Below are 86,142 nucleotides of genomic sequence, written 5' to 3'. Positions count from 1 at the left end.
GGCCGGCCCGGCGGCTCGGCCGCGGGCCGGGAGGCCGGTTTCGTGCTGAGGGGGCATCAGGAGCGCTTGCCGCGGGCGTAGCTGAGGTAGAGGCCGATGCCGATGCCCGCGACGAGGCAGACGCCGACGATCCACCAGGGTGAGAAGCCGCTGCCGGAGGAGGACTGGGCGGCGGCGGCCGCTCGCGTCGCGGACGCGGAGGCCGGGGCGGAGCTGGGGGCGGCGGTCGTGGCCGGGGTGCTCTTCGGGGCCGGGCCGGTGGCCTCCAGCTGGGCGACCAGGTTGGTGGTGCCGAAGGCCGTCGCGTCCTTGCCCGTGGCCTGGGCGGCGAGGATCAGCGTGGCCAGGGAGCCCGCGTTGGGCATGCCGTGGTCGCCCTGGATCCACGGCTGGGCGTTCTGGGAGAGCCAGTTGACCGCCGCCGCGGCGGCGTCGTTGCGGCCCGCGTGGGCCAGCGAGAGGACCGCCCAGGCGGTGGCGTTGTAGTCCGGCGTCGGGGACGCGCCGGCCAGGGACTGGGTCAGGTGGTTGCCGCCGGAGGCCAGCCGGGAGCTGAGGTAGTCGGCCGCGAGGGTGGCGGAGTCGGGGCAGGTGGTGGCCGAGCCGGTGGCGGCGGTCACGGGGGCCGTCGCGGAGACCGGCAGGCGGCCCTGGCCGGCGGCCAGCGCGGCCTGCGCGCTGGCGAGGTCGTTGGCCGCCAACTTGCCGCTCTTGTCGGGCTGGTAGGCGAACGCGCCCCGGCTCGCCGCGGGCGTGCCGGTGCAGCCCAGCTGGAACGCGGACAGGCCGGAAAGGGCCGTCTTCCCGTCCTTGGCCACGGATTTGACGTCGACACCGGCCGCCGTCAGTGCGCTGACCGCCAGCGCGGTCGAGTTGGCGTCGCTGGCGCCGCCGGGGTTGTAGGACCAGCCGCCGTCCTTGTTCTGGATGGTCTTGAACCAGTTGGCGCCCTTGCTGACCGCGTCGGTGTGACCGCCCAGCGAGGCGAGCGCCTGGAGGGCGACCGAGGAGGCGTTCGTGTCCTCGGTCGTCGCGTTGCAGGGCTTGGCCGGGTCGGCGTTGTAGGAGGGCCACCCGCCGTCCGCGCACTGCTGCTGGAGCAGCCAGCCGACGGCGGAGTCGGCGGGGGTGACGCCCTGGGTGCGCAGCGCCATCAGCGACAGGCTCTGGCGCCAGACACCGTCGTAGGTGGGGTCGGTCCGGCCGTAGAGCGCGCTCGTCCGCGTGGCGGAGGCGGAGGCGGACGCGGGACCGGAGCCCGAGGCGGCCAGGGCCGGTGCCGCGCCGGTGGACATGAGGGCGGCGGCGGTCAGGGCGGTGGCGCCCCAGGCGCGGGCGGCGGAGAGCATCGCTCGTGGCCTTTCTCTACGGTCCGATCGGGCTTCCCCGTCGCTGGTCGGCGGACTCGGGCAGGCGGTGGTGCACCAGGTCAAAACGCCGCTCACTCTATCCGCTCCGGTCGCGGCCGATTCAGACGGCCCGGTAGCGGACGGTCGAACCGTCCCGGCCCGGCTCGGCCAGCCCGGCGTTGACGAGTCGGCGCAGGTGGGCGGCGGCCTCCGCGAGCGCGAGGTTGCGCGAGAAGAAGTCCAGCTCGTCCCAGGAGCGGTTCCACCGCATGCCCGCGGCGACGTCCCAGAGTGTCAGTGGCTCCTGCTTGAGTTGGCGGTGCAGCTCGGCCAGGCGTGCCTGGTGGTGCTGCACCAGTTCGCGGGCGCGGGCGGGGGCGTCCGCGAACCGGTACTGGTGCGCGGGCAGCACCTCGGCCACGTCGAGGCGGCTGACGCGCTCCAGCGAGTCCAGGTAGTCGCCGAGGGGGTCGGTCGGCTCCGCGTCCGGATGCTCGGGGTAGAGGCTGATCGCCGGGCTGATCGTGGGGAGGAGGTGGTCGCCGGAGAGCAGCCGGGGGTGCCGGCGCCCGTTCAGCTGCTCGTCCAGGTACAGGCAGACATGCCCGGGGGTGTGGCCCGGGGTGTGCACGACCCGCAGCGACCGGCCGGGCACGCCCGCGTCCGCGCCGTCCTCCAGGCTGCGGTCGGGGAGCGCGCCGACCAGGGGGTCGGACTCGCGCGGCGGACGGTCGCTGCCCAGCGAGCGCAGTTGCTCCAGGTGCTCCGGCGGGGTGCCCTGGTCCGCCAGCAGCCGGGCCATCCGGCCCAGCCAGCGGGCGGAGGGGACTTCGCGCAGGGTGCGCACCAGCGTGGTCTCGGCCGCGTGCATGGCGATCCAGGCGCCGGACTGCTCGCGTACGTGGGCGGAGAGCCCGTGGTGGTCGGGGTGGTGATGGGTGATCAGAACGCCGTGCAGGCCGGCGAGGTCGAAACCGGCGGCGGCCACGCCCTCGGCCAGGGCGGCGCGTCCGGCGGGGTCGTCCCAGCCGGTGTCGACGAGCACCGGGCCGGCGTCGCTCTCCAGCAGGTAGACCAGGGTGTAGCGGAGCGGGCTGCCCGGGATCGGGACGGGGACGGACCACACGCCGCCGCCGAGGTCCTGGACCGGCGGCAGCCGGCGCTCGCGCCAGGCCGCCTGCTCGGCCGTCTGCGCGGTGGCCTGTGCGGCGTCCTGCTCGGGTGCCGGGGCGGCGGTCGGGGCGGGGGTCTCGTCGTCCAGGGGCTGCACCATGGCGGCAGCCTACGGGACCGTTGTTACTTGCCGGTAGTACGAAGTAGGGTCAGCACGCGCAGGCGGAGCGAGCAGGTCCGGGGTCTGCCGCGCGTGGCACGGATCACCACCCTGCCCGTCGGGGCGGGGCCGACCGGCGGGTAATCTCGTTCTTTCCGCAGCCACTGCCTCCCGGTGCCCGACAGAGTGGAGACCCTCGTGACCGCTGGTTCGACCGACGACCGGCCGCTGCGGATCGCACTGCTGTCCTACAAGGGCAATCCCTTCTGCGGAGGCCAGGGCGTCTACGTCCGCCACCTCTCCCGCGAACTCGCCCGCCTCGGCCACCAGGTGGACGTCCTCGGCGGCCAGCCGTACCCGGTGCTCGACCGCGTGGACGGCCCGGGCTCCCTCATCCTCACCGAGCTGGCCAGCCTCGACCTCTACCGCGAGCCGGACCCCTTCCGCACCCCGGCCCTGCGCGAGTTCCGCGGGCCGGTGGACGTGCTGGAGGTGGCCACGATGAAGACCGGCGGCTTCCCCGAGCCGCTCACCTTCAGCCTGAGGGCCCGTCAGTTCCTCGCCCGGCGCAAGGGCCGCTACGACGTCGTCCACGACAACCAGACGCTCGGCTACGGGCTGCTCGGCCTGGACCGCATCGGCTTCCCCCTGGTGACCACCATCCACCACCCGATCACCGTCGACCGCGAGCTCGAACTCGCCGCCGCGGGGACCCGGTTGCGCCGCCTGTCGCTGCGCCGCTGGTACGCCTTCACTCGGATGCAGGCACGGGTCGCCCGGCAGCTCGACTCCATCGTCACCGTCTCGGAGTCCTCGGCCCGCGAGATCGTGGAGCACCTGGACGTCCGCCCGGACCGGATCGCCGTCGTGCCGATCGGCGCCGACGTCGAGCTGTGGAGCCCGGATCCGGCGGTCGCCGAGGTGCCCGGCCGGATCGTCACCACCGCCAGCGCCAACGTCCCGCTCAAGGGCCTGGTCTTCCTGGTCGAGGCGCTGGCGAAGCTGCGCACCGAGCAGCCCGAGGCGCACCTCGTGGTCGTCGGCCGGCGGCCGGAGGACGGGCCCGTCGCCGAGGCCATCGCCGGGTTCGGCCTGCAGTCCTGCGTCGAGTTCCGCGGCGGCATCGACGACGCAGCCTTCGTGGACCTGGTCCGCAGCGCCCAGGTGGCCTGCGTCCCCTCCCTCTACGAGGGCTTCTCGCTGCCCGCGGCCGAGGCGATGGCCACCGGCACCCCGCTGGTCGCCACCACCGGCGGCGCCATCCCCGAGGTCTCCGGTCGCGACAACGAGACCTGCCTCGCCGTCCCGCCCGGCGACGCCGGGGCGCTGGCCCAGGCGCTCGGGCGACTGCTCGCCGACCCCGAGCTGCGCGCGCGCCTCGGCGCCGCGGGACGCGCCCGCGTCCTGGAGCGCTTCACCTGGAAGCGCGCCGCCGAGCTCACCGCCGACCGCTACCGCGCGGCCATCGCCACCGGTGCCGGGCAGCACGCCCGGGCCGGCGCCGGCTGGCGCTACGTCTGACCCTCCCTCACTTCCCCTTCCCTGGCTGCTAGGAGACCCGGCCGTGCTGACCGTCGACTTCTCCCGCTTTCCGATCGCCCCCGGCGACCGGGTGCTCGACCTGGGCTGCGGCGGCGGCCGCCACGCCTTCGAGGTCTACCGCCGCGGCGGCCGGGTCGTGGCCCTGGACCGCAACGCCGAGGAGATCGCCGAGGTGCGCCGCTGGTTCGCGGCCATGGAGCAGGCGGGCGAGGCCCCGGCCGGCGCCTCCGCCGTTGCGGTCGAGGGCGACGCCCTCAACCTGCCGTTCCCGGACGGCAGTTTCGACAAGATCATCATTTCCGAGGTGATGGAGCACATCCCCGACGACAAGGGCGTGCTGGCCGAGATGGTCCGGGTGCTCAAGCCCGGCGGCTCGCTGGCGGTCACCGTGCCCCGGTGGCTGCCGGAGAGGATCTGCTGGGCCCTGTCCGACGCCTACCACGAGGTCGAGGGCGGTCACATCCGCATCTACCGGGGCGACGAGCTGCTGGAGAAGATCCGCGGCGCGGGCCTGGAGCCCTACGGCACCCACCACGCGCACGCGCTCCACTCGCCGTACTGGTGGATCAAGTGCGCGGTGGGCGTCGACAACGACAAGGCGCTGCCGGTCAAGGCGTACCACCAGCTGCTGGTCTGGGACATCGTCGGGACGCCGGTCGTCAGCAAGCTGACCCGCTGGACCGAGCGCGCCCTCAACCCCGCCATCGGCAAGAGCTTCGTCGCCTACGCGACCAAGCCCCGCACCGGCGAGGACGCCGCGACCGGCGAGGACGCTGCGTGAGTTCCCTGCCGACGCTGCCCGGGGTGCTGGACGCCGGGCAGGCCGCCGCCACGGTCCGCAGCATCCTGCGCGAACAGCGGCCCGACGGGGCCATCCCCTGGTTCACCGGCCACCACCTCGACCCGTGGGACCACGTCGAGGCGGCGATGGCCCTCGACGCCTGCGGCGAGCACGCGGCGGCGGAGCGCGCCTACCAGTGGCTGATCGACCGTCAGCGCCCCGACGGCTCCTGGGCCGCGGCCTACGTGGACGGCGAGGTGCGCGACGCCCACGCCGAGTCCAACTTCGTCGCCTACGTGGCGGTCGGGGCCTGGCACCACCACCTGACCACCGGCGACGACGCCTTCCTCGAACGGATCTGGCCCACGGTGCGGCGGGCGACCGAGTTCGTCCTCGCCCTGCAGCGCCCGGACGGCACCGTCGCCTGGCGCCGCGACGAGGACGGCACCGCGCCGGACGAGGCCCTGCTCACCGGCAGCTGCTCGGTGCACCAGGCGCTGCGCTGCGCCCTGGCGATCGCCGAGTACCTCGAAGAGCCGCAGCCCGACTGGGAGTTGGCACTGGGGCGGCTGGCCCATGCGATCACCCACCACCCGGAGCGGTTCCTCGACAAGGACCGCTACTCCATGGACTGGTACTACCCGGTGCTCGGCACCGCGCTGCGCGGCGAGGCGGCCAAGGCCCGGATCGCGGCGGGCTGGGACCGCTTCGTCGTCCCGGGGCTGGGCGTGCGCTGCGTGGACGACCACCCGTGGGTGACAGGAGGGGAGAGCGCCGAACTCGCGCTCGCGCTCTGGGCGATCGGGGAGTCCGACCGGGCGGTGCAGATCCTCCGCGACATGCAGCACCTGCGTGCGGAGGACGGCGGCTACTGGACCGGGTACGTCTTCGCGGACGAGGCGATCTGGCCCGAGGAGCGCACGACGTGGACGGCGGGCGCGCTGCTGCTGGCGGTCGCGGCGCTGGGCGGGGACGACGCCACGGTGACCGTGTTCGGCGGCGAAAGACTGCCAATCGGCCTCCAGAACCCGTCAGAGTGCTGCGCCCCTGTGCTCTGACCTGCCACGATCCCCTCAACAGAGCCCCCGCGGGGGCGCGAGGAACTGCGCGACCAGCCTCCCGTCGGGGGAGGTTCGACCCCGATCAACGGGTCGAACCTCCGGGGGTGGTGGGCTGGTCGCGCAGTTCCTCGCGCCCCTGAAGGCGAGCTGCAACCGGGCGAAGGAGGAGACGTGCTGGAGTTCGACGGTTACCTGGATTCCGTGCAGGGGGACGCTGCCAGGCTCATCGAAATCGCGGGGTTCGCCGATCGAGGGGCGAAGGTGCCCAGCTGTCCCGAGTGGACGGTGGCCGACCTGCTCGTGCACACCGGGCAGGTGCATCGTTGGGTGCACCGCATCCTCACCACCCGGGCGCAGGCGCGTGTCCCGTGGGCGGAGATCCCGCACCGGGAGCCGGCGGGCGAGGGGCTTGCCGCGTGGTTCGCCGAAGGCGCCGGGCTTGTCGTCGCCGCTCTGCGGGACGCCGGGCCCGACGCCGTCGCCTGGGGTTGGGCCGGGGAGGACACCGGTGCCTGGTGGGCGCGGCGGATGGCGCAGGAGACGCTCGTGCACCGGCTGGACGGGGAGTTGGCGATCGGTCAACTGACCGCAGTGCCCCCGGAGTTGGCCGTCGACAACATCGACGAGCTGCTGCACAACGCGCTTTCCCCGGTCGCCCGCGCCTACCCGCGGCGGGGCTTGCTCGCCGACGCGGCACCGCTGCACCTGCACGCCACCGACGTCACCGGCGGTGAGTGGACGCTGTACGGGGACGGCGAGCGCTGGCTGCGCTGGGAGACCGGCCACGCCAAGGGCGAGGCCGCGGTCCGGGGGACCGCGCAGCAGTTGCTGCTCTGGCTCAACAAGCGCCTGCCGGAAGGCGATCCCGGTCCCGAGGTGTTCGGCGACTCGGCCGTCGCGGCGCTGTGGCGCGAGGGCCTGACGCTCGACTGAGGACTGAGGACTGAGGACTGAGGACTGAGCGCAGAGGACTGAGGCACACACGCCGAGGCCCCGCCCTGACGGTTTGTCGGAGCGGGGCCTCGGGGCTGGGTGCGGCTGAGCGTCAGCCGCGCTGGATGCCGGAGGTGTCGGCCAGCAGGCCGCGCTTGCCCTCCTGGGTCTGCGTCAGCAGCGCGTCGCCCTGCTGGGCGATCGCCAGGTACCAGGTACCGGGCACCAGTTGGCCCACCGGGGCGCCGTTCGGGTCGTGCTCGGGGGCCAGCGGGCGGATGGCCGGGACGGCGAACCAGAACGGAGCGAAGGCCGGGGCCGGGGCGGCAGGCGCCTGACCCTTGGTGACGTCCACCGGCAGCGCCTCCTGCTCGACCGCCGTCTTCGGCTGCTCGCCGGACGGCGCCTCCCCGGACTGCGGCTGGGCGGCCGGCTCCGGCTGCTTGGCGGGGGTGACGGGGGTCAGCAGCACGGTGCCGTGGTCCTTCGGCGGGGCGTCCGCCGGCGGCGTGTCCTGAGGCACGGCCTGGGGCGCCGGCTGCGGCACCGGCTGACCGGCCGCCCCGGGCTGCGGCGCGGGGTAGCCGTAACCGGGCTGCTGCGGCTGGGTCGGTGCCTGCGGGCCGGTGAACGGCTGGCCGGGCTGCGCCTGCTGCACCGGCTGGTGCCCGAACGGGTGGTACCCCGGCTGCGGGTAGGCCCCGGGGATTCCAGGGGCGTTGGGCGTCGCCGGGATCAGCGGCTCGCGCAGCGCCGGCACCAGCGGCGTCGCCACCGCGGCGGCGGCGAGCAGCAGGGCGAAGAGGAACGACAGGTAGGCGCCGTAGTCGTGGACCAGGCCCGCGCCGGGCGTGCCGAACATGGACCACAGGGCGGACCAGAACGACGCCACGGCGAGCACGGTGCCCCAGCCGCTCAGCGGGATGCCGACCGGTCGCGGCTCCTGGCCGGGCAGCAGCCGCGGCAGCAGGATCAGGGCCGCACCGATCAAGCCGAGGAAGGTGACCGAGGGCAGCAGCGGGAACAGCGAGGCGTGCCACTGGTTGGCCGAGCAGTCCCCGCCGATGTTGTCGCAGCGCAGGCTGCTGTCCACCGAGTAGAACGGCAGGAAGGAGCAGATCAGCAGGAGCAGCGCGGCGGCACCGATCGCCGCGTCCCCCCGGGTGACGGTTCGCAGGTTCACCGACCAGAGCCTCTCGTTCGATTCCGTACGGGTCACGGGTGGTGCGGATCTTGACGTGTTCAGCCTAGTGGGCTCAGCGGGCCAGGAACGCCGTCAGGCCCGACGCGAGCCCCTGGGCGGCGAGTTGGCGCCAGGAGGGACTGGTCATCCTGGCGGCGTCGCCGAAGTTGCGCATGTTGCCGCACTCGATGAAGACCTTGGGGACCTTGGAGAGGTTCAGGCCGCCGAGGTCGCTGCGCACGTCGAGGCCCGTGCCGTGGTTGATGTAGGTGGCGTAGCGCTCGTGCGTCGCCTTGGCGAAGGCGGCGCGCAGGTCCAGGCCGAGTGTCCGGGAGGGGCCGACGATCGATCGGTTGTCCACGCCGCCCGTGTGGACGGCGGCCGGGAGGATGACGTGGAAGCCGTAGTCGGAGCCGGGCGCGCCGTCGGCATGGATGGAGATGGACGCGTCCGCGTGGGCGGCGTTGGCGATCTGCGCGCGCTGGGTGACGCACGGCCCCCACGGGAGGTTGCCGTCCTGCGTCAGGATCACCTTCGCGCCCTCGGACTGGAGCAGCGCGCGCAGCCGGCGGGCCACATCGAGGGTGTAACGGGCCTCGCTGTAACCGGAGTTGGTGGACGTGCCGGTGGTGTCGCAGGCCTTGCTGCCGTTGCCGACGAAGACGGTCGAGTTTATCTGCCGGGGGTAGTCGACGTTCCCCGGGTTGTGGCCCGGGTCGATCACGATGACCTTGCCCGCGAGCGGCCTGCCCGTGGTGACCGCGCCCGAGCGGTCGGTGGGCGGCGCGGCGGAGGAGGACGAGGCGGAGGCGCTGGGGCTGCCACCGGCGGCGTCCGGACCGTCCGGCGTGGAGGCGCCGGAACCGCCGGCGGTCAGGCTCGCCTGCGCGGTGTCCGCGCCGCTACGGGAGCCGTGGTCGTCCGCGGCGGCGTGCCAGCCGATCCAGCCCGCGAACCCCAGCGGCACGATCGCGGCCAGCGCGAGCGCCGCGGCGGTGCCCCGGCGCCGGCGGGTCGGGGCCGTCCCGGACGGCTCGTCGACCAGGGAGTAGTCGTCGCGGTCAAAGCGCATCTGCGGTCCTCGATTGCAGGCCGTACTGGTTGGCGATCTGGTTCCAGCGCAGGACGAAGGACTTCTTGTCCGCGGTGGCGCTGGAGCTGTCGGCGACGCCCTGGTCGTAGTCGCCGGTGTGCGGCGCGTGGCCCGGGGTGCAGCCGCCGGCGGCCATGGCCCCCGCCCACTTGGCGAAGGAGGCGTCGGCGTTGGCCGACTCGGTCCAGGCCTTCGTGAGCTGACCCACCACCTGCTCGCCGTCCGGGAGTTGGGACACGTCCAGGGACGAGGCCTGCTGCACCAGGGCCCGCCGGTCGGCGGCCGCCTGGTTCAGCGCGGACTGGGCGGCGGTGACGGTGTTCGCGTCCACGCACTGCTCGACCGCGCTCACCGCGTTGATCACCTGCTGGCGCGAGTTGGCGCTCCGGCCCAGCAGTGCGTCCACGGCGGCGGCCTGCCCCTGCGCCCCGCCGGAGGCACTGGCCGAGGCGGAGGCCGAGTCGGACGGCGCCGCCGAGTCGGAGGGCTGTCCGCCGGGGGAGGAGGGCGCGGCCGTCCCCGGCGCGGGGGAGCCGGCCCCGGCGGTCGCGTCCTTCTTGTGCGAGCCCAGGCCGAGCCCGTAGACGGCGCCGACGCCGAGCAGCGCGGCGACGACGACCACCACGACCACCAGCAGGGCGGTGCTGGGCCGCCGCCCGCCGCCAGGCTCTTCGACGTCCGGCGCCCAGCCGGGCTGGTGCGCTGCCGGTGTGCTGGGCGCCGCCGCCTGGGGATAGCCGTAGCCGTATCCTGGCGGGCCGCTCTGGTATCCCGGCGGGCTGCTCTGGTATCCCGGCGGCCCGCCCTGGTACGCCGAGGGCTGCGGGAGCGGTTGGACCGGCGGCAGGGGCCGCGGTGGGGCCTGCGCAGGCTGCGCCTGAGGGGTGTTCAGGGCGGTCGGCACGTAGCCGCCGGGCGCGGGTCCACCGGGCGGGGGCCCGGCGGGCTGCGGGGGAAGCGGCCGGGTGACCTCGGCGTCGCTCTCCGGCGCTGGCGGCTTCGGCATCCACGGTGCGTGCGACGCGGGCGCGGGCGCGGGCGCCTGCGGTACGGCGTTCAGCGGAACGGTGCGCCCGTCCACGAGCGGCGTGGCCGGCTGCGCGCCTGCAGCGGGCCGCGAAGGAGCAGGGTCCTGAGGGCCGGTCTGCTGACGGCCGCTCAGATCCCCTGCGGGAGCGGGGACTCCCGGGGAAGCGGCGCCCGCCCAGGGACCCTGTCCCGCGGCTCCCGCCTGCACCGGCAGGCCGGTGCTCCCACCAGCCCCGCCGGAGGCCGGGCCTGACGCCTGCCCCCCGGCGGGAGCAGCGCTCCGCCCTTCGGGCGCGCCGGTCCCCACCGGTGCCGCAGGGCCGCCGAATCCCTGCGTCGGCTGCGCCGAGCCGGGGTGGGCACCCGCAGTGGGCGCGGGGCCGAATCCCGCCTGCGCCGGGGCAGTTGCCGACCCGGCGGCCGGACCGCCGTACGCTCCGCCCCTGCCGGGGGCCTCGGGGGCGGCCGGATCCACCCCAGGACGCGCCGAGGCGCGTCCGTCCGGCCTGCCTTGCGGCGCGGGCGCGGGGCTCGCGCCCGGTCCTCCAGAAGGGAGGGGATCCGACGGCGGGGGAGCGGACGCGGTTGCGCCGGGCGGCGGGTAGCCGGGTGCGGCTCCACCGGGCCTGGTCGCTCCGGCCGGAGCGGCACTCACGCCTGACGGGGCGTCAGTGAACGCGGTCGGCGGCCCGGCCGGGGGCGGCGGAAGAGGGGCGGCGGTCGAGGGTTTCGCCGGGGGCGCCCAGGGGCCGGCCGGGGGCGGCGGCTGACGGTCCGTCGGCGGCGACGTGGACGCGGCGGCCGACGGGGGCTCGGGGTCACCCGCCGGGGAGGTGCGCAGCAGGGGCGTCGTGTCGGAGGAGGGGCGGCGGACCCAGCCGCCCGCGCCGTCGCGTGCGGTGGGGTCCCACACGGCGGGCGGGGTCTCGCGGTCTTCCGGGTCGCTCATCGCGGGGCCTCCCCAGTTCGCCGGTGCGCTGCTGCTCGCCGGACACCGTACCGAACGCGTCGGGGTGCCCGGCAGATCTTTCCAGCTCTGCACAGGCGGGGAGGCCGGCGCGCGGCTGCCCCGCGGCCGCCGTCAGCGGCCCCGGCGGCGCAGCACCCGCAGCGAGCCCGTGACCGAGATCTCCTCGAAGCCCTCGGCCAGCGCCCGCAGGTAGACGCGGTAGGGGGCCTGACCGCCGTCCGCCGGGTCGGGGAAGACGTCGTGGATGACGAGCAGCCCGTCCGGGGCCAGGTGCGGGACCCAGCCCTCGTAGTCCGCGGTGGCGTGCTCGTCGGTGTGGCCGCCGTCCACGAACACCAGGCCCAGCGACCCGCCCCACACGGCCGCGACCTGCGGCGACCGTCCCACCAGGGCGATCACGTGCGGCTCCAGCCCGGCCGCGTGAACGGTCCGGCGGAACCGGGGCAGGGTGTCCATCAGGCCGACCTCGGGATCGACCAGCGAGGCGTCGTGGTACTCCCAACCGGGCTGCTGCTCCTCCGAGCCGCGGTGGTGGTCGACCGTCAGCACCACCGTCCCCGCCTGCCGGGCGGCGTCCGCCAGCAGCAGCGTGGAGCGGCCGCAGTAGCTGCCGATCTCCAGCAGCGGCAGCCCGGTGGCCGTCGCGGCCTGCGCGGCGGCGGCGAACAGGGCGAGGCCCTCGTCCTCGGGCATGAAGCCGGTCGCCGCGCGGAAGGCGTCCAGCACGTCAGGGGCGGGGAGGGTGGTCGTCATGCGCCGAACCCTACTGGAGGGTCACTTCCCCGCCCGTGCCCGCCTCACTGCAGCTGCCGGGCGATCTCGCGGCGCGCGGCTGCCAGCTCGGCGTCGATGTCGGCGAAGTCGGGGGGCGTCAACTCGCCCGGCCAGGGCGGCAGTCCGCGCACGAACTCCAGGCGCAGATGGGTCGGCGGGTGGCCGGAGTCCACGGCCGTGCCCTCCAGTTCGGAGACCCTCAGCCGCCGCTCGCGCTCCTCGGCGGGGATGCTCGCCAGGTACTCGCGCAGCTCCGGCCAGAGCGTGTCCGCCTCGGGCCGGGGCGCCCGCTCGCCGCGGCGGCGGGGCGTCCCGGCCTGCGCGTTGCGGCGGCGGCGCACGACGTGGGCGACGGAGTTGCCCAGGGTCAGTGCGGCCAGCAGGTCGGCTGTCGCCTCGGTGCCGGCCAGGCGGACGGAGAAGGCGTCGGCCAGGTACTCGGCCTGGCGGCCCGAGCGGAGCGTCAGCCGGTGCACCGTGGCCGCCAGTCGTCGTACCAGGTGGGCCAGCAGCGCCATCAGGGGGTAGACGGTCCACCGGGCGATCAGTTCGACCAGGTTCCGCACCGGCATCTGAGCGGGGGTCAGCAGGTCCGACCAGACGGCGAGGGTGCGCACCGCGACGCCGGTCCACAGGCTGCGCCGGGCGTCGCCGTTCGCGCCGTGGCCGAACTCGTGGGCCAGCAGGGCGATCCGCTGCCGCGGGTCGAGCGTCTCCCACAGCGGCAGCCCGAGTCCGAGGACCGGACGCTGCAGCAGCCCGAGTCGCGCGTGGAAGGCGTTGTAGTCGGGGCGCAGCGCCACCGTCCGCACCCGGCGGGCGCCGAGGTGGTCGGCGACCTCGTCGAGCAGGGCGTAGAACGCCGGGGCCTGGTCGCGGTCGAGCGTCACCTGGTTCCTGCGGAAGGAACGCAGGCTGCCCAGCCGCGGCCGCAGCGAGAAGGCGACGCACAGCAGCACCAGGCCGACGGCCTTGGCCGGCAGGTGACCGGTCACCAGCAGGTCCACGCCGCCGACGGTCACGCCGAGGGTCAGCAGGTGGACCAGTCCGGCGACGAGGACGGTGGCCAGCCAGGCCAGGTCACGTTGCGGGCGCAGCCTTGCGGAGGTGCGGGCGGCGGCCAGGAAGCGCAGCTCGACCGCGGTCTCGGCGCCGGCGGACCGCGGCGCGCCGCCCGGCCGGGCGTTCCAGCCGCACGCGGGGCACCACCGGACGAACCGGGGGTCGGCGGTCAGCGGTTCGCCGCAGTCGTCGCACAGTGCCGCGGAGGCGGCGGGGATGGTGGTCACGGCAGCGCATCCAAGCAGCTCGGGCGCCTCTTCGTCAGGGGGATTCCCCGTTCCGGGACGGCCGAAGCGGCGCGCCCCGTCCGGGTCGCGCCGCTTCGGCTGCTTTCGTCCTGCTGCTTGTTCTGCCCCCCGTGGTCAGTCCATGGCGGAACGGCGGTGGCGTCCGTGGGTCTCGGCCGGGGACTCCTCCTCGGCGAGGTGTCCGCGGTGCTTCCCGTGCGGGGCCGCGGCCTCGTCCTCGGGGCGGGTCTCAGTGATGTCGGTGAAGGCATCAGACATGAGAGCTCGTCATTTCTCCGTCGTCGTGTGGTTCCTGTGCATGCGGTCACCTGAAGTGACCGGAGGTGCACAGCCTATCGAGCCTGACGGGACGTCAGCGCCCGCCGGCCAGGAAGTCGCTGAGCAGCTCCTGCCACAGCGGAGCCCCCTCGCCCGACAGCACGTCGTGGCCGGCGCCCGCGGCCTCGACGCAGGTGAAGTCCACCCCCTCCACGCGGCCCAGCCGCAGCAGCTCCTGACGCAGCAGCCGTGACTGGCCGACCGGAACGACGTCGTCCTGAACCCCGTGGACGACCAGGAGCTGGGCGGCCAAGCGGTCGAGCAGCGCCAGCACGTCCCGCGGGCCGCGGCCGTCCGGCGGCTCCTGATCCGCGCCCAGCCGCTCGGCGGCCGTGCGCACCTCGGGACCGGCCTCGGCGGCGAGCCGGGCGCCGCTGAGGAAGGGCGCGACCGCCGCCACCCGCGCGACGTGCTCGGGCACCGTGCACGCCGCCAGCAGGGCGAGGAACGCGCCGTAGCTGAAGCCGAACAGGGCGACCCGGTCCAGACCCAGCGACTCCCGCTGCCCCCCGATGCTCTCCAGCAGCGCGAGCACGTCGTCCAGGTCCGGGCCGCCCCAGGCCCCCCGCACGGCCTCGGCGTGCGCGACGCCGTAGCCCGTGCTGCCGCGCTGGTTGGGCGCGACGACCGCGACCCCCGCGGCGGCGAGCCGCTGCAGCGTCGGGTCGAACTCCAGCCGCCAGGCGTCGGCCGGCCCCCCGTGCAGGGCCATGACCAGCCGCTCCGCGGTCAACCAGGCCTCGCCCCCGTACACCACTCCCTCCAACGGCCCTGCCGCGCCCTGGAGTTGGACCGTGTGGGCCGGCTTCCAGCGGCCGCCGCCCTCCGGAGTGGCGCTGCCGTCGAGCCGCCAGCCCCGATCCGTGACCGGCGGAGGCATCACCCGCAGCAGGCTGCGCACCCCCGCTGATCCCCCCTGGAGCGGGGCCAATCGCAGCGGCACGGGCTGCGGCGTGGGCCGGACCGCCCGCCCCTGCAGCACGTCCACGTCCACCGTGGCCAGGGCCGTCGGCCGGTCGGGCGCCGAGAACGGCATCCGCAGCCCGGCCGACGACCAGTGGCCCACCCCGCCCAGGCGACCCGCCGGTATCTCCAGCGGCTCCAGCCGACCCGACCCCGGCGTCCAGACCCCCAGCGACGATCCGGCCCCCCAGTCGCTCTGCACCGCAACGCGCAACTGCGCGGCCGGGATCGGCGACGCCGGATCGGGATGGGGCTCGACGGCCACCGGACGCAGGAAGCTGCGCCCGTCGTGCAGGCAGTCCGGGAACCGCAGCGGTGCGGACGAGCCGAGCACCCCCCAGCCGAGCCGGTCCTCACCGGGCGCGTCGCTGCGCACGATGATCAGGCCGCTCAGCGGATCGGCCGCCACCAGCCGGTCGTTGCTCTCCGGCGTCAGCTCCAGCAGCTGCGTGAGCCGGCCCGTCGCCAGATCCAGGACCACCGTCTTGACCCGGCCGCCCGCCGCGCCCGCGTCGGTGCGCAACTGGTCCAGCGCGAGCAGCCGCCCGCCCCGGTCCAGCCACACGCCCCCGCCGTAACGGCCCGGCAGGGCCGTGACCTGCTGCGGGGCCGCCACGCCGTCCGCGCTCACGAGCCACACGGCCGTCGCCCCCGGCCCGTCCGTGCCCAGCGCCACCGCGACCGGTCCGCCGGGGGCGGAGGCCGGCAGCGGCAGCAGGCGCAGGCCCGCCCGGTGCAGCGTGCCGGCGGCGAGGTCGGCGTCGCCGCCGGTGCCGCGGACCAGCAGGTCGTGGCGCTCGCCCTCGTGACGGCAGATCAGCACCCGGCCGTCGGGGAGGGAAACCAGCTGCGAGCGCTGGCTCTCCGACCGCGCGCCCCCCGCTCCGGGCGTCAGGGCGACCGGCTCCGCCGCGACGCCGCTCAGCCGCCAGCTCTCCACGAACCAGCGCCCGTCCGCGGCGGCGGCCAGGCAGGCGGCGTGGGAGCCGTCGGCGGCGAAGGCGAAGGCCTGCCGCCGCAGCGCGGCCACGGGCCGGGCCGTCCCGGGCTGGGCGCCCACCGGAGTGGGCGGGGGGAGCAGGGGCTGAGACATCGTCAGAGGCATTGCGGTCATGGCGCACCATCCGCAGAGAAGAAGGAGAAGGAGTGTCAGGGAGCCGGTTGCAGGTGAGCGGGCGAGGGCACGGGGGACTGCACGAGCAGCCCCCGGAGGGCCGCGCCGCTCGGTGCGGCCGAACCTCCTTGGGGGGTGGTGCTCGCACGGTCCTCCCGCGGACGTCGTCCGCAGGCTCCCCAGGGCCTGTCCGGCGGACCTTCCCGGGCCCGCCCCGCCTGGTACGCCCATCTCCTGCGTCGGCGAAACGCCCAAGTACCTCCAGTACGAGGACGTTCCGCCGCCTTGGAGCCGGCCGCACCAGGCGGCGCGGGCTGATCCGGAAGGATCCGCCGGACAGGCCCTGGGGCAGCCCCCGTCGGGGCCTCGCGCCCCAAGGGGCGCTTGCGCACCACCGAAACTACGGCCGCGTGGGCGCCGCTCGTACGGGATCGCGGACGCTTCACTCGTACGGGTGGAGCTGTGGGCTTGCCCGTGACCTCCGCGGCTGTCCGGTCGTGACGGCGGGCCGCGATACCCTCGACCCGTGCCGAAACTCTCCGACGTGACCGCCCTCCTCGACGAGCTCTACCCGCCCGCCTGGGCCGAGTCCTGGGACGCCGTCGGGCTCGTCTGCGGAGACCCGGACGCCGAGGTCCGCCGCGTCCTGTTCGCCGTGGACCCGGTCCGGCAGGTCGCGGACGAGGCGATCGCCTTCGGCGCCGACCTCCTGATCACCCACCACCCCCTCTACCTGCGCGGCACCACGACCGTCGCCGCGACCGGCTTCAAGGGCCGGGTGGTGCACAGCCTGATCAGGAACGAGGTCGCACTGCTGGTCGCGCACACCAACGCCGACCACGCCGACCCCGGCGTCTCCGACGCCCTCGCCGAGGCCGTCGGCCTGCGGATCACCGGCCCGCTGATCCCCGATCCGACCGACCAGGCCGGCCGCCGCGGCACCGGACGGATCGGCGAACTGCCCGCGGCCGAGCCGCTGTCCGCCTTCGCCGCGCGCGTCGCCGCGGGGCTGCCCGGCACCGCCCAGGGCGTTCGCGCGGCCGGCGACCCCGAGCGGCCGATCCGCCGCGTCGCCGTCTGCGGCGGCTCCGGGGACTCCTTCTTCGACGCCGTCCGCGCCGCCGGGGTCGACGCCTACGTCACCGCCGACCTGCGCCACCACCCCGCCTCCGAGGCGCTGGAGGCGGGCGGCCCGGCCCTGGTCGACGCCGCCCACTGGGCCACCGAGTGGCCCTGGCTGCGCGGCGCGGAGCGCGCCCTGCTCGACGCCGCGGAGAAGCGCGGCTGGGAGCTGGAGACCCGCGTCTCGCAGCTGGTCACCGACCCGTGGACCGCGCACGCCACCATGAACTTCCCGTCCGCCTGAACCACTGAGCTTCGAGGAGCACCCCCTGAACGCCGAGCCCGCCGACCAGATCCGCCTGCTGGACCTGCAGGCCCTCGACTCACGCCTGGACCAGCTGGCCCACCGGCGGCGCAGCCTGCCCGAGCACGCCGAGATCGAGAAGCGCACCGCCGACCTCACCCAGCTGCGCTCGCTCACCGTCGCCGCGGAGACCCAACTCAGCGACACCCAGCGCGAGTTGACCAAGGCTGAGCAGGACGTCGAGCAGGTGCGGGCCCGCGCGCAGCGCGACCAGCAGCGGCTCGACTCCGGGGCGGTGACCTCGCCGAAGGACCTCGCCAACCTGCAGAGCGAGATCGCCTCGCTGGCCAAGCGCCAGAGCGACCTCGAGGACGTGGTGCTCGAGGTGATGGAGCGCCTGGAGTCCGCGCAGACCCGGGTCACCGAGATGACGGCCCGTCGTGACGACGCCCAGCACTCGGCCCAGGAGGCCGAGCAGCGCCGCGACGCCGCCTTCGCGGAGATCGACGCCGAGGCGGACAAGGTGAGGCGCGAGCGGGAGACCGTCGCCTCCGTCATCCCGGCCGACCTGATGAAGCTCTACACCCGCCTGCGCGAGCAGAACGGCGGCGTCGGCGCGGCCCGGCTGTACCAGCGCCGCTGCGAGGGCTGCCGGGTGGAGCTCAGCATCACCGACCTCAACGACGTCCGCGCCCAGGCCGCGAACGCCGTGGTGCGCTGCGAGAACTGCGGCCGCATCCTGGTCCGCACGGCGGACTCGGGGCTGTGAGCCGCCGGTGAGCCGTCAGCCTTTCGTCGTGGAGGGCGACGGCCGGTCCGGGGGCGACTCCCGTCCGGCCGTCGGCTCCGTCGCGGCGGAAGGCGCTGCAGAGGGTGCTGCGGAGAAGGCTGCGGACGATGCGGCGGCGGGTGCGGCCGCTCCCTCGCAGCGGACCGCGCCCGCCGCTCCGCCGGCCGCTCCGCCCGACCTGGGCACGCCGACCACCTTCGTGCTGCTCCGGCACGGTGAGACCCCGCTCACCGCCGAGCGGCGCTTCTCCGGCAGCGGGGGCAGCGACCCCGGCCTCTCCGCGACCGGGCGCCGCCCCGCGCTGCTCACCGCCGCCGCGCTGGCCGCGCGGGGCACGGTCCACGTGGTCGTCAGCTCGCCGCTGGCCCGGTGCCGCGAGACCGCGGAGGCCGCCGCCGTCCGGCTCGGGCTGGACGTGCGCATCGAACCCGCGCTCCGCGAGACGGACTTCGGCGCCTTCGAGGGACTCACCTTCGCGGAAGCCCGGCAGCGGTACCCCGCCGTGCTCGACGCCTGGCTGGCCTCCACCGAGGTCGCGCCTCCCGGCGGCGAGAGCCTCGCCGCCGTCGCCGCCCGCGTGGCCGCCGCCCGCGACGAGTTGCTGACCCGCTACGCCGGCCGCACCGTCCTGGTCGTCTCGCACGTGACGCCGATCAAGACGCTGGCCCAACTCGCCCTGGGCGCACCGCCCGAGGCCCTGTTCCGGATGGAACTGAGCGCCGCCTCGCTCTCCGCGATCCAGTACTACGCGGACGGCAACGCCTCGCTCCGACTCCTCAACGAGACCGCGCACCTTCGCGGCTGACGGTTTCTGAGAGACCACCGGTGCGGATTCTTACCCGCGGGCTCCGCCGTCGCCCGCACCGCCGCTGAGCTGCTGCGCGCCCCTGCCCGCCGGCGCGATGTCCTACGCGCGTAGCTTCCGGGTCATGACAAGTTAACGGCAGCCCTCTTCCTCTGGATCTACGCGCGTGGTGTCCTGGGTCGCGGTCGGCCGACCGAAAGCGTCGAGTGAGTCTGCCTGGTCGTCAACTTCCTTGGGAGTCACACATGTTGCGCACAGCCTTGCGCCGTGCCGGAGTCGCTGCCGCGGCCGCCGCCGCGGTGGTCGCCGGATCGGTGCCCGCCCACGCCGCGACCTACACGGCCTTCGCCTTCAGCCTCAGCAGCAGCGAGCCCACGATCTACAACTTCATCAACTCGGCCACCAAGACGCTCGACATGACGATGTACGAGCTCAGCGACACCACCGCGGTCAACGACCTGATCGCCCGCGAGAAGGCCGGTGTCGCCGTCCGGGTCATCCTCGACCGGACCAAGACCACGGTGAACTCCTCGGCCTACACCTCGCTCAAGAACGCGGGCGTCGGCGTCACCTACTCCTCCACGTCCTACACCTACACGCACCAGAAGACGATCACGGTGGACGGGGCGACGTCGCTCATCCTCACCGGCAACCTGACCTCGAAGTACTACTCCACCAGCCGCGACTACGGCGTCTTCGACACCGACGCCAACGACGTCGCCGCGATCGAGAAGGTCTTCAACGCCGACTACGCCAAGACCTCGGTCACCCCCTCCGACGGGGACAACCTGCTCTGGTCGCCGACGGACTCCAGGTCCCGGCTGCTGTCGGTGATCAACGGCGCCACGAAGACGCTGGACGTCGAGGAGGAGGAGTTCTCCGACACCGCCGTCGTCAACGCGATCGCCGCGCGGGCGCAGGCGGGCGTCACCGTGCGCGTGGTGCTGGAGTACCCGGGCGACTACTCCTCCGAGGTCGCCACGGTGGAGAACGCGGGCGGCACGGTCGTCGGCTACTCCTCCAGCACCGGCTTCTACATCCACGCCAAGGCCGTCGTCGCCGACTACGGGCTGTCCACCCAGAAGGTGGAGGCCGGGTCGATGAACATCACCACCAACTCCCTCGACAACAACCGGGAGTTGGGCATCATCCTGACCGACGGCGGGGTCGCCTCGGTGATCGAGAACGCCTTCGCGAGCGACTACGCGGGCGGCACCCCCGCCTGAGGCCGCTCCCGCCAGACCCCGCCCGCGAGGCCTCACACGTGGTCGACGACCACGTCCAGCGCCCACGGCTTCCCGGCCGTGGGCGCGTCCGCCTCGACCTTGAAGCCCGACTCCCGCAGCGCGTCGGCCAGTTCGGCGGGGGACCCGGGCCGGGCGCCCGACTCCAGCAACTCGCGCACCAGGCGGCCCTTGGTCGCCTTGTTGAAGTGGGACACCACCTTGCGGCTGCCGTCCGGCTGCTCGTGCAGCACCCGCACCGTCGCCGTCCGCGCCGCCGTCTCCCGGTCCGGACGCCAGAGCGCGGCGTAGGCGGTGGACCGCAGGTCCAGCACCAGCCCGCCGTCGTCCGGCAGCCCGCCGATCCGCTTGCGCCAGAAGGCGCCGAGCCCGCCGAGCGGCGGCAGTTTGACGCCGCCCGAGAGCCGGTACGGGGGGATCCGGTCGGTGATCCGCACGGCGCCCCACAGGCCGGAGAAGACCAGCAGCGCCGCGTCGGCACGGGCCCGCGCGGCGGGGGAGAGGCCGGCCAGGTCCAGGTTGTCGTAGAGCACCCCGGTGTACAGCTCGGCCGCCGGCAGCGTCCCGGCCGTGCGCAGCCGCGCGTTCCGCGCCAGTTCGCCCGCCTGACCCTGGCTCAGCCCGAGCACCCCCAGCGCCTGCGCCCCGTCCCCGGCCGACAGCGTCACGAGCGCGTCGAGCACCTGTTCCCGGGCGGGGTTCAGCTCCGGCAGCCACAGCGTCCCGAGGTCCAGCGCGGCCCCGCTCCCCGACTCCGCCTTCCCCTCCGACGGAGGCAACAGCACCAGCACCGCACGCACCCCTTCCGCTCGCTTCCTGCCGGTTCCGACCGTTTCCGGCCGCCGGGCAACAGCCACCCAGGGTACCGAGCGCGGCGGTGCCGGCCGTGCCGGCCGCCTCGCCCGCCCGGCGGCCCCTCCGGCCTCCGGCCCGCCCGTCTCGGCAGGGCATAGGCTGGGGCGCGTGCCACGACGCCATCTGCACGTGAGGACCGCCGGGACCGCCGCGATCAACCGGGAACTGGTCGCGCTGCGGGCCCGGCTGGAGATCCCCGAGGACTGGCCGCCCGCGGTCCTCGCCGCGGCCGAGGCCGCGGCCCGCTCCCCGCGGCTGCCCACGGAGGACGCGCGGGACATCCCCTTCTTCACCCTCGACCCGCCCGACTCCCGCGACCTCGACCAGGCCATGCACCTGGAGCGGCGGCCCGACGGACGCGGCTTCCGGGTCCACTACGCCATCGCCGACGTGGCCGCCTTCGTCACCCCCGGCGGCGAGATCGACGCCGAGGCCCGGCGCCGGGTGCAGACCCTCTACTTCCCCGACCGCCGCATCCCGCTGCACCCGCCCGTCCTCTCCGAGGGCGCCGCCAGCCTGCTGCCCGAGCAGGACCGCCCCGCGCTGCTGTGGCAGCTGGACCTGGACGCCGAGGGCGAGTTGACCAGCACTCAGGTCCGCCGCGCCTTGGTCCGCAGCCGTGCCCGGCTCGACTACGCCGGCGCGCAGCGCCGACTCGACGACGGCACCGCCCCGGAGGCCCTCGCCCTGCTCGGCGTCATCGGCCCGCTGCGAGAGCAGCGCGAACGGGACCGGGGAGGCATCAGTCTGCCGGTCCCGGAGCAGGAGGTCGAGGAGGTCCCCGGCGGCTATGCCCTCGCCTTCCGCGCCCCGCGCCCCGCGGACGGCTGGAACGCCCAGATCTCCCTGCTGACCGGCATGGCCGCGGCCCGCCTCATGCTGGACGCGGGCATCGGCGTCCTGCGCACCCTGCCCGCCGCCCCCGCCTCCGCGTTCGACCGGCTGCGCCGCGTCGCCCAGGCGCTCGGCGTGCCCTGGCCGCGCAGCGTGCCCTATCCGGAGCTGATCCGCTCCCTCGATCCCGACAACCCCGCCCACGCCGCCTTCCTCAACGAGTGCACCGGCCTGCTGCGCGGCGCGGGCTACACCGCCTTCGACGGCACGCCGCCCGCCGACCCCGGCCACGCAGCCGTCGCCGCGCCGTACGCCCACTGCACCGCGCCGCTGCGACGGCTGGTGGACCGCTTCGCGGGCGAGATCTGTCTCGCCGTCAACGCCGGTGCGCCCGTGCCGGATTGGGCCCGCGCGGCGCTCCCGGACCTGCCCAAGGTGATGGAGGCGGGCGACCGCCGCGCGCACGAGGTGGACCGCACGGCGGTCGACCTGGTCGAGGCCGCCCTGCTCACCGGCCGCGAGGGCGAACTCTTCGACGGCGTGGTGGTGGACGTGGACGAGCGCCGCCCGTCCCGCGGCCTCGTGCAGCTCGCCAACCCCGCCGTCCGCGCCCGCATCACCGACGGCCGCGTCGCGGCTCCGCCGCTGCCCCTGGGCGAGAGCATCCGCGTCCGCTTCATGGGCCTGGACCCGACGGGACGTCAGGTCTCCTTCGAACCGGCGTGAAGGGATGCGGGGCGCCGGTCATGCGGCTGTCGCCCCGCCTCCATGCCGACGGTGGATCCCGGTCACGGCCGGTCGCCGGCAGGCGCCGGGAAACCGCAGCCGGGGGGCGACACGTGCCGGGACATCACCGCCTTCGGCGGCGTGTTTCCGCAGGCCGTGGGCTCAGCGGCGGACGAGTCGGCCTGTACGCCGGGTTCTGTCCCGGGCGGCCCTTGCGGTCCGCCCGGCGGCGGTCATCCATCTAGGGCTGCCGTTGCCGACAGCCTCAAGCGGTCTACCCGCTGACTCGGGCGGGCAGCCCTCGAACGTCAGCGCAGGGCCTGCACCGCAGGCCCCATCTTGACCTTGCTCCAGGTGGGGTTTACCGAGCCGTCCAGGTCGCCCTGGACGCTGGTGGTCTCTTACACCACCGTTTCACCCTTACCGGGGGGCCGAAGCTCCCCGGCGGTCTGCTTTCTGTGGCACTGTCCCGCGGGTCACCCCGGGTGGCCGTTAGCCACCACCCTGCCCTGTGGAGCCCGGACGTTCCTCGGGGAGATCCGAAGATCTCCACGCGACCGCCCGGCCGGCTCGTCCGCCGTGGTGACCATGGTAGCGGCCGTCGGGTGATCTCCGACCACGGGCACGGGCCGCAGTTCGCGACGCCCGGTGCCGGACCGGGCGGCCTCCTGGCCTTGGCAGGGCCCTGGCGCGCCGCTGTCTGGGCCGGGGCGTCGGCCGGGCTGGTGGTGACGCCGGCCGGTGCAGGGGTCGTCTGCGGCAGGAGGCCCATGGCGGGGCCGATGGGGTGGTCCACGGTGAGGGCACCGTCCGGCCGGATGATGCCGTCGCCGCAGCGCCGGGCACGGGGGACCCTCCGTCCTGCTCAGCCGGTCAGGCAGGCGAAGAGAGGGAGCGCCCGCATGCCGTGGCGCTCCTTCATCGGCCGGTTGGCCCGTCCGCCCTCCACCCAGGCCTTCCCCAGCTCGATCGCGGTGCCGATCTCCGTCGCCCAGAGCAGGTAGTTGGGGCTGAAGCTGTGGACGGTGGCGTGGCTGGTCCCGCCGACCCACATGTGCAGCCGCTGCGCGTCCAGCAGCACCACGGCGGCGGCCAAGGTCTGCGGCCCCAGGTCGACCCGGACGACGAGCGCGTGCTCGCGCAGCCGCATGACGAAGTCGACGAAGGCCTCCTCCGGATACATCCCGGCGCTGCCGTACTTGGCGGCGGTCCGCCGGGACAGCGCGCACACCGTGCGCAGCGTCGCCGGTGTCGGCGGAGTGACCGAGGTGGTCACGCCGGCGTCGGCCGCGCGGCGGAGGTACTGGCGGACGGTCCGCCGGGTCCGGGGGCCGAGCGTCGCCAGATAGTCGTCGTGGCTCGTGAGCCCGGCCAGGGGCAGCTGGAAGCGGTCCACGATGGGGGCCGTCTGCCAGCCGGAGCGGCGGGCCACGTCGAGCAGCGGATCGTTCTGCGCGACGTTGACGAGGCCGGTGACGGGAGCCCCCAGATCCTCGCCCAGCTCCGTCGCCGCGCACAGCGCGGTGCGCAGCACCCGGTCGCGCAGGGCGGGTCGGGCGCCGACCTCGGGGAGCAGCGGCACCTGCGTGTCGTAGCAGTACCAGTTGTGGCCCAGCAGCGCCCGGCCGCTGCCGATCGGCAAACCCGCGCCGCGCAGCGCGTCGTAGGGGTCGGGGCGCTCCTGGAGGTAGAGCGGAAGCACGGCCAGGGTCCGGTCCCCGTCCACGACGCGGAGGTACCGGGCCGTGGTGAACGTGCTCAACGGGGCGGCCTCGTAGGCCCGCAGATAGCTCGCGGTGTACTGGACGGGAGCGGCCGCCGCCTCGACCACGGAGCTCCACGCGTCGAGGTCCAACTCCGCCACGGACTCCGCCACCACCACGTCGAGCCCGCTCTCCGACACGGGACGGCGGGAGCCCCGCCTGGACCGCTCCTGACGGATCGTCATGCCTCGTCGCTCCTCGTGCCCTCGGACGACCAGCCGGCCCTGAGCATGGCCGCCAGGAAGCGCTGACCGAACTCCGCGTCGATCGCGAGTCCGGAGTCGAGCTCCGCCGCGAGTCGGACGCCCTCCGCGTCGGCCCGGCCGTCGATGCTCTGGGCCAGGGCCATCGCCCGGGCGTAGAAGCCGCCGCGGTCGGTCAGCGAGTGGCGCAGCAGCCACTCCCGGTCCGTCGCGGTCACCTCGCCGAGCAGGGCGCGCAGATTGAAGGGACCGGGCCATGCGCGGACCAGCGGCGGACCGGCGGCGGGAGCACCGGCGCCGGACGCCGACGGATCGGGTGGCGGTGAGGGCCAGGCGCCCCCGAGCGTCCCGTGCAGCTCGTCGAGCCACCGCGCGTGCCGGGCCAGCACGGCCGGGTCCGCGCCCAGCGGCACCAGCGTCGGCAGTGCCTGCCGGCCGTACCGCCAGCGTCGGGTGAGCCGGGCGGCGGCATGGGGGTCGCTGGTCGGCGGCAGGCAGGCGGTCATCCGGGCGGCGGTCCAGCGGGTCACGATCCCGGCGATCGCCCCGGCCGCCGCGCCGTCCGCAGCGGCGCTCAAGGCGAGCGCGGCCGCCGCGATCGTCGCGGATCTGCGCAGCTCCTCGGGGTCCACCTTGTCGACGGTGTCGGCGCCGGAGTGGTTGAACCGGTCCGGCCAGTGGCCCAACTGCACGGCGGGGCAGGCGATCCCGCGATCCGCGAGGACCGCGTGGTCCGACGCCCCGACGAAAGGCGTCGTCCGCCAGGCCCACACGTCGCAGCCAACGGCGCCGCTGTAGGAGCGGGCGGCGGCGGGCAGCGCCCGGACGCACGCGTCGACCACGGCGTTGAGGAAGTGAGGCAGGTACTCCGGGCTCTGCTCGACGATCAGCGGCCCGCCGCACAGGCGCTGGTCCTCGCCGACCATGTCGAGGTTGACGGCGAGCATCGGCGGCGGGGATCCGGCGGCGAGGAGCTCGTGGGTGTACGCGGCGAGACCCACGAACTCGGGACCCCAGACGAAGCGGACCGGTCGGCGCAGCTGCCGCCGGGCCAGCAGCCGCCCCACGCCCAGGGCGGCGGCGACCCCGGAGGCGTTGTCGTTGGCGCTGGGCGCCGGGTGGCACAGATGCGCCCCGAGCAGGCACTCCCGCCCCGACCCGGTGGGCGTGCGCGCGGTGACGACCGGCATGGTACGAACCGTGGGGTCGAGGGCGATGTCGACGCGCAGCAGCCGTCCCCCGGCCGCGCCGCGACGCAGTTCGGCAAGCTGGCGGGGACCTACACTGAACGCGAACAGGCCGCTGTCGGCCGGGAGTTCGATCCGGCCGAGCTGCCCGTCGCGGTCCGGGTGCGTGGTGACGCAGAAGCCGCGGGCCCCTTCGGATCGCAGACGCGAGAACAGTTCCGGACCGAGGGCCGCCGCCGACTCGAGCAGTACCACCGCACCGCGCGGCCATTCGGCCGTCTCCGGGAGGACGGCCACGGCCTCGCTCGCGGCCGGGGCCGAACCCGCGCCGAGCGCGAAGGGCTGCTCGGGGTAGCGGATGAGCGGCGGCTCCCCGGCGAACCCCAGTCGGGCGCTGAGCGGCGTCCACGAGGTCGGGGCGGTGAAGGTCCACCAGGACGTGCGACCGTCGGCGGGGTGGTGGGTCACCTCGACGTCGGTCAGTCCCACGCGCTCGGCCTCGGCCGCGACGAACTCGGCGGCGTCGCCGATTCCGGCCGAACCCTGGTACCGGTCCCAGGTGGTGAGGGCCGACACCCATCGCATGGCCTCCCCCGTGTCGAACGCGGCATGGAGTCCGCCGACGAGTGACGCGAGGTCCGCACTCATCCGCGGGCTCCGTTCTCGACCTGGGCGTGGTCGGCGAAGGCAGCGCGGAAGGCGGCGAGCCTTTCTTGCGACAGCGGCACCGAGATCTTGAACAGTTCGTCGTCCACCGCCTTGACCCGCAGGCTCCTCTTCTCGATCAGCGCCCTGGCCTGCTCGTCGGCCGGGACGGTCAGCCACGGCAGAAAGGGCGCCCCGTCGCTCGGCCGCAGACCTGCGCGCCGCAGCAGCGTCGAGACCTCCGGCTTCACCTCGGCGATCCGCCGCCTGAGCCCGGCGAAGACGTCCCCTTGGCCGAGCAGGCTCAGCGCCACGCCGAGTCCGGCGCTGTTGGCGGCCAGAGGCGGAGCGAACTCCCGGATCCGACGGGTCAGTTCGGGCGCGGCGAGGGCGAACCCGATGCGCATGCCGCCGCAGCAGTACCCCTTGGACAGGCTGCGCAGCACCACCAGGTTGTCGTGCCTCGCCACAGCGGGAGCACAACTGGCGGACGGCCCGGCATAGTTCGCGTAGGCCTCGTCCAGGACGACGACCGTTCCCCGCGACCGGGCCGCGGCGGCCAGCTCCTCCACGGCGGCGGGGTCCTGGAGGACGCCCGTGACCGACGGCCGGTCCAGCACCAGCAGCGCGGGCGTGTGCCGGTCGAGGTGCTCGACCAGGCGGCCGGGCGAGCTCCTGACGACGGCGACGCCGAGCTGCGCCGCCCACCGGGGGAGATCCGGGTGGCCGCCGGCCAGGTGCAGCACCGGACCGGGAACGGCCAGGGCGGCGAGCGCCTGGAGCAGGCCCGTCGCACCGGAGCCGGCGGTGACGCAGGCGGGCGGCAGGTCGACGCCGAAGTGCGCGGACAGGACCGGCGCCGCCTGCTCCGCCGCGAAGGGGTCGGCCACGTGGTAGGCGCGCGCCGCGTCGGGGGTGAGGCCGTCGAAGGCCCGCTCGACCGCCTCGCGGACGAAGTCGAACTCGTCCGGGGTCCAGCGCAGATCCAGGTTCGGATCCCGGTCGTGGTCCCTGTGGTCGCTGGCGTCCCGGTTCCGGCTCCCTTCCCGGCTGGGGGACGCCTGTTGCCAGGAACCGATCGCGGCCGGCGGTGCGGACCGCTTCCTGGCGAGGAACTGCACGTAGCGTGAGTCGATGTCCGGTACCCGGCCCCGGGTGAACTCGGCGTCGACCTGCTCGACCGCGAAACCCGCCCGCTCCAGCAGCCCGGCGATCTCGGCCGGGGTGTAGAGCCGGACGTCGTCGCGGATCACCACCGTCGGCCGGTCGTCCCTCCGGACGTCGATCGCACCCGCGCTCCGTCCGGTGGTCACGTCGTACCGGCGGTGGAAGTCCGCCCGCAGGCCCTCCGTCTCGAAGGTCGCCTCGGCCTGGTAGCGCCCGGCCAGACCGAGCACGCTGGAGTGGTCCAGGATCAGCAACCCGCCCGGCGCGAGCACCCGGTGGGCCTCCCGCAGCATGCGGAGCTGCTGCGCGTCGCTGCCCCAGCCGAACGACTGGACGCAGATCACCGCGTCGAACTCGCCGACCGGCCAGGGAAGTTCGCGCAGCAGGTCGAGCTCCACCCAGGCCGGGGGGCCGACAGCGGCCGGGACGGCCTCCGCCGCCTCCGCCGCCGCCCGTGCCTGCCGCAAGGACCGGCCGTTCACGTCGATCCCGGTGACCCGGAACCCCCGTGCGGCCAGGGCGACGGAGTGCCGGCCGGTTCCGCAGCCCAGGTCGAGGACGCGACGGCCCGGGGCCGCTGTGTCCAGCACGGCGGCCAGGTACTCCGTCTCCTGCTCCGTCCGCTGCGCGGTGTACTCGTGCCGGGCCACGGCCCAGAAGGCTTCGGTGAAGAAGTCCCGGTACCAGGGGGAGGTCATCCCGCGTCGCTCCGCAGCGCCTCCTGGCGGCCGAGGAACCCGCAGACGTCGCACAGCCCGGCGGGGTTGGGGGCGCCCTCCATCAGCACGTACGTGCCACCGCAGTTGCGGCAGTGATCCTCCACCGCGGGCAGCAGCGACCGCTGCACGTTCTCGAAGGCGTTGAACACGTAGTAGTCGATGCCGGGCCACAGGTCGTAGAGGTGGTCGGCCATGGCGTAGGCCAGCGAGCGCTCGTCCGGACCGGTGGTGAACCGGCCGGGGGCTCCCTGCCGGTTGAGCTCGGGCGCCACCAGCTCCAGGTAGAGCGTGAGTTCCTTCTTGGTGATGCGGTAGAGCGGGAACACGTAGCGCATGCCGCCCAGTTCGCGCACCGGGATGCCGCCCATGCGGTAGCCGGTGGTGAACCAGGTGACCATGCTGGCGACCAGGTCGTCGGCGTTGAAGCCGAAGGCGACCACGTTGGCGCCGGTCCGTCCGGCCTCACGCTCCAGCATGCGCCGCAGGACCTGGTGCCCGATGACCATGTTCATGTTCCGGTGCTCGCCGGCGACGACCCGGTTCATCAGGTCGACGAAGGGCTCCCGCAGTTGGAAGAGTTCGGCCACCTCCTCGGCGGTGACGATGACGTGTCCGATCCCGAGGCCCGCGCACGCGTCCAGGGCGGCCTGGAAGGTGGCCGGCTCCTCCCAGTCCGGCAGGCCGGTGATGGTCACCGCCGTCATGTCGATCGCGGGCCACCGGCCGCGGGTGCGCTCGAGCAGCTTGAGGTAGGCGACGCTGTCCCGGCCGCCGGAGAGTCCGATCACGATCCGGTCGCCGCCGCGCATGGTCCCGCCCGAGGCGATGCTCTGGACGAAGGTCTCCTCGACGTACTCGACGAAGGAGTCGGCGGTCAGCTGTTCGGTGCGTCGCTCCAGCGTGCCGCCGTGGTCGAAGAGGATCGACTTGGTGTAGACCGGGTCCGGGGTCGCATAGGTGTGGTCCTTGGGACGGCGTACCACGTCCAGGTCGTAGTGCCGCACCTGGCGCAGCTCGATGACGTCGCCCGGCTCGACCACGACCGTCGACTCGGGCACCAACTGCCCGTTCCGGTAGGCGAGCACGGCGTTGCCGGGGATGCCGTGGACGCGCATGACGTCCAGCAGGCTCTGCCCCGGTGCCGCCGGAAGCGTCTCGGAACCACCGGTCTTGTTGCGGAAGACTACCGTGCTCACACGTGCTCCTTGGTGACGGGGAACGAAGGACGGACGCAGAACAGGAACAGCACAGGAACGGGGACGGCGGACGGGCGGAGGACGGCGGCTCCGGAGGGTCAGGGGACCGCCGTCGTGAGCGCGGAACCCCAGCCCGCCAGCGGCACGGTGGTCTCCTCGGCCGAGCAGGCCCCGTGTTCGAAGGAGAGGGAGGGATCCGGAACGGGGAAGCTGGGGGAGGTCGCCACGGCCACCACTTCGCCGATCCGGTCGAGGACGGTGTCCGTGGCCGTCAGCAGGCCGCGCGCCTCCAGGTCCGCCGGGCTGAGTACCAGGGCATGCCGGCCGAGAGTGTCGGCCAGGCGCTCGGCCAGTTCATCCCGGCGCCCCGGCCGGGGGTGCATCCAACGCACCCGGCCGGCACCGCCCGCCGGCATGCGGCACCACGCCGGACTGTCCAAGTCCCGCCAGGCATCCTGGAGTTGCTCGCGAGGTGCGACCGGGCTCTGGCCGTGGTCGGCGTAGGCCAGCGCGGTCCAGCCCGCCTCGGCCCAGCGGTCCCCCGCGGCGTCGAGCAGGGCTAGGGCCCGGCGCAGCCGGCCGTCGTGGCCGTGGCGGTGAATGTGCTCGTCGAGATTGACGTAGACCCAGAGCAGTCCCGGCGCCGTCGCGCGGTGGCACACCTGGACGAGCGCGGCATCGACGTCCCGGACGGAGCGCTCGGCGACCTCGACGGGGTCGGTACGGAGCCCATCGGCGGCCGAGGGGAGCAGCCGTGCGCCGTGCAGCAGCGCCTCGACCCAGGCGCCGGACAGGCGTTCCAGCTCCGCGCCCAGCACGTGGGCCGGCCTCCCGGCAGCGGTCGCGAGATCGAACACGGTTGCCCTCGGCACGACCAACTCCGTTGCAGGATCCGCCGCTTGGCTGTCGCCGAAGCCGATGCTCCGGCCGGTGACGAGGTGGGTGACGGACGCGGCGCCCGGGCTGCGGTAGACCATTCCGACGGCACCGTGCTCGCTCGCCGGTACTCCCGTGACCGAGGTGAGCCATGCCGTTGTCGAGGTGCTGGGGAAGGTGGACCGCAGGGGGCGCAGGTGCGCGTGCCGGAGAGTCTCCGCCGCCACTTCGTGGGACAGACCGTCCAGGGCCAGGACGATCACCCCGCGGCCGGCCGCCCGCAGGCTCCGCGCGACGACCTCGGGCAGCACGCGAAGGTCGGCGGGCGCAGTCGTACGCCCGCCGACTCGTGCCCCGAGGTTCAGTAGTTCGGAACGCAGTCGGTGCAGGTGGTGCGGAACTTGGCGATGTGCACGGCCTGGCGGTCGGCGATCATCCGCTCGACGAGGCGGGGCAGCAGCATGACCGGGGCCGTGACGGTCCTGGTCGTGGTCGGCTGGGGAGCGAGCTGGGCGTTTTGCATGAATCCTCCTCGGAGAAACGTGCAGTGCGCTTTGCGGGGACAGGTCAACACGGCTCAGGCCGGGTTGTCAATAGAAATCGGTGCGACTGCCGTCGAGAGGAAATCCCGTATTACTCGGCGTCAATTGGCGAAAATTCGGGCCTCCGCGTCGGCGATGATCTCAGCCGGCGTGGGCGGCCGGAGCAGGGTGCCGACGAAACGCTCGCCGCCCGGGTCGCCGGCGGCCTGTGCCCGTGCCACCGCTTCCGCCGCGTCGTAGCTGGTCGACCGCAGGAGGACGTCAGGACCCAGCATGGCCCAGTACGCCGTGCCGACCTCCCCCTCGTGGAAGGGCAGGCCCACGCTGCCCGGGTTGACGCTGCGCTTTCCGGCCACCACGCGGTCGAACTGGAGGTGGGTGTGCCCGGTGACGATGGTGGACTCCGCGACGGCCGCGGCCAGTTCGGCGAACCGGGAGGCAGGGGTGCCCGGTGTGACCAGCTCGTGGTCGCTCCGGGGAGAGCCGTGGCAGAACCGGACCGGCCCCAGCCCGTCGACGTCCACGACCAGGCTGAACGGCAGCCGGGCCAGGAAGGCCGCGGCCTCCTGGCTGTGCCGGGCCGGAATCCAGGACTCGCGCTCCGCGGCCGGTTCGCGGACGCCGGCGGCGATCTCGGCCGCGTAGCGGTCGGCGTTGCCGCGCACTCCCACGGCGCGGTCCCCCAGGCCGGCCAGCAGCTCGTAGGTCTGCTGCGGCTCCGGCCCCCAGGTCAGATCCCCGCAGAGGACGACGAGTTCGGCCGCACGCACCTCGGGTTCGGCGAGCACGGCTCGCAGCGCCGGGACGTTCCCGTGGATGTCGGACAGGACCGCCACGCGGGAGACGGGCCCGTACCGGCGCGGCGGCCCCTCCCCGTCCGCGGGTCCGTGCAACGTGATGCCTTCCATGCAGATCCTCTCAATCGGCTTGCGGGGCGGGCGGCGTCGCTTCGCCGCCCGGAGGCCGGTGGTCGGGCCGGGTACCCGGGGGCGGCCCGATCAGTGGGGCGCCTTCGGAACCCAGGCCGTCGACGAGGCGGGCCGCCTCGACGATACGGTCCCACCGCGCGCGGTGGCCCGCCGCCGTCGCGGCGTCCGCGTGCTCCGCGGCTTCCGCCAACTCCGCCAGTCTGGCGCTGATCTGCTGCCCCGTCAGGCGGGACGCCGCGGTACGGGGCGGCGTGCTCAGCGGATGGGCGGGATGCGCGGCGTAGAGCTCGGCGACGGCGGCGGTCAGCTCCTCGCCACAGGTCGCGGACGGTTCCCCGAGCAGCAGGTCCAGGACGGCCGCCCGTCGCTGCCGCGGAACGAGCACGCCCAGTTCCCGGAGCAGGTCCGACGGATCGTCAGGCGCGTGCAGGAAGTTGAGGCAGAGCAGTTCGCAGCCCAGGGCGCGGCGCAGCGACGCGCCCCCGGCGGCACGGTTGCGGGACGAGCCCTTCAGCTCCGCGAGCCGTACCGCCGCGGCGACCCCGGCAGGGTGCGGTCGGCGGTCGTCGCGCAGGGCGACGAGGAGGCAGGGCCCCGACTCGAGGATCAGGTCCACCGTCCGGATGATCGTCAACGGGGCGGCGTTGAGCTGGTAGCGCCAGAGCTCCCGGTGGGCGCGCGCGTCGACCGGGACGGTGGCGAACCCGGTCGGACGGAAGCCGTGGGCGGCCAGGAAGTCGAGGGCGGGTTCGATACGGCGACCGACGACCGCGTCGGGCTTGAACATGACGAAGCTGCTCCCGCAGAGCATGCGCTCGACGTCCTGGCGCGGCCGTTGTTCCACCAGGGCGGCCATTTCGCGGAAGTAGACATCATGTCGATACATCTCGTGGCGAACTGGATCGTAGGTGAATGGAGGGGCGAGCAAGCTCTTTACGGACATGGAAGTCTGACGCTCCGTTTCCTGAATTCCTGCCGTGCCGCCGGGCCATTGTCATGCTCCGGTGCGGGGGATTACCCTGATGCCGTCTTCTGAACCGTGCAGATCAAGAAGGGAGTTTCCCATGGTCGCAGCGAAGAGGGTTCGAGTCCGCACGAAGTCGCGCAAGTAGTACCGCCGACACGTGGCATGAGATCGGGTCCGGGGAAGGCCGGCAGTGGACTCCGGGCCCGAGCACACCTACAGCGACACGCAAGGGGCTTCGTGGGACCTCACGGGACGTGGCGCCCGGGGACAGCACCAGGATCGGCCGAGGTGACGACGGCGACGGTGCTCCGGCTGCTCGACGCGCCACCCGGGCTCGACGACGAACAACTCCTGCGACGCGCCCGGTCCGCCCGGCACAAGCTCGCCGCGACCCTGCTGAGTCTGTGGGAGGCGGAGGGCCGGGATCTCACGCAGGCCCAGATCGCGGAACTCGCCGCCTCCCGGGAGCGCGTTGCGGCCTACGGGCGGATCTGGGGCGAACTCCGGCGGTGCGCGCCGGATGCCGTGCTGCTCAAAGGGTTGGCCGTCGCCGCCCTCTACCCGCCAGGAGTGCTCCGCTCGGCCGGAGACCTGGACGTGGTCTGCCCGGGTTACGCCGACTTCTGGGCCTGTGCCAACCAACTGGCCTATGGTGGCTGGGAGTTGGAGGCCTTCACGGTCGGCCCTGCCCGGCCCGGTGACTCCGTGCCGCACCACCTGTTCGCGGAGTTCCGGAAAGCTTCCGGCATCTCTCCGGCCGGCGATCCGGCCGACCCGATGGCCCCCTCGGGGCCGGAGCCGTTCGCGGTCGGCCTGGTCACCGCCGAGATCGTCACCGATCTGCGGGCCCCCGCACGGGAGTTGACGCGACCTGCGCGCTCGGCCCTGGCCACCAGCGCCGTCGCTCTCGTGGCCGAACGCTGGGAACGTCCCTTCCGTTCGCGTGACCTGCTCGACCTCGTCCTCCTGCTGCGCGGCCTGGACGCCGCGGGCGCGGAGCAGCTGCGGGCGGATCTCGGCCGGGCCGGACTCTGGCCCGAGTGGCGGGAAGCCGTCAGCCGTATCCGCGGACTCGGCTGGCGACCCGCCGTCACCCTCCCCGGTACGCGGGCTGCGGCCGTCCGCGAGCGTGCGCTCCGGGCCCTGCGTGCGGTCCGCCGTGAGAGCCACCCGGTCCGAGGGCTCGCCCGGCTGGCGCGGACCGGGATCGAGGCCGAGGACGGGCGTCTGGCCGATTTCGCCTCGGACCTGCTGGAACGGTGGCCCGGCCCACTGCGGGTGCTCGACCTGGGGTTGCCCCTCTTCGGCGTCCCCCTCGACGGCCCCGCCTCCGCGGACTTCGGCCTGGAGCGGCGAGGGCGCCATCTGCTCGCCCGAACTCCCCTTGGTCCCTTCCTCCTTGTCGCAGGCGCCGCGCGGCAGGAGTGGCTCGACGAGGTCGGTGCCGGCAGCGGGGCACGTTCGAACACGGCCGTGTAGGCCACTCGCAGGATCGGAGACCGGCCGGGAGCCGGCGGAGGGGATCGTGATGCACAACAACGCCGGTGAGCCGGACCGGTCGGTGGCGGCCGTGGACTCCAGCGAGCTCCGACGTGAGTACCGGGCGAGACGCGGCGAGGGTGTCACCGCCCTGGACGGCGTCTCCATCCGGGTCGAGCAGGGGGAGGTGCACGGTCTACTCGGCCCCAACGGAGCCGGCAAGAGCACCCTGATGAAGATCCTCTCCACGGTGCTCCTGCCGACGTCGGGCAGTGCCCGCATCCTCGGGTACGACCTGGTCACCGAGTACCGCAAGGTACGGCCCCTGCTGGGCATCGTGTTCGGCGGCGAGCGCGGCCTCTACCCCCGGCTCACCGCCCGGCAGAACCTCCGCTACTGGGCGGCCCTCTACGGGATGGGCACGGCGGCCGGCCGCGAGCGGACGCAGACCCTGCTCCAGGACTTCGGCCTGGCGGAGCGGGCCGACCACCGGGTCGAGACCTACTCGGTCGGGATGCGCCAGAGGCTGCACCTGGCCAGGGGGATGCTGGCGAACCCCCGCGTCCTGCTGCTGGACGAGCCGACCAACGGCCTGGATCCGCTGGCGGCCCGTCAACTGCGGGAGATGATCGGGGAGATCGCCGCAGAGGGCCGGACCGTGCTGCTGGCCACGCACGACCTGGCCGAGGCCGAGACGCTCTGCGACCGCGTCACCATGATCAACCATGGGCGCGTGGTCGCGGCCGAGGCCCCGAGGACGCTGGCGCGTCTCGTCTCGCGGCACGAACGCATCCGGGTCCGGGCCGACGACGAGCTGCTCGCCGCCGTGGCGGGCCTGCCCGGGGTGACCGGGGTGAACCGCCAGGAGGACGGCTCCGCCCTGGTCTCGGTCGCGGACCGGGAGGACATCGGCAGTGTGCTGGGACTGGTCGTGGCGGCCGGAGTCACCGACGTGGGCACGGAGTTGCCCGGGTTGGAGGAGGTCTACCTGCGGCTGGTGCACCACGGCGCAGACCGGGACGCGGTGACCGGATGAGCCTGCTCGCCGCCGCGGGGCGCTTCCAGGGACGGCTCGTCCTGACCCACCGCGACTACCTGCTGGACCTCGTCCGCACGCCCCTGCTGGCCGCGGTCTTCCTGCTGCTGGTGCGCCAGAGCGGGAATCCCGAGCTGCTCGCCTACGGCCTGCTGGCACCGGTGCTGATGGCGGTGTGGAGCATGGCCATGCTGATCTCGGGCGAGATCGTCGACTCCGACCGCACCCTGGGCACCCTGGAGTTGGTGATCGCGGCGCCCACCAGGTTCGCGAGCATCGTGCTGAGCCGGGTCTGGGTGACCACCGGCATCAGCCTGCTGACCGTCGTGGAGGTCGCGGTGGTCGCCGGGCTCGGCTTCGGCATCGTCCCGCAGGTGCACCACCCGGTCGTCTTCGTGCTCGGGCTGCTCGCCACCGCCGTCGCGACCGCGGGGTCGGCCTGTCTGATGGCGGCTCTGTTCGTGGCGACCCGGACCGCGCGCACCTTCCAGAACTCGCTGAGTTATCCCTTCATGCTCCTCGGCGGCGTCTTCGTGCCGCTGGACCGGCTGCCGCAGTGGACCCACCCGCTCGGCCGGCTGATCTACCTGTCCTGGAGTTCGGACCTGCTCCGCGCCGCGCTGAGCCCCGCGCCGCTGACCGGAGCGGCCTGGCGGATCGCGGTCGTGCTCGGCCTGGGCGCGGTGGCCGGACTGGGCGGGTGGTGGGTGCTGGCCCGGGTGGTGCGGATGGTGCGGGAGACCGGAACGGTGGGACTTCGATGAATCGTCGGCTTCAGGTGCTCTGGTTCGCCGTCCGGGCGGGCTCCGCGGACCACAGTGCCGTCTTCACCTGGCGGACCTGGCTGTTCGGCTGGTTCGTGCGGATGCTGGCGCAGGTGCTGTTCTTCACCACCTTCGGCAGCCTGCTGGGCCCGGCCCAGGCCCACTACCTGCTCATCGGCAACGCGGTCGTGCTGGTCGCACTGCACGGCCTGTTCGCCACCGCGTCGACCACCTGGGAACTCCAGAACGGCACACTGCCGCTGCTGGTGGCCTCACCGAGCAGCCCCTCGCTGGTCCTTGCCGGGCGCAGCCTCTTCTGGCTGCCGGACGGCGTCGCCTGCGGTCTGGGCGCGATCCTGATCCTCGGCCCGCTGAGCGGGCTGCCTCTGTCGCTCGCCTCGGTGGCGCTGACCGTCCTGCTGCTGACCCTGGTGGCGATGACCACGTACTGCCTCGGCCTCTGCCTGGGCTCACTGGTGCTGTCGGCGGCGGACCTGCGCAACGTGGTCTCCAACGCCACGCTGACGGTGATGATGATCCTCTGCGGTGCCGAGGTCCCCCGCAGCGCCCTGCCGGGGGTGCTGGGCCTGGTCGCCCAGGGCTTGCCGATGACCCACGGACTGCTGGCGATCCGTCAGGTCCTCGCGGGGACGGCGGGAATGGGCACAGCCGTCGCGGCGGCCCAGGAGGCCGCGGTGGGCGCCTGCTGGCTCGGCGCGGCCATCGCCGTCCTCGCCTGGCGCGCCCGGCGCAGCCGCCGCGACGGCGCGGCCCTCTTCCTGACCTGAGGCCACGGGCAAGCCCCGACGGTGCCGGGCGGGCAGAAGGCCGGGGCACGCCTGCGTGCTCACCGCGTCTGACGGGTCGTATCGGCCGTCGCGCCGACCGCGCCGACCGCGGCGGGCAGCGCCGGCCGGCCGAGCCGGACGCGGTGGACGCCGGGGGAGAAGTGGGCGATGGGGTCGTCTGCTGGGGCGGGCAGGCCTGCGGCCTCGGTCAGGTCCTCCGCGAGTTCCTCGATCACGGCCTCGGCCAGGGGCCAGGGCTCGTGCTGGACGGGTGTGACCAGCAGGCCGGTGAGGTGGCGGGTGTAGGCGCGCCAGCGCGAGGTGAGCCAGGCCTCGCGCCCGGTCGGTGACACCGGCCGTCCGACCCGGATCCGGAGCCGGTAGCCCGGCCTGCCGCCCCGGCGCGTACCTGCGTAGGACCAGCGGGTTCCGTCGCCGGTGACGGAGAGATCCGCCAGGTGGTACGGCGCGCCCGACAGCGCCCGGGTGGCGGCCGCGGTGACGGCGCTGGACACGTCGATCGACAGGAACCAGAGCCCCTGGCGCCCGTCCGGACCGCGTACGTACGTCCGCAGGTTCGTCTCCGGGAAGGTGCACCAGCGTCGGGTCAGCGGCAGGCTGGGCAGCCCGAGCGGTCTGATGTCGGTCATCAGCAGCGGGGTCAGGCCCACCCACGCGACCCCGTCCCAGGTGTCCACCCGCAGCCCGGCCGGGAGCAGGGCCTGCACCTGATCGGGCGGGTACCTCCAGTGCACGAAGGGCTGACAGAGCCAGCCCCCGCACAGCGCCGGGAACCGGACCGCCTGCTCGCACACCACGCTCACCATGGGACGCGCCCTGCCCACCGCCACCCGCGGCAAACAGCACACGGTTCGCCGGTCTCCGGATGCTCGCCGGCGAGGACGGCGTCAGCGCGGCGGCTGTTGAGCGGCAGCGCGTACTCGACGAGGACTTCCACCTGGCCGAGCCCGGCGTCGTTCACCGCCTGGAGCAGCGCCGGAAGGCTGCGCCCCCAGGAGCGGACCTCGGAAGGGCTCGGACGGTGCCCGTGGAGGTGCGTGAACTCCTCCACCAGCCGGAGGTTCAGCGTTCCCGCAAGGTGCTCGGCGGCGGAGGCGCGGAACAGCAAGACTTGCTCCCAGGCAGCACGAAAGGAACCGTGCGGGTGGGGGCATGTCCTGAAGCGGAAGCCCGGCGGGCCGCGTTGACGATCCGGCGATCCTAGCGCGCCCCAGTCGTCGCCGACGTCGAGAAGCCGAAAGGGGATGCCAGGACGGGTGCTGCCGACTCCTTGCCACTCTCAACGTACCTCTCGGGGGAGGGCTTGCCGCAAGGCCCCGGGCGTGTCGCAGAATGACCGGCCCAGCACCGCATGGGTGTTGTGCAGACTTCTCGGGACGGACATCCCGTCCCGTCCGCTTCTACGGCTCTGCGGGGTGCTGATGATTGACGTGACCGTGGTCGGCGGCGGGCCGACCGGGCTGATGCTGGCGAGTGAGCTGCGGCTGCACGGGGTGCGGGTGACCGTGCTGGAGCGGCTGGCCGAGCGGAGCGGGGAGTCGCGGGGCCAGGGGCTGCACGCGCGCAGCGTGGAGGTGATGGATCAGCGGGGGCTGCTGGAGCGGTTTCTGGCGGTCAGTAAGAAGTTCCAGGTCGGCGGCCTCTTCGCCGGCATCGTCAAGCCGTGGCCGCACGGGGTGGACACCGCGCATCCGTACGGCCTCGCGACGCCGCAGCCGGTCACCGAGCGGCTGTTGGAGGAGCGAGCCCTCGAACTCGGTGCGGAGATCCGGCGCGGCCGGGAGCTCGTGGCGCTGGAGCAGGACGAGGAGGGCGTGACCGTCGAGACGGCGGACGGCGAGCGCCTCCGGGCGCGCTACCTCGTCGGGTGCGACGGAGGGCGCAGCACCGTGCGCAAGCAGCTCGGCGTCGCCTTCCCCGGGGAGCCGGCCACCGTCGAGACGCTGCTCGGGGAGATGGAGCTGGCGGAGGCTCCGGAGACGGTGGCGGCCGTGGTCGCGGAGGTCAGGAAGGTCCAACTGCGGTTCGGCGCAGGGCTGCAGGAGAACGGGCTGTACCGCGTCATCGTGCCGGCCGACGGTGTGTCGGAGGACCGGACGACNCGCCCCCGCCGACCCTGGACGAGTCCGGGCGGCGGCTCCGGGCCGTCGCCGGTACCGACTTCGGGGCGCACTCGCCGCGCTGGCTCTCCCGGTTCGGGGACGCCACCCGGCAGGCCGAGCGCTACCGGGTGGGCCGCGTGTTCCTCGCCGGGGACGCGGCCCACGTGCACCCGCCGGTCGGGGGGCAGGGGCTGAACCTCGGGGTGCAGGACGCCTTCAACCTCGGCTGGAAGCTGGCCGCCGCCGTCAACGGCTGGGCGCCGGAAGGGCTCTTGGACAGTTACCACGCCGAACGCCACCCGGTGGGGGCGCGGGTGCTGGACACCACTCGCGCCGGGATCACGCTGCTCGGGACCGACCCCGGGGCGACGGCCCTGCGCGAGCTGTTCGCGACGCTGATGGACTTCGAGGACGTGAACCGGTACGTCACGGAGATGATCACCGGCGTGGGCGTGCGCTACGACTTCGCAGCAGGCGGGGACGGGGGCGACGTCGAGGGCGGCGAGCTGGTGGGGCGTCGGCTGCGGGACGTCGAACTGAAGCGGGGACGCCTCTACGCACTGATGCACCGCGGCCGGGGCCTGCTGCTGGACCAGGGCGGGCAGCTGTCGGTCGAGGGCTGGGGCGACCGGGTGGACCAAGTCGTGGACGGGAGTGACGAGTTGGACGCGACCGCCGTGCTGCTGCGCCCCGACGGCCACGTGGCGTGGGTCGGGGACGAGCAGGACGGGCTGCGCCGGGCGCTGCTCCGGTGGTTCGGCACGGCGGCGGGTTGAGCGGCCGCAGCCGTCGGCTCAGTCGCGGTGGTTGCCCAGGTAGAACACCAGCAGCACGAAGAGCGCGAAGACGTGCAGCGCGATGACGTACGGGAACGCGCGGACCGTCACGCCCTTGCTGGTGCGGCGGGCGGTGGCCTCGACGTCGGCGTCCTGGGCACGGCGGCGGTGGGGGCGGGGACGGGTCCGGTGGTCATGGTGCGGGGGTGTTCAGTGCCGGGCGCGTCGGGCGCGTCGGATCGGCGGGAGCGGTAGCAGGAGGACGTCCAGGTCGGGCTCGGCGTGGCTGCCGATCTGCTGGTCCGCCGTCAGGTGGACCAGGTTGTGGCGCACCCCGGCCGGGCCGCCGGGCGGGAGCGGAGCGGGTCACGCGCGGCTTCAGGCGTGGACGGTCCGCTTGGCCAGGAGGAAGCGGCGCAGGCGGGTCAGCGGCCAGGCGTTGAGGACGTCGTCCTTGGTCAGCCAGCCGCGTTGGGCGGTCGCGACGCCGTAGCGGATCGCGCCCAGGGCCCCGATCGTGTGGGCGTCGCTGTCCACGGCGAAGACGACGCCGTGGCGACGGGCCCTCAGGATGTCCTCGTCGCGCAGGTCGAGGCGGTCCGGCTGGGCGTTGATCTCCAGGGCGGTGCCGGTGCGGGCGCAGGCGGCGAAGACCTGGTCGAGGTCGGCGTCGATGCCGGGGCGCCTGCCGATCAGCCGCCCGGTGGGGTGTCCGATGATGTTGACGTACGGGTTCTCGCACGCGTGCACCAGCCGCCGCGTCTGCTCGGCGCGGCTCAGGGTCAAGTGCGAGTGCACGGACGCCACGCACAGGTCGAAGCCGGCCAGGAACTCCTCGGGCCAGTCGACTCCGCCCTCGGGGTCGATGTTGAGCTCGGTGCCGTGCAGCAGCCGCATCCGCCGTCCGCGGCCGGCGCCGTCCAGGGCACGCAGCCGCTCGCGCTGGGCGAGCATCTTCTCGTCCGTCATCCGCTGCATGAACAGGTTCGGGGCGTGGTCGGTGACGGCGTAGTAGGAGTAGCCGAGCCGGGCGGCGGCCGCGACCATCTCCTCCAGCCCCGCGAGGCCGTCGGTGAGGTCGGTGTGCGTGTGCAGGTCGCCGCGCAGGTCCTCCTGCCGGACCGGCTGCGGCAGTTCACCGTGGAGCCCGGCCGTGATCTCGCCGCGGTCCTCGCGCAGCGGAGGCGGGATCCAGGGCAGGCCGAGGCGCTCGTAGACCTCCTCCTCGGTGCGGGAGGCCACCGGCCTGCCGCTCTCCGCCTGGAAGAGCCCGTACTCGGAGAGCTTCAGGCCGTGGTGCAGGGCCAGGGTGCGCAGGCCGATGTTGTGGGCCTTGGAACCGGTGAAGTACTGCAGTCCGGCGCCCCAGGAGTCGGGCGGCAGCACCCGCAGGTCCAGTTGCAGACCAGTGGTGGTGCGGACGGAGGTCTTGGTGCCGCCGCGGGCGATGACCTCGGCGGTGTGCGGCAGCGCGGTGAACGCCTCCATGAAGGGGGCCGAGTCCTCGGCGGCCACCAGCAGGTCGATGTCGCCGACGGTCTCGCGCATCCGGCGCAGCGAGCCGGCGTACCCGCAGCGGACGCAGCCGGTGATCCGCGACAGCTCGGCGAGCACCTCCTCGGCCGTCTCCGTGGCGGTGTCCAGCAGCACCCGGCCGCCGGACTGCTGCAGCAGCGCGATGCCGTGCAACAGGTTCTCCGCGGACTTGGGCCCGAAGCCCCTGAGGTCCTCCAGCCGCCCCTGGTGGATGGCGTCGGCGAGTTCGGCGACCGAGCTGACGTGCAGGCGTTCGTGGAGCTGCTGGGCCCGCTTCGGCCCCAGCGTCGGAATGGCCGTCAACTCCCGGACGCCCGCCGGGATCCGGGCACGCGCCTCCTCGACGGCGGCGATGGTGCCGGTGCGCAGGTACTCCACGACCTTGTCCGCGATCGACCGGCCCACCTGCGGGATGGCGCGCAGGCCCGTCTCGTCGAGCCGGGACACGTCCTCCGGGTACCCGGCGACGGCCCGGGCCGCCTTCTCGTAGGCCCGGACCTTGAAGGCGTCGCCGCCGGTGATCGCCATCAGGTCGGCGTACTCCTGGAGCACGGCCGCGATCTCGTCGTTCGGGCGGGGCATGACCGGCTCGCCTCCCTCTCCACCGATCCCGGGCGACTGCCCGCGCGGACGGCGGCGAAACCCGTTCAGCCGCCGACGCGGGCCTCGGCGAGGGAGCCGTAGAAGGGGAGGATCTGGTCGACGCCGGTGATCTCGAAGATCCGCAGCAGTCGCTCGGACAGGCAGGCCACCCGGAACTCGCAGTCCCGTTCCAGGGCCTCCCGGCGTACCCGCAGCAGCAGGTTCACGCCCGTCGAGTCGAAGAAGGCGATGCCGCCCAGGTCCGCGATCAGCACGCCGCCCGGCGGGAGCGCCTCCAGCAGCGCGGCCTCGGCCCCGTCCACGGTGTCGAGGTCCAGCTCGCCCGCCAGGCGGCAGACGACCACACCTGGCACCTCCGTCTCGACCTGCACGTCCACCGGCACCGGGCGCATGGCTCCGCCGGCGGACGACTCGCCGCTCACTGCCGGCATCGTGGCCTCCTTCCACGCGGCTCGGCCCCCCACCTCCTTCTCCTTGTGAGCGTACTCGCCGATCCGGCGCTCGAAAGTGACCTGGGAGACACTGCCGGGCAGAATGGGGCGTTCGCCGCAGGACCGCGCAGCAGGGGAGGGCCGCCATGGCAGCCGAGTCGGAGCCGGGGGCGGGACCGGACCCGGAGCCGGACGCCGGGGGCCGACCCGTCACTCTCAAGGCCATCGCGGAGCAGCTGGGCCTGGACGTCTCCACCGTCTCGCGGGTGCTGAACGGACGGGACACCGACCGCAGGCGCGCCGCCTCCGGCCTGACGGCCCGTCGGATCCGGGAGCTGGCGGACGAGTTGGGCTACCGCCCGAACCCGCACGCCGCCAGCCTGCGCACCAGGCGCAGCAACCTCATCGGCGTGGTGTTCCCGCGGCTGGCTGAGGTCGTCGTCGCGACCATCTACGAGGGCATCGAGGAGGAGGCGGGCCGGCACGGGATCGCCGCCTTCGTCACCAACTCCCTGGACGACCCCGTGCGGCAGCGCGAGCGCATCGCCATGGTGCTCGGTCGGCGCGTGGACGGCATCCTCATCGGTGACGCCCACCTGGACGGGGCCGCCCTGGACGACCCGGCGCTGCGGCGCGTGCCGTACGTGCTCGTGAACCGGCGCAGCGAGGCCGACCATCCGGCGGTCACCTGCGACGACTACCTGGGCGGGCGGCTGGTGGCCGAGCACTTCCTGGCGCTCGGCCACCGACGGGTCGGCTGCCTGGCGGGCGAGCCCTTCGCCAGCACCGGCGTGGACCGCGCGGCCGGGTTCCTGGACCGGTACGCCGAGGCGGGCCTCCCGGTCGATCCGGCGCTGGTGCGGCACAGCGCCTTCGACACCGCGGGCGGCCGGGCCGCCGCCACCGCCCTGCTCGGCCGGGAGGACCGGCCGGGGGCGCTCTTCGCGGTCAACGACCTGGCGGCCGTCGGTGCTCTCGGCGCGGCCCGCGACCTCGGCCTGCGCCCCGGCGCGGACCTCGCGCTCGCGGGCTTCAACGACACTCCGGTCGCGGCCGAGCTCCCGGTCGCGCTCACGACCGTCCGCTCGCCGATGGTGGAGCAGGGCCGGGTCGCGGTGCGGGAACTGCTGCGCCGAATCGGCGGGGAGCGGGCCCGGTCGCAGCGGCTGGAGCCGGTGCTGGTCGTCCGTGACTCCACGGGGCGGCCTGTCGGGCCGTCACTTCTCTGAGCTGCCAGGCGGTTTGAGCTCTGGCGCGGGGGCTCCGCGCTCTCGTATGATCTCGCCCAAACGATTGGCCCAAACGATTGGGCGAAGCCGGGGGAGGAACGATGACCGGGAACGATCGCGGCGGTGAGCCCGTCGCCGTCCACCGCAGCCGCCGCTACGTTCCGCTGGCGGTGCGGAAGTGGACCGGCTACGGCCTCATCGCGCTGTTCTGGCTGCTGCTGAGCCGCGGCATCTGGTGGCAGGGCCTCGTCGTGGACGCGGTGGTCATCGGGGCGCTCTGGCTCGTCGGCCAACTGCCGCCCTCCTCCGGTCTGTTGGCGGTGGAGGTGTGGCCGGACGCGCTCCGGCTGCGGGTCGCGGCCGCCACGGAGCCGCTGACGGTGGCCTGGGCGGACGTGCTCGACGTCGCGTTCGTGGCGCGCGACGAGAACTACGAGTACGTCAGCGGCGGCCGGTCCCGGTGGTCCGTCCGCCACGCGGCGGTCGTGCTGGCGGTGAACGGCCAGACCGAGCCGCTGGTGCTCGTGCACCTGCGGCGGCCGCAGCAGCTCGCCGTGGAGATCGCACGCCACGCGGCCGCGGTGCGCGCCGCCACGGCGGACCGCGCGGAGGCCTAGCGCCCTCTGGCGGCCCAGGCCGCAGGCGGCAACGGGCGGGCCAGCTGCTCGCGCAGCAGGGTCGCCGCCTCCGCCAAGGACGGGCCGTACCAGGTGAGGTGACGGCCGCTCAGCAGCACGGACGGCAGGCCGGGGAAGGCCTCGGGGCCGTCGCCGGCCGTGAAGCGGTAGGGCTCGTCCGGGAGGACGACCAGGTCGGCGCCGCAGGAGCGCAGTTCGGGCAGCGGAATCCTCGGATAGCGGTCGGGATGGTCCGCGTAGAGCTGGTGGACGCCGAGCCGGCGCAGCAGGTCGCCGGCGAAGGTGTCCCGCCCGAGCACCATCCACGGCCGGCGCCAGATCGGCACCACGGCACGCGGTGCCGGGCCCACCGGCACGGGGAGCCTGGACCAGCTCGCCCGGGCCCCGTCGAGCCAGTCGGGGCGGTCCAGGCCGCAGGCTCCGGTCAGCAGGCGGTCGAGGGAGCGGAAGGCCTCGGCCAGGGTGCGCACCCGGGTGACCCAGACGCGGACTCCCGCTCCCCGCAAGGCCGTCAGGTCCGCGAGCCGGTTCTCCTCCTCATTGGCCACGACCAGATCGGGCGCCAGAGCGGCGATCCGGTCGGTGTCCGGGTTCTTCGTCCCGCCGATCCGGACCACGTCCAGCCCGGCCGGATGCGTGCACCAGTCGGTCGCCCCGACCAGCAGCCCGGGTGCGGTCACGGCGACCGCCTCGGTCAGCGAAGGCACCAGGGAGACGACGCTGCGGACCGGGCCGGGCCGCAGCGGCTGTCCCAGGTCGTCGGCCAGGGGCAGCCGCTGCGGGGAGGTCACGGGCCCACGCTACCGCGAGGGCTCGCGGATCAGGTGTCCGCGCCCGTGTCGCCCAGGGGCTGGAAGCCGCGCAGGCGAAGGCTGTTGGTGACGACGAAGACCGAGGAGAAGGCCATCGCCGCCCCCGCGATCATCGGGTTCAGCAGGCCGGCCGCGGCCAGCGGCAGGGCCGCGACGTTGTAGCCGAAGGCCCAGAACAGGTTGCCCTTGATGGTGCCCAGGGTGCGCCGGGCCAGGCGGATCGCGTCGGCTGCCGTGCGCAGGTCGCCGCGGACCAGGGTGAGGTCGGCGGCCTCGATCGCGGCGTCCGTGCCGGTGCCCATGGCCAGGCCGAGGTCCGCCATGGCCAGTGCGGCGGCGTCGTTCACGCCGTCGCCGACCATGGCCACGACCCGGCCCTCGCTCTGCAGCCGGCCCACCACCGCCGCCTTGTCCTCCGGCAGCACGTCGGCGATCACCTGGTCGGCGTCGATGCCGACCTCCGCGGCCACCGCCGCCGCGACCGCCCGGTGGTCGCCCGTGAGCAGGACCGGCGTCAGCCCCAGGGCGCGCAGTTCGCGGATCGCCTGAGCGCTGGTCGGCTTGACCGCGTCGGCGACCTCCAGGACCGCGCGGGCCCGGCCGTCCCAGCCGACCGCGATCGCGGTCCGGCCCGCCTGCTCCGCGCGCTGTTTCGCAGCCTGCAGCGATTCGGGCAGGTGCTGTCCCCAGTCCGCCAGCAGCGCCTCCCGCCCCGCGACCACGGCATGGCCGTCGACCACGCCCTGCACGCCGAGCCCCGGCCGGTTGTCGAAGCCCTCGACGGGTGGGAGCTCCCCGACCCGCTCCGCCGCGCCGACCGCGACCGCCCGCGCGATCGGGTGCTCCGACGCGTGCTCCAACGACCCGGCCAGGCGCAGGACTTCGTCCTCCGACTCGCCCTCGGCGACGTGCACGGCCAGCAGGGTCATCGCTCCGGTGGTCACCGTGCCGGTCTTGTCGAGGACCACGGTGTCCACCGCCCGGGTGGACTCGAGCACCTCGGGTCCGCGGATCAGGATGCCGAGCTGCGCCCCGCGGCCCGTGCCGACCATGAGCGCCGTCGGCGTGGCCAGGCCCAGGGCGCATGGGCAGGCGATGATGAGCACCGCCACCGCCGCCGTGAACGCGGCGGCCGCGTCGCCGCTGACGGCCAGCCAGACCCCCAGCGTCCCCAGGGCGATGACCAGCACGACCGGGACGAACACGGCGGAGATCCGGTCCGCCAGCCGCTGGGCCGCGGCCTTGCCGTTCTGGGCCCGCTCCACCAGGGCGGCCATCCGGGCGAGTTGGGTGTCCGCGCCGACCCGCACCGCCTCCACGACCAGGCGGCCGCCGACGTTGACGGTCGCGCCGGTGACCGCGCTGCCGGGGGAGACCTCGGCGGGCACGGACTCGCCGGTCAGCATGGAGGCGTCCACGGCCGAGGAGCCCTCGACCACCGTCCCGTCGGTGGCGATCTTCTCGCCGGGGCGCACCACGAACCGGTCGCCGACGGCCAGCAGGCCGACGGGCAGCCGCACTTCGCGGCCGTCCCGGAGCACGGCCACATCCTTGGCCCCCAGCTCCAGCAGCGCCCGCAGAGCGGAACCGGCGCGGCGCTTGGCACGGGCCTCCAGGTAGCGGCCGAGCAGGATGAAGGCGGTGACGCCGGCGGCGGCTTCCAGGTAGAGGCTGGAGGAGGCGTCCTCCGTGCCGACGGCCAGTTCGAAGCCGTGCCGCATCCCGGGCATGCCGGCCGTGCCCAGGAAGAGCGCCCACACGGACCAGCCGAAGGCGGCGAGGGTGCCGAGCGAGACCAGGGTGTCCATGGTGGCCGAGCGGTGGCGCAGGTTGGTGAACGCGGCCTTGTGGAACGGCCATCCGCCGTAGGCCACGACCGGCGCGGTCAGGGCGAAGGAGAGCCACTGCCAGTAGGTGAACTGGAGCGCCGGGACCATCGCCAGCACCACCACCGGGACGCTCAGCGCGAGCGTGACCAGCAGCCGCTGACGCAGGCTCCGCAGCTCCGGGTCGGCCTCCTCGGGGTCGGTCTGCCCGGGCTCGGTCCGGGGCACCTCGGCGGTGTAGCCGGTCTTCTCCACGGTGCCGATCAGGTCGGCCACCGCGACGCCGGGGGCGAAGCTGACATGCGCCTTCTCGGTGGCGAAGTTGACGGTCGCCTCGACGCCCTCCAGCCGGTTGAGCTTGCGCTCGATCCGCGCCGCGCAGGAGGCGCAGGTCATCCCGCCGATGGACAGTTCCACTCGCTGACGTTCCACAGCAGTCGTCATGACGCCTCCTGGCGCGGTTCGAAACGGGGGACTGGTCGAAGGATCGCCGGTCAGATCCGGCCGACGAGCTCGTAGCCCGCCTCGTCGACTGCGGCGCGCAGGGCGGCCTCGTCGATCTCCCGGGTGGCGGTCACGAGCACGGTGCCGGTCGCGGCGTCGGCGCGGACGGCGGTCACGCCCTCGAGGGCGGACACCTCCGCCGTGACCGCCTGCTCGCAGTGCCCGCAGGTCATGCCGCTGACCCGGTAGGCGGTCTCGGCGCCCACGGTGAGCGTGGTCACGCCCGCGGAGGTGGTGCAGGTGCCGGTGGTGGAGCAGCAGGACATCGTGTTTCTCCGTTCCCTGTCGTCAGTACCCCTAGGGGGTATAGTACGCACTTGTATACCCCAGGGGGGTACCTGCTGCAAGAGGGGACACGGCGGCAACGTCACATCCGGTTCCGTCGCCGAGCCCGAGTGGGAGAGCCGAGCGATGGAGCAGGAGAGAGGAGCGTGCCCAGGGACGGACGCACACTGCGGCCCGTCGGGCGGCGGGAGTCCACGCCGGCCGACCGGGCGGCCGCGCCGCGCCAGGCGGACGAGGGGGCGCCGGGCGCGTGGCTCGTCTTCGACGACGCCCACGCGCCGGCGCTGGAGGGTCTGACAGCCGGGCTGGAGGTGCGGGTGCCGACCTGGCTGGACCGCGCCGACCGCGGCGTCCTGCGGGCGCATCCGCGCGGCGACGAGGCCCGGCGCATCCGCGCGGCGACGAGGCCCGGCGCATCCGCGCGGCGACGAGGCGCGACCGCTCGCCGGGGTGTTCGCGACCCGCGCGCGCCGGACCGGCCGAACTCGACCAGCTTGCACCGGGTCCGCCTCCCGAGGGCCTGTCCGGCGGTTCTTTCCGGGCCCGTGCCGCCTGGCGCGCCCTCCCCAGCCTCCGGCCGGGAGGTGCCCCCACCCTGCGTTGGCGAAGCGCCCAAGTGCCTCCAGTACGAGGGCGCTCCGCCGCCTTGGATCCGGCCGCGCCTGGGGCGCCTCCCGCCCCAAGGGGTGGGGGCACGACGCGGGCTGATCCGGAGGGATCCGCCGGACTGCGCAGTCTCGAAGCCCTCGACGGCACTCCGGTGCTGGACGTCAAACCCCTGTTCGCGCAGGACCGTTGACGGTCAGTCGAGGCCCAGGTCCGGGCCGAAGGACTCGTAGCGGATGTCGGCGGCGGGCAGGCCGGCCGCGAGCAGCTGGGTCCGGGCGGCGCGCATGAAGGGCACCGGGCCGCACAGGTAGGCGACGGCGTTCGCGGGCACGGCGACGCCGGCCGCGGCGAGGTCGAGCAGGCCCGCGTGGGCGTCCTCGTCGCCGACCGTGTCCTGGTACCAGACGTGGAGCTCGGCACGGTCCAACTTGCCGACCAGGTCCCCGACGTGGAGCCGGTGGGCGTGGGCGTCCAGGCTGCGGTCGGCGTGCAGCACCAGCACCTCGCGGGGGGAGCCGGCGGCGACCAGGTGCTCCAGCATGCCGACCATCGGGGTGATGCCGATGCCGGCCGAGGCCAGAACCAGCGGGCGGTCCTCCCCGTCGAGGACGACGTGCCCGAAGGGGCGGCCCAGGGTGAGCGCGGTGCCGGGGTGGGCGTGCTCGTGCAGGTGGCGGGAGACCTCGCCGTCGCGCTTGACCGAGAAGCGCAGCGATCCGGCGTCGCCGCCGGTCAGGCTGTACTGGCGTATCTGGCGGGCGCCGTCGGGGAGTTCGACCTGCACGGAGACGAATTGGCCGGGCTCGAAGGCGGGGGCGGGGCCGGTGTTCGGGGCGACCTCGAAGGCGACGACGTCCTCGGTCTCCTGCACGCGGTCGCGGACCGTCCAGGTGCGGAACACGTCGGTGTCGCCGTCGTAGAGCCGGGTCTCCAGCGCGATCAGGGCGTTGGCCATCAGCCAGTAGACCTCGTCCCAGGCCGCGGCGACGTCGGGGGTGACCGCCTCGCCCAGCACCTCGACGATGGCGGCGAACAGGTGCGTGTGCACGACCTGGTACTGCTCGGGCCGGATGCCGAGGGCGGCGTGCTTGTGGGCGATGCGGGCGAGCAGCGCGTCCGGGCGCTCGTCCGGGTGCTCGACCACGTAGCCGGCGAAGGCGGCGATCGAGCCGGCGAGGGCCTGGCGCTGGGTGCCGGCCGCCTGGTTGCCGCGGTTGAACAGGTCCCGCAGCAGCTCGGGGTGGGCCTCGAAGAGCCGGTCGTAGAAGCGCGCGGTGATGTCGCCGATTGCGGCGCCGACGACCGGCAGAGTGGCCCGGACGGTGGTCGCGGAGGTGCTGGACAGCATGGTGCTGTGTCTCCCTTGGGGTGAATATGAATCTGAGATGCGTATTTTTGGGCAGGGGTGGGCCGGGGACGGCCGTGCTCGGGGCGAACGACTAGTCCTGGGGTCTGCGCCCCAGGCCCAGCAGTACCGGCCCGACCGGGCCGGCCACCAACTCGTCCACGGTGTACGGGTCCAGGGCGCGGTAGAAGGCGTCCTGCGCCTGGCGCAGCACGGAGCGCAGCCGGCACTGGCCGCGCAGGGGACAGGCGGGCGCGTCCTCGCAGCCGACGACGTCGCCGACGCCCTCGAGCTCGCGGACCAGCCAGCCGACGGAGGCCCGGCGCCCCAGGGGGGTGAGCGCCAGCCCGCCGTCCCGGCCGCGCCGGGCCTCGACGACGCCCAGCGCGCTGAGCCGGCTGACGACCTTGGCCGCGTGCGTGTACGGAACCTCGACGGCGTCCGCGACCTGACGCGTCGTCGGCGCGGAGCCGCCCGTCGCGTCCTCCGCCACCGCGAGGCGCATGGCGATGCGCAGCGCGATGTCGGTGCCCTTGGTCAGCCTCACGAGCCCGAACCTAGTAATTCGGAATTTGTGAATCAAATTCTCCGGGCGTGATCTGCCGCACGCACCCGGCGCCCGGGGGCTACTCGATGGTCCGGCGGCCGCCGGCCTGGTCGTTGTCCTTGACCGCGCCCCAGCCGTGCCAGCGCTCGATCTCGATCCACGCGCTGAACCGGCGCCGGTCGCGCTGCGAGTAGGGGTTGCCGCCGTAGTGGCGCGACAGCCGGTCGATGTCGGCCAGGTCCGTGTCCTCGCGGATCTCGGCCACCCGGCCGATCAGGCTGAGGTGGGTGTACCAGTTGCCGTCGTCCAGCACCGTCAGCGTCACCCGCGGGTCGCGGCGCAGGTGCTCCAGACGGCGACGGCCCTCGTCCATGTTGACCAGGATCCGGCCCTCGTCCCACAGGTACCAGGTGGCCGTGGAGACCGGCTGCCCGTCGGAGCGCAGGGTCGCGATCACCGCGGGGTTCGGCTTGCGCAGCAGTTCCACGGCGGCTTCGGGAAGCGGCGGCTTGGACACGTGCCCTCCTCGGTCGGTCGGGGTCCGGCGGCCCCGGTGCGGGTCGCCGGACCCACGCTACCCGGGGCTACCCGGGAACCGGCGTCACAGCGCGGCCAGATGCTCCGTCAGATCGTCCAGCCCGAACGACCCTTGGCGCAGCGCCGCCATGTGCCAGGCCTTGAGGTCGAACGCCGCCCCCTGCCGGCGCCGGGCCGCGCCGCGGCCCGCGAGCCACGCCCGCTCGCCCAGCTTGTAGCCGATCGCCTGGCCCGGCAGGCCCAGGTAGCGCACGATCTCGCTGTCACGGGCCGCGGGCGGCATGCCGACGTAGGCGCTGTAGAAGTCCGTGGCCAGCTCGGGCGTCCACCGCTCGCCCGGGTGGAACGGCGAGTCGGCCGGGATCACGGCGCGCAGGTGCATGCCGATGTCCACGATGACCCGGGCGATGCGCATCATCTGCTTGCCCAGGTAGCCGAGCCGGCGGCCGGGATCGGTCAGGAAGCCCAGCTCGTCCATCAGCCGTTCCGCGTACAGGGCCCAGCCCTCGACGTTGGCGCTGACCCCGCCCAGCGTCACCTGGTAGCGCGACAGCTGCTCCTGAGCGGCGGTCCACGAAGCCAGCTGCAGGTGGTGGCCCGGCACACCCTCGTGGTACCAGGTGCTGACCAGCCGCCAGGTGCGGAACCGCTCCTCCGCGTCGCCGTTCGCGAGCGGCAGCCAGGTCCGGCCCGGGCGGCTGAAGTCAAGGCTGGGGGCGCTGTAGTAGGGCGCGGCGGCGGTCCCCGCCGGGGCGATGCGGGTCTCCACGCGGCGCAGCGGGCCGCTGATGTCGAAGTGGGTGCCGTCGAGCGCGTCGACGGCCTCCTCGATGAGCTGCTGCAGCCAGTCCCGCATGCGGTCCGCACCCTGGACCGTGTGCCCGTGCGCGTCCAGGTGCTCGCGAGCCTCGGCGACGGAAGCCCCGGGCAGCACCCGCTCCGCCTCGGCCCGCAGCTGCGCCCAGACCTGGTGGAACTCCTCCCAGGCCCAGGCGGAGGCGGCCTCCGGGTCGAGGTCCGCCCCGGTGAAGCCGCGGGCGTTCAGCAGGTAGCGCTCGCGTCCCACCGCGTCCGGGGTGCCCGCGGCGGCGGGCAGGTAGCTGTCGCACAGCCAGTCGCGCAGCGCGGCGACGGCGTCGGTGGCCTTGCGGGCGGCGGCGTCCAGCTCGGGCCGGAACCGCTCGGGCGCCGGCGCGGCGAACTCGGCGAACCAGTCCTGGCCGCCGGCCCCTTCCCCGGTCCAGGCCGTCAACTGGTCGGCCAGCGCGGCCGCTTGGCGCGGCGCGGCGAACAGGCCCCGGGAGACGCCCTCCGCGAGGGTGGCGCGGTAGCCCGCCAGTGCGGACGGCAGCCGGACGAGGCGTCCGAGGACCGGGCCCCAGTCGTCGTCGGTGGCCGTGGGCATCGCGGTCAGCATGGAGCGCAGGCCGTGAACAGGGGTGTCCAGAGTGCGCACCGCGCGGAAGTGCTCGCCCGCGCCGTGCAGTTGCAGCTGCGCGGTGAGCCGCTCGCGGAGGAGCCGGGCGCAGGCCCGTTCCGCCGGGTCCGACGTCGCGGCGGCGGGCAGTGCGTCCAGCCTGGCCAGCGTGTCCCGGGCGACGTCGGCGAGGGCGTCGAAGCCCGCGGGCGAGAGGTCGGGGACGCGGTCGTCGCCCGGGTGCAGCCCGAGCCAGGTGGAGGTACGGGGGTCCAGGGCGGCGACCCGGTTCACGTGGTCGTCGGCCAGTTCTCGCGGGGTGGTCAGCTCTTCCGGCATGCGATCATCCTGCGCCCTGCGGGCCGGGGCGAGCCACCCCTTAACGGGGTGGGAGGCGAAAGCCCCTGTGGCGGAGGGGACTTGGGCCGCGGCGCGGGGGAGCGGTGTGAGCTGATCCCGGACGTCAAGAAGGCGTCAAGACTGCCGGGTTCGTACACTGCGCGGTCGGCGCCGCCGCTGCCACCCTGTCCTGCGCGGCCACGCCGGTGGCCGACGGGGGAACGAACGGCTGGGGCCGAGGCAGGCAGGCGAGGGCACGTGCGTGGCTTTCTGGGGGCGGTCACGGGATATCCCACCGTGCTCTTCACCTTCGCGCTGGCCGTGGTGGCGGTGTACTGGATCCTCGTCCTCCTCGGGGGCGTCCACGCCCCGGGCGCGCGCGGTCACCACGCCCCACACGCCGGCCTGGCGGCCGGGCGTGCGGGCGTGGCGCCCGGCGGGGGTCACGGACCCGCCGCCGGCCCCGGCCTGGCGGCCGGGCCCGGGACGGGGGGTGCCGGGGGTGTCAGCTCTGGTGCTGGGCATGGCCACGGGCTGCCGCGCGGTGGCGGGGTGGGGGTCGGCGCTTCTGCCGGGCACGGGCCCGGCCTCGCGGCCGGGGCTGCCGCGGGGCAGCGTGGAGGGGCAGGTGCCGATGCCGGGGGAGTGCCTGGTGGGGGGAGTGGGCATGGTGCGGCACCGGCCGTGGGCCACGGCCCGGCGGGGCGGGGGGCGGGGCGTTCGGACCCGGGGGCGGGTCCGGGGCAGCGCAGCGTCGCGCGGAGGGTTGTGGGGCTGGGCGGGGTTCCGGTCACCGTGGCCGTCTCCCTGCTGGTGGCGTTCGCCTGGTTCGCATCGCTGACGGGCAGTCAACTGCTCGGCCACGGGGGAGCCGAGCAGGCGGTGCTGCCGCTGGCGCTGGTGGGGGGCTGGGGTGGGGCGCGGCTCGCGGCGTGGCCGCTGGCGCGGCTCATGCCGGTGCCCGCGCCGCCGCCCTCCCGCCGCGACTTCGTCGGGCTCGGCTGCGTGATCCGCACCGGGCGCGTCGGGGCCGACTTCGGGCAGGCGGAGGTCCGGGCCGCGGACGGATCCTCCGCCGTCATCCAGGTGCGCCAGAGCCCCGAGGACGCGGCCGGTGCGGGGGTGGGGCTCCGTGCCGGGGCCGAGGCGCTCATCTACGACTACGACGAGGAGGGCGAGTTCTTCTGGGTCATGCCCTCACCCACGGCATCCGTCTGACTCAGCCCTGGTCCCACACAGCGTCAGGGGCAACCTCCGTCTGGCACGGCATCCGTCCGACGGCCACTTCTTCACCACCCATCAAGGGAACACCCATGTCTGTCGTCTCCATCGGAATCGGCGTACTCGTCGCCGTCCTGCTGCTCATCGGCCTGGGCACGCTGCTGCTCTTCGGCCGGCTGTTCCGCAAGGTCGTGCAGGGAGAGGCGCTGATCGTCTCCAAGCCCAAGAGCGTCGACGTGACCTTCACCGGGGCCCTGGTCCTGCCGATGATGCATCGGGCCGAGGTCATGGACATCTCCGTCAAGACCATCGAGATCTCCCGCACCGGGCGGGAGGGGATGATCTGCCGGGACAACATCCGCGCCGACATCCAGATCACCTTCTTCGTGCGGGTGAACAAGACCGCCGAGGACGTCATCAAGGTGGCCCAGGCCATCGGCACCGAGCGGGCCAGCCACCAGGAGACGCTGCAGACCCTGTTCAGCGCCAAGTTCGCCGAGGCCCTGCGCACCGTCGGCAAGCAGCTCGACTTCGCCGACCTCTACACCAAGCGCGAGGAGTTCCGGGACCGCATCGTCGCCGCCATCGGGACCGACCTGAACGGGTACCACCTCGAGGACGCGGCGATCGACCACCTGGAACAGACGCCGATGGCGCAGCTGGACCCGTCCAACATCCTCGACGCGCAGGGCATCCGCAAGATCACCGAGCTGACCGCGCTCGAGCACATCCGTACCAACGACTTCCAGCGCAACGAGCAGATGGAGATCACCCGCCAGGACGTGGACGCCCGCGAGGCGGTCCTGGAGCTGGAGCGCCGCCGCGCCGAGGCGGAGATCCGGCAGCGCAAGGGGATCGAGACGCTGCGCGCCCAGGAGGAGGCGGCGACCGCCCAGGTACAGGAGGAGGAGCGGCTCAAGGCGCACAGCGCCCTGCTGCGCACCGAGGAACTGCTGGGCGTGCAGCGGGAGAACCAGCAGCGGGAGATCGCCGTCGCGGAGAAGAACCGCGAGCGGGTCCTGGCCGTGGAGACCGAGCGGATCGAGAAGGACCGGCTGCTCGAGGTGGTCAACCGCGAACGCGAAGTGCAGCTCGCCAAGGCCGAGATGGAGAAGGAGGTCGAGGCGGAGCGCCGGGGTGTGGCCGAGGTGGTGCGCGAGCGGGTGGCCGTGGAGCGGACCGTGGCCGAGCAGGAGGAGGAGATCAAGCGGGTCCGGGTGGTGCAGGAGGCCGAGCGCACCCGTCAGAGCGTCATCATCGCGGCCGAGGCGGAGGCCCAGGAGCGGCTGGTCAAGGACATCAAGGCGGCCGAGGCCGCCGAGCAGGCCGCGCACCTGCGGGCCAAGGAGCAGCTGGTGCTGGCCGAAGCCGCGCAGAAGAGCGCCGAGTTGGAGGCGGCGGCCGCCGTCCGCCGGGCCGAGGGCGAGCGGGCGCTGGCCGGGGCCGAGGGGCTCGCGCAGGCCGAGGTGATGGAGCGTCAGGCGCTCGCCGAGGCCGCGGGCGTCCGGGCCCGGCTCGAAGGGGAGGCGGCCGGCCTGCGGGAGAAGGCCGTCGCCGTGGAGAAGGTGGGCCTGGCCGAGGCCGCGGTCGCGGAGAGCAAGGCCAACGCCGAGGCCGCGGGCATCCGCGAAAGGCTGCTGGGCGAGGCCGTGGGCCTCAAGGAGAAGGCCGCCGCGATGGCCGCACTGGACGAGGTCTCCCGTACGCACGAGGAGTTCCGGCTCCGGCTGGCCGCGGACAAGGAGGTGCGGCTGGCCGCGCTGGAGGTCCAGCAGAAGGTCGCCGAGTCGCAGGCGACCGTGCTGGCCGCCGGACTGGAGAGCGCGGACATCGACATCGTCGGCGGTGACAGCGTCTTCCTGGAGCGGCTGGTCAACGCGGTGTCCTTCGGGAAGTCGCTGGACGGCGCCGTCGCCGGCTCGCAGACCGTCCAGGTGCTGGGCGCGGACTGGCTCAACGGCGAGAAGAGCTTCACCGGCGACGCCACCGAGGTGCTGCGCTCCCTCGCGGCCGGGGGGCCGTGGAACCTGGCCCTGCTGATGAAGCTGCTCGGCGGCGCCGCGCCGGAAGGCGCTGCCCCGGCCGTGCCGGACCCGGTGCAGCTGGCCAACGGAAGCGCCAAGTAGGACCCGCGGCAAGGCAGTTCGGAGGAACAGGAAGCAGTGATGGGCGTCGAGGACGGCACCTACCGGATCCTGCAGGCACGGCTCGCCGACCGTGCCGCGGAGCTGGGGCGGCGGGCGGGCAAGCTCAACTCCCAGCGGCAGGAGGTGTTCGGCGCCCGCGGCTGGGAGCTGACCGGCACCGCCCGGCCGCGCACCGAGGGCGAGGGCGCCGCCTGCGGCGTCGTCGCCGTCCGGCCCGGCGTGCTGCTCCTCGGCACGACCGCGCCGGACCTGGCCTCCGGGCTGCTCTCGCTGCACGCCGGGGACGGCTCCGCGCTGGAGCCCGGGGCCGTCCCCGGCCTGCTGGACGACGAACGCTTCCACCGCGACCTGGCGGAACTGCTGCGGTACTTCCGCGACGCGCGGCTCGCCGAGCTGGTGCGCACTCCCGCCGGGCGGCTGCTCGCCGTCTTCCGCACCGGCGGGAACGAGGGCGACCTGCGGGCGTTCGGCTGGCAGGTGACGGACCGCCGGGTCGAGTACCTGGGCAACCACGGTGAACGCGACCTGCCCCGGCCAGCCGACTCCGAACTGGACTGGACGACCGCGGGACGCGAGCACCACGACCGCGGCCGGATCCGGATCGAGGGCGCGGCGGGAGCGGTCTCCGTCGCGGCCACCGGAGGCAGCCTGACCGTCCACGCGCTGCCCGGCGACGCGCCGCTGTACCAGGAGCCCGTGGACGACCCGCTGCAGAGCCTCGCCGACGCGGCCGTCGCCTATGCGGTCGCCGGTCCGCTGCTGGTGCTGCGGGTGCGCCCCTACAACGAGCATGCCGACCGCTACCTCGTCGTCAACACCCGGACCGGGACCGTGCGCAGGCAGGACTCGCTGGCCCGGGGCGCACGGCTGCTCCCCGCCGAGCAGGGCCTGATCTTCCCCGGCGGCTACGAGCTGGCCGACGGCGGCCACCGCAGCTTCCGGCTCGCCGAGGGCCTGCGCTTCGAGGACGTGCTGGTCTCGCCCGACGGCGAGGACCTGCTCTACGTACTGCGCGACCCGGCTGCCGCGCAGGTGCTGCTGCTGCCGTGGAACACGGTGCGCCGCGAGGCCGCCGCCGCCCTGCACGGCGCCGGTCACACCCTGCTGCCCGACGGCACGCTCGTGCTGCTCCGGCCGGACCGCGAACCCGTGCGCACCCACGAACTGCAGCTCTGGGACACCCCGTTCGCCTCCGCCGAGCACGCCGCCGCCCAAGCCGCGCGGGACGACGGTCCCCTGGCCCGGATCGGCAACGCCGACCTGGTGCGCGGGATCGCCGACTGCCTCGACGTCGTCCGCACCGCCACGGCGGCCGCCGAGCAGGAACCGGCCGCCGCCGCACCGGACCTCGTCCTCGACGCCTGCGCCCGGGCCAGCGACCGCCACTACTGGCTCGCGGACCTCGGCCTGCTCGAACCGCTCGCGGAACTCCAGGCTGCGGCCGAGCAGTTGGCGGCCGAGCAGGCCCGGGTCCGACAGCTCGCCGCCCGCGCCGCACAGGCCCTGGAACAGGCGGCGGAGCAGGCGGCCTCGCTCGTCCGCCGCTCCCAGGGCGAGCCTCCGGCAGACGCCGAGGGCTGGACCGCCCTGCTCGCACAGCTGCGCCGGACCCAGGGCGGCACCCGCACCCTGCGCGAGATCCCCCGAATCGACCTGGCCGCACTGGAGTCGGTGGAGCAGCGGCTCGCGGACGAGCTGGCCGCCGCCACCGGACGCGCCTTCGCCTTCTTCGCCGCCCCCGACGCCTTCGCCGCTCCGCTCGCCGCCGCCCGCCGCGCCGCCGAGGACGCCGCCGCGGCGGTCACCGCCACCGAGGCCGACCGGCTCGGCGAGCGGCTCACCGAGCAGGCCGAGGTGCTGACCACCGTCACCGACCTGGTCACCGACGCCGTCGCCGCCGACCCCGCCGCCGGAACCGCCGTGCTGCTGGCGATCGGTGAGGTGCTGGCCGCGGTCAACCGGGCCCGGGCCGTCCTCGCGGGCCGCAGGCGGGAGCTGCTCGACGCCGAGCACCGCGCCGCCCACGCCGCGGAGTCCGCGCTGCTGGCCCAGGCCACCGCCGCCGCGCTGGCCGCCGCCGACAGCCCTGCCTCCTGCGACGGGCAACTGGCCCGGCTGCTGCTGCGGGTGGACGGCCTGGAGGCCCGCTTCGCGGAAGCCGAGGCCCTCGCCGCCGCCCTGGCCCGGCGCCGCGAGGAGATCCAGCAGGCCTTCACCGCCCGGCGGCAGACCCTGCTGGACGAGGCGGCCACCCGCGCCGGACGCGTCGCCGCCTCGGCGGCGCGCGCCCTGGAGGCGCTGCGTCGCCGCCTGCGGGCCCTGTCCTCCGCGGACGACATCCACGCCGCGCTGGCCGCCGACCCGATGGCGGTCCGGGTCCGCGCCGCCGCCGACGAGCTGCGCGGCCTCGACGACCCGGTCCACGCCCAGGAGTTGGAGGACGGCCTGCTCGCCGCCGTCCGCTCCGCCCTGCGCGAGCTGCGCGACCGCACCGACCTCAGCGACGACGGCGGCGCCACCGTCCGGCTCGGCCGCCACCGCTTCGCGGTGCGCTGCGAACCCGTCGAACTCACCCTCCAGCCGGACGGGGACGGCCTGGCCTTCGTCGTCACCGGCACCGGCTACCGCCGCCGTGCGGACCTGTCCGCGCTGCCCGCGCTGGCCGACGGCCGGGCGTTCTGGAACCAGCCCCTGGTCAGCGAGGACCCCACGCTCTACCGGTCCGAGTACCTGGCCGCCCTGCTGCTGCCGCGGGCCGCCCAGGAGGGCAGCGACGGCGAGGCGTTGACGGCCCTGGTCCGCCGGGCCGCCGAACGCGCCTACGACGAGGGCTACGAGCGCGGCGTCCACGACCACGACGCCGCGGCCGTCCTCGGCGCGCTGGTGCGCCTGCGCGCCCGGGCCGGGCTGCTGGAGCACCCCGCGCCGGTGCGGGCGGCCGCCCAGCTGTTCTGGGCCCACGCCACCACGCCCGCCCAGCGGGCCGCCTGGCAGCGCCGCGCCCGCTCGCTCACGCTGGCCCGCGCCGCCTACGGTCCCGACGCGCAGGCCCCCGCCGCTGCCGCCCGCACCGCCCTGGCCGGCGAACTCTCCGAAGCCGTCGCCGAGTTCACCGCCGACCGCGGCCTGCCGCCCACCGACCCCGCGGGCGCCTACCTGGTGGACGAACTCGCCGACCCCCGCGACGGCTTCGCCGTCAGCGCCGCCGGCCGCACCCTGCTCGACGCCTTCCGGCGCACTGAAGCCGCGTCCGTGCTCACGGCCGACCTCGACGCGCTCGCCGCCGACCTGCCCGCCCGCCGCCAACTCGCCGCCGCCTGGCTGGAGTCCTACGCCGCCACCCGGGAGGACCCGGACGGGGTGCCCGAAGCCGTGGCCGAGCTGTGCGCACCCGCCCTGCCGCGCTACGAGATCGCCGTCCCGGTGGCCGAGACGGTCACCGGCCTGCTCGGCAGCCACCCCCGCGTCCGCGACGGCTCGCTCACCGTCCGGATCGACGAACTGCCGTACCGTGCCCGCGCGTTCCGCGAGCACCGGGTGCCGGCCTTCCGTGCCTACCAGCGACAGCGCACGGAAGTCCTGGCCGCCGAGCGGGACCGGCTGCGCCTGGACGAGCACCGGCCCCGGCCGCTGGCCGGGTTCGTCCGCAACCAGCTGATCGACCGGGTCTACCTGCCGCTCGTCGGCGACAGCCTGGCCAAGCAGCTCGGCACCGTCGACGCGGCCGCCACCGCCGACCGCAGCGGCCTGCTGCTGCTCCTGTCCCCGCCCGGCTACGGCAAGACCACGCTGCTGGAGTACGTCGCCGACCGGCTAGGGCTGCTCATGGTCCGGGTGGACGGGCCCGCCCTGGGCAGCGGGACCCGTTCGCTCGACCCGGACCGGGCCCCCGACGCGGCCGCCCGCCGCGAGGTCGAGAAGATCGTCTTCGCGCTGGAGGCGGGCAGCAACGTCCTGCTCCACCTCGACGACATCCAGCACCTCTCCGCCGAGCTGCTGCAGAAGTTCATCCCGCTGTGCGACGCCCAGCGCCGCATCGAGGCCGTCAGCGACGGCACGGCCCGCAGCTACGACCTGCGCGGCCGCCGCTTCGCCGTCTGCCTGGCCGGTAACCCGCACACCGCGGACGGGCGGCGCTTCCGGATCCCTGACATGCTGGCCAACCGCGCCGACGTGTGGAACCTGGGCGAGGTGCTGACGGGCCATCAGGACCTGTTCGCGCTCTCCTTCCTGGAGAACGCCCTCGCCGCCCATCCGGTGCTGGCACCGCTCGCCGGCGCCGAACCCGCCGACCTGCGGCTGCTCGTCGCCCTCGCCGACGGCGACCCCGGCGCCCAGGCCGACCGGCTCGGCCGCGCCGTGCCCGACCTGGAGCGGGCGGTCGCCGCCCTCGCCCGGCTGCGGCAGGTGCAGCGCACCGTCCTCGCCGTCAACCAGGCCTACATCGACTCAGCCGCGCAGGAGGACCGCGACCGCGGCGAACCGCCCTTCCTGCTCCAGGGCTCCTACCGGACCATGGCCCGCCTGGCCGCCCGGATCGACCCGGTGCAGAGCGAGGCCGAGGTCGAGGCGCTGCTCGACGACTTCTACCTCGCCGAGGCCCGCGGCCTGGGCAGCGCGGCGGAGGCCAACCTGCTCAAGCTGGCGCTGCTGCGCGGGCGGGCCACCCCCGAGCAGGCCGCCCGCTGGCGCCGCCTGTGCGCCACCTACGCCCCCGCGGCCGAAGGCCAGCCCAGCAGCCTGGCCCCGAGTACGGCGGTCTCCAGCGTGTAGCGCTGCAGCGCGTCGTCCGGGTCCAGGCCGGTCAGCCGGACCACCCGGGCGACGCGGTAGGCCAGCGCGCGCACGCTGATCCCGAGCCGCCGCGCGGCCTCGGCGGACACGTAGCGGGAGTCGGCGTAGGCCGTCAGCGTCTCCAGCAGCGGTTCGGCCCCGCCCCGGGCCGCCAGCATCGGGCCGAGCACGGTGTGCACCAGCTCCTCCAGCGCCTCGCGGTCGCGCAGCAGCACCGGCAGCACCAGCAGATCCGCGGCATGCAGCAACTGGGCGGGCAGATCCAGCTGTTGGGCGTGCTCGAGCGCGGTCCTGGCCTCCTCGTAGGAGTGCAGCACGCCGCCCGGGCCGCTGTGCGGCCGGCCCACGACCACCCGGCGGCCCTTCGTCAGCTCCGCGAAGGCCTTGACCGCGGCGTCCTCCCCCGGACCCGAGGGCGTGATGCACACCAGTCGCCCGTGCTTGACCGCCAGCAGCACCTCCTGCTCGCCGAAGCGGCCGAGCAACTGCCGCTCCAGCGCCCGGACCAGAGGGTCCTCCAGGTCGTAGCCGTCGCCGTCGGCCACCGCGACGACATGGGCGCAGGCCAGGTTGATCCCGAAGCGCTCGGCGTGCTCGGCGAGCCGGCCCAGGTCGCTGCCGCTGCTCAGCAGGTCCGCCACGAAGGCCCGGCGGGCCGCCTCCTCCTGGTGCAGCCGCTCCCGGTAGGCGCGCCCGTGCCCGGCCGCGAGCGCGGCCAGCCCGGCGCGCAGCGCAGTCATCGAGGCGGCGTCCAGCTCCCGGCCGACCCACGCCCGGCCCGCCGCGGCCAGCCGCTCGTCCACCAGCTCCGCCAGTCCCCGCCCGGCCTCCGCGGCGCGGTCGCCCTCGGCGCGCAGCGCCTCCAGTTCCTCGCGCCGCAGCCGCCGCCCGCTTCCGGCGACGTCCTCCAGCAGCCGGGCCCAGGCCCCGTCCTCCGCCGCCGTACCCAACTCCCCGTTCCCTCTCCGCCCGTGCCCAGAAATGCGACGCGCCAGCGTACCGGCCGTCCGCGCGGTTGTGGTGCCGCGGTACCGGGCGGACGCTGGAACCAGCGGCGGGCGACCAGCGGGAGAAGGTGCGGACGCCATGAGCTTCGTGCAGATCATCGACTTCGAGACCACGCGCACCGAGGAGATGGACAAGCTCTTCGACGAGTGGATGCAGACCACCACCGGCAGGCGGACCGCCTCGCACGACCTGCACACGCAGGACCGCGACCGGCCCGGGCACTACGTCGAGATCGTCGAGTTCCCCTCCTACGAGGAGGCCATGCGCAACAGCGAGATGCCCGAGACCCAGCAGTTCGCCGCCCGGATGCGGGAACTGTGCTCGGGCGAGCCCCGCTTCATGAACCTCGACGTGCTCCGCGACGCGGACCTCAGGTCCTGACCGGCGGCCGGCCGCCGGTCAGCGCCTCGACCACCGCGGCCGTGTCGGTCAGGTCGGGCAGGGTGACGTCGGCCCCCGCGGCGGCCAGCCGGTCCGCCGGATACGGCCCGGTGGCCACCGCCACCGCGCGGGCGCCCACCGCCCGCGCGGCGGCGATGTCGCGCAGGGTGTCGCCGACGATGACGGTGTCCGCTCCGGTGAAGGTGGAGCCGTGCACGCGAGAGGCCCGGTCCAGGGCGAACGGCGGCAGGTCGACGCGCTCGTACGCGTCCTCCCCGTAAGCGCCGATGGCCAGGTCGAGGTGGCCGTCCAGACCGAAGACGGAGAGCTTGAGCAGGGCCACCCGGCGCAGGTTGCCGGTGAGCACGGACTGGTGCAGGCCCGGCACGTCCTGAAGGGCCGTCAGCGCCGCGACCGCGCCCGGCAGAGCGCGGCCCGCCGCCGCCAACGCGTCGGCGCGGGCATGGAGTTCGGCGTCGATCAGCTCCAGGAACGCGTGCAGCGGCTCGCCCTCCGCCGGCAGGCCGTGGGCGCGCAGCACCTCCGAGGCCGCGGCCAGTTCGGTGCGGCCGTCGAACTGCCAGGGTTCGGTGAGCTCGCGGCCGGTCGCGGCACGGAACGCGGCGGCGTACGCGTGCCGCGACACCTGGCCCCCGTCGATCAGCGTGTGGTCGACGTCCCACAGGATCAGCGTCGTCATGGCCGTGAGCCTACGGCCACAGGTCGGCCTCCTGGCCGGCCACCACCGCGCTGATCCGGGCCGGCAGCTCCGCCGCCGCGAGCGGGCCCGGCTGGCGGCCGTCGCGGAGCCGGAGCGAGGCGAGGCCGTCGGCGGCCTCCTTGGGGCCGACCACCGCCTGGTAGGGCACGAGCCGGGCCTGCCGGATCCGCGCTCCGAGGCTGCCCTCGTCCGGCCGCAGCAGCACCGCCCGCAGGTCGGCGGCGCGCGCCTGCGCCAACAGCGCCTCCGCCTCCGGCAGTTGCCCGGCCGCGACCGGCAGCACCGCCAGCTGCACCGGAGCCAGCCACGCCGGGAAGGCCCCGCCGTGGACCTCGATCAGCTGGGCCACCGCCCGCTCCACACTGCCGATGATGCTCCGGTGCACCATCACCGGCCGGTGCCGGGCCCCGTCGGGGCCGACGTACTCCAGCCCGAACTGCTCCGGCTGGTGGAAGTCGACCTGCACGGTGGACAGGGTGGCCTCGCGGCCCGCGTGGTCGGCGATCTGGACGTCGATCTTCGGCCCGTAGAAGGCCGCCTCGCCGGGGCCGGGCTCCCAGGCGACCCCGGACGCCTCCAGCACCTCCTCCAGCAGCGCGGTCGCCCGCTCCCACAACTGCGGTGCGGCGACGTACTTCCCGCCCGGCCCGGGCAGCGAGAGCCGGAAGCGGACCGGCTCGAAGCCGAGCGCCGCGTAGGCGCGGCGGATCAGCGCCAGGGCCGCGGCCGCCTCATCGGCGGCCTGGTCGAGGGTGCAGAAGATGTGGGCGTCGTTGAGCTGGATCGACCGGACCCGGGTCAGGCCGCCCAGCACGCCGGACCGCTCCGAACGGAACATCCCGCCCAACTCGGCCATCCGCAAGGGCAGTTCCCGGTAGGAGCGGGAGCGGGACCGGAAGATCAGCGCGTGGTGCGGGCAGAGGCTGGGCCGCAGCAGCAACTGCTCGTCGCCGCCCAGGTCCATGGGCGGGAACATGTCCTCGCTGTAGTGGGACCAGTGCCCGGAGATCTCGTAGAGCTCGCGCTTGCCCAGCACCGGCGAATAGACGTGCTGGTAGCCGGCCCGCCGCTCCTCGCGGCGGATGTACTCCTCCAGCGCGTGGCGGATCGCGGCGCCGTCGGGCAGCCAGTAGGGCAGGCCGGCGCCCATCAGCGGGTCGGAGTCGAAGAGGCCGAGCTCGCGGCCGAGGCGGCGATGGTCGTGCATGGCAACCCTCCTGGGGTCCAACGGGGTTGGGGTCTGGGAGGGACGAGCGCGGACGCGGCGAAGCCCCGGGGCGCTCGCCCCGGGGCTTCGTGCGGAAGACAGCTGTCAGCGCGCCGGGACGGGATCCGGCGTCGTCGTGGAGTCGGCGTGGCCGCCCGCGCGCTTCATGCGGCACAGGGTAGCCCGGGGCGGCGCAGCCGGGCCACCGGTTTTCACGGCCGCCGGAACTCCGGCTGGTCCAGCACCCGCAGCCAGCTGCCGTCCGGCTGCCGGCGGGCCACCTGGGCGCGGGCGCCGGTGCCGTCCTTGGGCGGGGTGGACGTGAGCGCCAGCTCGCCGCTGACCAGGGTGGGCAGCGGGGGCTCCGGCTCGAAGTGCGGACGGTTGGCGAGGATCTTCTCCCACAGCTCGCGGATGGCCTCCCGGCCGACGGTCGTGCTGCCGGGCGGATAGGCCATGACCGCGTCCGCCTCGTAGAGGGAGGCGATGCCCGCCGCGTCACCGTTGTTGGCGTGCTCGACGAAGAGGCGGGTGAGGTCCTCGGGCTGCATGGCTCGCTCGTAGGTCGTCATGCGTCCAGGGTCGTCCCCGCCCGGCCAGAAGTCCAACAGATGGTTCTGATGACTACTAGAATCACTGCTTGTGGAACTGAGGCAGCTGGAGTACTTCGTCGCGGTGGCCGAGGAGGCCAACTTCACCCGTGCGGCCGAGCGCGTGCACATCTCCCAGTCCGGTGTCAGTGCGCAGATCCGGGCGCTGGAGCACGAGTTGGGCATGCCGCTGATCGACCGGGCGGCCCGCCGCGCGGCCCTGACCGCCGCCGGGTCCGCCGCCCTCCCGCACGCCCGCGCCGCGCTCGCCGCCGCGGACGCCGTGCGCAAGGCCGTGGACGAGGTCGCCGGGGTGACCCGTGGCGCACTGGCCGTCGGCATGGTCTCCGGCTGCACGGTCACGCCCTTCTTCGACGCCCTGGCCGCCTTCCACCGGGCCCACCCGGGCGTCGCCCTGCGGCTCTTCGAGGACGACTCGGCCCGGCTGCTCGCGCAGGTCCGCTCCGGCCGCGCCGACCTGGCCCTGGTCGGTCTCCCCGACGGCGTCCCCGGCGACCTCGGCGGCCTGGCCGTGACCGCGGAACGGCTGGTCGCCGCCGTGCCGGAGGACCATCCGCTGGCGCGGCGTCAGGGGACCACCCTGGCCGAGCTGCTGAGCCACCCGCTGGTCTGCATGCCACCGGGCACCGGCATCCGAGCGGTGCTGGACCGCGCCTGTGCGGAGCAGGGGCTGCACCCGGAGATCACCCTGGAGGCGGCGGCTCCGCCGGCCGTCGCCGACCTGGCCCGCCTCGGGCTCGGGGTGGGCGTCCTCTCGGAGAGCATGGTCCGGCCCCCGCTGACGGCGGTGCCGATCACCGACGCCACCGGACCGGCCGTACTCGCCCTCGTCTGGTCCAGGGCCCCCAACCCCGCCCTGGACCGGCTGGTGCGGGAGCTGTGCCGCGCCTTCGGCAAGCGTCAGGCACACTCGGGAGAGGACGGCGAGGAGGAGTAGACGGGGTGGAGCTGCGGCGGGCCAAGACGGCGGGGCTGATCGCGGGCGTCCTGGCGGGCACGGTGGCCCTGGGCGGCTGCCAGGCCGCCCAGGTGACACGCAGTCAGGACGGCGGCCCCGGCGCGCCCGTGCGCGTCACCGGCCCTTACGTGGCGCTGGGCGACTCCTACACCGCGGGCCCCCGCATCCCGGACGCCACCGGCACCCCGGTCGGCTGCCTGCGCTCCGACGCCAACTACCCGCACCTGGTCGCCAAGGCCCTGGGCCTGTCCGGCAGTACGCAGTTCCGCGACGTCAGCTGCAGCAGCGCGCGCGTGGCCGACCTGACCCGGCCCCAGAAGACCGCCGACGGCACCAACCCGCCCCAGCTGGACGCCCTCAACTCCGCGACCAGGCTGGTCACGGTCGGCATCGGCGGCAACGACGTCGGCTTCGCCTCGCTGCTCGGCGCGTGCGTGCAGGCGGGGCTGGAGTACCAGCTCAGCGCGGGCGGCAGGAACGCTGCGCACGGCGTCGCGCCGTGCCAGGCGGAGTACACCTCCTCCGGCGCGGACGAGATCGCCGCCCGGATCACCAAGGCGGGCGGAAAGGTCGCCGCCCTGCTGGCCCAGGTGCGCGAACGCGCCCCGCACGCACGGGTGTTCGTGGTCGGCTACCCCGCGATCCTGTCCGAGGGCGACCCGGGCTCCTGCACCGGGACACTGGGCCTGACGGCCGGCGACACGCTCTACCTGGCAGCGGAGGAGGAAGCACTCAACGCCCGGCTGCAGCAGGTGGCGACAGCGGCGGGTGCCCGGTTCGTCGACACGTACACGGCGTCGGCCACGCATTCCGCCTGCACGGACGCGCAGACGCGCTGGGTGGAACCCCTCTTCCCGGCCAGCCCCGCTGCGCCGGCACATCCGAACGCCCGGGGCGAGGCGGCGCTGGCCGCCGCGGTCCTCAAGGCCATGCGGTCGCCCCGCTAGTTGCACCCCCGCAGGGGCGCGGGGATCCCCACCCTCCCCCAGCCATCGGCCGGGGGTGCCCCCACGAGGGGGGTACCCCCACCGGGAGCAGCCCACCACTCGGGAAGGTCCGACCCCGTGTGCGGGACGAACCTCCTTGGGTGGTGGGCTGGTCGCGCCCACGCCGCGGAGCCGCACATGTCAACAGCCTCGCGCCCCTGCGGGGGTGCAACTACTCCGAAGGGAGTAGGCAGACTGTCCTCCCGGCGCGGACGTCACCACCCCACCCGCCGCGGGAGGGTGAGGGCATGACGACGACCGCGGGTGCCGCGCCCGGGCCCCTGTTCCGGCTCTCGCCGTTCGAGCGGAAGGCCGCCCTCACCGCGCATGTGATCGCGTCCGTGGGGTGGCTCGGGGCGGACGTGGTCCTGCTGGCCCTCGGCGTCGCCGGGCTGGCCACGGCCGACGTCCCCACCCGGGACGCCGTCTACCGGACGGCCTGGCTGCTCGGTCCGTACGTCCTGCTGCCCTTCGGGCTGCTCGCGCTGCTCACCGGCGTCCTGCTCGGGCTGGGCACCAAGTGGGGCCTGCTGCGCCACCGTTGGGTCGTGGCCAAGCTGGTCGGGACCCTCGGGGCCGTCGTCGCCGTCACCTTCGCCCTGCTGCCGACCCTGCACAGCGCCTACGCGGGCGTGGCCGCCGGGCGCGGGCCCGGGGGCGCGGCGTACAGCCTGGTCGCCGCGCCCTCCGTCGCGCTCGTGCTCTACACGGCGATGACCGTGCTCTCCTACTGGAAGCCCAGGCTCGGCAGCCGCCCCGGACGCGCTACAGCGCGCCCTTCGCGGGGTCGGCGCCCGCCGGACGGGGCGTCAGGACCGTGACGTCCGCAGGGCGTTCCCGCAGGGCGTCCAGCTCCGGCCCCAGCTTCGCCAGCACCGCGCCCGTCGCGTGGGCGTCCAGGTCCGCCCGGCTCGCCCACTTCTCGATGACGACGATCGAGTCCTCGGTCGCGTGCAGCGCGTAGAGCTCGCAGCCCGGCTCCGCGTGCACGGCGTCGATGTACCTCGCGTACGTGTCCAGGGCCTCCTGCAGCCTGCCCGGCTTCGGGTGGACGACGGCGGTGACGACGACGGACAACAGAACCCCTCCTCCTGCCTCGGCCGCTGACGCTCAGTCAGCGGTGGCGATCAGCGTCTCCAGGTACACGTCCGGGTTGCCCCGGACGAAGCTGTTGAGCTGCCACTTGTCCGCGAACAGGGCCAGCAGCGCGCCGTCCGAGCGGCGGGTCAGCGCCTCCCCGGTGACCAGGCGGGAGCGGTCCAGTGTCGCCGCCCCCTCGGCGTCCGTGACCCGGGCGAGCGAGTACGGCAGGTGGTCCAGGGCGATCGGGGAGGAGAACTCGTGCTCCATGCGGTGCAGTACCACGTCGAACTGCATCGGGCCGACGGCCGCCAGCACCGGGGCCTGGTCGCCGCGGCGGTCGGAGACCAGCACCTGGACCACGCCCTCCTCGTCCAGCTGCGAGATGCCCTTGCGGAACTGCTTGCTGCGCGAGATGTCCTTGGGCCGGGCGACCGCGAAGTGCTCGGGCGCGAACGCGGGCAGCGGCGGGAACTCGGCCTTCTTCCCGACGTAGAGGGTGTCGCCCACGCGCAGCGCGGTCGCGTTGATCAGGCCCACCACGTCGCCGGGGTAGCAGATGTCGGCGACGGTGCGCTCGGCGCCGAAGACGGTGTGCGCGTACTTGGTCGCCAGCGAGCGGCCGCTCGCGGCGCGGGTGACGTTCATACCGCGCTCGAAGACGCCGGAGCAGACGCGGATGAAGGCGATGCGGTCGCGGTGGGCCGGGTCCATGTTGGCCTGGATCTTGAAGACCACGCCGGAGAACTCGTCGGTGACCTCGCGGGCGCCGCCGTTCACCAGCTCGCGCGCGCCGGGGGAGGGGGCCAGGTCGACGACGGCGTCGAGCAGCAGCCGGACGCCGATGTTGGTGAGCGCGGAGCCGAAGAAGACCGGGGTGATCTTGCCCTCACGGAAGGCCTGCGGGTCCCAGCCCGGACCGGAGTCGAGCGCCAGCTCGAGCTCCTCCAGGGCGGTCTCCCAGGTCTCGCCCTCCTCGGCGGCGGCCCGGCCGAAGTCCAGCAGTTCCTCCTCGGCGGCGTGGGTGCCGCCCGGGACGCGGGTGTAGCGGAGCATCTGCTCGGTGTTCGCCGCCTCGACCAGTCCGCGCAGGTTGCCAGCCGCGCCGACCGGCCAGACCTGCGGGACGGGGGTGATCTCCAGGATGTTCTGGATGTCGTCGAGCAGTTCGAGGGCCTCGCGGCCGCGGCGGTCCCACTTGTTGATGAAGGTGATCACCGGGACGCCGCGGTGGCGGCAGACCGAGAACAGCTTGCGGGTCTGCTCCTCGAGGCCCTTGGCCGCGTCCACCAGCATGATCGCGCAGTCGACGGCGGAGAGGACCCGGTAGGTGTCCTCGGAGAAGTCGGCGTGGCCGGGGGTGTCGACCAGGTTCATCACGTGGTCGCGGTGCCCGAACTGCAGGGCCGCGGAGGTGACCGAGATGCCGCGGTCCCGCTCCAGCTCCATCCAGTCGGAGGTGACGCCCTTCCGCCCGCCCTTGCCGTGCACCGCGCCGGCCGACTGGATCGCGTGCGCGTGCAGCGCGAGCGCCTCGGTCAGCGTGGACTTGCCGGCGTCGGGGTGGGAGATCACCGCGAAGGTGCGGCGACGCGCCGCCTCCTGCAGGACCTGCTGGGCGTTGGCGGCGGGGGTTTCGGTGCTCACAAGGGCGCAAGTCTAAAGGGCGGAGGCCGGGTCCCGGGAATCGCCCGGTTCTCGCGGCTCCGCCCCTGGGCGGCTGGGTCTCAGAACACCACGAGCGAGCGGCCGCCCTTGCCCGACTGCATGCGGGTGAACGCGTCCGGGATCTCGTCCAGGGTGATGCGGTCGGTGATCAGGGCGTCCAGGTCGAGACGGCCCGCGCGGACGTGGTCGGCGAGGAGGGGGAGTTCGCGGGCCGGGTCGGCGTTGCCGTAGACGCAGGCGGAGAGCGTGCGGGCGAAGTGGAAGACCTCCAGGGCGTTGAGCGCGAAGGTGTCCTCCTTGCGGCCGACACCGACCACCGTGGTCCGGCCGCCGCGGCGGGTGGAGTCCCAGGCGGCGCGGATGGTCGCGGCCCGGCCGACGCACTCGAACGCGTGGTCCGCGCCCTGACCCGACGTCAGTTTGCGCACCGCCTTCGGGGTCAGCTCGTCGGCCACCAGGAAGTCCGTGGCGCCGCAGGAGCGCGCCAGCGCCTCCTTCTCGGGCGTCACGTCCACCGCGATCACCGGGCCCGCGCCGGCGATGCGCAGGCCCTGCAGCACGGCGAGGCCGACGCCGCCCAGGCCGAGGACGACCGCCGACTCGCCCGCCCGTACCCGGGCCGCGTGGTGCACGGCGCCGTAGCCGGTCAGCACCGCGCAGCCGAGCAGCGCGGCGGAGGTCAGCGGCACCCCGTCCGGGAGCGGGACCAGGGCCCGCTCGGAGACCACCGTCTCCTCCGCGAACGCGGCCACGCTCAGGCCAGGGAAGACCGGTGCGCCCGCCCGGGTCGCGTAGGGCTGGACCGAGCCGGCGAAGGCGTTCTCGCACAGCCACGGCTCGCCCTTCCCGCACAGGTGGCAACTACCGCACGCGGGCGCCCAGTTGAGCACCACGGTGGCGCCGGGCGAGACGGCGGTGACGCCCTCCCCGACCGACACCACCGTGCCCGCGCCCTCGTGGCCGAGGACGACGGGGGTGGCGGCGCGCAGGGTGCCGTTGGCCAGGGACAGGTCGGAGTGGCAGACGCCCGCGGCGGCGAGCTTGACCCGCACCTGGCCGGGGCCGGGATCGGGCAGGTCGATGTCGGTGATCTCCAGTTCCGCGCCGACGGCGGGCAGGAGGGCGGCTCGGGTCATGGACAGATGCTCCTCGAACGTCTCGGGACTGGCTCAGAACTGGAAGGACCGGGTCTGCAGGAACTCCTCCAGGCCGTGCCGGCCCAGCTCGCGGCCGATGCCGGAGTTCTTCCAGCCGCCGAAGGGGGCCCGCGGGTTGAAGCGGCCGCCGTTGATGTCCACCTGGCCGGTGTCCATCCGCCGGGCGAAGGCCACCGCCGTCTCCTCGTCCGCGGCCCAGACGCCTCCGGCCAGACCGTAGTCGGTGCCGTTGGCGATCTCCAGGGCGTGCTCCTCGTCCCGGTAGGCGAGGACGCTCAGCACCGGGCCGAAGATCTCCTCCTGAGCCACCGTCATCTCCGGGGTGACGTCCGCCAGCACCGTCGGCCGGACGAAGAAGCCGCGGTCCAGGCCCTCCGGGGCCTCCGGGCCGCCCGCGACCAGGCGGGCGCCCGCCGCGACGCCCGCGCGGATGTAGCCGCGCACGCGCTCGCGCTGCTTCGCGTTGACGACCGGCCCGAGCCGTGTCTCCGGCAGCGCGGGGTCGCCCGGCAGGTACTTGGCCGCGGCCTTGGCGGCCAGGGCGACGGCCTCCTCGTACTGGTCCTCGTGGACCAGCAGGCGGGTCCAGGCGCTGCACGTCTGGCCCGAGTTGGCGAAGACGTTGGCCACGTTGACGTTGACCGCCCGGGCCAGGTCCGCGCCCGGCAGCACCACGTTGGCGGACTTGCCGCCCAGTTCCAGCGCGACCCGGGTCAGGTTCCGCCCGGCCGCCTCGGCGATGGACCGGCCGACGGCGGTGGAACCGGTGAAGGAGACCAGGTCCACGTCCGGATGCCCGGCCAGGGCCGCGCCGGCCTCGGCGCCGTACCCGGTGACCAGGTTGAACACCCCGGCCGGGGCCCCGGCTTCGGCGACGATCCGCGCGAACAGGCGGGCGACCAGCGGGGTGTCCTCGGCGGGCTTGAGCACCACCGTGCACCCGGCCGCCAGCGCCGGCACGACCTTGGCCACGATCTGGTGCAGCGGGTAGTTCCACGGCGTGATCGCGGCGACCACGCCCGCGGGCTCGGCGTGGACGACCGAGTTGCCGACCTTCTCACTGAACTCGTACTCGGCGAGCAGGTCGACGTAGGACGACGCCACGGCCAGCGGCAGCCCCGCGTGCACGGCAGTGGCCATGCCGATCGGCGCGCCCAGTTCGGCCACCACCGTCTCGGCGATCTCCTGCTGCCGTGCGGCCAGTCCGTCCCGGACCGCGGTGAGCACGCGCAGCCGCTCCTCGCGCGAGCTCGCGCCCCAGGGGCGCAGGGCGGCGCGGGCGGCCGTCACGGCCGCGTCCACGTCCGCCGCCGAACCGGCGGGGACGGACGCGATCTCCTGCTCCGTCGCCGGGTTCAGCACGGCGATCCGCCCGCCGCCCAGCGCGTGCCGCCAGGCCCCGTCGATGTAATGGTCCGTCAACTGCTCCACGGCGACCCTCTCCCACAGCGGTTTGTTAGCACTGCTAGTTAACTGGCCGGTAGGGGCCTGCACAAGCCATAGACTCGCCGGATGCGACCCGACCAGGCCACCGCGGCGGCCACCGTACCCGCGCCGAAGGCGAAGCGGATGCCCCGCGCGCAGCGCGAGCAGCTGATGCTGGACGCCGCCGTGTCGGTCTTCGCCAAGTCCGGCTACCACTCCGCCTCCATGGACGAGATCGCGGAGGCCGGGGGCGTCTCCAAGCCCATGCTCTACCTCTACCTGGGCTCCAAGGAGGAACTCTTCGCGGCCTGCCTGCGCCGCGAGGCCGGTGGTCTCGTCGCCGCCTTCCGCGATGCCGCCGCGCCGCAACTGCCGCCCGGCGACCAGCTGTTCGGGGGCCTGGTGGCCTTCTTCCGCTTCGTGGGCGAGCGCCGCGACAGCTGGGCGCTGCTCAACCAGCACGCCCGCTCCTCCGGGGGTGAGCCCGTCGTCGCCGAGGTGGGACAGGTGCGCCGGCAGGTCGTCGCGGCCGTCACCGCCCTGGTCCGCCGGGCCGTCGGCAGCGGCGTGCAGGAGGACCCGACAGGCCGGGACCGCGGCGAGGCCGCCGCCATCGCCGAGGCCATCGTCGGCGCGGCGGACGCGCTGGCCCGCTGGGTCGCCGAGACCGGCGGTGAGCCGCCCGAGGACTCCGCGCGCAGGCTGATGTCGGTCCTCTGGATCGGCCTGGAACCGCGCATGCGCGGCGCCCGCTTCGTGCCTGCCACACCCTCGAACTGACGGGCTGCCACGATCGCCCGGGCCCGCCGCCGGCCCGGCCGTCAGCCCTCGAGCACCGCCCTGGCGGCGTTGTGGCCCGGGATGCCGCTGACGCCGCCTCCGCGCGGTGCGCCTGCCCCGCACAGCAGGACGTTGGCGGCGTACGGCGTGCCGACGCCCCAGCGCCCCGCATGGGCGGTGGCGGCCTCCGCGAAGGGGAAGACGAGCGGCCGGTGGAAGATGTTGCCGCCGGGCAGGCCCAGATCCGCCTCCAGGTCGAGCGGTGTGCGGGCCTCGATGCACGGCCTGCCGTCCGCGTCCAGCGCCAGGCAGTCCTCGACCGGCTCGGCCAGCACGGCGTTCAGCGAGGCCAGGACCGCGGCCAGGGCCTCCTCCCGTGTCGCCTTCGGGAACAGCCGGGCGGGCTGGTGCAGGCCGAAGAGGGTGAGTGTGTGCCAGCCCCGCTGCCGCAGGTCGGGGCCGAGGATGGTCGGGTCGGTGAGCGAGTGGCAGTAGATCTCCGAGGGTGCGGGGGACGGCAGCCAGCCGGCCGCCGCCTGGTCGTACGCGGTCTGCAACTGCCGGTAGGACTCGGCGATGTGGAAGGTCCCGGCGAAGGCCGCCTGCGGATCGACGGCGCGGTCCCGCAGCCGGGGAAGCCGGGTCAGCAGCATGTTGACCTTGAGCTGCGAGCCCTCCACGTCGGCCGACGGGGCGTCAACTCCCGTGCCCTGGCCCAGCAGCCGGTCCAGGGCGGCCGGCGCGGCGTTGCACAGGACATGGCCTGCCGTGACCGCGTGCTCGCCGCCGTCCGCGTCCCGGTACACGACCTCGGCCCGGCGCCCGTCGGCGTCGATCCTCAGCACCTCGCACGACGTCAGCAGCCGTGCCCCGGCGGCGGAGGCGGCCCCCGCGAGCGCGTCGGTCACCGCGCCCATGCCGCCGACCGGGACGTCCCAGTCCCCGGTGCCGTTGCCGATGACGTGGTAGAGGAAGCAGGCGTTCTGCGCGAGGGAGGCGTCGTGCGCCTGGGCGAACGTTCCGATCAGTGCGTCCGTCAGCACCACGCCGCGCACGGTGTCGTCGGCGAACCGGGACTCGACCAGCTCGCCGAGCGGCCGCTCGAAGAGCGGTGACCAGAGGTCCCCGACCAGACCCCGGAGTTCGTCCCGTGAGGGCAGCGGAGCGGTGAGGGTGGGGAAGACGGCCCTGGCGACCCGGGCGGTGTCGGCGTAGAACCGCTGCCAGGCGGTGAACTCCCGGTCGGAGCCGGTCAGTTGCCGGAAGGAGGCGGCGGTGGCGGCGGGGTCGCCGTTGTCCACGAGCAGGCCGGTGTCGCCCACTGGCGTGTAGGAGGAGTAGCGGCGGCGGCGCAGCTCGATGTGCAGGCCCAGGTCGGTGACGATCTGCCGGGGGAGCAGGCTGACCAGGTACGAGTACCGGGACAGGCGGGCGTCCACGCCCCTGAACGCCCGGGCGGAGACGGCGGCTCCGCCGGTGTGGTCGAGGCGTTCCAGGAGCAGGACGCTGCGGCCGGCGCGGGCCAGGTACGTGGCTGCGACCAGCCCGTTGTGGCCGCCCCCGATGACGACGACGTCGTAACGATCTCTCATGGCAACGCCTGTACCCGCGCAGGGGCGCGAGGCTGCACACATTCGCGGCTCCGCCGCGTGGGGCGCGACGAGCCCACCGCTCAGGGAGGCACGTCGCCTGCGGATCGGACCTCCGTGGGCGGTGTGTTGCTCGCGCCCCTGAAGGCCCCTACGGGGCCAGGCGCAACTGCAGCCAGCAGGAGAGGCGGTCGTCGGGGTGGTCCAGGTCCAGGCCGAAGAGCTCCTTCGCCCGGCGGAGGCGGTACTTGAGGGTGTTGGGGTGGATGGTCAGCCGCTGCGCGGCCTCCGCCACGTTGCCGACCGCGTCCAGCCAGGCGGTGAGCGTGGGGCCGTACTGCGTGCCCTTCGCCCGGTCGTGAGCCAGCATCAGATCGATTCCCGGATGCCGCAGTCGGGGCCTGCGGGACAGCTCGTCGGCGACATGCGCCAGCAGCACCCGCGCGTGCGTGTCCTCCAGCGAGGCGAAGGGCAGCGCCTGCGGGTCCGCCGTGGTGACCCGGAGCACGTCGTCGACCTCCGCCCGGAGTTCGGGCAGGTCCTCCGGGCCGGTGGCCAGGCGGCTGATCGCCGCCCGCACCGGGGCGTCCAGGCTGCGGTCCAGCACGGCCGCCGCCTGCTCGCCGAGCCGCCTTGCGGTCGCCGCCGCGGCGGGGGACTCCTCCAGCGGCACCAGCGCGTAGACGGTCCGGCCGGCCGTGGCCACCGACGCCTCGGCGTGGACCGCCGCCCAGTGGCGAGCCGCCTCCGCGCCCAGGCGCATCAGCACGCCGTCGCCGCTCGCGGACGCGACCGGGGCGAAACCGATCAGCACCAGCGGCCGTCGCCCCGGCAGGCCCAGCTCGAAGCGGACCTCGCGTGCGGTCCGCCGTCCCCGCAGCGCGGCGCGGAGGGCGTCCTCGCGCGCCTGCACGTCCAGCTCCGCCGCGCTCCTGCGGCGCAGCATGTGCAGGGCCGCCAGCCGGGCGCCCTCCAGCAGCGCGCGCTCGCCCGCCGCGTCGATCGGGGAGGCGCCCTCGATGGCCCAGATCGTCCCCAGCGGCATCTCGCCCGCCCGGATCGCCACCGCCGCGCGCGGCAGTTCGTCGTCGGCCAGGGTGGGGAGCCGGACCACGCCCGGCGCGGCCAGCACCTCCCGGTACTGGGGCAGCTGCTCCGGCTGGGTCGGCACCCGGCGGTTGAGGATGCCGCGCCGCCGGTGCTCGTCGATCTCCTGGCCGGGCAGCGTCGAGTACGCGAGCACGCGGTGCTCCAGGTCCTCGATCGCCACCGCGCCGCCGGTGACCGCGCCGATGGCGTCGGCCAGAGCGAACAATTCCTCACTTGTCCCGGCATGGGTGGGCAGTTTCGCCAGCATCACCCCGCAATCTTAGGCGAAAACGCCAATGACGCAGCGTGATCAAAGGCTCAGGATGATGCACTGCTCGATGACGCGCAGTGAGCCGCGCGGTGACCCCGAGGAGAACCACGTATGGGCGACCAGGTGCTCGACCTGTTCCCACCCGGCAGCACGGTGGACCAGGCGACCGGCTACCTGACGGTCGCCGGTGTCCCGGCGCCCGAGCTCGCCGAGGCCTACGGCACCCCCGCCCTGATCGTCGACGAGAACGCCGTCCGCGCCCGCGCCCGCCGCTACGCCGACGGACTGGCCGCCCGCTGGCCCGAGTCCCGGGCCACCTTCGCGTCCAAGGCCTTCCCCTGCACCGCGGTCTACCGGCTGCTGGCCGAGGAGGGCCTCGGCATCGACGTCGCCGGAGGCGGCGAGCTGACCCTCGCCCTGGCCGCCGGGGCCGACCCCGCCGGGCTGGTCGTGCACGGCAACGCCAAGACCGAGGAGGAGCTGCGCCTGGCCGTCGAGGCGTCGGCGGGCCTTGTCGTCATCGACAACTTCGACGACATCGACAAGCTGGAGCGGATCCTCGCCGAGCCGCGGTACCGCGGCCGCGAGCAGGGCGTGCTGGTCCGGGTCACCCCGGACATCCGGCCCGACACCCACGAGGCCGTCTCCACCGGCCAGTCCGGCTCCAAGTTCGGCCTGCTGCTGCCGGACGCCGAACGGGCGATCGCCCGCCTGCGCGGCAGCGACCGGCTGCGCCTCGACGGCGTCCACGTCCACGTCGGCTCGCAGATCCTGGACACCAAGCCCTTCGCCCAGGCCGTCGAGGCCGTCGCCGCACTCGGCGAGTTCGACGTCTACGACCTGGGCGGCGGCCTCGGCTCCCGCTACACCTACGGCGACCATCCGCCGACCGTCGAGGAGTACCTCGACGCCGTGATCGACGTGGCGAGGCGTCAACTCCCGTCCGCCGCCCGCATCCTGATCGAGCCCGGCCGCTCGATGGTGGCCGAGGCCGGGTTCAGCCTCTACCGCGTGGTCTCCGTCAAGCGCAGCGGCGGCCACACCTTCGTCGCCGTGGACGGCGGCATGGGCGACAACCTGGAAGTCTCCCTCTACCAGCAGCGCTTCGAGGCCACCGTGGCCACCCGGGTCGGCGGCGGCGAACCCTGCCGCCTGGTCGGCCGCCACTGCGAGTCCGGCGACACCCTGAGCGCCGACGTCCCGCTGGACGACCCGCGGGTCGGCGACCTGATCGCCGTCCCGGTCACCGGTGCCTACACCTACTCGCTCAGCAACAACTACAACGGCGCCCGCCGCCCCCCGGTGGTCTTCGTCCGCGACGGCCGGCACCGTGCCGTCGTGCGCCGCGAGACCTACGCGGACCTGATGCGCCGCGACCTCCCCTGAGCACGACCACCCCCACCCGCCCCCGCCCCGAGAGAGCCCTGCCCGTGAGCCTCAGTCAGCAACTGCTGCGCCGCAAGCCCTTGGCCGCCTTCGACGAATCCGCCACCGAGCGCGAGGGCGGGCTGCGCCGCACCGTCGGTGCCTTCCAACTGACCATGATCGGCGTCGGCGCCACCATCGGCACCGGCATCTTCTTCACCCTGAGCACCGCCGTGCCCGAGGCCGGTCCCGCCGTCATCGTCTCCTTCGTCATCGGCGCGGTCACCGCCGCGCTGACGGCGCTCTGCTACGCCGAGCTGACCTCCGCGGTCCCGGTGTCCGGCTCCTCCTACTCCTACGCCTACGCGACCCTCGGCGAACTGGTCGCCTGGCTGGTGGGCGCCTGCCTGCTGCTGGAGTACGCCGTCTCCGGCGCGGCCATCGCCGTCAGCTGGGGCCAGTACCTCAACGACCTGACGCAGCGTCTGTTCGGCTGGCAGATGCCCGCGGCCATCGCCAACCCGCCGGGCGACGGCGGCTACGTCAACCTGCCGGGCGTCGTCCTCGTCGTGCTCTGCTGCCTGCTGCTGGTGCGCGGCGCCAAGGAGTCGGCGGTGGTCAACACGATCATGGTGGTGATCAAGCTCGCGGTGCTGGCCCTGTTCGTGGTCATCGCGCTCAGCGGCTTCCACGCGGGCAACCTGCACCCCTTCGCCCCCATGGGCTTCGCCGGCATCAGCGCCGCCGCGTCCTCGGTCTTCTTCTCCTTCATCGGCCTGGACGCCGTCTCGACCGCCGGCGAAGAGGTCCGCAACCCGCGCCGCACCCTGCCGCTGGCCATCATCGGCGCGCTGCTCGTGGTCACCGCCTTCTACTGCCTGGTCGCCTTCGCGGGCGTCGGCGCGCAGAAGTGGACCGTGTTCAAGGGCCAGGACGCCGGACTCTCCGCGATCCTGCAGAACGTCACCGGCCAGACCTGGCCCGGCGCGCTGCTCTCGGCGGGCGCGGTGATCTCCATCATCAGCGTCACCCTGGTCGTCATCTACGGCCAGACCCGCATCCTCTACTCCATGGGCCGCGACGGCATGCTGCCCGCCATGTTCAGCCGGGTCAGCCCGCGCAGCGGCACGCCCGTCGGCAACACCGTCGTCGTCGGCGCGTTCATCGCGGTGCTGGCCGCCGTGGTCCCGCTCGACTGGCTGGCCGACCTGACCTCCATGGGCACCCTGGTCGCCTTCGCGGTCGTCTCCGTCGGCGTCGTCGTCCTCCGGGTCCGCGAGCCGCAGCTGCCGCGCGGGTTCAAGGTCCCCGGCTACCCCGTGGTCCCGGTGCTGTCGGTCGGCTTCTGCGCCTACCTGATCTGGAACCTGCCGCCGGAGACCTTCGGCTTCTTCGCCGCCTGGATCGTCCTCGCGCTCGCCGTCTACTTCGGCTACAGCCGTAAGCATTCCGTTCTGGAGTCGCGCCAGGAGGAGCCGGTCCTGACGCGTTAGCGTTCAGCCATGGCTGACACGGCGACGGACGGCATCGCGGAGATCGGGGTCATCGGCGGGTCGGGGCTCTACGCCCTGCTCGACAGCGTCGAGGAGGTGCGGGTCGAGACGCCCTACGGAGCGCCCAGCGACGCCGTCTTCGTCGGCGAGGTCCGGGGCAGGAAGGTCGCCTTCCTGCCCCGGCACGGCCGTCGGCACTCGATCCCGCCGCACGCCATCAACTACCGCGCCAACCTGTGGGCGCTGCGGTCGCTGGGCGTCAGCCGGGTCCTCGGCCCCTGCGCGGTCGGCGGGCTGCGCCCCGAGCTCGGCCCGGGGACGCTGCTGGTGCCCGACCAGTTCGTGGACCGCACCAGCGGCCGCGTCCAGACCTTCTACGACGGACGCGACGAGAAGGTCGTCCACGTCTCCATGGCCGACCCCTACTGCCCCGACGGCCGCCAGGCCGTCCTGGCCGCGGCCAGGACCGAGCACTGGGAGCCGGTGGACGGCGGCACGCTCGTCGTCATCGAGGGCCCGCGCTTCTCGACCCGCGCCGAGTCCCGCTGGTTCACCGCCAACGGCTGGTCCGTCGTCGGCATGACGGGCCATCCGGAAGCCGTGCTGGCCCGGGAGTTGGGGCTCTGCTACACCTGCCTCACCCTGGTCACCGACCACGACGCCGGGGTGGAGACCGGCGCGGGGGTCACCCACGCCGAGGTGCTGGCCGAGTTCGCCAAGAACGTCGACCGCCTGCGCGGCGTCCTCTTTACCGCCGTCGAGAACCTGCCGACCGGCCCGGACCGGTCGTGCGTCTGCGCCCACGCGCTCGACGGTTTCTGAGCCGGGGTGGCGTGGAGCGCCGATCGGCAGGAGCCGGTCGGGAACCGGCTCGCCTCACAACGCGCCCTTCCGCAGCAGCCACGCGTACGCCGCCCATCCGGGAAGCACCGGCAGCCACAGGGTGAGCAGGCGGTAGAGCAGCACCTGCACCAGCGCCGCCTGGTACGGCACGCCCGTGGCCGTCGTCAGCGCGTACGCCAGCACCGCCTCAACTCCGCCCACTCCCCCCGGAGTCGGGACGGCCAGCCCGACCGTGCCGCCGACCAGGTTGGCCAGGGCGACGGCCGCGAACGCGGTCCGCTCACCCAGCGCGACCCCGCACGCGTACAGGCAGGCCGAGGCGACCAGGGAGACGAGGAGCTGGCCGGTCACGCCGACCGCCACCTTGCCGGGCTGACGTCGTGCCAGGTCCACCATCCGCGGCAGGTTCCCGCTGACCGCCGCGCGCAGCCGTTCGGCCGCCCACCGACGGGTCCGCGGCGAGCAGCAGACGAGGCCGAGGACCGCCGACGCGAGCAGGGCCGCAGCGGTGGCCGTGATGACGACGCCCGCCGAGGGGTGCAGCAGGGCGGCGTGCCACGGCAGGTGCAGACGCGTGCCCGCCAGCACGCCGAAGGCCACCACGAGCAGGCCGTGCAGGGCCACCCCTACCACCTGCGAGACCCCGACGCTGGTCACCGCCTGGCCTGCCGGTATCCCGGACCGGTGCAGGAAACGCGTCCCCAGGGCCATGCCGCCGAGACCGGCCGGGGCGACCATGTTGGCGAAACCGCCCGCCAGTTGGGCCAGGAGGCTGCGCCGCAGGTCAAGCCGCTCGGGCACGAAGCCGACGAAGCTCATCGTCGCGACGACGAAGCCGGCCGCGGCGAGAGCGGCGGCCGCGGCCAGCCACAGCGGCCGCCCCGCCGCCGACGCGACGAGTGCGAGCACCCCGGCGGCGCCCCCACCGCCACCGCGGCCGAACTCGTGCACGAGCAGCCAGGCCACCACGCCCAGGCCCAGCACAGCGAGCAACGTGCGCCCGCGCAGACGCGTCCGCACGCGTGCCGGCGACGACCGGGGCTGGTTGGCGGCCACGGCAGCATTCTCCCGCCGAATCCCTTCCGCCACGAGACCGCCCACGAGCGCCCACCCTGGTGCGGCTTCGTGGCAGCACCACCCGCGAAGAGGCGGGGCACCCCCCTCGTCCCCGGGCCCCCTCCCCGCCCAGAGTGGACGCATGCCCACCGCGCCCGCCCTCCATACCCTTCCTCCCGCCGCGCCGCCCCACGGCATGCGCTTGAATCGGGGGATGAAGATCGTCGGGCGCGCGCTGCGGGAGCCCTTCGCCGGGCGCGCCTGGCGGGAGGCGGTCTACTGCCTCCTCGGCCTGCCGCTCGCCGTGCTCGGCCTGGCCGCCGTCCTGGTCACCTGCTTCGTCTGCGTGGTCGGCGTCCTCTCCACCGGCGTGCTGCTGCCGCTGCTGCCCCTCGCGCTCGCCGCGAACCGGGGCCTGGGCGCGGCGCACCGGGCGCTCGCGCGGGTGCTGCTGCACTGGACCACCCCCACGCCGCCCCGGCCGCGCCACCCGGGCGGGCTCGCCGGGCTGGTCAACCGGCTGACGGACGCCGCCTCCTGGCGGTCCGTCGGCTATCTCGCTCTCCGCTTCCCGCTCGGGGCCGTGCAGTTCGCGCTGGGCTTCGTCTGGTGGGTCTACAGCGTCTCGTTCCTGCTCTACCCGCTGCTGTGGCAACTGCAGGGCCGCCCGCGCGGGGACGCGACGCTCCAGTTCGCCGGACTGTCCCTCGACACCTGGCCGCGCGCGCTGCTGGTCAGGGCGGCCGGGGCGGTGCTCCTGCTCGCCTGGCCGTGGGTGGCCCGCGGACCGCTCGCCGTGGACCGGCAGTTGATGCTCCGTCTGCTCGGTCCGTCCGCGACCTCCCTCCGCCTGGCCCACCTCGCCGAGACCCGCGAGCACGCCATCAACGAGGCCGCCGCCACCCTGCGCCGCATCGAGCGGGACCTGCACGACGGCGCGCAGGCCCGGCTGGTGGCCCTCGGGATGAAGCTGGACCGCGCCGAGCGCCGCCTCGACCGGGGCGATCCGGACCAGGCCAAGGCGCTGCTGCGCGAGGCCCGCGGCGAGACCCGGGAGATCGTCCGGGAACTGCGCGAGCTCGTCCGCGGCATCCATCCACCGGCCCTGGACGGAGGACTGGAGCCCGCTCTGACCACCCTCGCCGCCCGGGCCCCCGTCCCTACCACCGTCCACGTCGCGGTGGCCGCGCGCCCCCGCGCCGCCACCGAGACGCTGCTCTACTTCGCCGCCGCCGAACTGCTCACCAACGCCTGCAAGCACGCCGAGGCGACGCAGGTCGCGATCACCGTCCTCGGGCAGGACGGCTCGCTCCGGCTGCAGGTCACCGACGACGGCCGGGGAGGGGCCGCGCTCCCCGGCCCGGAGGCCGGTCCCGGCCGCGGCCCCGGGAGCAGCGGTCTGCGCGGGCTGGCCGAGCGTGCCCGAGCCGCCGACGGCAGGCTGCGCGTCGACAGCCCGCCGGGCGGCCCGACCACCGTCACGTTGGAACTGGACGAATGAGAACAGGGAGCAGAGCGAGCATGCGCGTCGTCGTCGCCGAGGACACCGCGATCCTGCGGGTCGGTCTGGTGCAACTGCTGGAGGACGAGGGGCACCAGGTGGCCGCCGCCGTCGCGGACGCGGAGCAGTTGCGCGGCGCCGTCCGTGAGCACGCGCCCGACGCCGTCGTCAGCGACGTGCGGATGCCGCCGACGCACACCGACGAGGGGCTGCGGGCGGCGATCGACCTGCGGGCGGAGCGGCCCGGACTGCCGGTGCTGATCTTCTCCCAGTACGTGGAGACCACCTATGCCGCCCGGCTGCTGGCCGACGGCTCGGCGGGGGTCGGCTACCTGCTCAAGGAGCGGGTGCTGGACGCCGCCGACTTCCTCGACGCGCTGGAGCGGGTGGCGGCGGGCGGTACGGCGCTGGATCCGGAGGTGGTCACCCAGCTGATGGGGGCGAGCCCGAGCCGTTCGGCCCTCTCCGTGCTCACACCGCGCGAGCGCGAGGTGCTGGCCCTGATGGCGGAAGGACGGTCGAATGCGGCGATCGCGTCCCAACTCGTGGTCACCGAGCGGGCGGTGGAGAAGCACGTGGCGAACATCTTCGTGAAGCTGGACCTCCCGGTCTCCGCGGCGGACCACCGACGGGTGCTCGCGGTGCTGCGCTACCTGGAGGAGTGACGTTTCGTCACCCGTTCGGAGCGGGGCGCTCGCTCAGGGCTGCGGCCGCGTGCTTGCGTGGGGAGGACCGCAGACGAACGACCCTGCCGGAGGTACCCGCCGTGTTCGCCAACGCCCGTGTCCGCACATCCGTCACCGCCGCCGTGATGGCCGGCTCCCTGCTGGTGCTGCCGGCCTGCTCGAGCAAGTCGTCGACCTCCAACTCGGTCACCGGCGCCGGGGCCGCGGCCTCGGCCACCTCCAGCGCCGACCGGGTCAAGCTGGCCAAGACCAAGTTCGTGCTCAACGCCTCGCTCGCGGCGGGCGCGACGTACCAGTGGCTCTACAAGCCGTTCAAGGCGGGCACGTTCAAGAAGGGCGCCAAGGGCCGCACGGCAGCGCTGATCAAGGGCGGCCTCGCGGGCGCGTTCACCTACAACCGGCTGAAGGCCGCGCTCAACGACGCCAAGGGCGACCCGACGCTGTCCAAGGCCACGACGGCGCTGTCCGGCGCGGTGGACAGCCTCAAGGCGCTGCCCAGCAAGATCAAGGGCGGCTCGGCCACCGACGCGGACTTCAACCAGTACCAGAATGTGATCAACAGCGTGAAGTCCACCGCCGGCCAGGACGGTCTCAGCGTCACCGACAAGGTGCCCTCGCTGGGCCAGCTCAGCCAGGGCTGACGGAGCGTCAGCGCTCCGCGCCGGGACGGCCGTCCTCGGGCTGGAACGCGTAGCGCCAGCGCCGCCGCCCCTTCGCCCCGGCGACCACCTCGCGCCGGTACACCAGCACCTCCGCGGGGCGGTCGCCGTGGGCGGGCACCGGCACCCGGTAGTACTTGGGCACCTGCTCGAACGCGGTGAGCGCGACCGGCAGCACCTTCCCGTCCAGAGGGCCGCCGACGAACTCGGTCTGGGCTTCACGCATTCCCCAAGGGTGGCACGGGCACCCCCTGGACGGCCGTATCCTGCTCTGTACGCGCTCCGGTGACCCCGGGTGCGTGAGGCATGAGAGGGGCCGGAGTGGTAGCCGCGGGCAAAGGCAGTTCCTGGTGGCGCAAGCTGCTGCGCAAGGAGGCCGAGCCCCCCGCCGAGGACCCCGCCGCCCTCCGCCTGAGGACCGCGCTCGCCGCTGTCCGTGCGGGATTTCCGGTCGCCCCGGCCGCGCATCCGGTCGGCTTCTCGTGTTCCTGCGAACGCGTGGGCTGTCCGGCCCCGGCGCAGCATCCGGTCTCCTTCACCTGGCAGGCTCAGGCGACGACGGACGTGGACCAGGTGACCCGCTGGCTGGCCCGGGATCCCGAAGCGAACTTCGTCACACCGACGGGCCGGGTGCACGACGTGCTGGACGTCCCGGCCGAGGCGGGCCGGCTGGCGCTGGACCGCCTGGGCGAGAAGGCCGGCCCCGTGGCGGCGGTGGGGGAGGACCGGTACCTGTTCTTCACCACGACGCGGTCGCCGCTGGACGAGGACGAGTGGTGGACCTCGGAGCTCGACGCCTTCCCCGAGGACGTCGCCGAGCATCCGGGGCTGCGCTGGCACACGCGCGGAAGCTATGTGCTGCTTCCCCCGTCCCAGCTGACCGACGGCGGGGGCGTGCGCTGGGTGCGCGGCCCGGAGCACGGTCTTCCCGACCCGCTGCGCCTGCTGGATGTCCTGACGGACGCCTGCGCGGAGGTCGGCGCCGCCCCTGTCCCCGAACAGTGGCTCATCGGCTGACGTTCGGCTGCACCCCGCCAGGGGCGCGAGGGACTGCGCGGGCAACCCACCACCCGGGGAGGTCCGGCCGCCTGGTTGGGGCGAACCTCCGTGGCCGGTGGGTTGCCCGCGCAGTTCCTCGCGCCCCCAAGGGGCCCGAAGGGCTAAGGGAGCGTCAGGATGTCGGCGCCGGTGGGGGTGACCACAAGGGTGTGTTCGAACTGGGCGGAGCGCTTGCGGTCCTTGGTGACCACCGTCCAGCCGTCCGGCCAGATGTCGTGCTCGTACGTGCCGAGCGTGAGCATGGGCTCGATGGTGAACGTCATCCCGGGCTGCATCACCGTCGTCGCGTACGGGCTGTCGTAGTGGGGGATGATCAGCCCCGAGTGGAACGACGTGTTGATGCCGTGACCCGTGAAGTCCCGCACCACGCCGTAGCCGAAGCGCTTGGCGTAGGACTCGATCACCCGGCCGATCACGTTGACCTGGCGGCCCGGCCGGACGGCCGCGATGCCGCGGCGCAGGGCCTCGCGGGTGCGCTCCACCAGGAGCTTGGACTCCTCGTCGACGTCGCCGACGAAGTAGGTCGCGTTCAGGTCCCCGTGCACGCCGTGGATGTACGCCGTCACGTCGAGGTTGACGATGTCGCCGTCCCGCAGCACGGTCGAGTCCGGGATGCCGTGGCAGATCACCTCGTTGACGGAGGTGCAGATGCTCTTGGGGAAGCCGCGGTAGCCCAGGTCCGAGGGGTAGGCGCCGTGGTCGCACATGTACTCGTGGGCGATGCGGTCCAGCTCGTCCGTGGTCACGCCCGGGGCGATCGCCGCCGCCGCGGCCTCCATCGCCCGGGCGGCGATGCGTCCGGCGACGCGCATCTTCTCGATGGTCTCCGCCGTCTGCGCCTCCGGGCCGTCGTAGGGGCGCGGGCCCTTGCGGCCGACGTACTCCGGGCGCGGGATGCGCGCGGGCACGGAACGGGTGGGCGACAGGGTGCCGGGGACCAGGGGAGCCATAGGCAGCATCCTAACGAGACGACAGACCCCTTTCGGGGAAGGATCGTTACGCATCCGGAGCCGCACCGGGGCCGGAGCCGACGACGGAGGAGCGATGAGCGAACAGGACCGGGCCCCCATGCCCGACGTCGACCACCAGTGGTTCTTCTGCCTCAAGCACCACCGCGTGGAGCAGGGCCAGCAGTGCCCCGCGCGCAACCGGCTCGGCCCCTACGCCACGGAGGCCGAGGCCGCGCACGCGCTGGAGCGGGTCGCCGAGCGCAACGACGAGTGGGACGAGGATCCCCGCTGGCAGTGAGCCCCCCGCTGGATACGAACCACCTCGGCGTGAAAGTGTGTCCTGACTGACGAACGTGCGGTGAACGCGGGACGCGGGGGCAGGGGTGGCGCAGGAGCAGAGGCCCGGGGCGGCAGGGAGGTACGTCGGGGCGGGGGCGGTCGTGCTGGCCTTCGTCCTGGGTGCGTTCGCGCTGCATGCCGCCGCCGGGTCCGACCTCTCCTCCGACGAGGGCGGACCGCTCAAGCACGGCTGGCTGCTCGTCGTCGCCGTGCTGGCCGTCGGCACCTGGGTCCTCGCCGTGCGGCTGCACGGCTGGCAGGACCAGGAGCCGGAGGCCGGCCCGCGGACCGGGCGGCTGCTGACGCTGCTGGTCCCCGGGGTGATCCTGCTGGGCGTCGCCGGCTCGGTCGCGGTCTTCCTGCTCGGCACCCGCACCTACGGCCGGGACCAGCTGCCCCAGCCGCACCCCACCGCGACCCTGGTCCCCGGCGTGGGGCGGAGCGTCTCCGCCGCGCCCGTGCCGCAGAGGCCGGCCCAGCAGCACCCGGTGGACCTGCGCTGGCTGCTCATCGTTCTCGCCGCCTTGGCCGGAGTGGCCGCGCTCGCCTTCCTGGTCCGGCTGGTGCTGCGGCTGCTGCCGCTGCTGCGGCGTCCGGGCACGCCCCCGCCGCCCGTCAGCGGGACCGACGAAGGGGAGACCGAGCAACGGGTGCTGGCCGAGGCGGTCCGGCTCGGGCGGGCGGCGCTCGCCGGGCAGGACGCCCGGGCCGCGATCATCGCCTGCTACGCGGCGATGGAGGAGTCGCTCGCCGAGAGCGGGGTCCACGCCGAGATCGCGGACACCCCGGAGGATCTGCTGCGGCGCGCCGGCACGGTGCTGGCCGGCCCGGCCGCGCCCGAGCTGGCGGCGCTGTTCCGCGAGGCCCGCTACTCCACCCATCCGCTCGGCCCGGCCGAACTCGCCCGCGCCGAGGCGGCGTTGGACGACATCAGCGGCCAACTCGCGGACCGGCGCCGCGAGGTGAC

At 74.2% G+C, this 86,142-nt stretch carries 73 protein-coding genes, 1 other RNA gene and 4 pseudogenes; 33 read left to right on the top strand and 45 right to left on the bottom strand.

The window, feature by feature from the left end; all coding sequences use genetic code 11:
• Positions 1-56: 56 nt before the first annotated feature.
• Both ACFP3V_RS03540 and ACFP3V_RS03535 read right to left on the bottom strand, forming a co-directional pair.
• Entirely contained in the window at positions 57-1,349 is a 1,293-nt protein-coding gene (locus tag ACFP3V_RS03540) for a prenyltransferase/squalene oxidase repeat-containing protein (protein ID WP_380579558.1), read from the bottom strand.
• 121 nt (positions 1,350-1,470) lie between these two features.
• Complete coding sequence (locus ACFP3V_RS03535) at positions 1,471-2,622, bottom strand: MBL fold metallo-hydrolase (protein ID WP_380579556.1); 1,152 nt, start codon at positions 2,620-2,622, stop codon at positions 1,471-1,473.
• Positions 2,623-2,820: 198 nt separating this feature from the next.
• On the opposite strand from ACFP3V_RS03535, the gene ACFP3V_RS03530 reads away from it, so the two are divergent.
• The 4 genes from ACFP3V_RS03530 (at position 2,821) to ACFP3V_RS03515 (ending at position 6,939) form a co-directional block, all read left to right on the top strand.
• Positions 2,821-4,143, top strand: coding sequence for a glycosyltransferase family 4 protein (locus ACFP3V_RS03530; protein ID WP_380579554.1), 1,323 nt, complete (start codon positions 2,821-2,823; stop codon positions 4,141-4,143).
• A 43-nt stretch (positions 4,144-4,186) separates the two neighbouring features.
• Positions 4,187-4,945 carry a class I SAM-dependent methyltransferase gene (locus ACFP3V_RS03525; protein ID WP_380579552.1) on the top strand — a complete coding sequence of 253 codons (759 nt, stop codon included), beginning with the start codon at positions 4,187-4,189 and terminating at the stop codon, positions 4,943-4,945.
• The gene (locus tag ACFP3V_RS03520) at positions 4,942-6,003 is read left to right on the top strand and encodes a prenyltransferase/squalene oxidase repeat-containing protein (protein WP_380579550.1); all 1,062 of its coding nucleotides are present in this window, start codon (positions 4,942-4,944) and stop codon (positions 6,001-6,003) included. The genes ACFP3V_RS03525 and ACFP3V_RS03520 overlap by 4 nt, the downstream gene beginning before the upstream one ends.
• 174 nt (positions 6,004-6,177) lie before the next feature.
• Positions 6,178-6,939: a maleylpyruvate isomerase family mycothiol-dependent enzyme gene (locus ACFP3V_RS03515; RefSeq protein WP_380579548.1), complete on the top strand. Its 762-nt coding sequence runs from the start codon at positions 6,178-6,180 to the stop codon at positions 6,937-6,939.
• 112 nt (positions 6,940-7,051) lie between these two features.
• Here the strand turns inward: ACFP3V_RS03515 and ACFP3V_RS03510 are convergent, their stop codons facing one another.
• The 7 genes from ACFP3V_RS03510 to ACFP3V_RS03480 all read right to left on the bottom strand — a co-directional run bounded on the left by ACFP3V_RS03510 (position 7,052) and on the right by ACFP3V_RS03480 (position 15,693).
• Positions 7,052-8,122, bottom strand: a complete 1,071-nt coding sequence (locus tag ACFP3V_RS03510) for a DUF5336 domain-containing protein (RefSeq protein ID WP_380579546.1) — start codon at positions 8,120-8,122, stop codon at positions 7,052-7,054.
• Between the two features lie 73 nt (positions 8,123-8,195).
• Positions 8,196-9,194, bottom strand: coding sequence for an N-acetylmuramoyl-L-alanine amidase (locus ACFP3V_RS03505; protein WP_380579544.1), 999 nt, complete (start codon positions 9,192-9,194; stop codon positions 8,196-8,198).
• Entirely contained in the window at positions 9,184-10,221 is a 1,038-nt protein-coding gene (locus ACFP3V_RS03500; protein WP_380579542.1) for a hypothetical protein, read from the bottom strand. Before ACFP3V_RS03500 ends, ACFP3V_RS03505 begins: the two co-directional genes overlap by 11 nt.
• Before the next feature lie 1,104 nt (positions 10,222-11,325).
• On the bottom strand, positions 11,326-11,967 hold the full coding sequence (locus ACFP3V_RS03495; RefSeq protein ID WP_380579540.1) for a class I SAM-dependent methyltransferase: 642 nt from the start codon (positions 11,965-11,967) through the stop codon (positions 11,326-11,328).
• Positions 11,968-12,011: 44 nt separating this feature from the next.
• On the bottom strand, positions 12,012-13,277 hold the full coding sequence (locus ACFP3V_RS03490) for a M48 family metallopeptidase (protein WP_380579538.1): 1,266 nt from the start codon (positions 13,275-13,277) through the stop codon (positions 12,012-12,014).
• Between the two features lie 135 nt (positions 13,278-13,412).
• Complete coding sequence (locus tag ACFP3V_RS03485) at positions 13,413-13,556, bottom strand: hypothetical protein (RefSeq protein WP_380579536.1); 144 nt, start codon at positions 13,554-13,556, stop codon at positions 13,413-13,415.
• A gap of 94 nt (positions 13,557-13,650) precedes the next feature.
• Positions 13,651-15,693 carry an alpha/beta hydrolase family protein gene (locus ACFP3V_RS03480; RefSeq protein WP_380579535.1) on the bottom strand — a complete coding sequence of 681 codons (2,043 nt, stop codon included), beginning with the start codon at positions 15,691-15,693 and terminating at the stop codon, positions 13,651-13,653.
• 526 nt (positions 15,694-16,219) lie between these two features.
• Here ACFP3V_RS03480 and ACFP3V_RS03475 point away from each other — a divergent pair.
• The 4 genes and pseudogenes from ACFP3V_RS03475 (at position 16,220) to ACFP3V_RS03460 (ending at position 19,880) form a co-directional block, all read left to right on the top strand.
• Positions 16,220-17,059 (top strand): Nif3-like dinuclear metal center hexameric protein, encoded by an 840-nt coding sequence (locus ACFP3V_RS03475; protein WP_380579533.1) that lies wholly within the window; start codon positions 16,220-16,222, stop codon positions 17,057-17,059.
• A 25-nt stretch (positions 17,060-17,084) separates the two neighbouring features.
• The gene (locus ACFP3V_RS03470; protein ID WP_380579722.1) at positions 17,085-17,828 is read left to right on the top strand and encodes a zinc ribbon domain-containing protein; all 744 of its coding nucleotides are present in this window, start codon (positions 17,085-17,087) and stop codon (positions 17,826-17,828) included.
• A gap of 52 nt (positions 17,829-17,880) precedes the next feature.
• A pseudogene (locus tag ACFP3V_RS03465) lies at positions 17,881-18,654 on the top strand (histidine phosphatase family protein); the annotation flags it as partial.
• 245 nt (positions 18,655-18,899) lie between these two features.
• On the top strand, positions 18,900-19,880 hold the full coding sequence (locus ACFP3V_RS03460; protein WP_380579531.1) for a phospholipase D-like domain-containing protein: 981 nt from the start codon (positions 18,900-18,902) through the stop codon (positions 19,878-19,880).
• Between the two features lie 32 nt (positions 19,881-19,912).
• On the opposite strand, the gene yaaA is transcribed toward ACFP3V_RS03460, so the two are convergent.
• Positions 19,913-20,689: a peroxide stress protein YaaA gene (yaaA, locus tag ACFP3V_RS03455; RefSeq protein WP_380579529.1), complete on the bottom strand. Its 777-nt coding sequence runs from the start codon at positions 20,687-20,689 to the stop codon at positions 19,913-19,915.
• A 172-nt stretch (positions 20,690-20,861) separates the two neighbouring features.
• Here yaaA and ACFP3V_RS03450 point away from each other — a divergent pair, with 172 nt between their 5' ends.
• A complete protein-coding gene (locus ACFP3V_RS03450) occupies positions 20,862-22,313 on the top strand; it encodes an RNB domain-containing ribonuclease (protein ID WP_380579527.1) in 1,452 nt (483 codons plus the stop codon).
• A gap of 169 nt (positions 22,314-22,482) precedes the next feature.
• On the opposite strand, the gene rnpB is transcribed toward ACFP3V_RS03450, so the two are convergent.
• The 9 genes from rnpB to ACFP3V_RS03405 all read right to left on the bottom strand — a co-directional run bounded on the left by rnpB (position 22,483) and on the right by ACFP3V_RS03405 (position 32,426).
• Positions 22,483-22,886: RNase P RNA component class A (gene rnpB / locus ACFP3V_RS03445), an RNA gene on the bottom strand.
• 292 nt (positions 22,887-23,178) lie between these two features.
• The gene (locus ACFP3V_RS03440) at positions 23,179-24,261 is read right to left on the bottom strand and encodes a GNAT family N-acetyltransferase (RefSeq protein WP_380579525.1); all 1,083 of its coding nucleotides are present in this window, start codon (positions 24,259-24,261) and stop codon (positions 23,179-23,181) included.
• Positions 24,258-26,114, bottom strand: a complete 1,857-nt coding sequence (locus tag ACFP3V_RS03435) for a DUF4910 domain-containing protein (protein ID WP_380579523.1) — start codon at positions 26,112-26,114, stop codon at positions 24,258-24,260. The genes ACFP3V_RS03440 and ACFP3V_RS03435 overlap by 4 nt, the downstream gene beginning before the upstream one ends.
• Positions 26,111-27,976: an aminotransferase class I/II-fold pyridoxal phosphate-dependent enzyme gene (locus ACFP3V_RS03430; protein ID WP_380579521.1), complete on the bottom strand. Its 1,866-nt coding sequence runs from the start codon at positions 27,974-27,976 to the stop codon at positions 26,111-26,113. Before ACFP3V_RS03430 ends, ACFP3V_RS03435 begins: the two co-directional genes overlap by 4 nt.
• Entirely contained in the window at positions 27,973-29,193 is a 1,221-nt protein-coding gene (locus tag ACFP3V_RS03425) for a tRNA lysidine(34) synthetase (protein ID WP_380579519.1), read from the bottom strand. The genes ACFP3V_RS03430 and ACFP3V_RS03425 overlap by 4 nt, the downstream gene beginning before the upstream one ends.
• A 98-nt stretch (positions 29,194-29,291) precedes the next feature.
• Positions 29,292-30,380, bottom strand: coding sequence for an alkaline phosphatase family protein (locus ACFP3V_RS03420; RefSeq protein ID WP_380579517.1), 1,089 nt, complete (start codon positions 30,378-30,380; stop codon positions 29,292-29,294).
• A gap of 50 nt (positions 30,381-30,430) precedes the next feature.
• Positions 30,431-30,592: a hypothetical protein gene (locus ACFP3V_RS03415; RefSeq protein WP_380579515.1), complete on the bottom strand. Its 162-nt coding sequence runs from the start codon at positions 30,590-30,592 to the stop codon at positions 30,431-30,433.
• Positions 30,593-30,712: 120 nt separating this feature from the next.
• Positions 30,713-31,519 (bottom strand): metallophosphoesterase family protein, encoded by an 807-nt coding sequence (locus ACFP3V_RS03410; RefSeq protein ID WP_380579513.1) that lies wholly within the window; start codon positions 31,517-31,519, stop codon positions 30,713-30,715.
• 10 nt (positions 31,520-31,529) lie between these two features.
• Positions 31,530-32,426: a hypothetical protein gene (locus tag ACFP3V_RS03405; RefSeq protein WP_380579511.1), complete on the bottom strand. Its 897-nt coding sequence runs from the start codon at positions 32,424-32,426 to the stop codon at positions 31,530-31,532.
• A gap of 369 nt (positions 32,427-32,795) precedes the next feature.
• Between ACFP3V_RS03405 and ACFP3V_RS03400 the strand changes: the two genes are divergently transcribed.
• The 4 genes from ACFP3V_RS03400 to ACFP3V_RS03385 are packed head-to-tail and all read left to right on the top strand — an operon-like array spanning position 32,796 to position 36,574.
• The gene (locus ACFP3V_RS03400; protein ID WP_380579509.1) at positions 32,796-33,986 is read left to right on the top strand and encodes a hypothetical protein; all 1,191 of its coding nucleotides are present in this window, start codon (positions 32,796-32,798) and stop codon (positions 33,984-33,986) included.
• 49 nt (positions 33,987-34,035) lie between these two features.
• On the top strand, positions 34,036-35,022 hold the full coding sequence (locus ACFP3V_RS03395) for an ABC transporter ATP-binding protein (RefSeq protein WP_380579720.1): 987 nt from the start codon (positions 34,036-34,038) through the stop codon (positions 35,020-35,022).
• Positions 35,019-35,786 carry an ABC transporter permease gene (locus ACFP3V_RS03390; protein ID WP_380579507.1) on the top strand — a complete coding sequence of 256 codons (768 nt, stop codon included), beginning with the start codon at positions 35,019-35,021 and terminating at the stop codon, positions 35,784-35,786. Before ACFP3V_RS03395 ends, ACFP3V_RS03390 begins: the two co-directional genes overlap by 4 nt.
• A complete protein-coding gene (locus ACFP3V_RS03385; protein ID WP_380579505.1) occupies positions 35,783-36,574 on the top strand; it encodes an ABC transporter permease in 792 nt (263 codons plus the stop codon). The genes ACFP3V_RS03390 and ACFP3V_RS03385 overlap by 4 nt, the downstream gene beginning before the upstream one ends.
• A 59-nt stretch (positions 36,575-36,633) precedes the next feature.
• On the opposite strand, the gene ACFP3V_RS03380 is transcribed toward ACFP3V_RS03385, so the two are convergent.
• Both ACFP3V_RS03380 and ACFP3V_RS03375 read right to left on the bottom strand, forming a co-directional pair.
• Complete coding sequence (locus ACFP3V_RS03380; protein ID WP_380579503.1) at positions 36,634-37,401, bottom strand: YqjF family protein; 768 nt, start codon at positions 37,399-37,401, stop codon at positions 36,634-36,636.
• Between the two features lie 32 nt (positions 37,402-37,433).
• A pseudogene (locus ACFP3V_RS03375) lies at positions 37,434-37,703 on the bottom strand (ATP-binding protein); the annotation flags it as partial.
• A 313-nt stretch (positions 37,704-38,016) separates the two neighbouring features.
• Here ACFP3V_RS03375 and rox point away from each other — a divergent pair.
• Positions 38,017-39,473, top strand: a pseudogene (gene rox, locus ACFP3V_RS03370) (rifampin monooxygenase).
• A gap of 18 nt (positions 39,474-39,491) precedes the next feature.
• Here the strand turns inward: rox and ACFP3V_RS03365 are convergent.
• The 4 genes and pseudogenes from ACFP3V_RS03365 to ACFP3V_RS03350 all read right to left on the bottom strand — a co-directional run.
• Positions 39,492-39,596, bottom strand: a pseudogene (locus ACFP3V_RS03365) (DUF6126 family protein); the annotation flags it as partial.
• Positions 39,597-39,683: 87 nt separating this feature from the next.
• Positions 39,684-39,806, bottom strand: coding sequence for a hypothetical protein (locus tag ACFP3V_RS03360; RefSeq protein ID WP_380579501.1), 123 nt, complete (start codon positions 39,804-39,806; stop codon positions 39,684-39,686).
• A gap of 45 nt (positions 39,807-39,851) precedes the next feature.
• Complete coding sequence (gene polX / locus ACFP3V_RS03355; RefSeq protein ID WP_380579498.1) at positions 39,852-41,591, bottom strand: DNA polymerase/3'-5' exonuclease PolX; 1,740 nt, start codon at positions 41,589-41,591, stop codon at positions 39,852-39,854.
• A 65-nt stretch (positions 41,592-41,656) separates the two neighbouring features.
• Positions 41,657-42,043: an STAS domain-containing protein gene (locus ACFP3V_RS03350; RefSeq protein ID WP_380579496.1), complete on the bottom strand. Its 387-nt coding sequence runs from the start codon at positions 42,041-42,043 to the stop codon at positions 41,657-41,659.
• Positions 42,044-42,189: 146 nt separating this feature from the next.
• On the opposite strand from ACFP3V_RS03350, the gene ACFP3V_RS03345 reads away from it, so the two are divergent.
• The gene (locus ACFP3V_RS03345; protein WP_380579494.1) at positions 42,190-43,272 is read left to right on the top strand and encodes a LacI family DNA-binding transcriptional regulator; all 1,083 of its coding nucleotides are present in this window, start codon (positions 42,190-42,192) and stop codon (positions 43,270-43,272) included.
• A 101-nt stretch (positions 43,273-43,373) separates the two neighbouring features.
• Complete coding sequence (locus ACFP3V_RS03340; RefSeq protein WP_380579492.1) at positions 43,374-43,889, top strand: hypothetical protein; 516 nt, start codon at positions 43,374-43,376, stop codon at positions 43,887-43,889.
• Here the strand turns inward: ACFP3V_RS03340 and ACFP3V_RS03335 are convergent.
• From ACFP3V_RS03335 to ACFP3V_RS03305, 7 genes are all read right to left on the bottom strand, one after another.
• Positions 43,886-44,653: a helical backbone metal receptor gene (locus ACFP3V_RS03335; protein WP_380579718.1), complete on the bottom strand. Its 768-nt coding sequence runs from the start codon at positions 44,651-44,653 to the stop codon at positions 43,886-43,888. The two genes, ACFP3V_RS03340 and ACFP3V_RS03335, sit on opposite strands and share 4 nt — an antisense overlap.
• 77 nt (positions 44,654-44,730) lie before the next feature.
• Positions 44,731-46,992, bottom strand: a complete 2,262-nt coding sequence (locus ACFP3V_RS03330) for a heavy metal translocating P-type ATPase (RefSeq protein ID WP_380579490.1) — start codon at positions 46,990-46,992, stop codon at positions 44,731-44,733.
• Between the two features lie 50 nt (positions 46,993-47,042).
• The gene (locus tag ACFP3V_RS03325; protein ID WP_380579488.1) at positions 47,043-47,318 is read right to left on the bottom strand and encodes a heavy-metal-associated domain-containing protein; all 276 of its coding nucleotides are present in this window, start codon (positions 47,316-47,318) and stop codon (positions 47,043-47,045) included.
• Between the two features lie 821 nt (positions 47,319-48,139).
• The gene (locus ACFP3V_RS03320) at positions 48,140-49,294 is read right to left on the bottom strand and encodes a globin domain-containing protein (RefSeq protein WP_380579486.1); all 1,155 of its coding nucleotides are present in this window, start codon (positions 49,292-49,294) and stop codon (positions 48,140-48,142) included.
• A gap of 91 nt (positions 49,295-49,385) precedes the next feature.
• Positions 49,386-49,838: an RrF2 family transcriptional regulator gene (locus ACFP3V_RS03315; RefSeq protein WP_380579484.1), complete on the bottom strand. Its 453-nt coding sequence runs from the start codon at positions 49,836-49,838 to the stop codon at positions 49,386-49,388.
• 79 nt (positions 49,839-49,917) lie between these two features.
• Positions 49,918-50,355, bottom strand: coding sequence for a PPOX class F420-dependent oxidoreductase (locus tag ACFP3V_RS03310; protein ID WP_380579482.1), 438 nt, complete (start codon positions 50,353-50,355; stop codon positions 49,918-49,920).
• Between the two features lie 84 nt (positions 50,356-50,439).
• Positions 50,440-52,131 carry a DUF885 domain-containing protein gene (locus tag ACFP3V_RS03305; RefSeq protein ID WP_380579480.1) on the bottom strand — a complete coding sequence of 564 codons (1,692 nt, stop codon included), beginning with the start codon at positions 52,129-52,131 and terminating at the stop codon, positions 50,440-50,442.
• 795 nt (positions 52,132-52,926) lie between these two features.
• Here ACFP3V_RS03305 and ACFP3V_RS03300 point away from each other — a divergent pair.
• The 3 genes from ACFP3V_RS03300 to ACFP3V_RS03290 all read left to right on the top strand — a co-directional run bounded on the left by ACFP3V_RS03300 (position 52,927) and on the right by ACFP3V_RS03290 (position 60,272).
• Complete coding sequence (locus ACFP3V_RS03300) at positions 52,927-53,349, top strand: hypothetical protein (RefSeq protein ID WP_380579477.1); 423 nt, start codon at positions 52,927-52,929, stop codon at positions 53,347-53,349.
• A gap of 95 nt (positions 53,350-53,444) precedes the next feature.
• Entirely contained in the window at positions 53,445-55,478 is a 2,034-nt protein-coding gene (locus ACFP3V_RS03295; protein WP_380579475.1) for an SPFH domain-containing protein, read from the top strand.
• A 39-nt stretch (positions 55,479-55,517) separates the two neighbouring features.
• Positions 55,518-60,272 carry a DNA repair ATPase gene (locus ACFP3V_RS03290; protein ID WP_380579473.1) on the top strand — a complete coding sequence of 1,585 codons (4,755 nt, stop codon included), beginning with the start codon at positions 55,518-55,520 and terminating at the stop codon, positions 60,270-60,272.
• Here the strand turns inward: ACFP3V_RS03290 and ACFP3V_RS03285 are convergent.
• The gene (locus ACFP3V_RS03285; protein ID WP_380579472.1) at positions 60,206-61,243 is read right to left on the bottom strand and encodes a PucR family transcriptional regulator; all 1,038 of its coding nucleotides are present in this window, start codon (positions 61,241-61,243) and stop codon (positions 60,206-60,208) included. The two genes, ACFP3V_RS03290 and ACFP3V_RS03285, sit on opposite strands and share 67 nt — an antisense overlap.
• Before the next feature lie 136 nt (positions 61,244-61,379).
• Here ACFP3V_RS03285 and ACFP3V_RS03280 point away from each other — a divergent pair, with 136 nt between their 5' ends.
• Entirely contained in the window at positions 61,380-61,682 is a 303-nt protein-coding gene (locus ACFP3V_RS03280; RefSeq protein WP_380579470.1) for a hypothetical protein, read from the top strand.
• On the opposite strand, the gene ACFP3V_RS03275 is transcribed toward ACFP3V_RS03280, so the two are convergent.
• The 3 genes from ACFP3V_RS03275 to ACFP3V_RS03265 all read right to left on the bottom strand — a co-directional run bounded on the left by ACFP3V_RS03275 (position 61,672) and on the right by ACFP3V_RS03265 (position 64,182).
• Positions 61,672-62,382, bottom strand: coding sequence for an HAD family hydrolase (locus ACFP3V_RS03275; protein WP_380579468.1), 711 nt, complete (start codon positions 62,380-62,382; stop codon positions 61,672-61,674). The genes ACFP3V_RS03280 and ACFP3V_RS03275 overlap by 11 nt on opposite strands.
• 10 nt (positions 62,383-62,392) lie before the next feature.
• Positions 62,393-63,610, bottom strand: coding sequence for a threonine--tRNA ligase (thrS, locus tag ACFP3V_RS03270; RefSeq protein WP_380579466.1), 1,218 nt, complete (start codon positions 63,608-63,610; stop codon positions 62,393-62,395).
• 212 nt (positions 63,611-63,822) lie between these two features.
• Positions 63,823-64,182, bottom strand: a complete 360-nt coding sequence (locus ACFP3V_RS03265) for a YybH family protein (RefSeq protein ID WP_380579464.1) — start codon at positions 64,180-64,182, stop codon at positions 63,823-63,825.
• Positions 64,183-64,252: 70 nt separating this feature from the next.
• On the opposite strand from ACFP3V_RS03265, the gene ACFP3V_RS03260 reads away from it, so the two are divergent.
• From ACFP3V_RS03260 to ACFP3V_RS03250, 3 genes are all read left to right on the top strand, one after another.
• A complete protein-coding gene (locus tag ACFP3V_RS03260) occupies positions 64,253-65,158 on the top strand; it encodes a LysR family transcriptional regulator (RefSeq protein ID WP_380579462.1) in 906 nt (301 codons plus the stop codon).
• A gap of 5 nt (positions 65,159-65,163) precedes the next feature.
• Positions 65,164-66,126, top strand: coding sequence for an SGNH/GDSL hydrolase family protein (locus tag ACFP3V_RS03255; protein ID WP_380579460.1), 963 nt, complete (start codon positions 65,164-65,166; stop codon positions 66,124-66,126).
• 287 nt (positions 66,127-66,413) lie between these two features.
• Positions 66,414-66,986: a DUF2269 domain-containing protein gene (locus ACFP3V_RS03250; RefSeq protein ID WP_380579458.1), complete on the top strand. Its 573-nt coding sequence runs from the start codon at positions 66,414-66,416 to the stop codon at positions 66,984-66,986.
• Here the strand turns inward: ACFP3V_RS03250 and ACFP3V_RS03245 are convergent.
• The 4 genes from ACFP3V_RS03245 to ACFP3V_RS03230 all read right to left on the bottom strand — a co-directional run bounded on the left by ACFP3V_RS03245 (position 66,931) and on the right by ACFP3V_RS03230 (position 71,501).
• The gene (locus ACFP3V_RS03245; RefSeq protein WP_380579456.1) at positions 66,931-67,242 is read right to left on the bottom strand and encodes a putative quinol monooxygenase; all 312 of its coding nucleotides are present in this window, start codon (positions 67,240-67,242) and stop codon (positions 66,931-66,933) included. The genes ACFP3V_RS03250 and ACFP3V_RS03245 overlap by 56 nt on opposite strands.
• A gap of 33 nt (positions 67,243-67,275) precedes the next feature.
• On the bottom strand, positions 67,276-68,892 hold the full coding sequence (locus ACFP3V_RS03240) for a peptide chain release factor 3 (RefSeq protein ID WP_380579454.1): 1,617 nt from the start codon (positions 68,890-68,892) through the stop codon (positions 67,276-67,278).
• Positions 68,893-68,972: 80 nt separating this feature from the next.
• Positions 68,973-70,049 carry a Zn-dependent alcohol dehydrogenase gene (locus tag ACFP3V_RS03235; RefSeq protein ID WP_380579452.1) on the bottom strand — a complete coding sequence of 359 codons (1,077 nt, stop codon included), beginning with the start codon at positions 70,047-70,049 and terminating at the stop codon, positions 68,973-68,975.
• A gap of 33 nt (positions 70,050-70,082) precedes the next feature.
• Positions 70,083-71,501 carry an aldehyde dehydrogenase family protein gene (locus ACFP3V_RS03230; protein WP_380579450.1) on the bottom strand — a complete coding sequence of 473 codons (1,419 nt, stop codon included), beginning with the start codon at positions 71,499-71,501 and terminating at the stop codon, positions 70,083-70,085.
• 81 nt (positions 71,502-71,582) lie between these two features.
• On the opposite strand from ACFP3V_RS03230, the gene ACFP3V_RS03225 reads away from it, so the two are divergent.
• On the top strand, positions 71,583-72,275 hold the full coding sequence (locus tag ACFP3V_RS03225) for a TetR/AcrR family transcriptional regulator (protein ID WP_380579448.1): 693 nt from the start codon (positions 71,583-71,585) through the stop codon (positions 72,273-72,275).
• Positions 72,276-72,316: 41 nt separating this feature from the next.
• On the opposite strand, the gene ACFP3V_RS03220 is transcribed toward ACFP3V_RS03225, so the two are convergent.
• Together ACFP3V_RS03220 and ACFP3V_RS03215 are read right to left on the bottom strand one after the other, a co-directional pair.
• Positions 72,317-73,909: a phytoene desaturase family protein gene (locus ACFP3V_RS03220; RefSeq protein WP_380579446.1), complete on the bottom strand. Its 1,593-nt coding sequence runs from the start codon at positions 73,907-73,909 to the stop codon at positions 72,317-72,319.
• Positions 73,910-74,015: 106 nt separating this feature from the next.
• On the bottom strand, positions 74,016-75,221 hold the full coding sequence (locus ACFP3V_RS03215; RefSeq protein WP_380579716.1) for a PucR family transcriptional regulator: 1,206 nt from the start codon (positions 75,219-75,221) through the stop codon (positions 74,016-74,018).
• A 114-nt stretch (positions 75,222-75,335) separates the two neighbouring features.
• Here ACFP3V_RS03215 and lysA point away from each other — a divergent pair, with 114 nt between their 5' ends.
• The 3 genes from lysA to ACFP3V_RS03200 are packed head-to-tail and all read left to right on the top strand — an operon-like array spanning position 75,336 to position 78,904.
• Positions 75,336-76,610 carry a diaminopimelate decarboxylase gene (gene lysA / locus ACFP3V_RS03210; RefSeq protein WP_380579444.1) on the top strand — a complete coding sequence of 425 codons (1,275 nt, stop codon included), beginning with the start codon at positions 75,336-75,338 and terminating at the stop codon, positions 76,608-76,610.
• 44 nt (positions 76,611-76,654) lie between these two features.
• Complete coding sequence (locus tag ACFP3V_RS03205; RefSeq protein ID WP_380579442.1) at positions 76,655-78,082, top strand: APC family permease; 1,428 nt, start codon at positions 76,655-76,657, stop codon at positions 78,080-78,082.
• A gap of 9 nt (positions 78,083-78,091) precedes the next feature.
• The gene (locus tag ACFP3V_RS03200) at positions 78,092-78,904 is read left to right on the top strand and encodes an S-methyl-5'-thioadenosine phosphorylase (RefSeq protein ID WP_380579440.1); all 813 of its coding nucleotides are present in this window, start codon (positions 78,092-78,094) and stop codon (positions 78,902-78,904) included.
• A 54-nt stretch (positions 78,905-78,958) separates the two neighbouring features.
• Here ACFP3V_RS03200 and ACFP3V_RS03195 read toward each other — a convergent pair whose 3' ends face one another.
• Positions 78,959-79,981, bottom strand: a complete 1,023-nt coding sequence (locus ACFP3V_RS03195) for a lysylphosphatidylglycerol synthase transmembrane domain-containing protein (protein ID WP_380579438.1) — start codon at positions 79,979-79,981, stop codon at positions 78,959-78,961.
• A 214-nt stretch (positions 79,982-80,195) separates the two neighbouring features.
• On the opposite strand from ACFP3V_RS03195, the gene ACFP3V_RS03190 reads away from it, so the two are divergent.
• The 3 genes from ACFP3V_RS03190 to ACFP3V_RS03180 all read left to right on the top strand — a co-directional run bounded on the left by ACFP3V_RS03190 (position 80,196) and on the right by ACFP3V_RS03180 (position 82,809).
• Positions 80,196-81,482 carry a sensor histidine kinase gene (locus tag ACFP3V_RS03190; RefSeq protein WP_380579436.1) on the top strand — a complete coding sequence of 429 codons (1,287 nt, stop codon included), beginning with the start codon at positions 80,196-80,198 and terminating at the stop codon, positions 81,480-81,482.
• Positions 81,483-81,502: 20 nt separating this feature from the next.
• Positions 81,503-82,147 carry a response regulator gene (locus ACFP3V_RS03185; protein WP_380579434.1) on the top strand — a complete coding sequence of 215 codons (645 nt, stop codon included), beginning with the start codon at positions 81,503-81,505 and terminating at the stop codon, positions 82,145-82,147.
• 101 nt (positions 82,148-82,248) lie between these two features.
• Positions 82,249-82,809, top strand: coding sequence for a hypothetical protein (locus ACFP3V_RS03180; protein WP_380579432.1), 561 nt, complete (start codon positions 82,249-82,251; stop codon positions 82,807-82,809).
• A 7-nt stretch (positions 82,810-82,816) separates the two neighbouring features.
• On the opposite strand, the gene ACFP3V_RS03175 is transcribed toward ACFP3V_RS03180, so the two are convergent.
• Positions 82,817-83,053 carry a hypothetical protein gene (locus ACFP3V_RS03175; RefSeq protein ID WP_380579430.1) on the bottom strand — a complete coding sequence of 79 codons (237 nt, stop codon included), beginning with the start codon at positions 83,051-83,053 and terminating at the stop codon, positions 82,817-82,819.
• 80 nt (positions 83,054-83,133) lie between these two features.
• On the opposite strand from ACFP3V_RS03175, the gene ACFP3V_RS03170 reads away from it, so the two are divergent.
• Positions 83,134-83,844, top strand: a complete 711-nt coding sequence (locus ACFP3V_RS03170) for a bifunctional DNA primase/polymerase (protein WP_380579428.1) — start codon at positions 83,134-83,136, stop codon at positions 83,842-83,844.
• 143 nt (positions 83,845-83,987) lie between these two features.
• On the opposite strand, the gene map is transcribed toward ACFP3V_RS03170, so the two are convergent.
• Complete coding sequence (map, locus tag ACFP3V_RS03165) at positions 83,988-84,836, bottom strand: type I methionyl aminopeptidase (protein WP_465270091.1); 849 nt, start codon at positions 84,834-84,836, stop codon at positions 83,988-83,990.
• Positions 84,837-84,930: 94 nt separating this feature from the next.
• Here map and ACFP3V_RS03160 point away from each other — a divergent pair, with 94 nt between their 5' ends.
• The gene (locus ACFP3V_RS03160; RefSeq protein ID WP_380579425.1) at positions 84,931-85,134 is read left to right on the top strand and encodes a hypothetical protein; all 204 of its coding nucleotides are present in this window, start codon (positions 84,931-84,933) and stop codon (positions 85,132-85,134) included.
• 85 nt (positions 85,135-85,219) lie between these two features.
• Positions 85,220-86,142, top strand: a 923-nt coding sequence (locus tag ACFP3V_RS03155; protein ID WP_380579423.1) for a DUF4129 domain-containing protein, incomplete at its 3' end; no start/stop codon positions are given.

The sequence above is a fragment of the Streptacidiphilus monticola genome, from assembly GCF_042658505.1.
In the GTDB taxonomy this organism is placed as follows: Bacteria; Actinomycetota; Actinomycetes; order Streptomycetales; family Streptomycetaceae; genus Streptacidiphilus; species Streptacidiphilus monticola.
The sequence above is the reverse complement of the archived record's forward strand: the minus strand, read 5'-3'. Positions and strand labels throughout refer to the sequence as shown.

Excerpts from the sequence above, each read along its gene's own strand:
- ACFP3V_RS03170 (WP_380579428.1), top strand. The coding sequence starts at position 83,134 with ATGAGAGGGGCCGGAGTGGTAGCCGCGGGCAAAGGCAGTTCCTGGTGG.
- ACFP3V_RS03460 (WP_380579531.1), top strand. The coding sequence starts at position 18,900 with ATGTTGCGCACAGCCTTGCGCCGTGCCGGAGTCGCTGCCGCGGCCGCC.
- ACFP3V_RS03435 (WP_380579523.1), bottom strand. The coding sequence starts at position 26,114 with ATGAGTGCGGACCTCGCGTCACTCGTCGGCGGACTCCATGCCGCGTTC.
- ACFP3V_RS03325 (WP_380579488.1), bottom strand. The coding sequence starts at position 47,318 with ATGTCCTGCTGCTCCACCACCGGCACCTGCACCACCTCCGCGGGCGTG.
- ACFP3V_RS03250 (WP_380579458.1), top strand. The coding sequence starts at position 66,414 with ATGACGACGACCGCGGGTGCCGCGCCCGGGCCCCTGTTCCGGCTCTCG.
- ACFP3V_RS03305 (WP_380579480.1), bottom strand. The coding sequence starts at position 52,131 with ATGCCGGAAGAGCTGACCACCCCGCGAGAACTGGCCGACGACCACGTG.
- ACFP3V_RS03495 (WP_380579540.1), bottom strand. The coding sequence starts at position 11,967 with ATGACGACCACCCTCCCCGCCCCTGACGTGCTGGACGCCTTCCGCGCG.
- ACFP3V_RS03280 (WP_380579470.1), top strand. The coding sequence starts at position 61,380 with ATGAGCTTCGTGCAGATCATCGACTTCGAGACCACGCGCACCGAGGAG.
- ACFP3V_RS03380 (WP_380579503.1), bottom strand. The coding sequence starts at position 37,401 with ATGGTGAGCGTGGTGTGCGAGCAGGCGGTCCGGTTCCCGGCGCTGTGC.
- ACFP3V_RS03350 (WP_380579496.1), bottom strand. The coding sequence starts at position 42,043 with ATGCCGGCAGTGAGCGGCGAGTCGTCCGCCGGCGGAGCCATGCGCCCG.
- ACFP3V_RS03200 (WP_380579440.1), top strand. The coding sequence starts at position 78,092 with ATGGCTGACACGGCGACGGACGGCATCGCGGAGATCGGGGTCATCGGC.
- ACFP3V_RS03235 (WP_380579452.1), bottom strand. The coding sequence starts at position 70,049 with ATGACCCGAGCCGCCCTCCTGCCCGCCGTCGGCGCGGAACTGGAGATC.
- ACFP3V_RS03430 (WP_380579521.1), bottom strand. The coding sequence starts at position 27,976 with ATGACCTCCCCCTGGTACCGGGACTTCTTCACCGAAGCCTTCTGGGCC.
- ACFP3V_RS03160 (WP_380579425.1), top strand. The coding sequence starts at position 84,931 with ATGAGCGAACAGGACCGGGCCCCCATGCCCGACGTCGACCACCAGTGG.
- ACFP3V_RS03405 (WP_380579511.1), bottom strand. The coding sequence starts at position 32,426 with ATGTATCGACATGATGTCTACTTCCGCGAAATGGCCGCCCTGGTGGAA.
- thrS (WP_380579466.1), bottom strand. The coding sequence starts at position 63,610 with ATGCACGACCATCGCCGCCTCGGCCGCGAGCTCGGCCTCTTCGACTCC.
- ACFP3V_RS03385 (WP_380579505.1), top strand. The coding sequence starts at position 35,783 with ATGAATCGTCGGCTTCAGGTGCTCTGGTTCGCCGTCCGGGCGGGCTCC.
- ACFP3V_RS03175 (WP_380579430.1), bottom strand. The coding sequence starts at position 83,053 with ATGCGTGAAGCCCAGACCGAGTTCGTCGGCGGCCCTCTGGACGGGAAG.
- ACFP3V_RS03340 (WP_380579492.1), top strand. The coding sequence starts at position 43,374 with ATGACCGGGAACGATCGCGGCGGTGAGCCCGTCGCCGTCCACCGCAGC.
- polX (WP_380579498.1), bottom strand. The coding sequence starts at position 41,591 with ATGCCCCGCCCGAACGACGAGATCGCGGCCGTGCTCCAGGAGTACGCC.
- ACFP3V_RS03295 (WP_380579475.1), top strand. The coding sequence starts at position 53,445 with ATGTCTGTCGTCTCCATCGGAATCGGCGTACTCGTCGCCGTCCTGCTG.
- ACFP3V_RS03345 (WP_380579494.1), top strand. The coding sequence starts at position 42,190 with ATGGCAGCCGAGTCGGAGCCGGGGGCGGGACCGGACCCGGAGCCGGAC.
- ACFP3V_RS03480 (WP_380579535.1), bottom strand. The coding sequence starts at position 15,693 with ATGACCGCAATGCCTCTGACGATGTCTCAGCCCCTGCTCCCCCCGCCC.
- ACFP3V_RS03535 (WP_380579556.1), bottom strand. The coding sequence starts at position 2,622 with ATGGTGCAGCCCCTGGACGACGAGACCCCCGCCCCGACCGCCGCCCCG.
- ACFP3V_RS03290 (WP_380579473.1), top strand. The coding sequence starts at position 55,518 with ATGGGCGTCGAGGACGGCACCTACCGGATCCTGCAGGCACGGCTCGCC.
- ACFP3V_RS03500 (WP_380579542.1), bottom strand. The coding sequence starts at position 10,221 with ATGCCGAAGCCGCCAGCGCCGGAGAGCGACGCCGAGGTCACCCGGCCG.
- ACFP3V_RS03320 (WP_380579486.1), bottom strand. The coding sequence starts at position 49,294 with ATGCTGTCCAGCACCTCCGCGACCACCGTCCGGGCCACTCTGCCGGTC.
- ACFP3V_RS03440 (WP_380579525.1), bottom strand. The coding sequence starts at position 24,261 with ATGACGATCCGTCAGGAGCGGTCCAGGCGGGGCTCCCGCCGTCCCGTG.
- ACFP3V_RS03485 (WP_380579536.1), bottom strand. The coding sequence starts at position 13,556 with ATGTCTGATGCCTTCACCGACATCACTGAGACCCGCCCCGAGGACGAG.
- ACFP3V_RS03275 (WP_380579468.1), bottom strand. The coding sequence starts at position 62,382 with ATGACGACGCTGATCCTGTGGGACGTCGACCACACGCTGATCGACGGG.
- ACFP3V_RS03215 (WP_380579716.1), bottom strand. The coding sequence starts at position 75,221 with ATGCTGGCGAAACTGCCCACCCATGCCGGGACAAGTGAGGAATTGTTC.
- ACFP3V_RS03410 (WP_380579513.1), bottom strand. The coding sequence starts at position 31,519 with ATGGAAGGCATCACGTTGCACGGACCCGCGGACGGGGAGGGGCCGCCG.
- ACFP3V_RS03395 (WP_380579720.1), top strand. The coding sequence starts at position 34,036 with ATGCACAACAACGCCGGTGAGCCGGACCGGTCGGTGGCGGCCGTGGAC.
- ACFP3V_RS03225 (WP_380579448.1), top strand. The coding sequence starts at position 71,583 with ATGCGACCCGACCAGGCCACCGCGGCGGCCACCGTACCCGCGCCGAAG.
- ACFP3V_RS03330 (WP_380579490.1), bottom strand. The coding sequence starts at position 46,992 with ATGACGACTGCTGTGGAACGTCAGCGAGTGGAACTGTCCATCGGCGGG.
- ACFP3V_RS03185 (WP_380579434.1), top strand. The coding sequence starts at position 81,503 with ATGCGCGTCGTCGTCGCCGAGGACACCGCGATCCTGCGGGTCGGTCTG.
- ACFP3V_RS03415 (WP_380579515.1), bottom strand. The coding sequence starts at position 30,592 with ATGCAAAACGCCCAGCTCGCTCCCCAGCCGACCACGACCAGGACCGTC.
- ACFP3V_RS03265 (WP_380579464.1), bottom strand. The coding sequence starts at position 64,182 with ATGACGACCTACGAGCGAGCCATGCAGCCCGAGGACCTCACCCGCCTC.
- map (WP_465270091.1), bottom strand. The coding sequence starts at position 84,836 with ATGGCTCCCCTGGTCCCCGGCACCCTGTCGCCCACCCGTTCCGTGCCC.
- ACFP3V_RS03220 (WP_380579446.1), bottom strand. The coding sequence starts at position 73,909 with ATGTGTGCAGCCTCGCGCCCCTGCGCGGGTACAGGCGTTGCCATGAGA.
- ACFP3V_RS03390 (WP_380579507.1), top strand. The coding sequence starts at position 35,019 with ATGAGCCTGCTCGCCGCCGCGGGGCGCTTCCAGGGACGGCTCGTCCTG.
- ACFP3V_RS03190 (WP_380579436.1), top strand. The coding sequence starts at position 80,196 with ATGAAGATCGTCGGGCGCGCGCTGCGGGAGCCCTTCGCCGGGCGCGCC.
- ACFP3V_RS03540 (WP_380579558.1), bottom strand. The coding sequence starts at position 1,349 with ATGCTCTCCGCCGCCCGCGCCTGGGGCGCCACCGCCCTGACCGCCGCC.
- ACFP3V_RS03505 (WP_380579544.1), bottom strand. The coding sequence starts at position 9,194 with ATGCGCTTTGACCGCGACGACTACTCCCTGGTCGACGAGCCGTCCGGG.
- lysA (WP_380579444.1), top strand. The coding sequence starts at position 75,336 with ATGGGCGACCAGGTGCTCGACCTGTTCCCACCCGGCAGCACGGTGGAC.